The sequence below is a fragment of the Micromonospora lupini str. Lupac 08 genome (genome assembly GCF_000297395.2).
Classification (GTDB): domain Bacteria; phylum Actinomycetota; class Actinomycetes; order Mycobacteriales; family Micromonosporaceae; genus Micromonospora; species Micromonospora lupini.
On record NZ_HF570108.1, the window covers coordinates 5,222,180 to 5,327,195 of the forward strand.

Genomic DNA, 105,016 nt, shown 5'->3' on the forward strand with positions numbered 1-105,016 from the left:
TGCAGGCAGCGGAACAGGTGTCCAACAACGCGCGGCGCGCGTCGGACCGGCGGGCGGAACCGCACCGGGAACGTTGTGGCGACGGGCAACGGCGACCGCGCGCCGGGAATCGTACGCCTGTCGTGGCGGGCGGTGTCGGGGCGCTCCCGGCCCACGCTCACTCCGGGTGCCCCGACGGGGGCAGCGTGGGCACTGCGGTGAGCAGGTCACGGGGGTCGTAGTGCCGCTTGGCCCGACGCAGCCGCGCCCAGTTCGCGCCGTACGCCAGCCGGACCCGTTCGGTCTCGGTCGGGGCGAGCAGGTTCGGGTAGCCCCCGGGCAGGGCGAACGGGGCGAGCGCCGCCGAGGTGCGATCGGCCCACGCGCGATGCGGCGCCGCCTCCCCGCCGGGCGGCCACACCGCGATGATCTCGGTCAGCAGGTGCTCGGCGCGCAGGCCGAACGCCGTGTCGCCGAGCCGGACCCGGGTGGCCGCGCCGTGGAAGTGGTGCAGGGCCAGCGCGGAGAACGGCGAGGTGACCTGCCGGGCGGCGTCCACGAGCGCGTCCACCGCGCCGTCGGCGAGCCGGGGCAGCCAGCGGGTCCGCAGCAGGTAGTGGTTTCCGTCGACCATCCCGCCGTCGAACATCCGCAACGCGTCCGCGTACGGCAGCGGGTCGACCTGGTCGACGAGCGGGGTGCCCAGCGCCCGCAGCCGGTCCAGCCACGGCTGGCCGGCGTCCAGGTCCGGGCCGCTGTAGAAGGGGCAGACGAAGACCACCGGTTCGCCGGCCGGGCCGGGCAGGAACCCGGCCATCACTGTCAACTCGTCCGGGGCGTCGGCGAGCAGCGCCGCGTAGCCGCGCAGCACGGCCGGCGCCTCGGCCAGCGCGAACATGATCATGCCGGCGAGTACTGCGGGCAGCCGGTGCGCCCGGTACCGCAGCTCGGTGACCACGCCGACGTTCCCGCCGCCGCCGCGCAGCGCCCAGTACAACTCGGCGTCGTGGCGCGGGTCGGCGGTGACCCGACGACCGTCGGCGAGGACGACCTCCGCGCCGAGCAGGTTGTCCAGCGCCAGGCCGAACCGCCCGCAGAGCGGGCCGTACCCACCGGCCAGGGTCAGCCCGGCCATGCCCACGTCCCGGACCACACCCGTGGGCACCACCAGGTCGTACGGGGCGGCGGCGGCGAGCAGGTCGGCGGCGCTGGCACCGCCGGCCACCGTCACCGTGCCCCGGTCCGCGTCGACCCGGACCGTGCGCAGACCGGTCAGGTCGAGCACCAGGCCACCGTCGCGCAGTGCCCGGCCGGCCCAGTCGTGCCCGCCGGAGCGGACCGACACCGGCAGGTGGCACCGCGCGGCGACGCGGATCGCCGCGGCCACCTCTTCGGCGTCCAGGCAGTGGGCGACCAGGGCGGGCGCACGGTCGACTGCGGCGTTCCACAGGCGGGTGGCGGTGTCGAACCCGGGTTCGCCCGGCTCGTGGAGGCGGTCACCGAGCAGGGCACGCAGCCGCGCGGCGGCGGACGCGACATCGGGGGTGGTGGCGGAGCTCATGGCGTCTCCTCGACCGGGTCCGGCCGATGACGCCGGGTGCGCCCCGACTGCGGTCCTCGGTGCGCGCGACCGTAACACCGGCGGACGCCCGACCGCCGTCACCATCACGACACCCGTCGCTTGACCGACCGTCAGCTCTCCGCTTTGACCAGCGGAAACTCCAGCGAGCCGGCCGGGCAGAGGAAGGTCAGCACGTCCACCCGGTAGAGGCCGGCCTGCACCGCCGGATCGGCCTCCAGCACGCTGCGCACGTCCTCGACGCTGCCCGTGCGGGCCAGCCCGAAGCCGATCGGCGGCTCCGGTTCACGGGCCGGGCCGTCCACCGAGCCGGCCACCAGGATGATGCCGCTGCGCTGCAACGCCTGCATGTGCTCGGTGTGCTCGGCCTGCAACCGCTGCACGGTCTCCGGGGGCAGGGCCCGTCCGGCCGCGCCGGGATAGATCACGATGCACTCGTACGTGTCGAGCGCGAAGTCGACCTGCGGCGTCCCCGCCATGGTGCTCCCTCCGCCGTCGCGCCGGCACGCACCGGGCCGGCCGCCCGAGCCGGCGTCACCGGCACGCGCCCAGCGTCGCACGCCGACGACTGCGGTACCTGTCGCTCCGCGCAACTGGCCCCGGTCGGTCGACAACTCCGCCGGCAGGTCGGTCGGTCCCGGTGCCGGCACCGACTACGGTGGACGGTCCGGGCATCGGTGGTGGGGAGGTCGGAATGCGCGACGACGATCCGGTGTCGAGCCCGCTGCCGTACGCCGAGGTGACCGACGAGGCGTACGCCACGCAGGCCGCGGCGGGCTTCCAGCCGCAGGAGTTCGAGTTCGCGGTGGTGCTCAGTGGGCGGTGCCCCCGGTGTGCCCACCCGAGCACCACGACGCTCGTCGACGAGGTGTACCGCAAGGACGTCGCGGCCCCCGATCCCGGCTACCGGACGCTGCTGTGCGAGTGCGAGGCCGAGCACCCGGGGCGCCCCGCCGGGCTGCGTGGCTGTGGGGCGTACTGGACGCTGTGGTTGGAGGTCGAGGCGTGATCCGGCTTCGTCCGGGCCCGCCCGCGACAGTCGCCGACCTGCACCGCGCGCAGCAGCTGGCCGGCCTGCTGCGCGGCGAGTTGGAGCGCGTCCGGGCGGCGGCGGTGGCCTGGCGCAACGGGCTGGGCGGCCTGTTGGTGGCGCTCGTCGGGTTCAGCCTGATCCGGGGTCGCACCGATGTGACCACGCTCGCGGCGGGCTGGGGCGCGTTGGTCGGGGTCCTGCTGCTCGCCGCCCTGGCCGCGGGCGTGGCCGGGGCGCTCGCGCTGCTCCGCGCGGCGCACGGGCGGTTGACGGTGACCCCGGTGGCGGCGCTCCCGCCGGTCCCGCTCGGGGACCATCTGGAGGCGGTGGCGGCGGTCCGGTCCCTGCGCATGGGGGTGGGGCTGGTGCTGCTCTGCACCGCGCTGCTGGTCGCTGCCGTCGGCGTGACCTGGTACGCCCCCGCCCGCCCCGCCACCGCAGCCGTCAGCTCCCCCGCCGTCGGCTCCCTGCCGTCAGCTCGGTAACCCGCGCGGTGGGCGAAGCGAGCTGATCCTGACGGGCCGGCACGCCACACGGATGGCCGGCGTCAGGGGCCGAGGTGGGCGTAGCCGGCCCAGGTGTCCGGGTTATCGGGCAGGGCCTCGCGGAGATGGCGGACCGCCGCGTGCAGGGCCACGGCCGCCCGGTCCGGCGCGATCCCTCCGGGCACCGACAACCCGTCGTACAGCCCTTTGCAGAGCCGCACGGTCAGCGTGTCCGAAATGGACCACAGCGCGCCGATGACATGCCGGAAGCCGACCAGTTGGAAGGCCGTGCCGAGGGTGAGCGCCTCGTCGGGCAGCGCCGCGCCACCGCGTACCGTCTCGCAGGCGGAGAGCACCGCCAGCGCCGCCGGGTTGCCGGCGGGCCGCCACAGGTCCCGAACGTGCAACGCGCCGCCGGCCAGCTCCAGACGACCCCAGGCCGGGGCGCGCAGGTCCTGGGTGCCGTGACAGCACAGATGGGCGACCTGCTGGTCGGGCAGGGCGGCGAGCACGGCCGCCGGGGTGGCCGCCGGGCCGAGCAGTGAGCGGACCCGCGGCACGTACTGACGGACAATCTCCTCCTCCCGGGCGACGCCGGGCAGGTCGGCGAGGCCGGGCGTCTGGGACATGCCGACGAACAGCGCCGAGTCGACCGGTTCGGGTCGAGCCGGGACGCCCAGGCGCGCACGCGTCAGCGCCCGCAGCGACGCCGTGTACGACGGGACCACCCGGTCCAGCACCCCGTCGCCACCCTCGATCGGACCTGCCGCGTGCAGCGGCAGCAGGGTGAGCACCCCGGTGGGACACCACCACAGCCGAGGCCACTCCCCCACCGATCCGGCCCCGCCCGACGGCCGGGCGGACGGTCCGGCGTCCGCCGACGGCGGGGTGGATGCGGGCCTGTCGAGGACGGGTGCGGCGATGACCCGCCACAGCCAGTCCAGTGTCTCGGCGACCTCGGCGCGAGCCGCCGATCGACGGCGCTGCACCTGCGGCTGCGGGGCGTCCGGCGCCGGCGGCCCGGTGAGCACCGCGATCGCGGTCAGAAAGCTCGCCGTCCGGGTGAGCAGCTCGGCCAGGGTGAGTTCCGGCAGCGGCACGACGCTTACCTGCTTGTCCGCGACGACAAGCGCGTCGCAGCGCCGGGCGGCCACGTTGACCAGCACCACCGGACCGTCGGCGGCGGCCCGGGCCAGCTCGTCGAAGGGCGGCGGACGGAGGAAGTCGGCGAAGCCGGGCCGGTCGCGGATCTCGGTCAGCAGTTGGCGACGGCGGGTGGCGAGGTCGTACCGCTGCTCCGGGGTCGGTCCGGCACCGGCGGCCGACGACCCGCCGCTGTCCGCACCGACCGGCGATGCGCGGAAGTCGTCGAGGGCGGCCTGGAGTTCGGCGAGGCGGGCGGCCAGCCGGGGGGCCCGCGCGCGCAGCAGGGCCAGGTCGGCGCCCGCGTCGTGGGCGCGGGTGAGCAGAACTCCCCGGCCGTATTCGAGCAGCTCGACGGCGCGTTCCGGGTTGTCGAGGGCGATGGCGACCGCGGCGGCGTCGCTGGCCAGCCCGGGGAACTGCCCGAGCAGGCGGGCTTGGTCGTCGGGGTCCATGCCGTGCCAGGCCACCAGGTCGATCAGCTCGATCGCTGTGGTGTACCCGTCGAGCGCGGTCCGGAGGTCGCCTGCCGCCTCGGCGTGCGCCGCGTACCGGGTGGCCGCCCCGGCCCGCAGCAGCGACGGCGCGGACTCGACGTCGGCGGCGGCACGCAACGCCGCCGTCGCCTCGGCCAGGGCAGCGGACCTGGCGTCGATGGTCGCGGCGGGGGTAGCGGTGGCGGTGGCGACTGCCTCGAGGGCCGTGGCGAGGTTGCTCAGGCACATGGTGCGCGCGGGATGCCCGTCGGCCAGCACGTCGACGGCCCCCCGGTACGCGGCCAGCATGGCGTCCGCGTCGGCCGCGGCGTGTCCCGCCTGGAAGCGCAGCAGCAGCGCGCTGCCGAGGTTCGTGCGGATCCGGTGCCGGTCGATGTCTGCCGACGGCCGGTCGTTCAACAGTTCCAACAGACCGATCGCCTCGTCCAGTGCCGCCGGGTCGTCGCGCAGTTGATGCCGCAGCAGGTGGGCCAGGGCGAGGGTGGCGACCGCCTGGGCGTACTCGGCCGGGTCGGCCTCCCGTTCGGCCAGCTCGGCGGCCTCGCGCAGCGCGACCACCGCGGCCTCGGAGTCGGCGGCGACGCCGGCCGCGACCTCCTCGGCGGGCTGACCGCCGACGGGCAACGCATCGGCCAGGAAGAGCTCGACCCGGCGGTTCAGGGCCGAGCCGTAGTTGATCAGCGCCGGCATCCGGTCCGGGTGCCCGGGTGGCGTGGTGTCGCTTACCTGCGCCAGCACCTGCACCGCCTCGGTCAGGATCGCCAGGTCCTGGGTCGGGGTGAACAGCGCCTGCAGCACCAGGCCGAGGTTCGAGCGGTACCGGGGCAGGAGCGTGGAGTCCGGCGCGGCGGCGGCCACCGCGGCCCGCAGCGCGACCGCTGCCGGCTCCAACAGCGCCGGTTCCCCGGCCTGGTCGGAGAGTTCCCGCAGGATGTTGCCGAGATTGTTGAGCACCTGGTGGCGCAGCGGATCGGCACGGGGCAACAGCCGTTCGGCCTCGGTCAGCGCCTCCCGACCGGCGCGCAACGCGCGCACACCGCCCAGGTCGGCGTGGCCGACGCCGAACGCGTGGCCGAGCTCGGCGAGCCGGTGCGCCCGCCGCTCGGTGTCCCGGGCGGCGGCCACGCCGTCGCGCAGCAGGCGTACCGCCTCGGTGGCGTCGTCGGGGCGTCGCCGCCGCTCGTAGCGGGTCACCAGCAGACCGGCCAGAACCTGCCGCAGCTCGTCGAGGTCCGTCCCGCCGGGCGTCGGTCCGGCGCCGAGCGTCGCCCGGTAGGCGTCGATCGCCGCGTCGAGGTCGACCGGGTCGGCGTCGGACTGGTGCCGTTCGGCGAGCAGGGTGGCGAGCCCGGCCTGGGCGCTGCCGGCCAGTTCCGGGTCGAGGCCGCCGAACCCGGCCAGCGCCGACCGGTACGCCTCGATCGCGGCATCCCGGTCGGCCGGCGTCCGATCGCGCAGGAACCGCTCGGCGAGCGCGGTGCCGTGCAGGGCGGCGACGCGGGGGTCGCCGCTGCCCTGGGCTGCGGTGAAGACGTCGACCGCCTCGTCGAGGTCGCCCGGCCGGCCGTGCAGCCGCCACCTGTCGCGCAGCCGCTGACCGAGGTTCATCCGCGCCATCGTGCGCACCGGCGTGCCGGTGGCGGCAGCCCGGGCGGCGTCGCGCAGCGCCGTGATCGACTCGTCAAGCGCGGCCGGGTCGCGGTCGACCTCGTACGTGTCGCCCAGGACGTTGCCGAGGTTGAACAGCCGCACCGGACGTTCCGGGTCGCCGACCGCTGTGGACTCCATGCTCTCCCGGTGCGCCGCGACGGCCGCCGGGAGTGCCCGTTGCCGGCCGAGGTGCTGGAACTGGTCACGGTGGACCCTGCCGAGGGCGGACAGGTAGTGCGGCCGTTCCGGCGCCTCCGGCGGCGTACCGTCGAGGGCCTGGCGCAGCAGCGATTCGGCCCGGTCGGCCGCCCGGAAGTCGCGGCTGGTCTCCGCCGCGGCCATCAGCAGGACCGCCTCGACGTAGTAGGCGCCTGCGGCATCGGCGCCCGGGCCGGCCGAGCGCGGGCCGGACCGGTTCGGCGGCGCGTCGGCGTGTGGGGCGCCGCCGCTGGGCCGTCGGTGCGCGTGCAGCAGCGCCCGCATCGCCGGCGGAACCCGCTCCGGGGCGAAGCTCAGCAGGAACTCGGTGAGCCCGAGCGCCTGGCCGAGGTCGTCGGCGTCCTCGCCCGAGGGCAGCAGGCGGTAGCGGTACCAGTGCAGGCTGGCCAGGAGGAACACGCCCTCGGCGACCCGCTCGGGCAGCGGCCCGTCCGTGGGCGTGGCGGTCACCAGGTCGATGACCGCCTCGGCGTCGCGGATCGCGCCGGAGTCGAGGACCGCCCGGGGATCGCCTGTGGCGTCGAAGCGGTCCAGCCGTTCCCGCAGCCGACCGACCGGATCGGGTCGGAACCGTCGCCACATCGCGCCTCCCCCGGCCGGCCGCGCCGACTCGGATCAGGCGTAGCAGACCGGACAGGACGGGCGCTAGTGGGAAGACGACAGGTGATCCGGCACAACCGTGTCGGCGCACACAATCGACCGGGCGGCGGCATGACGGGCGGTTTCCGGGGGATGATCACGAGGTGGTGGGTCGATTCTCTTCCCCGCCGCGACGAAGACGATTGGGGATGCGCGTATGGCCACCGACATCAGCAAGCAGCCCGCGAAGGCGTCCGGCACGTACCGGATCGGGGGCGACGTCACTGTCAACCGGCTCGGTTACGGGGCGATGCAGATCACCGGGCCGGGCGTCTGGGGTGACCCGAAGGACCCGGCCGAGGCGCTGCGGGTGCTGCGCCGGTCGGTCGAGCTGGGCGTGACGTTCATCGACACCGCCGACTCGTACGGCCCGTTCGTGTCCGAGCTGCTGATCCGCGAGGCTCTGCACCCGTACGCCGACGACCTGGTCATCGCGACCAAGGCCGGGCTGACCCGCTCCGGCCCGGGCGACTGGCGCCCGGTGGGCCGCCCGGAGTACCTGCGTCAGCAGTGTGAGCTGAGCCTGCGTCACCTGGGTCTGGAGAGCATCCCGCTCTACCAGCTGCACCGGATCGACCCGCAGGTGCCGCTGGCGGACCAGTTGGGTGAGCTGGCCCTGTTGCAGCAGGAAGGCAAGATCCGCCACATCGGGCTGTCCGAGGTGAGCGTCGAGCAGATCGAGCAGGCCCGCGCGATCACCACGATCGCCTCGGTGCAGAACCTGTACAACCTCGCCAACCGCAGCGCCGAGGACGTCCTGGAGTACTGCGAGCGCAACGACCTCGCGTTCATCCCGTGGTTCCCGATCGCCACCGGCGAGCTGGCCCGCCCGGGCGGCCCGCTGGACGCGATCTCCACCGAGCACGGCGCGACGCCCGCGCAGCTCGCGCTGGCCTGGCTGCTGCGCCGCTCGCCGGTGATGCTGCCGATCCCCGGCACGTCCTCGGTGGCGCACCTGGAGGAGAACGTGGCCGCGGCCGACGTCCGGCTCACCGACGACGAGTTCGAGTCGCTGGCCAAGGCGAGCTGAGCGAGGCCGTGCGGGTGGTCCCGGCCGGGACCACCCGCACGGCCCTCAGACCGCGAGGCAGTTGGGTCGCACCGGGCCGTCGACCAGGGCGCCGCGCACGATTGTGTACGCGGTGCCGTCGAGCACCAGGCCGAGGTGGCCGACCACCCGCAGCGGGCAGTACGCCTGGATGAGGACGTTCGTCGCCCCGTCGTTGACTGCCGCGTTGCCGGTCGGCCGGACCAGCTCGTCCTGCAGCGTGCGAACGGTCGTGTAGCGCACCGACCCGGGGGTGTCGTCGCCGGCGTTGAGGTCGGCGAGGAAGGCGGAGCCGATGGTCATCTGTTGGCAGGCCACGATGCCGGCGCAGCTGCCGAGGCCGAGGAACGCCACGATGTTGGCGACGTAGGTGCCGTACTGGGGTGTGCCCAGGCTGACGTACCGGCCGACGCTTGCGGTGCCGCCGAGGCGCTTGAGGTAGTAGCGGCTGACCAGGCCGCCCTCGGAGTGGGCGACGAGGTCGACTGTCGCCGCGCCGGTGCTGGCGCGTACCTGGGCGACGTAGTTGGCGAACGCGCGGGCCGAGGCGGGGATGTCACCGAGGCCCAGGCCCGGGAGCTGGTAGATGAAGGTCCGGTAGCCGTCGGCGCGCAGCCGGGCGGCGATGGGCTCGTACGCCACGGCGACGCCGCTGAGGCCGCCGACCACGATGACCGGGTTGGCCGTGGCGGCGGCTGCCGTGGTGAGCGGGGATGCGGCGTCCGGGGCTCCGGCGGCCGGGGCTGCGGAAGCAGGGGTCGCTGGGGCCGCAGTCGCGCCGCCGGCGGAGACGAGCAGGGCGGCGGTGGCGAGGGATACGACGAGGACGGTCTTTCGGAGCAGCATGGCTGCACCTCCGGGGGGAGGCACCCGGCGAACCGGGCAGGTGGGTGGGGGTGTCCGGTCGACCGTGCGACGATCATGCCCGCAACAATTTAGAAACGTCAATCACTTGTTACGCACCGGTAACCCGTTGTCCCACCGACGGCGCAAACCGGCAATTCGGCCGTGCTCCACGACGGACACCGCCGACGGCTCGGCGCCGCTGCCGGCACACGGCCGCAGGGGTCGCCGAGGGCGCGCAGCCGCACCAGGAGAGCCCCGCCGCCGCGCGTCCTCACCCGGCAGTCGCGCGCCGAGGCGCGCCCATCAGGCGGTCGCGCCCCGAGGTGTCCTCACCCGGCGGTCGCGCCCCGAGGCGTCCTCACCCGGCGGTCGCGCGTTTGCGCGTACTCAGCGGGCGGTTGCGCGCAGCCCGTCCAGGGCCACGCCGAGCACCCGGTCACGTTGCTCCGGCCCGGGGAACTGGGCCATCGTGAGCCCGCTGATCAGGCGCACCACGTCGTCGAAGCCGATGTCGTCACGGACCACCCCGGCGGCCTGGGCGCGGCGCATCAGCGGCTCGCCTGCGGCGTAGATCTCCGTCCGGCAGCTGGCGAAGATCTCCGAGTCGTGCAGCAACTGCTCGGCGAGCGCCCGCTTCGTGGCGACGTACGCGACGAAGCGGTGCAGCCACGCGACAAGCGCGTCCCACGGGGGCAGCTCGGCCAGGTCGGCGGCGGAATTGCTCAGCGCGCGGACCTCCTCGACGTAGACGGCCTCGAACAGGTGCCGGCGGGTCGGGAAGTTGCGGTAGAGGGTGCCGATGCCCACCCCGGCCCGGCGGGCCACGTCCTCCAGGGAGGCGGCCGCCCCGTTCTCGGCGAACGCGTCGCGCGCCGCGACGACCAGGGCGTCGTAGTTGCGCCGCGCGTCGGCCCGCTTGGGCCGCTGCGCGAAGACCTCGGGCATCTGCCCCGCACTGGTCATGACGTGCGTCACCTCACCTTGGTTGCATCCGGAGGCACCCCTCCGCTAGCTTAGTGGAGGCACCCCTCCGCAAATGCCGGAGGACAGCCTCCGGTTAGCTTACCTCGGGACCCGCCCGATCCGCCTGGCCACCCGATCGCCCGGACCCGACAGACCTGCCCGCCTCCGACGACGGGCGACAAATCTCCTTCCGTACCACATAGGGAGTTTTCTCTCGTGTCAGTGACCTCCCGACGCAGCTCGCGTCGGCTCACCTTCACCGTGCTCGCGGCCGGCGCCGGGTTCTTCGCGATGCTCCAGTCGTTGATCACCCCGGTGCTGCCGACCATCCAGCAGGACCTGCACACCTCACAGAACACCGTGACCTGGGTCCTGACCGCCTACCTGCTCTCCGCGTCGATCTTCACGCCGATCCTCGGACGGGTCGGCGACATGGTCGGCAAGGAGCGGATGCTCGTCGTCTCGCTCGCCGCCCTCGCCCTCGGCTGCCTGGTGGCGGCCATCGCGCCGAACATCGGCGTGCTCATCGTCGCCCGGGTCGTGCAGGGCATCGGCGGCGCGGTCTTCCCGCTGTCGTTCGGCATCATCCGCGACGAGTTCCCCGCCGCGCGGGTCGGCGGCGCCGTCGCCGCCATCTCGGCGATCGTCGCCGCCGGCGGTGGCCTCGGTGTCGTGCTCGCCGGCCCGATCGTGGCCGCGCTGGACTACCGCTGGCTGTTCTGGATCCCGCTGGTCGTGGTCGGCCTGACCGCCGTCGCCGCGCACCTGTTCGTGCCCGAGTCCCCGGTGCGGACCCCCGGTCGGATCGACTGGCGGGCCACCCTGCTGCTCTCCGGCTGGCTTGTCGCGCTGCTCCTGCCGATCAGCCAGGGCGCGGCCTGGGGCTGGACCTCCACCCGGGTGCTCGGCCTGCTGGCGCTCGCCGTGGTGCTGCTGGTCGGCTGGCTCGTCGCCGAGGTGCGCTCGACCAACCCGCTCATCGACATGCGGATGATGCGCCTGCCCGGCGTCTGGACCACCAACCTGGTCGCCCTGCTCTATGGCGCGTCGATGTTCTCCGTGTACGCGTTCCTTCCCCAGTTCGTGCAGACCCCGACCGCCGCCGGCTACGGCTTCGGCGCCAGCATCAGCCAGGCCGGTCTGCTCATGCTGCCGATGCTCGTCGCGATGTTCGTCGCCGGCCTCGTCGCCGGCCGACTCCAGGCCGTGTTCAGCGCCAAGGCACAGCTCGCCACCGGCGCCGCGTTCAACGTGGCCGCCTCCGCGATGCTGGCCGCCGCGCACGACACGCGCTGGGAGGTCGGCATCGCCGGTGGGCTGGTCGGTCTCGGCATCGGCCTGGCCTTCGCGTCGATGGCCAACCTGATCGTCGGCAGCGTGCCCGCCAGCCAGACCGGCGTGGCCACCGGCATGAACGCCAACATCCGTACCATCGGCGGCGCGATCGGCGCGGCCGTGGTCAGCGGCGTGATCACCGCCCACCCGCAGGCCAGCGGCCTGCCCCGGGAGGCCGGCTTCACGATGGGGTTTCTCGTCCTCACGGCGATCGCCCTGGCGGCCGCGCTCGCGGCCCTCGCCGTCCCGTCCGCCCGGCGGGCGTCGGCCGGTCGCCGGCCGTCCACCGCGACGATCGTCGAGTCCGAGCTAGCCGGCGAGTTCGCCACCATGCCCGCGACCCGCTGAGGTCCGCCGGCGCGTCGGAGCCCGGGCGGTTCGCCGCCCGGGCTCCGGCCTCTTCGGGAGTACGCTGGGCCGCTCCCCCGTCCACCGCTCGTCGTCTTCAGGATGCGCCCATGTCCGAGTTGCTGACCGCCGACCGCATCGAAGAGATCGGCAACCTGGGATCCACAAGCCCGGACCCGGCCGCGCTCGTCGCGGAACTGGTGGGCGCCGTCGACGAGGGACGGGTCGCCGACCCCGACGACACCGGGTACGCCCTGCTGGTCGCCGCTGACATCCTGGCGCAGGCGGGCGACCTGGCCGACGCGCTCGCGCTGGCCACCCGGGCGATCGCGGAACAGCCCGACGAGGACGCGTACGCCCGAGCGGTGCGCGGCGGCCTGCTGCTGCGCCTCGGTCGCTCGGACGAGGGCATGGCCGAGCTGACCGCCCTGCGTCCGCTGCTGGAGACCAACCCCAACGCCACCTACCTGGTCGACGAGCTGGCCGAGGCCGGCCACACCGACCTGGCGCTGGAATGGCTGACCGGGGCGCTCGACGCGATCCTGGAACGGACCCGGACCCAGCAGCACGAGTCCGAGGACGCCCAGGACGAGGCCGCGGCCATGATCTACGGGCTGACCCAGCGGCGGCACACCCTGCGCGAGGAGATGGGCCTGCCGCACGACGAGTACGACAACCTCGCCGACCGGCTGCGCGCCGCCAGCAACCACGCCCTCGACGCGCTCGACGACGGCCCCGCGACGCTGCTGTACTGGCCGCAGGCCGAGTTCGACGCGTTGCTACTGCGCTGGCCCGCGCTTGTCGACAGCTACCCGAAGACGTGGGACGAGCACCGCACCCAGATCGAACGCGCCCTCGTCGAGGCGTCCGGGCTGGGCGGCGGCGACCTGGGCGTCGTCGCCGGCACCGCCGAGGGCCTGGCGGCCTTCGCCGGCGACAAGCCCGTCGACGAGGAAACCCTCGACGGGTACGCCGACAGCCTCGACGAGGTGGGCCTGACGGCCTGGCCGCCCGGGCGCAACGACGCCTGCTGGTGCGGCTCGGGCGCGAAGTACAAGAAGTGCTGCCTGCCGCGCTCGCGAAGCTGATCCCTCCGTCGCTGTACACCGCCTGCGACCATCGACCTATCTGTCGGTGTCGGCGTGGGTCGGAGTTCGCGCATGTGGGGGTTGGACGTTGTCGACGCGTGGTTCGCGGGCAGGCCCACGGAGAATCTGGAGCTTTTCGGCCTGACCATGGTCTTCTGGGGACGCCTCGGCAAGTCGCTGCTCTACCTCGCCGGCCTCACCGTCATCCTGGACCTGGCCGACCCCGACAAGCTGCGAGCGCGAGGCCGGCAGGCCATTGAGCGCACACAGAGGCTGTTGGGCCAGACGCGGCGCAAGCGCCAGGTCGCTCGGCTCGTAGGGATTCAGGAGATCGCCATCGGCGGCTTCGTGCAGGTGGTCCACCGACACGGGCTCTTCCTGGTCACCCGGCCTCCGGCGGCCGTCCCCACGAGGCTACGGCTCGACCTCGACCAGTACCGCGAGTTCCACAGCACCGTGATCGCGGCTCTGCCGTCGAAGCACGACTGCCAGCGCCCGCATGGCCGCCACGTCTGCGCGCAGCAGTTCGAGTACGCCGTGCGTCAGATCAACGACCTCATCGCCGAGCAACTGCCCGCCGACGAGAGAGACCTGATCCTGGACGTGGAAGCATCCCGGACGAGCATCTGGCCCCTGCTCATCCTTCCCGCCGTGACGTTCGGTGGCATCGGTGGCGCCCGTGCTCTGAGCACGAGCGGGTCGGTGGGGCCGTGGCTGTTCGTGGGGGTCCTGGTGGTGTTCCTCTTCACCTTCGCCGTCTTCGCCTTCCCCGAGACGCGGCCCCTGACCTCGGCGGCGGCCTACCGTGTCTGGGGCGCTCTGCTGTCCGGCTACGGAGGGATGCTCGACCAGACCCGACCGCTGAACCTTCTCCGACGGGTGGCGGCCGGGCTCTTCGTCATCGGTGGCCTACTCGACCTGCTTGCCTCATGAGTCACGATCGCACCGCGGCGCAGTCGGGCGGGGCGGCGCGGGGCACGGAGCGCCGACCGCCTGGACGAGGTGGGAGTGACGGCCTGGCCGTCCCGCCGCAACGACGCCTGCTGGTGCAGGTCGGGCGCGCGACTGACCTGTCCTGGGTGTGCGGCATCGGCCCGCAGCGGATGGCACGGCGCAGGCGGACGCTCCGGAGGGCAATGTCCCCCGAGCGTCTATACCTGTGAGTCATAACTATGACTCCCAGGTATACCGTCCACTCACGATCGACGTCCGCGATCGGCCGGTTCGGTGACGGAGGCGATGGCGTGACCGCACAGGAACAGCACGACACGATCGAGAACAGCCCGGTCGGCTGGGTGGGCAAGCACGTCCGGCGATACGTGGAGACCGACGGCGCCGACGGCGGCACCTACCACGGCTATCCCGCCCTGCTGCTCACCACGCGGGGACGCCGCTCGGGCACACTCCGCCGTACCGCGTTGATCTATGGCCGGGACGGTGACGACCACCTGGTGGTGGCCTCCAACGGCGGCGCGGCCAACCACCCCGCCTGGTACCTGAACCTGAGCGCCGACCCGACCGTGGAGATCCAGGTCGGCGCGGAGCGGTTCACCTGTCGCGCCCGCACGGCGAGTGCTGAGGAACGGGCCCGGCTGTGGCCGGTGATGACGAAGGTCTTCCCGACGTACGCCCGCTACCAGAAGGACACCGACCGCGAGATTCCGGTCGTCGTCATCGAACGCGTGTCCCGGGAAGATGCCACGATCGATTGATCTGCGTGAGTGCCGCGGAGGGCTATGGTGACCGCAGGTAAGCACTCACTCCGACAAGGAGAACCGCCGTGCGCCGCAGCACCGCCACCATCGCACTGCTCGGGCTGTCCCTGTTCGTGCTGCTGACGCCGTCGCCGGCGAGCGCCGCGAGCACCGTCGAGGTCACGTCCGCGACCCTTGTCGCGAGGGGTGTCGCCGTGGACGTCACCCTCACCGTGACCTGCGACCCCGGGCTGTCCGGCGCCACCGAGCTGATCATCAGGCAGCGGTCGGGCAACAGAGTCGCGTACGCCTCCGGTTGGGCGCCCCTCAACCTGTGCACCGGCGAGCCGCAGGTCGTAACCGGGCGAGCGTGGGTAGAGGGCGGCGGGCTCGTTCTCAAGCCCGGTGTGGCTCTGATCAGCGGCGGCTTCGAACTGTGCGGCCAGGACATGTGCGACTACCCGCACTTCGAGGACGAGGTCCGCATCACTCGCTGAGTCCTGTCGAGCCGCGTTCGCTCCATCAGAACCCACGAGCAGGCGGTCACGCCTCCAAGGCCGCTTCCGCTCGGTCGAGGTGGTCCCACCACTCCTCGCTGTCCCGACGGCAGGAGGACAGAAGGTTGGCCGCCGCAACGAACGCCAGAATGATGTGTTCCTCGGCGATCGCCTGGGCGAGCGGCTCGCCGTTGACCAAGCGCAGAAGGAAGTTGGAGACCTGCTCTTCACTCACCTGAGCCCATGCCTCGGCTTGGGCGATCTCGGCTGCTACCGCGCGAGTCTGCTGCTCACTTGGCTTGCCGTCGTGGATGTTCGTCATAACGAGCTGGGTCACAGCGAGGGCAAGCGCTACGGACTCGTAGGCGGCCTGGTCGTTCGGGATCGCCCGGAGTGCAGCGCGAAGCTTAGCGAGGTCCTGCTGAACTGCCGCATGGATCGCATTGCGCGCCAACGGCTCGACCTGACTATTGATCTTCATCCTTGCCCATCTCCTCGTCCACCTTGTTCGCCAAGGCCCGCAGCGAGGCCATGGCCGCCCCGATCGCCAGAAACGACCCGACGAGCGCCTTCGCAGTGATCGGCATGACTTCCGAGACGGTAGCCCATGCGGCAGAGCCCGCTGCGGCTCCGAAGCCGAGCGCCTCCGGGCTCTTCGCGATCTGTCGTCGTGACCTGGCCCCACCCTTGCCCTTGTCGGCGTTTCGTCGCGCCCTGGATGCTGCCGAGGCATTCGGTGCAAGGGGTTTCGGTGCGGGTGGTTGGTGGGTTGTGCTGCCACCACCCGTGGTCAGTTTCCCAGTGCGCGGACCTTCGCGATCGTCTCCTGGACGTGCTGTTTGGCCGGCTCGCCGCCCTGGGACGCCTGCGCCAGTGCCTGGCGGTACGCGTCGATCATGCCGACCAGTGGGCCGGCGGCGACGCCCTCCAGCGCACCGGCAACCAGTGATCGTGCCTCGGCCGCGTCCTGTGCTGCGGCTGCGGTCTTGGCCTTCGCCTCGTCGAGCTTCTGCGACGCCGCCGCCAACCTCGCGATGATCTGTGCTGCGCTCACGCGCACCCTCCCCCTGATCGACCATCACCTCCACCACCGCACCGGCGGAGACCACAAGGGAGCGTACGAGATCCGTGCACCCAGCGCGACCACTCGATCGCCCAGTCGTGAACCCAACGAGTAGATCTTGGTACGAAAACGCCCCTCCAAGGGCGCTTTTGCACCAAGATCTCTGGCGGCATCTCGGATCGCGCGTGCTCAGCGCTCGGCGACGAACACTCCTACCCCACCGACGCCCTCCACCAAGCCCTCGATCTTGAGCGCGTTGATGGCCTGGCGGACCACGATGGCCGAGACGTCGTGCTGACGGCACAACTCGGAGGTTGAGGGCAGCTTGTCGCCCGGCGCGAGTTCGCCGGACTGGATCTGAGCGCGGATGCCGTCGGCGATCAGCGCCCACTTGGCTTTGGCGGGCATTGGTGTCTCCCAGGTCTGCCCCGCCATTCGATCACGAGCAACTTTGTATAGCAAGCAATGTGCGGACAGTGCTTGCGCGTGCATGACCTGTTATATACGCTTCCCCATGACCGGCTCCCAGGTCTGCAAACCCCGGAGTTGGTTCTTTCCCACCCGCAGGAAGCGCCCGGTCGTTCGGTCCCCCCGTCCGGCCGGGCGTGCCGGGGCGTGCCCGCACGCCGCCCACCGCACCACCGCTGAACGGCGCGTGCCGCCGAACGGCGCACATGCTGCTGGCAGATGTCGCCCCAGCAACGCCCTGACCAGCAAGGAGACCAACCGGACGGGAGTACCCGATGCCCGATCGACCCGACGACCAGCCCAGCGAACCAGCCGCCCGACGCCCAGGAGCCCAGCGTCTCGTGTCCGAGCAGGACGTCGAGGACGCCGACGACACTCTCTTCGCCCATCCACCGCGCGTGGTCCGCAGGTGGGTGTGCGGCTGCGGCATGGACTACCCGTGCACTGACGTGCTCTTCGCACGCCTGGTCAAGGCCACCGCTGAGGCCGACAAGTGAACCGCCGAGGCCGCCGGTGAACGCGGACGATCTGTACACGCACACCAACCAACAGGTCACCGAGGCGAGGATGAGGATCACCGAGCATGTGACGGAGGCGTACACCGGGATCTGCCGGAGCTGCGGACGGCCCGGCCCGTGCGACGAGCAGCGGGCCGCGCGGGCCCGGATGGCGCACTACGGCGACCCGGTGGATGATCTACGCGACGCCTGGCTGGCCACGATCGCCGCCGCCGACCGGGCCGGCGCGCACCTGCACGGATCGGGGTCACCCGGACGGCGGCTGCCCTGGCAGGACGCGGTCACCGAGTGTTGGCGGGCGCTGAGTCTGGTCTACGCCGGCCTGGCCGCCGATCGGGCCTCGGCGGCGACCGCGACAGCAGGTGAACTGCTCGTCGGGCTCGGCGCAGCTCGGGTCGACGCTGACCGTGCCGCCGCGCTGGCCGCCCGTACCCGATGGCGGTTGGGGGCGGCCGAGGACCGGCTTCGGCGTACCCACAGTGTGGCGGACGTGGTCGCGGCCCGGCGCTTCGCGGCGGCGATCACCCGGTTGGACCTTGTCGTTGCGCGACTCGCGGTCGGCGCGTGCCGCATCGACCGCTCGGTGGCGGGGTTGACCGGCGAAGCGGTGTCGCCCATGCCCGATGCGACCAGGAGCACGGCCACCGCCGGGGAGATCGCCCGCGGTTGCCAGGCGGCGAACGTCCTGGTGTCCCGGCGACGCCGACACAAGCTCAGGGAGTCACGGTGGTGAGCGATCCGCACGCTGCGCTGCGCGGCCTTCTGGCGGGACGGTTGCGCGGCCACGAACGGCGGCTGCGGCGGTTCACCGAGGCGGACTGGCGACGGTACGCGGACCTGCTCGCCGGAGCGCTGCTGGTGGCGGTGCGGCGGCGGTTCGTCGCCGGACAGGACCGGGCGCCGGTGATCCGGTTCGTGGCGTCCGCACGGGAACGCTACGACGCGACCGGGTGCGACGTGGAGCCGGCACTGGCCGAGGCGTTGGTGTGGGCGGCGCTCGGTGAACGTCCGCCGGTGCCCGACGACGCGCGGGCGATCGTCGCCCGGACCGTGCTGCTGCTCGGGCTCCTGGAGGACGAGGGCTGCACCGACCGGGAACGGGACGACATCCTCGCGGCGGCAGCGCAGGCCGCCGACAACGCGGCGCAGCAACAGGTGGACCAGGGAGATACGCACTAATCGCAGTATTAGGCGTCAGCTGGTTCGGACATGGCTCGCAGCCAGCGAGACCGGTGGAAGATCTGGTCCTCGGCGAGGACCATGCATTCCCAGCTACCGTCCCGTCGTCCGGAGCGGCGGTCCGGTCCGTTGAACTGGCTGAGCCCGGTGGGTCCCCCGTACCGGTGAATGTCCTCGTTGGTGGCGACCTCGTTGCCGCACCACGTCAGCTCGTCACCGGCCTCGTGCAAAGCGGTGGGGGTGCCTGACATCACCAGCGTGCTGGCATGTTCGGCGACGAACAATGCCTGCAGCGCCGGGTTGTATGTCTCGACGGCCGGCGGGCGCGGAGCCGGTGCCGACATTGTCGCGGGGACTCCGGGGCCACGGCGTAGCGTCGCACGGATCCTCGGCCAGGCCGACGGTCGTAGCGGCACATCCCGGCGCACGATGAGAAGGTCGGCCAATCCCTGGCCGTCACGCCAGGACGCGGCGGTATCGCTGGGTTCGTTGATCCGCAACGGCAGGAACACCGCGCTGTGTGGGCTGACCGCCGCCAGCCGGAACAGCGCCCCGAGACGCAGTAGATCCGCGCGGGAGCTGATGAGCGCGCCGGTGTGTTGCCACAACACGTTGGTGATGTGGGTGTTGCGAAGCGGAGCCGCCATCATGATCACCCGCTGCAGCTGTGCGCTGCGGGACACGTGGTGAACACGTAGGCGGAGGCGCATCCGCGCCGCGTCCGGAGGGTTAGCCACCGAGGCACGGTAAACCCGCGCCTGTGCACGCCAATCGTGAATTCCCACACCATGGCCAGGGGAAAACACGCGTCGGCATGCCGCGGACCACAATTTCCCGACCGCTCTGGCACGCTGACGATCGTCACCGTAGCGACGACCGCTCGTGACGGATCGACGTCCCGGCACCGGCAGGGGCGGGGAGAAGGGACGACGGGTGGAAGCACTCAGCCGCACCCAACGGTCGCTGGATCATGATCAGGTGCAAGGCTTCGTCGACGCGTCCTTCGGCGCGGATCGCCGAGTGGTGGACTGCGGCCCGATCCTGGGGGGCGGCTTCGCGACGGTGTGGCGGGTGACGCTCGACGACGGGCGCGAGGTCGTGCTGAAGGTGCCGCCGCCGCCCGACGCGCCGCTGCTGCGCTACGAGCGGGGGCTCGGCGGAGCGGAGGCCCGATACTTCCGCCTCGTGGCCGCGCGCGCGCCGCAGGTGCCGGTGCCGCCGCTGCTGCACTACGGCAATGACCGGCAGCACGGCGAGTGGCTGTTCAGCGGCCTACTGCCCGGGCGGTCGCTGGAGGAGTGGTCGGGCTCCGGGCAGCCCCTCGACGACGGCCCGGCCCGACACGACTTCGGCGCGGCGATCGCCGCGCTGCACACGGTGACCGGCGACCACTACGGGTACGACGGTGGCCGGGCGAGCGGCACGACGTGGCGCGCGGCCTTCTCCGCCATGCTCGGCGACCTGCTCGCCGACGCGGCGGACTGGGGGGTGCGGCTGCCCACCTCGCCGGCGCGGATCCAGGAGCTGCCCGACCGGTACGCCTGGGTTCTGGACCAGGTGCGCAGGCCGTCGCTGCTGCACTTCGACGGCTGGGACGGCAACGTGCTCGCCGAACCCGACCCCGAACCCGTTGGTGCCCTACGCCTGCGCGGGATCGTCGACGGTGAGCGGTACCTGTTCGGCGATCCGCTGATGGACCTCGTGTCGCCCCTGATCTACCGGCGGGTGGAGGACGACGCGGACCATCCCTTCCTGCGCGGCTACCGCGCGGCGGCGGCCGAGCCGGTGGTCTTCGACGAGGCCACCCTGCGTCGGCTCAGTCTCTACCGTCTGCACCTGTACCTGTTGATGACTGTCGAGATGCCCAGCCGCGGAATCACCCGGGAGACCCGTCCGGACCGGTTCGAGCGGCTGGCCGACCTGCTGGATCATGAGCTGACCGAGCTGCGGCGTGCGAGTCCGTCGGCCATTGCAGGCGGTACCGGCTGACGTCCTCGGAGGCGGCCACGCCGGCCTTCATGAACATCGTCAGCACGGCGTCGCGCGCCCGCCGTTCGCGGGGGCCGGTCGGGAACTTCAGGCTGCCGGTGCGGCGGGCCAGCCCGGCGACCGTGTCCACCCGCGACTCACGGAGCTGTTGGAAACGCGCGAAGGCGTCGGCGAGGTCGTCGGCGCTGGCGAGGCACCGGGCCAGGACCACTGCGTCTTCCAGGGCCATGGAGCTGCTCTGCCCGTCGTGCGGCGGCATCGCGTGGGCCGCGTCGCCGACCAGGCACATCCGACCTCGGCTCCACCGGGCCGGAGGGTCGAGGTCGTAGACCGGCCAGCGGATGACCGGGCCGGTGCTGGCGTCGATGACGGCGGGGATCGGTGGGTGGTCGGCGCCGTGCAGCTCGGTGAGCCGCTGCCGCCATCGGTCCATCGGATCGGCTCGCGGGCCCGCTACGACGTCCCCGTCCCCGTCCCCGCTGAGCATGCTCTGGAACCAGACCACCTCGCCGTCCGGTAGTGCCTGATAGCCGAAGAAGGCGTTGGCGCCGAACGTCAGGCGCAGCACCGGCTCCGGTGCGATCCCGTCGACCCGCGGGGCCGAGCCGCCGCCGTCGATGACTCCGGTGAACCGCGCCGACGGATGGTCGGGGAACATGGTCCGACGGGTGTGCGAGTGCACCCCGTCCGCACCGATCAACACGTCACCGCTGTGACTCGATCCGTCGGCGAGGGTGGCGACGACCCGGTCGTGCCCGTCGTCGCGCAGCCCGACGACCCGCTCGCCCTCGACGATGCGGACGCCGGCGCGACGGGCCGCCTCGCGCAGCACCTCGCCGAGGCGGTCGCGGCGGATCAGCGTGCTCACCTGATTGTTGCTGCCGATCTCTCGTCCCCGGTGGTCGTGGAAGGAGATGCGGTCGGTGGGCGTGCCGGCGGCGCCGACAGCGGCGAGGAGACCCAGGTCGCGCAGCACGGTACGGCCGTTGTCGGCCAGGCTCAGGTGCGACCCGAGTGGTCGCTCGCGCGCCGGCCGGGCCTCCAGAACCGTCACGCGCCACCCGATCCGGCGCAGGAAGAGACCGACGGCCGTGCCGGCGATTCCCGCGCCGACGACCACGGCGTGCGCGGGACCGATCATGTCGGGCCACCAGTCGTCGGCAGCCCGAAAGGACCTGTCGTACCCATTTGCTCCCCCGTGTGGCGGGCGCTGTGGACACGTCCGCCGCCCCGACCGTAATCACGGCGGGGACAGTGGTCAAGGCAGCAAGATCCATCAATGTGAGGGTTGACACAGGCATAGACGGCCGGAATGCTGTGGGAGTCCTGCTAACCGAGGCGGGGCCACGTATCGGGGGGGATCGGTTCTTCTACTGCATTCGCCTGAGCGCGGCTCCATGGCCAGCACTGGAAGTTTCTCCGACACCGAATGCTCCGAATAGGACGGCCATCGTCCGTGTTCACCGCGGTATGCCGCAGAATGCATCCGAGGTAGGCACAGACAATTGCCGTACCAGCTCGGTCGATCGCTGGTCGGGTTGCTGCTCAGTGACTCCAACCGTCATCCGACGGTGGCACGTCATGCACCCCTATGCACGGCGTAGGGCCACGGCCTCACTTCCGACAACCGCATTTCTTCGGGAGGTGTCGTGATGAAGAACAACTCGGCCGGCTGACACACACCAATTATCTTTCGTCCCGATGAGCGTGTGTCGCGTCGCGGCACACGCTCATCGGCAGCGCAGTCGTTCCCGCTCGGGAAGGAACAGGTGTGGCCCCGGAGACGACCTACCCGATGACCCTCGGCCAACTATCGGTCTGGCGGGACATCGAAAGAATGCATCCGGAGAAGTGGTGGGAGGGCAACCTCTGCTTTTCCTGGTCGTTGCCGGAAAATGTGACAGCCGCGGACGTCTGGAGTGCCGTCGGAGCGCTCGGCATGCGGCACACGTCGCTGCGCACGACGTTCGACGTGGAGGATCCGGCCGATCCGCGGCAGCGCGTCGCGGTGGATTCTCCCGCCGACGTGGTCGCGGCGGTACGACAGCCCGACGGCGAGACGGGGATGTCCCGGATCGAGACCGAGGAGATCCAGCGCCCGTTCACGCTCACCACCGACCTGCCGTGGCGGGTGTGGCTGACCGGGAGCGACGGCGGACCCCGCGACCTCCTGGTCGTCATCCACCACATGGCGGCCGACGGCGCGGGCATCAACACCATGGAGCGGGACTTCTACGCTCTGCTGGCCGGAGAGGCCCTGCCACCGGCACCGCAGCCGGCCGAACTCGCGACGCGGCAACGCTCCGGCGACCTGGACGCCCGACTGCTCGCCGCCGAGTCGTACTGGCGCAAGGTGCTGTCGGCGGCGCCCCGGCGGACCCCTCCCGCACCGGGGCCGGTGCTCCGGGCGACGATGCACACCGGCATCCCCGAGCCCATCCTCCGCCAGGCGGCGCGCGGCATCGGCGTCACCGTCGCGGGGGTGCTGCTCACCGCGTACTGCCGAGCCCTCATCCGGACCGGCACCACAAGCACACCGGTTCTGCTCTACCCGATGTCGTCCAACCGCTTCGACCCGGCGGTCACGTCCCTCGTCACGTCCATGAACCAGTGGGTGCCGCTGCTCGCCGCACCGGACCCGGACGAGTCCTTCGCGCACACCGCGCGCGCCCTGTACGTCCGGAACATGCGGGCCCTCAAACACGGGGTGTACGACCCCGACTCGGTGGCGCGGATCCGCGAGGACGCCGAACGGGAGGGCGGCCCGCTCGACCCGGGATTCCACTACACGTTCCTCCTCCCCCCGATGGTGGTGCAGCCTCCGGAGACGATCCAGGAATCGCGGATCGAGTGGCACGTGCCGATCCGCTCGACCGGGCCCGGCTTCTACCTGATGGCCAACGCCGACACGACGGTCCGGTTGACCGTCCGGGTGATCCGCGAGGGCTACCGCCGCGAGGAACTCGACGCTCTGCTCGTCGCCATGCGCGACGACCTGCTGGACCTCGTCCGCGCGAACGCGGAGGCCACCGAATGACCACTACCGCGCCGCCCACCACCGCCCCGGCCACGCCGAGCCTGTGGCGTCACCGGGACTTCATGACCCTGTGGACCGGGCAGACCCTCAGCGAGACCGGTTCCGCGGTGTCCACCCTCGCGGTCCCGCTCATCGCGGTGTCCGTGCTGAACGCGTCGACGTTCTCGGTGAGCCTGCTGCAAGCCGCCGGGATGGCGGCGTACCTGCTCGTGGCGCTGCCGGCCGGGGTCATCGTCGACCGGATGCGCAAGCGGCGGCTCATGGTGTTCTGCAACCTGGTGCGGGCCCTCGCGATGGGCACCATTCCGCTGGCGTTCTTCGCCGGTGAGCTCACCATGGCGCAGTTGTGGCTGGTGGCGGCCCTGTGCAGCGTCTGTTCCGTCTTCTTCGAGGTCGCCTACCAGTGCTACCTGCCGGCGGTGGTGCGCTCCGACCAGCTCCTGGACGCGAACGGCAAACTCAGCACCACGTACTCGGTGGCCCAGGTCGCGGGCATCGGGCTCGGCGGCGGACTGGTCGCGGTCTTCGGCGCGGCGCGGACGGTAGTCATCGACGCCGCCTCGTTCGCGGTCAGCGCCGTCTCGCTGCTGCTGATCCGGCGCCCGGAGCCGGAGGTCGCCGTACCGGACGGCCCCCGGCCACGGCTGCGGGAGGAGATCTCGGCCGGCTTGGCCTTCGCCTTCCGGCATCCGGTGCTGCGGAAGATCGTCGCGGCCAGCGGCACCCTCAACGTGTTCAGTCAGGTGATCTACGCCCTCTCGGTCATCTACCTGGTCCGGGTCCTCGAGCTGACGCCGGCCGAGGTCGCCGTGCAACTGGCGCTGGGCACGGCCGGCGGCATCGCCGGCGGGCTCGCCTCGGGCCGGCTGGCTCGACGGATCGGCACCGCCCGCATCATCTGGGTCTCCCTGCTCGGGCTCGGCTGGACGATGCTGCTGGTGCCGCTGGCCGAGCCCGGCTGGCGGGTCGCGTTCTACACCGTCGGGATGACCGGCTTCGCCGCGCTCTGCGCGATCTACAACGCGGCCCAGATCAGCTACCGGCAGCAGATGTGCCCGCCGGAACTGCTCGGCCGCCTCACCGCCGGGGTCCGCTGGATCGTCTGGGGCGCCCTGCCGATCGGCGCGGTCCTCGGCGGCGTGCTGGGCACCTGGCTCGGCGTCCGCGAGACCCTGGTGATCGCCGCCCTCGGCGTCTGGGCCTCCGGGCTGTGGGTCTACTTCTCCCCGCTGCGCAGGATGCGGGACTTCACGCCCGAGCCGGCCGGTCAGTCCTGACCCACGAGGCGCGGACGTCAGCTGTTCGTCAGCGCCGCCCACGTCCGCGCCACCCCGGTCCGCAGGTCGGTGACGGGACACCAGCCCAGCAACGCCTTCGCACGCTGGACGTCGAGCCAGATGTCCCGTCGGTCGAAGGCCCGCCGGTCCGCGTACCGGATGGTCAACGGCCGTTCGACGGTCGCCGTCACCACCTCCAACAGTTCGGCGAGGGAGGTGGGACGGCCCGCGCCGACGTTGAGCACGACGCCGTCGAGCGTCTCCCGGGTGTCACGGTCCAGGTGCCGGTCCCACACCGCCAGCAGGGCCGCCACGACGTCGTCGATGTAGACGTAGTCGCGGCGGGTGTCCGGGTCCCCGAACACCTGCAACGGCCGGTGCGCGGCCGCCGCCCCCAGCCAGTGGGACACCACACCGAGTCCACCCTCGGCGCGCTGGCCGGGCCCGTACACATTGGATGGCCGCAGCACGACCGGCCGGAGGTGGTCGGTGGCCTCGCGCAGGGCCTGCTCCTGGGCCAGCTTCGCCCGGCCGTAGACGCTGTCCGGGCCGAGTGGGCCGGTCTCGTCCACCGGCGGCGGCACATCCGGCCGGTACGCCGTCCCACCGGATCCCAGCAGGACGACTGTGGGGCGACGGGCACCCAGCTTGCACGCCTCAAGCGCGGCGGCGAGGGCACGCTGGTCCAGCTCGACGAGCTCGGGCCGGCTCGCGGCCCTCTTCGGAGTGACCGTGCCGGCGGCCCAGAAGACCAGGTCCGCCCGCCTGATCGTGTCGACGTAGCGGTGCTCCTCGGCGGCGTTGCGCGGTCGGGTCAGCCGTCGCGGAGGCCGGCGGTGGCGTTCGAGCGCTCGACACAGATTCGCGCCGATGAACCCGTCCGACCCGACGACCACGGTCACCGGGGCGGTGACCGCGGTCACCCCGGCACCTCGGTCCGCGCGGCGTCGGCCGCCAGCTCGGCGGCGTAGTCGGCGGTCCCCTCCCGGGCGGCCAGCAGGTTGCGGTGCAGGCTCTTCAGCAGGTCGAGGGAGTGTCCACTGTCGCGCCACTCCTGCTCGGTGACGCCGTAGCCCAGTCGGCGCCACAGGTCGGCGTTTACCTGCTCGTGCGCGCCGAAGGGCGCCAGCAGCACGATCGGCGTGGCCGACCAGAGCGAGTCGATCAGGGTGCCGCCGCCGGTCTTGCAGAGCATGGCGACGCGGTGCCGGGCGAGATCGAACGAGTCGTGGTGCGCCAGGCCCCTTCGGTAGCGCACCGTGCCGTCGGGAAGGATCTCCCCGAACGGTGGGAAGCCGTCGTCCTGCCACGCCTCCCACTCCGGGTCGATCATGAAAGCCCGGCAGCCGATGGGCAGGCCGGACACGTCGGCCGGGTCGTGGGTCACCACGTCGACAAGCAGCCCCGCACGGGCGAGATCCGCCGCACGGTCCCGGTAGGTGCCCAACCCCCAGCCACCGCCGTGCGCCAACAGGCGGGGCTCCCGCTCCTCCCACGGCACCGGGTCCTCGTCGCCGACGCGAATGCTCGTCGGGGCGGTGCCCCGCTCGGCGTCGAACATCCACACGTGCCGGAAGCGCTCCGTACGCGCCCGGAAGAGGTTGAAGGAGGCGGTCGGCGCGGCGTCGAGGTGGCAGATGTCGACCCGGGGCGTCCGGGACGTGAGCGCCTCGTACCGTTCGACGACGGGCACCCAGAAGCCGGAGAAGATCACCACCTGGTCGACGTCCGCGGCCCGCCACGCGTGCAGCAGGTCACCGACAGCGGCGTCGTCGAGCGCCGGCATCTGGTCACGCACCATGCGCTGGGCGGCCACCGCGAGCTTGAAGTTCCCGCGGAAGGCCAGCTTGGCAGCCCTCAGCCTGTCGAGTTCGTCCGGTCGCAGCAGCCGCTCGAACACCTCCACGCGCACCTCGATCCCGAGGGCCCGCAACCGACCCGCCAGGATGAGGGCCGGTACGTGGGTGCCGAGCGTCGCGCCCGACGTCAGCAGCACAGTCGACATCGTTTGCTCCGATCGTCGGGAGTCAGGTGACGAGACTCGGGGCGCCGGCCGTCGCGACGAGCGCATCGCCCACCTGCGCTTCGAGGGCGACCCGGGTCGCGTCGTCCGGGGCGAACACGGCGAAGAAGAGCCGGCCACGCGGCGGGGTGAGCGTCCCCGAGGCCAGCGGCAGCACCCCGGGGCCGTCGCCTCGTAACAGCAGCTTCGCGTCGTCGAGCGCCGACACCAGCCGGCCCACCGTGTCGCCGGGTCGCACCGGCGTCGTGCGGCAGCGCAGCCAGGAGCGCAGGCCGACCGCCCGGGCCCGACCGTCGAGGTGCAGGTTCAGCAGGCCCATGGATCGCCGGGCGTTCACCTCCAGCACCGGCACGAGCGTGCCGTCGCGCAGCCGCAACCCGTCGACGCATGCGGGACCGGTGTAGCCCTCCGCCGCGAGCGCCGTCCCGACCCGCGCGATCACCTCCCGGTGCGCGGAGGTGTCGAGGCTCGCGTGCTGATCCGCGGGGAGCGGACCCGAACCGCGGTACGCGAACTCGGCGTTGTCGACGTGCTGCACGCCCCACCACCGCATCGCGCCGCTCGGGTCGACCTCGATGTGGGTGGAGAAGCTGGACGCCTCCTCGAAGAGGGGCTGCACCAGCAGTTCCACCCGAGCACCCCTCGCGACCTGCCGCTCCAGGTGCCGGACGACGGTGTCCAGCATCCGAGGGGTGGTGACCCGCAGGGAACCTCGGCCGGCCACCCCGTACGGATCCTTGAGCACGACGTCGCCAGGCGTGTCCTGCGCCAGCCGCCGCACCTCGCCCGGCGTGGTGGCCAGGACGGCGGCGCCGGGCAGGCCGGCGTCCCGGACCAGGTCGTTCGACCAGACCTTGGAGTTGACGCGGGCGACGACCTCGACGGCGGGGACCGCGGCACGGAGGCCGAGTCGGTGCACCGCCACGGAGGTGTCCGGCCGGACGGCGTAGAACGCCGCAGCCCATCCAGACATCCCGGGCAGGGACGTGCCGCCGGCCGAGGCGAGGCGCTCCTCCACGGTGTCGTCCCCCGGGCCCGGCACGGCCGCGACCCGTGGCGCGATCCCGGCGACCGACAGCGCTTCGACCAGGGCCTCCTCCATCGGCTCGGCGGTGAGCAGCAGATCGCCGGGAGCGCACCCGACCGCCAGCAGCTCGTCCATGCCGCGACGTCCCCGGCTGCCACCCGCCGTCGGGCCGGCGGGCAGCCCGGCGAGGTCCTCCGGCCGCCACGCCGCCTCCGCGTCGAACGAGCCGAAGTGGACGGTCCCGCTCACCTCACCGGCCATCGCCGTCGAGGGCGAAGTGGCAGAACGCCTTGACCGACTCCAGGTGGATGCTGTCCAGCGACTCGAAGTCGATCTCGACGTCGAACTCCTCCTCGACGGCGAGCAGGAACGTGATCATGTGCAGCGAGTCGATGCCGAGGTCGAGCAGCAGATTCGTGTCCGCCGTCACCTCCTGGGCCAGCGCCGGATCCTCCAGGACCCGCGCGAGCAGGGCCGCCATGCGGGTGACCACCTCTGCCATGCGTTCACTCCCCGCTCAGGTAGAGAAGGATGCACTTCGAGCACACCGGCATGAGCCCGCTGTCACGCAGGATGCCGCGGACCCGGGTGAAGCGCTCGCTCTGCCAGATGTCCTGCATGGACTGCTCACCGAGGTCGCCGATGACGAACTCGGGGAAGAACTTGCACGAGCTGACCCGGCCGTCGGCGTGGATCTCGATCCGGTTGGACACGGCCAGGCAGCGGCTGCGCCGCTGGGCGGGACGGGAGGTACCGCGGATGAAGTCGTCGATCTCGTCCTCTTCGACCTGCGGCTGGTAGCGCACCCGCAGATCCCACACCCGGCTCGCCAGCCGCGCCATCGACTCCTTCAGCACCGGCAGGTACTGCTCGGGCAGCGCATAGGTGTACGAGTGCCACGTCGGCTTGTCGCCCGGCTCCGGCGGGTTGAGCCACGAGAACGACTCCTCGTAGAGCCGGTCCATCGCCGACGCCGTGTCCGGGCTGATGTACCAGGGCAGCAGCCAGTAGACCGAGTTGAAGCCGGTCTGCTCGGCCCACTCGGTGAACTCGTACATGCGGCCGACCATGTCCTCGCTGACCATGCACGCGACGGACAACTCGCCCTGGTACTCGCCGCGCCGTTGCAGGTCGAGCATCGCCTCGACGTTGCGCATGGTGCGCCGGAACGAGCCCTTGCCCCGCAACGCCTCGTGCTCCGGCTCGAAGCCGTCGAGGCTGACCAGCAGGTTGAGTCGCGGCCCGATGGTCAGCAGGTGTTCCGCGTTGCGTTCCATCAACAGGCCGTTCGTGCACATGTTGACCACGCGCGGCACGGCGCCGAGCAGCTTCGCGATCTCCCCGAACCGGGTGTGCATCAGGGGCTCGCCACCCCACAGGAAGACCTTCGACTGCTCGGGCGCGGTCGTCTCCAGCACGTCCCGGACGATGTCGAGGTCGAGTTCGGAGCGCCTGCGCTGGCTGTCGTAGTTGTGGAAGAAGCCCTGCTCGTTCCACTGGAAGCAGTGGTGGCACCGCAGATTGCACCGATAGGTCAGCTGCATGCTGACCTCCTGCGGCAACGCGGTGGCGTAGAGGGGGTCCGCCGCCAGATTGCGACGCGTCGCCGACCTGATCGCCACCGTCCGGCGCAGGTCGTGCAGTTCCCCGGACGTGAAGACCTTGTTGGTACGTGGGTAGGACATGCAGGCTCCCCGCTCGTCTGCCACGAAACGGTCGCTCCTGCCCGGGGCAGGGGACATCGCTTCGCCAGATTCGTGATTGGATCGGGGGCCGTTCGCATCCCTACATGCGCACGAACCCCCGGTATCACAAGGGAACCGGCGGCGGTCGTCCGACGTGGATGTGAGTGTCCTGCTCACCCCGCCACGGGTCGTTCACCACACTGACACATGAGGGTCTCGCCGTAAACCCCTCAGCGCAGGGCGCGGAACAGCAGCAGGTAGGCGCAGTAGCCCAGGGGCACCAGCAGGAAGCAGATCAGGAATCCGAGCGGCAGGTAGCGGGGTGGGGTGCCGGCGACCATGGCGGGTCTCCCCCACCGGCCCAGCACCAGATAGCCCCCGAAGAACGCCAGCGCCGGCAGCCCCGCGCAGATCCACGCGCCGAGGGTGAAGCCGTCGACGATGCCGACCCCGGAGGCGACCACCAGGATCAGCATGAGCACCCCCGCCGCCGCCCCGCACGCGGCGTAGACGGCGACCGCTCGCGCCAGCGGCGACCACGTCGGCAGCAGCGCCGGCCGTTGGGCCAGCAGCTCGGCCTGCTGCCCGTGCCGGTCGGCCTCGTCGGCCATCCGCCGGGCCATCTCCAGCTCCACCACCGGGTCGACCGCCGCTGCCCGCTGCGCCGGCACCCCGGCGCCCGCCGGGCTCACCGCCGTCGGCAGCGCCAGCGACGCCTGCACCGCCGGCAGCTCGGGATACGCCCCGACACCCGCCCGCCCCGGCACGCCGGCTGCGCCGGCGGACCGCCCGTCCCGAGGTCCGGGCGCGGCGGTGGGGCCGGGTGCGGCGGGCGAACCGGGTGCGACAGGCGGACCGGGTGCGACAGGCGACCCGGGCGCGACAGGCGAACCGGGCGCGGCATGCGAACCGGGTGCGACAGGCGAACCGGCCGGCTGGCGGGCTGGGCCAGGCAGCGGGGTCACCGGCCGGGGCGGGCGGTGGGGCGGGCGGTGGGCCGGTCGGCGGCTGGTCGACGCCGATGGCGCGGCCGAGCTGGTCGAGGCGGTGGCCCTGGGCGGTCAGCCGCTGGTGCAGGTAGTCGGCGGCAGCGTGCAGGTCACGGCGGCGCTCGGACTCGGCCGCGGCGTCCCGCTCGCCGGCGCGGCGGTGCTCGGCGAGCTGTCGGGCCAGCGCCGCGTACTCCTCGAAGGACACCGTCAACGCTCCCCGTCCGACTCGTGCCCGTCACGGGCGAACGGCACGATCAGCCTGGTGCGCTGGTCGTGCCGGTCGACAAGCAGCGCCCGGTCGCCGCGCGGCGTGTAGGCCAGGTCATGCACCCCGAGGTGCAGGGCCAGCTCGGCGCCGGGCACGTTGAGCGCGACGAGGCAGGCGACGTCGTCGCGGTTCTGGGTGCCGCCGAGGTCGTCGGAGAGCCGCCGCAGGCCGCGCCACCAGCCGAGCAGGTGCACGCCCTGGGCGGGGCCGTGGCGCAGCAGCGTACGCAGGTCGTCCAGGCCGGAGCGGAAGGTGACCGGGTCGGCCGCCCCGAGGACCGGAGCCGCGGTGTCCATCCCGAACACCACCAGGTATTCGCGGCCGGTTGGCTCGGCGGCCAACGTGACGATCCGGTCGCGCAGCCCGGCCGCGTCGAGGCGATGCACCGGGTGACCGGCGGCCCGCAACGCGGCCTCGGTCTCGGCCGCGATCGGGTCGGCGGCGGTGACCAGGGAGGCCACCTGGAACCGGGCGTCGCCGGGTGTGTGCTGGCGGGCCAGGCTCAGCGCGGCGGCGCGCAGCACGTCCGCGCCGGCCGGTGCGGTGCCCACCACGGCGAGGTGCCGGCCGGGGGTGGAGTCCATCAGGAACAGCGCGGTGGTGCCGTGCACGTCGACCGTCCGGCCGACAAGCGCCATGGGGCGCCGGCCACCGGGGCGCAGTCCGGCGAAGGTGGGATCGTCCTCGACGCGCGCCGCCTCGTACCCCTTGAAGACCGCCGGGGCCCGCGAGCCCGGCGGGCGGGCCTGCCACAGCTCGTGGCGCAGCGCGGCGAGGTCGGCCGCGGCGGCGTGCGCGTCGGGGAAGCGCAGCACGGTGTCGGCGCCGACCGCGCCGGCGGCCGTGTTGACCACGGCGGAGCCGATCGGCAGGGCCGCGGCGGCGTCGTTGAGCTGGTCGAGGACACCGCCGCCGCCGGGCAGCGCCACCCGCAGGGCGAACTGCCCGAAGATCGCCTCGGCGCGGCCGTAGAGGGCCTCGATGCCTGTCATGCTCTGACTGGCCAGCACCAGGTGGATGCCGTAGGAGCGGCCCTTGCGGGCCAACTCCTCCAGCAGGTCGACGGATTCGCGGGCCAGCGCGTCGTTGCCGGCGAGCAGCACGTGGAACTCGTCGATGACGGCCACGATGCGCGGCAGCGGACTGTCGCGCGGCAGGTCGGCGAGCTTGGTGACGCCGTGCCGCTTCAGCGCGGTGGCCCGGCGCTGCGCCTCCCGGCGCAGCTCGCGCAGCACGGCGAGGCCGTACTCGCGGTCGGATTCGATGCCGACGGCACGGGCGTGCGGCAGCCACGACGGGTCACGCCCGGTGGGCACGAACTCGGTGAAGCTGACGCCCTCCTTGAAGTCCAGCAGGTAGAGCTGCAACTCGGCCGGCGAGTAGCGCGCGGCCAGGCCGTAGAGGACGTCGAGGAGGAAGACGGTCTTGCCGGCGCCGGTGCGCCCGCCGACCAGCCAGTGCGGGGTTACGTCGTCGAAGGCGACGGTCAGCGGCGCGGGGCCGGTCCGGCCGACGACGGTGCGCAGGCCGTTGGCCGCGGACTCGGCCCAGCGCCGCTCGGGCAGCAGCTCGGCGAAGGACAGCGCGTCGGCGCGGCGGGCGGCGGCGCCGAGGTGCTCGGCGAGCGCGCGGACCGAGGCCGGCGGCGGGTCGCCGTCGAGCAGCACCGGAGCGGCGAGGCCGCTGCCGTCGGCGCTGAACGGGGCGCCGGGCGGGTCGCCGACGTGCGCGTACCCCTCGCTGAGCCGGAGGGCCGTGGTGCTGCCCAGCGGCGGCGACGTCTCGCCGGGCAGCCGGGACGGGTGGCCGGCGAGGAGCACGCAGACGGCGGCGGCCGGGCCGGCGTGGGTGAGCGCGGCGAGCCGGGCCAGCTCGCGCGGCGGTGGGGCGGCGGTGGCGACCACCAGCAGCAACTGACGGGTGGCGGGGTCGGCGTGCTGGGCCGCGCGGGCGTGGCTTTCGGCGGCGGTCAGCAGGGCCGCCACCTCGGCCTCGCCGGTGGCCGGCGGGTCGAGCACGCCGGCGTCGAGCAACGGGCGCAGCGGGCCGAAGGTGGCGCCCAGCGCGGCGGTGTCGATACCGGTGACCCGGACCCGACCGGGTGGCGCGGTGGCGACCAGCCGCAGCACCAGCGCCCGCAGCAGCGCGGCGACGCGTCCGTCCCGGGCGTCGGTGTCCAGTGCCAGGTGGTGGCCGCCGCCGAGCGGCAGCAGGACGGGGAAGCCACCGTCCGGGGTGGACGCCTCACCGATGCGTACCGCGGCCGGCGCGTCGGTGAGCGCGGTGGCGCCGGGGGTGGGGTGGCCAGCGCGCCGCCGAGGCGCGCGAGTCGGGCGACGACGTCGCCCCCGCCCACCCGCGGCGTCGGTGCCGGCGCGGCGCCGAGCACGCCCCGGGCGGCGTCCAGGTGTGCGCGGGCCGCCCGATGGGCGGTCACCGCCTGCCCGTACGCCGACGCGAGCCTGCCCACGCTCTGCCTCCCACGCCACGGCCGTCCGGTCCGCCGAAACCCTAACGGACAGCGGTGACACCGGGACAGTAGCGACAGGCGCTTTCGTGACGGCCGACGCGGGGACACGCCCGCCGCGCGCCGGGCCAGCGACGTTCACAGTTGTCGATTAGGTTGGCGGTGCGTACACCCGATGGAGGGAGTCCACCTCGTGCGACGAGTCCTCACGGCGGCCACCGCCGCCCTGACCCTCACCACCGCCGGCACCATGCTCACCGGCGCGCCCGCCCCGGCCGCCCCGACGGGCTGGGGCCGGCCCGTCGTCTCGGCCGCGCCGCAACCCGGCGCTGCGGGCCTTGGCGACACCTACTTCCCCGACTACGGCAACGGCGGCTACGACGTCTCGCACTACGACGTCCGGCTGCGCTACGACCCGGCCACCGACCGGCTCAGCGGCACCACCACGATCCTCGCCACCGCGACGCAGGACCTCTCGGCGTTCAACCTGGACTTCCTGCTCGACGTCGAGTCGGTGCGGGTCAACGGTTGGGAGGCCGGCACCGGCACGGCGGGCGCGCACGAGCTGGTGGTCACCCCGGCCCGCACGATCACCCGGGGCCAGCAGCTCACCATCGTGGTGCGCTACGCCGGCATCCCGTCGGAGACCCTGGTCGGCGGTTACACCGGCTGGACGCGCACCGACGACGGGGCGCTCGCGGTCAACGAGCCCGAGTCGGCGTGGTGGTGGTTCCCGAGCAACGACCACCCACTGGACAAGGCCACCTTCGACATCTCCGTCTCGGTGCCCACCGGCGTCGAGGTGATCAGCAACGGCGTGCAGCCCCGGCCCCCGGCGGCCGAGGCCGGCAACCGCACCCGGTGGATCTGGCGGACCACCTCCCCCACCGCCACCTACCTGGCCTTCATGGCGATCGGTCAGTACGACATCGTCACCGACACCACGCCGGGCGGCCAGCCGGTGATCAACGCGTACAGCACCTCGCTGGGCGCGCTCGGGCCGGCCGCGCGGGCCAGCATCGAGCGGACAGGTGAGATCACCGACTGGGAGAGCGGGATCTTCGGCCCGTACCCGTTCGAGGCGCGGGGTGGCGTGGCCGGGCCGGTGGACGGCATCGGCTTCGCCCTGGAGACGCAGACCCGCCCGGTGTACGGCCCGGGTTTCTGGCGTCGCGGCGCCAACACGTACGTGGTGGCGCACGAGAACGCCCACCAGTGGTTCGGTGACTCGGTCTCGGTCGCCGAGTGGCGCAACATCTGGCTCAACGAGGGCTTCGCCTCGTACGCCGAATGGCTCTGGTCGGAGGAGCAGGACGAGGGCACCGCGCAGGAGGTCTTCGACTTCACCTACGCCAGCTACCCCGCCGACGACGAGTTCTGGCAGGTGCTGCCCGGTGACCCGGGCGCGGACCGGGTCTTCGACAACGCGGTCTACGACCGGGGCGCGATGACCCTGCACCAGCTCCGACTGGCCGTCGGCGACGACGCGTTCTTCGCGATCCTGCCCGCCTGGACGGCCGAGCACCGGTACGGCAACGGCACCATCGAGGAGTTCCAGGCCCTGGCCGAGCGGATCTCCGGTCTGGACCTGGACGAGCTGTTCACCACCTGGCTGTTCACTCCGGGTCGGCCCGACGTCGCCAGCGCCGCCCGCAAGGCCGCCCCGCCGGCCCAGCCCAAGTCGTGGGCCAAGATCCGCGAGTCGCACGAGGCGCACCGCCTGCTGTCGCACTAGCGGCAGTCGCACTGGCTGCGGTCGCCTCAGTGGCCGTCGCACTGGCTGCTGTCGCACCAGCGGCAGTCGTCACCCGGAAGGCCCGTCGCCCAGGCGGCGGGCCTTTTCGGCGTCCCCGCTGGTCCCGCCGGAGCGAACTCACCCGCCGCCGCGGCGTCCCCCGTCGACCCTCCCCGCGCATCCTTTGCTCTGCTTCAACGGACGCACCACCGGTTGTCCGACTATCGGACGCGCGGTGGTGCGTGGGGTGAAGCAGAGCAAAGGACGCGCAGAGGTGGCTGGCCTACGGGCCGGAGTCGCCTCCAACGGTCGGATTCAGGGTCGACCAGGTCGCGGAGGCTGCGGGCGAGCCGGTCGATCGGCGGCGCAGGACGCCGGCGCCACCTAACGGTCCACTGTCGCCGGGGACCCTGCCGCCACGGCCGCGCTCGCCTCGACCGCGCTCGCCTCGACCGCGCGGATGTGCCGGTACGCGAACCAGAGCGGCGGGAACGCCCCCACCGCGAAGGACAGGTCGATGAGCGTCCAGAACCACGGGATGTCCCGGATCGGGCCGCAGATCAGCGCCAGCGGAACGATTCCTGCGCAGGCGATCATGCCGACCTGCACCACCCAGACGTTGCGCACCGGGTCACGCAGCGGCCCCCAGAACGCCACCGCCAGCACCAGGTGGGCAAAGGCCAGCCAGTCGGTGCCGTAGAGCAGGAACGGGTAGTCCTGTCCCGCCGTCACGAGGCCGGTGTGGACCCGTTCGATCCAGTCGACCAGGGCCGGCACCTGGCCGGCGAGCGGGTCCAGCGCGCGCAGCAGCCAGCGCACCTCGATCTCCAGCGGGAACGCGGTGGCACCGCTCAGGAAGAGGCCGATCAGCACGATCCACAGCCACCGACGCGTACGCCGCAACCGCTCCTCGATGTCCATGACCGCAGCGTAACGATGATCTTCATGTCGTCCTGTCCCGGAAGCGGGCCGCCGGGGGTGACCGCTGTCTCAGCGGTTTGTCACAGACCCGGCGGTGGCCAACTCTCGGGGCCGGACCCCGCCCGACCGCACCGCACCCGCTTCGGCGGGCGCGATGACGCAGACCGCACCGGTGGGCCGGACGATGCGGGCGGCCCGGAACGCCGCTCGTCGTACCGGGTGGCGGGGTCGCGGAACGACAAGCGCGAGGGTCGCCGCTCGGCCACGCTGGCGGTCCAGGGCGACGCCCGCCGCCGTCGTGGCGATCGCCGCCGCGGCTCCGGCGAGGACGAGCGTCTGCCGGGGCCCGGCGTGTTCGGCGAGCCAGCCGAGCAGCGGGGCGCCGACCGCGGCGGAGACGGAGCCGGTGACCGCCAGGGCGGCGAGCACCCGGCCCCGCATCGCGCTGTCGGTGTCGAGCTGGGCGCGGGTGCCGACGGTGGTGTCGATGACCACCGCGGCGGCGGCGATCGGCAGGATCACCGCGGCGAAACTCCAGGTGCTCGGTGCGAGGCCGGCGACGATCTGCAATCCGCTGGCGAACAGGCCCGCGACGACGAGCGTCCGGTAGCCCAGGGAACGCCGCCGCGCCGCGACGAGCGCGCCCACCACCGTTCCGACCGCGAACACTGTCGACAACAGGCCGTACCCGGACGCGCCGGCGTCCAGCGGCCCGTCGCTCATCGCGGCCATGGTCACTTGGTAGTTGCGGCCCAGGCTGCCGAGCACGAACGACAGGGCGAGCGCGAGGAGCAGCACCGGCTGCCCGCGCAGGTAGGCGAACCCGGCGCGGACACCGTCCCGGGCCCGGCCGGCGTTCGGGTCCGGGAGGCCGGGCACGGCTCCCGGGCGTACGGCGAACAGCGCCACCACCACGGCGGCGAAGCTGGCCGCGTTGATGCCGAACAGCAGAGCGGGTCCGACGGCGGCCACCACCACGGCGCCGAGGCTCATGCCGAGGATGCGGCCGGCGGAGTTGGTGAGCGAGCCGAGCGCCAGCGCGTTGCCCAGCGTCTCCCGGTCGACGAGACTGGCGGCCCAGCGCCCCATCACCGGGCCTTCGATCGCCGAGACGGCACCGGTGGCCAGCGAGATCGCGAAGATCAGCGGCAGGCCGCCGACCCCGGTCAGGGCGACCGCCGCCAGTCCGGCGGCGAGCACCGCGTGGGCGCCCTGGGCGGCGATCAGCAACGGACGGGCGGGTAGCCGGTCGGCCAGCACGCCACCCCAGACGCTGAGCAGCAGCGTGGGCGCCGCCTGGAGCAGCACGGCGAAGCCCATGGACGTCGCCGAGCCGGTTTCCTTCAGGACGTACCAGTTGACCCCGAGGACCTGCATCCAGGTGCCGATGACGGAGATGAAGCCGGCGAGGGCCCAGATCCGGTAGTTGCGCTGGCGCAACGCGGCGAAGGTGGCACCTCTGGCCACGACGAACCTCCAGCGATCGGCAGCATGATCATTCACACCGATCGCGGCGCGGTTCGGCAGCCGGCAAGTCTTGCCGGCTTAAACCTTTTTGCCCACATTTGTGAGCGGCTTCACCAGCGGGAATGTCCGGGCGGTGCGGCGGATGTGCCGCACCGCCCGGACGCCCGCGCCTCAGCGAGCGGCGAGAGGCTGCGCGGCCGGGCCGACCGGCGCCGGCAGTGCGGTGGCGCCGCCCAGGTAACCGTGGATCGCGGCGGCCGCCGCGCGACCCTCGGCGATGGCCCACACGATCAGCGAAGCGCCCCGGTGCATGTCACCGGCGACGAACACGCCGTCGGCGGCGGTCTGCCAGTCGTCGCGGGCATCGATCGCCCCCCGCGGATTGCGGGTCACGCCGAACTGCTCCAGCAGCGGCTGCTGCTCGGTGCCCTCGAAACCGATCGCCAACAGCACCAGGTCCGCCGGCAGCTCCCGCTCGGAGCCCGGGACGACGGTGACCACCCGCCGGCCGTCGCGCTTCTCGACTGTCACCTCGGCGATCCGCACCGCGCGCACCTGACCGGTGCCGTCGTCCACGAACTCCTGCACCGCCACGGCGAAGACCCGCTCGCCGCCCTCCTCGTGCGCCGGGTAGCTGCGCAGGACCCACGGCCACGTCGGCCACGGGTCCCGGGCCTCGTCGCGCTCCTGCGGCGGCTGCGGGTACAGGTCGAGCTGGTGCACGCCGGCGGCGCCCTGCCGGTGGGCGACGCCCAGGCAGTCGGCCGCCGTGTCCCCGCCACCGATGATCACCACGTGCTTGCCCGCCGCGTCGATCGGGGTGCCGTCCGGCAGCACCGCGCGGGCCGCCCGGCCCTCGCCGGTGACCGCCACGCCGGGCCCGCCGTCGGTCGCCGTGGCGACCGCGCGATTCGCCGCGACCAGGTGCGCCATCGCCTGGTGTACGCCCCGCAGCGCCCGGCCCGGGGTCTCCGGGGTGTCCCGGCCCTGCAACGCCCCGGCGGCCAGCAGCACCGCGTCGTGCTCGGCGCGCAACTGCTCGGCGGTGACGTCGACGCCGACGTTCACGCCGGTGCGGAAGCGCACCCCCTCGGCGGTGAGCTGCGCCAACCGGGCGTCGATGTGCCGCTTCTCCAACTTGAAGTCGGGGATGCCGTACCGGAGCAGGCCGCCGATCGCGTCGTCGCGCTCGTACACCGTCACCGCGTGACCGGCGCGGGCCAGTTGCTGGGCGGCGGCCAGGCCCGCGGGCCCGGAGCCGACCACGGCGACCGACCGGCCCGACGGCGCCGGCACGGGACGCGGGGTGAGCCCACGCGCCGCGGCCGCGTCGGCGATCTCCACCTCGACCTGCTTGATGGTGACCGGCTGGCCGCCGGCGATACCCAGCACGCAGGCCGCCTCGCAGGGCGCCGGGCAGAGCCGGCCGGTGAACTCCGGGAAGTTGTTCGTGGCGTGCAGCGACTCCACCGCGGCGTCCCAGTTGCCGGTGCGGACCAGGTCGTTCCAGTCCGGGATGCGGTTGCCCAGCGGGCAGCCGTCGTGGCAGAACGGGATGCCGCAGTCCATGCAGCGCGTGGCCTGCTCACGGACCAGTTCCTCGCCGGCCGGCGGGTACACCTCCCGCCAGTCGCTGATCCGCACCGGCACCGGGCGGCGGGCCGGCAGCCGCCGGTCGTAGCGCAGGAAACCGTTCGGGTCAGGCACGTGCCACCTCCTGGGCAGCCACCCGCGGGGCGGGCGGCACCGGCGCGGCGGGCGCGCTGAGCGCGCCCATCACCGCGTCGTCGACGTCGCGGCCGGCTGCTTCGGCGGCCCGCATGATCTCCAGCACCCGGCGGTAGTCGCGGGGTACCACCGCGGTGAACTCGGCCACCGCCTCCGGCCACCGCTTGAGCAGCTCCTCGGCGACCCCCGACCCGGTCTCGGCCACGTGCCGCTGCACCAGCTCGTGCAGCAGCGCCTGCTCCTGCTCGCCCAGCGGCGCCAGGTCGACAAGCTCCGTGTTGACCCGGGCCCGGTCCAACCGGTGCACGAACGCGGTCCCGCCGGACATGCCGGCGGCGAAGTTGCGGCCGGTCGTGCCGAGCACCACCACCGTGCCGCCGGTCATGTACTCGCAGCCGTGGTCGCCGACGCCCTCGACGACGGCGACCGCGCCGGAGTTGCGGACCGCGAACCGCTCCCCCACCCGACCGCGGAGGAAGACCTCGCCCGCGGTGGCCCCGTACAGGATGGTGTTGCCGGCGATGATCTGATCCTCGGCCCGCTGGCCCGGCTCGGCGTCGGGGTCGAGGAACGGCGCGGCGGCGTCCGGACGGACGACGAGCCGGCCCCCGGAGAGGCCCTTGCCCACGTAGTCGTTGGCGTCGCCGTGCAGGCGCAGGGTCACCCCGCGCGGCAGGAACGCGCCGAACGACTGCCCGGCGGTGCCGTGCAGCACGAACTCGACTGTGTCGTCGGGGAGGCCGCCCCCACCGAAGCGGCGGGTCACCTCGCCGCCGAGCATCGCGCCGACGCTGCGGTGCTCGTTGCGCACCGCCACCTCGACGCGGACCGGCGCGCCCTCGGACAGCGCCGGCTGGGCGAGCGCGATCAGTTCGTTGTCCAGGGCGTGCTCCAGGCCGTGGTCCTGGGCGCGCACCCCGCGCCGGGCAGCGCCGGCGGGCAGCTCCGGCAGGTGCAGGACGGGTGCCAGGTCGAGCCCGGAGGCCTTCCAGTGCGACACCGCCGGAGCCACGTCGAGCAGTTCGGTCTGCCCGATGGCCTCCTCGATGGACCGGAAGCCCAGCTCGGCCAGATAGCCCCGGACCTCCTCGGCGAGGAACAGGAAGAAGTTCTCCACGAACTCCGGCGTGCCCGTGTACCGCTCGCGCAGCACCGGGTTCTGGGTGGCGATGCCGACCGGGCAGGTGTCCAGGTGGCAGACGCGCATCATCACGCAGCCCGAGACGATCAGCGGAGCGGTCGCGAAGCCGAACTCCTCCGCGCCGAGCAGCGCCGCGACCAGGACGTCGCGGCCCGTCTTGAGCTGGCCGTCGACCTGTACGGTGACCCGGTCGCGCAGCTTGTTGAGCAGCAGCGTCTGCTGCGCCTCGGCCAGTCCCAGCTCCCACGGGGTGCCGGCGTGCTTGAGCGAGTTCATCGGGGACGCGCCGGTGCCGCCGTCGTGGCCGGAGATCAGGATGACGTCGGCCTTGAGCTTGGCCACCCCGGCGGCGACCGTGCCCACACCCACCTCGCTGACCAGCTTGACGTGCACCCGGGCGGCCGGGTTGACGCACTTCAGGTCGTGGACGAGCTGGGCCAGGTCCTCGATGGAGTAGATGTCGTGGTGCGGCGGCGGCGAGATCAGACCGACGCCGGGAGTGGCGTGCCGGGTGCGGGCGATCCACGGCCAGACCTTGTTGCCCGGCAGTTGCCCGCCCTCGCCGGGCTTCGCGCCCTGGGCCATCTTGATCTGCAGGTCGTCGGCGTTGACCAGGTATTCGCTCGTCACACCGAACCGGCCGCTGGCGATCTGCTTGACCGACGAGCGCCGCAGCGGGTCGTGCAGCCGCTCGACGTCCTCGCCGCCCTCGCCGGTGTTGGACTTGCCGCCGAGGCGGTTCATCGCGATGGCGAGCGTCTCGTGCGCCTCGGCCGAGATGGAGCCGTACGACATGGCGCCGGTGGCGAAGCGCTTGACGATCTCGGTGGCCGGCTCGACCTCCTCGATCGGCACCGCCGGGCGGACCCCGGTGCGCAGGGTGAACAGCCCGCGCAGCGAGCCGGCCTGCGCGGCGAGCGCGTCGACCTTGGCCGTGTACTGGCGGAAGACGTCGTACTGCCGGCTGCGGGTGGCGTGCTGGAGCAGGAAGACCGTCTCCGGGTTGAACAGGTGCAGCTCACCCTCGCGGCGCCACTGGTACTCGCCGCCGACCTCCAGTCGGTCGGAGGTGGCGGCGCCGGCCGGCGGCCAGGCCAGCGCGTGCCGGGCGGCCACCTCGGCGTGCACACCGGCCAGCCCGACGCCGCCGATCCGGCTCGGGGTGCCCCGGAAGTAACGGTCGATCAGCCGGGTGTCCAGGCCGACCGCCTCGAAGACCTGCGCACCGCAGTACGACGAGACAGTCGAGATGCCCATCTTGGACATGATCTTCAGGACGCCCTTGCCGAGCGCCTTGGCGTAGTTGCGCACCGCGGCGGCGGGCTGCACACCGGCCAGCGCGCCCGTGGTGATCATGTCCTCCACCGACTCGAACGCCAGGTACGGGTTGACCGCCGCCGCGCCGTACCCGATCAGGACCGCCGCGTGGTGCACCTCGCGGCAGTCGCCGGACTCCACGATCAGCGCCGCCTGGGTACGGGTCTGCTCCCGCACCAGGTGCTGGTGCACGGCGGCGGTGAGCAGCAGCGACGGGATCGGCGCGAGATCGGCGTTGGAGTCCCGGTCGGAGAGCACCAGGATGCGGACGCCGTCCTCGATGGCCTCGGAGACGTGCCGGCAGATCTCGATCAGCCGCGCCTTGATCCCGGCGGCGCCCTCGCGGATCCGGTACAGCCCGGAGACCCGCACCGCCTTGAAGCCGGGCAGGTCGCCGTCCTCGTCGATGGAGAGGATCTTCGCCAGCTCGTCGTTGTCGAGGATCGGGTGCGGCAGCACGATCTGCCGACAGCTCGCGGCACTCGGGTCGAGCAGGTTGCCCTCCGGCCCGATCGTCGACGCCAGGCTGGTCACCAGCTCCTCCCGGATGGCGTCCAGCGGCGGGTTGGTGACCTGGGCGAAGAGCTGGTGGAAGTAGTCGTAGAGCAGCCGCGGTCGGGTGGACAGCGGCGAGATCGGGGTGTCCGTGCCCATCGAGCCCAGCGGCTCGGCCCCGGTACGCGCCATCGGCGCGAGCAGGACCTTCAGCTCCTCCTCGGTGTAGCCGAAGGCCTGCTGGCGACGGCGCACCGAGTCGTGGGTGTAGACGGTGTGCTCACGGGGCGGCAGGTCGTCCAGCTCGATCAGCCCGGCGTGCAGCCACTCGCCGTACGGCTGCGCGGCGGCCAACTCGGACTTGATCTCGTCGTCGTGCACGATCCGCCCGGCCACGGTGTCGACCAGGAACATCCGGCCCGGCTGGAGCCGCCCCTTCGCGACCACGTGGGCGGGGTCGAGGTCCAGCACGCCCGCCTCGGAGCCGAGCACCACGAGGCCGTCGTCGGTCTGCCACCAGCGCCCCGGGCGCAGCCCGTTGCGGTCCAGCACCGCGCCGACGATCTCGCCGTCGGTGAAGGCCACCGACGCCGGACCGTCCCACGGCTCCATGAGGCTGGCGTGGAAGCGGTAGAAGGCACGCTTCGCCGGATCCATCCCGGGGTCGTTCTCCCAGGCCTCGGGGATCATCATGAGCACCGCGTGCGGCAGGCTCCGCCCGGCCAGGTGCAGCAGCTCCAGGACCTCGTCGAAGTTCGCCGAGTCGGAGGCGGCAGGCGTGCAGACCGGGAAGACCCGCCGGATGTTGCCCGGCACGTTCGGCGAGCGCAGCAGCGCCTCGCGGGCCTGCATCCAGTTGCGGTTGCCCCGGATCGTGTTGATCTCGCCGTTGTGGGCGATGAACCGGTACGGGTGCGCCAGCGGCCAGGACGGGAAGGTGTTGGTGGAGAAGCGGGAGTGCACAAGCGCGATCGCGCTGTCCACCCGTTCGTCACGCAGGTCGGGGTAGAACGCCGGCAACTGGTCGGGCGTGAGCATGCCCTTGTAGACCATGGTGCGGCTGGACAGCGACGGGAAGTACGCCGGCACGCCCCGCTCGGCGGTCTCCCGCTCGGCCTGCTTGCGCAGGCAGAAGGCCACCCGGTCCAGCTCGATGCCGCTCAACGCGGAACCCGCCGGCCCGGCGGGCGAGTCGGTGAGGCGGTGGGCGGCCACGAAGACCTGCCGCACCCGGGGCATGGCCGCCAGGGCGGTGTCGCCGAGCCCCTGCGGTTCGATCGGCACGTCCCGCCAGCCGAGCACATCCGCGCCCTCGACCAGCGCGTACTTCTCGACCACCCGACGGGCACGCGCCTCGGCGGCGTCGTCGTCGGGCAGGAACACCAGGCCCGTGGCGTACTCGCCGGCCGGCGGCAGCGTCACGTCGGCGACCGCCCGCAGGAACACGTCCGGGACCTGGATCATGATGCCCGCGCCGTCACCGGTGTTGGGCTCCGCGCCCCGGGCGCCACGGTGGTCCAGGCGGCAGAGCGCACCGAGCCCGTTGGCGACGACCGCGTGGGACCGTCGGCCGTGCATGTCCGCCACGAAGGCCACACCGCAGGCGTCGTGCTCCTGCGCCGGGTCGTAGAGACCCTGGGCGGGCGGATGGGGGCCGGGCGTAGGGGACGCCTGCGGGCTGTGCGGGTGCGGCTGTGTCACGTCCGCGTACGGCTGAGCCACCGGGCCTCCTGTCGTCACTCAGGTTGGATCATGGTGGGGACGACGTCGGCCCGTGGGTCTATTGAGTCTACGTTAGGGCTGGGGGCGCAAGGCCACTCAAGATTGATCACACCGTCCAGAGTCTGGGACGTGTAGTCTCGCGCGGTGGATTCGGTGCACAAGGACGTCTTCGACCGGTTGGAACGTTTCTACGACGCGGTGCCTCGCGACGTCGCCGGTGTCGAGGAGCATGGCGGGCTGGTGTTGTTCGTCCGCGAGGGCGCCGGCTGGCCGTTCTACGCCCGGCCCCGCATCGACGCCACCGAGGCGCCGTCCCTGGCCGACGTGAGTTCGGTGCGGGAGCGCCAGCGGGAGCTGGGCCTGCCCGAGGCCTTCGAGTGGGTGCACGAGACGAGCCCGGAGCTGCTGGCCGTGGCCCGCTCCGCGGGGCTGAACGTGCTGGAGGCCCCGCTGATGGTCCTCGACCCGGCCGCGCTGCCCGACCCGGCGACGCTGTCCGACGTACCGGTGCGGGTGCTGGCGGCCGACGCGCCCGACTTCGCCGCCGACGTGGCCGCCCGGCGGGCGGTGGCGGCCGTGGCGTTCGGCGCCGCCGGCACCGCGCCCGGCCCGGCCGGACCGGCCGAGCGGGACGCGGCGGTCACCGAGTTGGAACTCGCCGCGCTGGACGAGGAGCGGACCCGGATCGCCGACGGCCGGCGGATCTCGGCGCTGGCCGGAACGCCGACCGAGGGCGCGCTGGCCAGCGGCATGGCGATGCGCGTGGACGACGTCGCGGAGATCGCCGGGGTGGCCACCCTGCCGGCCGCCCGCCGTCGCGGCATGGGCGCCGCGCTGACCGCCACCCTCGCCCGCGAACTGCTCGCCGCCGGCACCGGCCTCGTCTTCCTCTCCGCGGGCAGCGACGAGATCGCCCGGGTCTACCTGCGGGTCGGCTTCCGCCGCATCGGCACCGCCTGCATCGCCGAACCCACCGCCCTGCTCCCCTGAGCCGCTTCGACGACCTGAGCCGCCCCGATGGCCTGCGTGGCGCGGACGGCCTGAGCCGCCCCGACGGCCTGAACCGCGCGGACGACCTGAGTGGCACGGGCCGTCAGGCCGGTGGCCGCCACTGGGCCGCGGAGGCGGCGGCGCTGGACAGCAGCCGCGAGTTGATCGTCCCGAGCGCGGCGTCGCGGGCGCGCAGCGCCAACCGGCCCCGGGTCTGGAGCACCGCCGACATACGCCGGGTCTGGCGGACCACCGTCGCCGCGCGGGGACGGCGCACCCGGTCGTACGTCTGCACGGCGTCGGGCAGGCGCGCCTCGCGCAGCAGCGAGGCGAGCGTCGCGGCGTCCTCGAAGGCGAGGCAGGCGCCCTGGCCGAGGTGCGGCGGCATGGCGTGCGCCGCGTCGCCGAGCAGCACCACCCCGCCCGGTCCGACTCCGAAGCCGTAGGCGCGGGGCAACGGGCGCAGCTCGCGGACCTCCTGCTGTACGAGGTCGCTCGGGTCGGTGGCGTCGAGCAGCGCGGCGATCGGCGCCGGCCAGCCGGCGTACCAGCGGCGCAGGAGGGCGAGCTGGGTCTCCGGCGGCTCGGGGCGGGGCGCGCCGGCGGCGGTGGCCACCCAGTAGATGCCACCCCGGCTGGAACCACCCGAGGAGCCACGCTCGCCAAGCGAGGCGGCCACGAACCGGTAGCCCGCGCCGAGCACCTCGCCGGCGATCGGCTGGTCGGCGGGCAGCCGGGGCGCCCGGTACCAGGGGATTACAGCCCGCCAGGCCGCGCAGCCGGAGCTGACCACACCGGACTCGGGGGCCAGTTGGCGACGGATGACGCTGTCCGTACCGTCCGCCGCGACCACCAGGTCGGCCTCGATGGTGTGCCGCCCGTCGTTGACCCCGGGGCGTTCGCCCGGCTCGACGCGGACGTGGCGCACGGTCACCCCGGTACGCAGCTCGACCCGGTCACCGAGGCCGGCGATCAACGCGTCGTGCAGATCCTCCCGGTGCACCACCACCGGCATCCGGTCGGCCGGCGTCGGCCGGGGTTGCACCAGCCAGTGCCCGTCCGGACGGCGGACCCCACCGTCGGGCAGCGGGGTGGCGATGGCGGCGAGACCGGCGCCGAGGCCGAGGGCCTGCAACGCGCGGACGCCGTTGGGCCAGAGCACCACGGCGGTCGGCTCGGGGCGGACCCGTTCGGCGCGGTCCAGCAGGGTGACCTGCCAACCCGAACGGGCCAGCGCGCCGGCGACCGCGAGGCCTCCGACCCCGGCGCCGACCACCACCGCGCTTCGCATCGGTGCCGCCCCCGCTCAGCTGTCCCGGTCGGCGGGGCGTACGCCGGCGGCGTCGGCCCGGTCGGCGTCGCGCGCCTCCCGCGTCTCGTCCGCCGGCCCGTCGGCGCGCGTGCTGACTGCCCCGTCGTCGGACGTCTCGTCGTCCGGCTCGTCGTCGAGCGGCTCGGCGCCCTCGGGGCGTACCCCGTCGGCCGGCTCCGGTGGTGCCACGCCGGTGTCCCGCCAGGTGTCGTACTGCTCCTCGCTGACCACCCGGTAACCCTCCGGGGCGGCGGCGCGCGCGCTGGTCTGGCCTTCGGAGATGTCGACCTGGGACAGGTCGGACGTGGTGGGCGGCGTGGGGGTGGCCGCCACGCCGATCGGGATCAGGTACTCCCGGGGGCCGCGGACCCGCACGAAGTAGATCAACGCGCCGAGGAAGACCAGGGCGGCGGTCCAGACATTGAGGCGTACGCCGAAGATCTGGTTCGCCTCGTCGGTGCGCATCAGCTCGATCCAGAACCGGCCGGCGGTGTAGCCCATCACGTACAGCGCGAACGCCCGGCCCCGCCCGAGCCGCAACCGCCGGTCCAGGACGAGGACCAGTGCGACGACGCCGAGGTTCCACAGCGCCTCGTAGAGGAACGTCGGGTGGTAGAGGCCGGGTTCGAGGATCGGCTGCCCGGCGTCGTCCCGCAGCGCGTGCCCCGGGTTGTCCGGATCCATCCGGTGGATCTCCAGACCCCACGGCAGCGTCGTACGGCCGCCGAACAGCTCGTTGTTGAACCAGTTGCCGAGCCGCCCGATCGCCTGGGCCAGCGGCAACCCCGGCGCGAGCGCGTCGGCCACCACGCCGAACGGAATGCCGAGCTGCCGGGCCGCGATGAACGCGCCGACCGCGCCACCGGCCACGGCGCCCCAGATGCCGAGGCCGCCCTCCCAGATGTAGAACGCCTTCAGCGGTTCGCCACCGGCGCCGAAGTACTTCTCCGGGGAGGTGATCACGTGGTAGATCCGGGCCCCGATGATGCCCGCGGGCACCGCCCAGACGGCGATGTCGAGCACCGCGCCCGGAGCGACGCCGCGCTGACGCAGGCGGCGCTCGGTCACCCAGCAGGCCACCACGATGCCGGCGATGATGCACAGCGCGTACGCCCGGAGCGGGAACGGCCCGAGCTGCCAGACGGCGGTGCTGGGACTGGGCAGGGCCGCCTGGGGGGACAGCGAGGCGATGGTCACGGGTGCACACGCTACCGCTGCGCACCCCCGCAGCGGCACCCCGGGCCGCCGCGCGCGGATCCCGATGACTTCTGGTTTGCGCCGCCGTACGCTCTTTGTCCATGAGCGCGCTCACCTGGGCGGTCGCCGCGGTCGTCACCGACGACACCGGCCGGGTGCTGCTCTGCCGCCAGGGCCGGGGCCAGCGCCGGTACGCGTTGCCCGGCGGCCGGCTGCGACCGGCGGAGAGCCCGGTGCGGGCGGCGCTGCGGGACATCCGCGCCGAGATCGGCTGGGAGATCGACCTGGTGGACCTGGTGGGCGTCTACCACCTCGGCGGCCCGACGACGCACGCGCGGGCCGGGCGGGCCGGGCCGCTGCCGGACATCCTGGTGCACGTGTTCCGCGCGCGTGCCGCCGAGGGGCGACCGAACGCCGAGCCGCCGCCGGGCTGCCGGCTGTCCTGGCACACCCCCGGCGCGCTACCCGAGGCCGTCACCCCGCTCACCCGGGCGGCCGTCACCGACGCGCTCGCCGGCCGCTCCGGCGTCCTGCGGAGCGTCCTCCGCTCACCAGACACCGCCGACGAAGGCCAGCCAACCGACGCAGGCCGCCCGACCGACGAAGGCCGCCCGGCTGAGGATCACGATGGGCGGCCGAGGGCTGGGCAACCGCCGGAGCAGCGCGGCGAAGCGCCCGCGGACCCCTCCCTCCTGCCCTGAGCTTTGTATTGCCCTCCGACGCCGCGTTGGTCCCCGGCGTCGCGTTGGTCCCCGGCGCCGATTGCCGCTGGTGCCGGCCACGCATGGGCCAGCACGAGTCGTGGTAGCGCGCCCCCCGGCAGACCGCACACATGCTGGAGAGCGGTATACCTGTGAGTCATATCTATGACTCACAGGTATACCGCTCTTGAGGAAACGGCACGCCCGGCGGCTCACGTCATGCGTTGAGCCGGTCGGTCCACCTCTGCCGGGCCGCGCCACGAACCGGGCGTGCCAGCGCAGAGGGCAGCTGCGGGGGCAGGCCCGGCAGCGAAAGTCCCAGCGAGATGGCTCAGCGGGCGGGGTTGCGGACGCCCTCGGCGAGTTCGGCGCTCAGCGTGCGCAGCGCGGCCAGCCCCTCGGCCTCGGAGGGGGCATCGAGCACGCAACGGACGAGTGCGCTGCCGACGATCACCCCGTCGGCGTAGCCGGCGACGGTGCTGGCCTGCGCGCCGGTGCCCACGCCCAGGCCGACACCGACGGGCAGGTCGGTGACCGCCCGCACCCGCGAGACCAGCGTGGGGGCGGCGTCGGAGGTACGCGCCCGGGCGCCGGTCACCCCCATCACGGCGGTGGCGTAGACGAAGCCCCGGCAGTTGTCCACCGTCATCGCCACCCGGGCGTCGGTGGACGACGGCGACACCAGGAAGGTGCGGTCCAGGCCGTGCGCGTCAGAGGCGGCCAGCCACTCGGCCGCCTCGTCGGGGATGAGGTCCGGCGTGATCAGGCCGGTGCCGCCGGCGGCGGCGAGGTCGCGGGCGAACACGTCCACGCCGTACCGCTCGATGGGGTTCCAGTAGGTCATCGTGACGACCGGCGTGCCGGTCGCCGCGACCGCTTCGATGATGCGCAGCGTGTCGGCCGTGCGGACGCCGCCGGCCAGCGCGATGTCGCTGGCCTTCTGGATGACCGGGCCGTCCATCACCGGATCGGAGTACGGGATCTCCACCTCGATGACGTCGACGCCGGCCTCGACCATCGCCGTCATGGCCGCGATGCTGCCCTTGACGGTCGGGAACCCGGCCGGCATGCAGCCCACCAGCACGGCCCGCCCGTCGGCCCGCGCCTTGTCGAAGGCCACCCCGATGCGGCTCATCTCAGTGCTCCTTGTCGAGGATGCCGAAGTAGTCCCCGGCGGTGTGCACGTCCTTGTCGCCCCGCCCGGACAGGTTGACCACGATGGTGGGCTCCCGGCCCAGCTCGGCGGCCAGCTTCGGCGCCAGCGTGACGGTGCCGGCGAGGGCGTGCGCGCTCTCGATCGCCGGGATGATGCCCTCGGTACGGCAGAGCAGTTCGAACGCGGCCATCGCCTCGGCGTCGGTGACGGGCAGGTAGCTGGCCCGGCCGGTGTCGTGCAGCCAGGCGTGCTCGGGCCCGACGCCGGGGTAGTCCAGGCCCGCGGAGATCGAGTGCGACTCCAGCGTCTGCCCGTCGGCGTCCTGCAGCACGTACGTGCGAGCGCCGTGCAGCACGCCCGCCGACCCGCCGGTGATGCTCGCGGCGTGCCGACTGGTGGTCACCCCTTCGCCGCCGGCCTCGAAGCCGTAGAGCCGCACGTCCTCGTCGGGAACGAAGGCGTGGAAGATGCCCAGCGCGTTGGAGCCGCCGCCGACGCAGGCGGTGACGGCGTCCGGCAGCGCGCCGGTCAGGTCGAGGCACTGCTGGCGGGCCTCGTCACCGATGCCCCGGACGAAGTCACGGACCATCGCCGGGAACGGGTGCGGTCCGGCGGCGGTGCCGATCAGGTAGTGGGTCTCGTCGACGTTCGCCACCCAGTCGCGCATCGCCTCGTTCATCGCGTCCTTGAGGGTCCGCGAGCCGGTGGTGACCGGGACGACAGTGGCGCCGAGCATCCGCATCCGGGCCACGTTGAGCGCCTGCCGCTCGGTGTCGACCTCGCCCATGTAGACCACGCACTCCAGGTCGAACAGGGCGGCGGCGGTAGCGGTGGCGACGCCGTGCTGGCCCGCACCGGTCTCGGCGATCACCCGCGTCTTGCCCATCCGCTTGGTGAGCAGTGCCTGGCCGAGCACGTTGCGCACCTTGTGGGCGCCTGTGTGGTTGAGGTCCTCACGCTTGAGCAGCACCCGCGCGCCGAGCTTCGCCGAGAACCGCCGGGCCTCGTAGAGCAGCGACGGCGTGCCCGCGTAGTCGCGCAGCAGCGCCCCGAACTCGGCCCGGAAGGACTCGTCCGCGATCGCCGTACGCCACGCCCCGTCGAGCTCGTCAAGCGCGGCCACCAGGGCCTCGGGCACGAACCGACCGCCGAAGCGGCCGAAGTGGCCGGCGGAGTCGGGCTGCGAGCCGGCCACCGGGGCCAGCGCATCGGCGCTCATCGGAACATCCTCTCGGTGGGGCGTCACACCGGCGCGGGTCAGCGCACCGGCCGGGGCGTCGCCGGGTGGTTGCCGGCGTTGACCAGTTCGGCCACCGCCTCGCGTGGGCTCTTCTGGGTGACCAGGCCCTCGCCGACGAGAACCGCGTCCGCGCCCGCGGAGGCGTACCGGATCAGGTCGTGCGGCCCGCGGACGCCGGACTCGGCGATCTTGACGACGCTGCTCGGCAGGCCCGGCGCGATCCGCTCGAACACCGACCGATCCACCTGAAGGGTACGCAGGTCACGGGCGTTGACCCCGATCACCTGCGCGCCGGCCTCCAGGGCCCGGTCGGCCTCCTCCTCGTCGTGGACCTCGACCAGCGCGGTCATGCCCAGCGACTCGATCCGCTCCAGCAGGCCCATCAGCACGTTCTGCTCAAGGGCCGCCACGATCAGCAGGACCAGGTCGGCGCCGTGCGCGCGCGCCTCGTGCACCTGGTAGCTGGAGACCACGAAGTCCTTGCGCAGCACCGGCACGGTGACCGCGGCCCGCACGGCGGCCAGGTCGTCCAGCGACCCGCCGAACCAGCGACCCTCGGTCAGCACGCTGATGGCCCGCGCCCCGCCCGCCGCGTAGTCGACGGCGAGATCGGCCGGATCGGCGATCTCGGCCAGCCGGCCCTTGGACGGCGAGGAGCGCTTGACCTCGGCGATGACCGCGACGCCGGGCTTACGCAACGCCGCGTACGCGTCCAGCGGCGGCGGCGCCGCCGCGGCCAGCTCGCGGATCCGTTCCAACGGAACCTGTTCCTGGCGTCGGGCGACGTCCTCGCGCACGCCAGCCAGGATCTCGTCGAGCACGCTTACGGACGCCGCCTGACCGGCTTCGTCCCCCTCCGCGTGCGCATGCTCAGCAGTCACCAACGGACTCCCCTCTCCGGGTGTCATGGGCCGATGCTAGGGGCAGCCGACCGACGCCGGGAGCCGGGGGTATGGCGCTGCTCACGAAAAGGGCTGCGGCATAATGGCCGACTTGCCGTGAACGGGATGTCACGCAGCGCCACCTCCGGTATCGACCGCCGTCACACGACGGGAGCCCGGCGGCCCCGGTCGAACCGGGCCGACCCATCGATCATGCCACTGGTTCCGCCTCGCCGCCCGACGACAACGACACCGATCGATGCTGTGAGCAAGCTCAAGGCCGAACGGCCGGTCCCAGGTCGCGGGCATGGCGGGACAGTTGACCGGGCGGTCACCCCGGCGAAACGTCAGTCGGTCAGCATCGTCCTCGGGCAGACTCGATGACGCGCCTGCCCGACCGTCCGCCAACTCCTCGTGCGGGGTGACCCATGAGCACTGCCGAGTCGAACCCGAGCATCGGACTGACCACCATCTCGCGGACCGTGGCGTCGCTCGCCGTCGGCGTGGTGCACACCCTGGAGCGGGCCGTCGTCGGCGAGGGCCGGATGCGCACGGCACGCGGCAACGCCTGGGAGGCGGTCTGCGCCGACCGGGCCCGCGCCGACCGACGCGCCGAACTGGACCGCGTGGTGGCCGAGCTGACCGCCGCCCGGGCCGCCTCCGCCCGCCGGCAGCGCGAGCGTCAGCCGGTCGGCTGATCAGCCGGCTGTCGGGTCCTCGCCCCGGTCCAACGCGTCCCACGCCTCGGTGGTCCGCCGCCCGGCCATCCGGCCCGGTGGAGCGACAGTGGTGGGCGCACTCTCCGTGACGGTCCGTGTGGGCCGCTCGTACCGGGCGCCCATCGCCGGCCACCCGCCGCCCCGCAGCGCCGTCCACCCGCCGCCCACCGCGGCGAGCAGACCGCCGAGCAGGCAGAGCGCCGGCCACTGCCGGCTCACCACGCCGTCGAGATCGGCGACCAGCCCGTAAGCGCCACCGGCCGCCACCACCAGGCCCAGCGCGCCCAGCAGCACGCCCAGCAGCCGCCGCACCCGACCCCGGGTGGCAAGCACCGCGCCACCGCCGGCCAGCGTGACCAGCGCCAGCGCCGGCAGCCACGGCAGCAGAGCCGCCCCGCTGCGGGCGTCGCGCACCGGCGGCAACGGCGCCGGGCGCGCGGTCACCTCGACCGACCAGCCCCGGGTCGCCGCCCACAGCGCCAGGCCCGCCCCGGCCAGGCAGAGCAGCATGGCGTACGTCAACTGACGCCGACCCTCGACGCCCCGAGCCCCGGTCTCCGCCCGGCCGCCCCCGCTCATCGGGCCTGCCTTTCGTTCGCGACTGCGGGGCTCCGCTGCGCTGCACTCCTCGCGCTCACCGGGCCGGCCTCAGCGTTTCGGCGGCGGCTATCGCGGCCAGCACGGCGGCGGCCTTGTCGCGGGTCTCCTGCTCCTCGGCGGCCGGATCCGAGTCGGCGACCACACCCGCGCCGGCCTGCACGTAGGCGCGCCCGTCGCGGATCAGCGCGGTCCGGATGGCGATCGCCATGTCCAGATCGCCGCCGAACCCGAAGTAGCCGACCGTGCCGCCGTAGAGGCCACGCCGAACCGGCTCCAACTCCTCGATGATCTCCATGGCCCGTACCTTGGGCGCGCCGGAGAGCGTCCCCGCCGGGAAGGTCGCGGCGAGCGCGTCGAACGCCGATTGGTCGTCACGCAGCGTGCCGGTCACCGTGGAGACGATGTGCATCACGTGGCTGTACCGCTCGATTGTCGCGAACTCCGGCACCTGGACGCTGCCCGGCTCGCAGACCCGGCCCAGGTCGTTGCGGCCCAGGTCGACGAGCATCACGTGCTCGGCGCGCTCCTTGGGGTCGGCGAGCAGCTCGGCGGCGAGCGTGGCGTCGGCGGTCGCGGTGGCGCCGCGGGGCCGGGTGCCCGCGATCGGGTGCAGCAGCGCCCGGCGCCGCCCGTCGACGTCGGCGGTGACCTTCAGGTGCGCCTCCGGCGACGAGCCGACGATGTCGAACCCGTCGAAGCGCAGCAGGTACATGTACGGGCTGGGGTTGCTGGTGCGCAGCACCCGGTAGACGTCCAGCGGGTCGGCGCGCGTCGCCCGCTCGAAGCGCTGGGACAGCACGATCTGGAAGCACTCGCCCGCCCGGATCGCCTCCTTGGCGGCCTCCACCGCCTTCAGGTAGCCACCCTCGGGCGTACGACAGAGGACCTCACCGGCCGGTGGACGCTCGACCGTGGAGATCATCGGTGGGATGGGCCGGGACAGCGCCGTGGTCATCGCGTCGAGGCGGCCCACCGCGTGGTGGTACGCGGCGGTGACCTGCGCGTCGCGGCCCGGGGCGTCCAACGGCGGCAGCACCGCGTTGGCGACCAGGATCGCCGAGCCGTCGTAGTGGTCGAGCACCACCAGGTCGGTCGCGAGCATCATGCCCAGCTCCGGCACGCCGAGGTCGTTCTCGGTCAGCTCGGGCAGCCGCTCGAAGCGGCGGACGAGGTCGTAGCCGAGGTAGCCGACCATGCCCCCGGTCAGCGGGGGCAGACCGTCGGACGGGTCACCGAGCGGGCCGGCGAGCGCCGCGACGGTGTCCCGCAGCACCCGCACCGGGTCGCCGTCGGTGGGCAGCCCGGCCGGCGGCTGACCGAGCCAGGTCGCCACCCCGTCCCGCTCGACGAGGGTGGCGCTGCTGCGGACGCCGATGAACGAGTACCGCGACCAGGCCGTGCCCGCCGAGCCGACGCCCTGTTCGGCGGATTCGAGCAGGAACGTGCCGGGCCCGCCGGCGAGCTTGCGGTAGACACCCACCGGGGTCTCGGCGTCGGCCAGCAGACGTCGGGTGACAGGCACGACGCGCCAGCGGGCGGCCACGTCGGTGAACGTGGTCAGGTCGGGGCTCACCGCGCCGTCGGTCATGTGCCGGCCCCCGTCACGGGCAGCTCGGTGAAGAAGCAGGTCCGGTGCCCGGTGTGGCAGGCCGCGCCGACCTGGTCGACGCTCACCAGCAGCGCGTCGCCGTCGCAGTCCAGCGCGACCGAGCGCACGTACTGGTGGTGGCCGGAGGTCGCCCCCTTGACCCAGTACTCCCGACGGCTGCGCGACCAGTACGTGGCCCGGCCGGTGGTGAGGGTGCGGTGCAGCGCCTCGTCGTCCATCCAGGCCACCATCAGCACCTCGCCGGACTCGTGGGCGCGCACCACGGCGGCGACCAGGCCGTCGGCGGTGCGGCGCAGCCGGGCCGCGATGGCCGGGTCGAGCCGGGACGGGCGGGCCGGGGTCGACGCCGCCGGGCCGCTCGGATCGCTGGGGACGCCGGTCACCGGCGCGTCAGGTACGGGCACAGTTGCCCATTGTCCTGCACGCGGCGCGGGCACCGGCGACGACTCCCGTGGCGGGTTCGGCGGGTGGCCCACGGGCCGGGCGAGCTGGGCCACGTAGCGGTCCAGCCGGCCGTCGACGAGGGCGTCGGCCAGGTCGGCGCCGGCCACGTCGGCGATCTCGCCGGCGTACGGGCGGATCAACGGCAGGATCCCGGTGACGAGCCGCACGGCGGCGGCCCAGAGCTGCCCGGTGCCGCCCGGACGCAGCCCGAGGCAGAGCAGCATGTCGTCCCGGTAGCCGACGGGGGCGACCGGCAGCTCCAGGGCGGCCGCGAACGCCGCCCGGCGGGAGGACACCCGTACCGACGGGTTCGCCGGACGTAACACCGACGGGCAGAGTCGGGCGAGGTCCGCCACGGCGAGCCGGACTCCGAGGCGGTCGGCGGCGGCGCGGGCGGCGGCGGCCTTGCCGAGCATGGCGATCAGCTCCTCCAGCCGGGGTGGCTCGGCGGGCTGGCAGAGCACCGGCAGGTCGATCCGGGGCCGCCAGTGCGGGTCGGCCCAGAGCAGCCGGGCCGGCGCGGTGACCGGCAGCCCGAACGCCCAGTCGGCCGGTTCACCGAGCCGGTCCACCCAGGAGCGGACGTCGCGCGCGGCCACCGAGACGTGGGTGACCCGGCCGGCGGTCTCGGCCAGGTACGCGCGGCGGGCAGCGTACGGGGAGCCGCCGACCAGCACGTCGAGGTCGACGTCGCTGTGCGCGGTGGCGGCCCGTCGGGCGTGACTGCCGCGCAGCAGGATGCCGACCACCGGCCGTTCGGCGGCGTCCCGCAACCGCGCGGCCCAGTCCTCGAGAAACCCGCTGTGCGGTAACGGAGCGTGACCCACGGCGCCATCGTGCCGTACGCCCGATCGGTACGCAATGCCCGTTGCCGGACCTGCTGTCCGGTCCAGAGCCTACTGCCCGTTCTGCCGCTGGGCGCGACAGTGGGCGTCGACGCGGAGGTGGGCCGTTGCGCGGGCGGCGTTATCTCATCTAGCGTTGAGTTCAACAGACGATGAGTTTCTCGGAGGTGCGGAATGGACGACGCGATAACCGTCCGCGACCTGGTGGTCGACCGGGGCGGGCGGCGGGTGCTGGACGGCATCAGCTGTGCCGTTCCGCGCGGCGCCGTCACCGGGCTGCTGGGCCCCAGCGGCAGCGGCAAGACCACGTTCATGCGCGCGGTGGTCGGGGTGCAGGTGGTCAGCGCGGGGTCGGTGAGCGTGCTGGGCCAGCCGGCGGGCACTCCGGCGCTGCGGCACCGGGTGGGTTACCTCACCCAGGCGCCGAGCGTCTACGCCGACCTGACCGTCCGGGAGAACGCCCGCTACTTCGCGGCCCTGTACGGGCGTGGTCGCGCCGAGGCCGACCAGGCGGTCCGTGACGTCGGGCTGGCCGAGGCGGCCGGTCAACTGGTCGTCACCCTCTCCGGTGGCCAGCGCAGCCGGGCCTCGCTGGCCTGCGCCCTGGTCGGCGACCCGGAGCTGGTCATCCTGGACGAGCCGACCGTCGGTCAGGACCCGGTGCTGCGGGCCGACCTGTGGGCCCGGTTCCACGCCATGGCCGCCGCCGGCACCACCCTGCTGGTGTCCAGTCACGTGATGGACGAGGCGGCCCGCTGCGACCGGCTGCTGCTGATCCGGCAGGGGCGGCTGATCGCCGACGACAGCCCGGCCGCGATCCGCGCCGCCGCCGGCGTGGACGACCTCGACGAGGCGTTCCTGCGTCTGATCCGGGCCGGCGCAGGGGAGGAGTCATGAACCCGCGGATCCTGGCGGCCACCACCGGCCGCATCCTGCGCCAGCTCCGGCACGACCGGCGCACCATCGCGCTACTCGTGGTGGTGCCGGCCGTCCTGCTCACCCTTGTCTACTTCATGTACGTCGACCACCCGACCCCGCCGGGGCAGCCGTCGATGTTCGACCGGATCGCGCTGGTGATGCTGGGCATCTTCCCCTTCGTGATCATGTTCCTCGTCACCAGCATCGCGATGCTGCGGGAGCGCACCTCCGGCACCCTGGAACGGCTGCTCACCACCCCGTTGGGCAAGCTCGACCTGCTCTTCGGGTACGGCATCGCGTTCGGGCTGGCCGCCGCCGTGCAGGCCGCGGTCGCCGCCGCGGTGGCGTACTGGATATTCGACCTCAGCACCGTCGGGAGCAGTGGCCTGGTGATCGGGATCGCGGTGCTCGACGCGGTGCTCGGCGTCGCCCTCGGGCTGCTGTGCAGCGCCTTCGCCCGCACCGAGTTCCAGGCAGTACAGTTTCTGCCGGTCGTGGTGGTCCCTCAGCTGCTGCTCTGTGGGCTGTTCGTGGCCCGCGACCAGATGGCCGGCTGGCTCCAGGCGCTCAGTGACGCCTTCCCCCTGTCGTACGCCATCGAGGCGTTGCAGGAGGTCGGCGCCAACGCCGAGCCGACCGGCGTCCTGTGGCGGGACGTGGGTGTGGTGCTCGGCGCGGTGGTGCTGGCGCTGGTGCTCGCGGCGGCGACCCTGCGCCGGCGCACCGGCTGACCGACCGGCGGCGGTCCGCGCCCGCGGGCTGCCGCCAGCCGTCGGGCGACCGGCGGCGTGAGCGGACGAACGAAGGGCGGCGATGACGCGGCGGACCGGCCGGCGACCCGGCAACCCGGACACCCGGGAGTCGATTCTCGACGCGGCGCGGGCGGCGTTCGCCGAGCGCGGCTTCGACGCCGCCCCGATCCGCGGCATCGCCGCCGCCGCCGGGGTGGACCCGGCGCTCGTGCACCACTACTTCGGCAGCAAGGACCAGCTCTTCCTGGCCGCGATGAACTTCCCCGTCGACCCGGGCGAGATGCTGCCGAGGGTGCTCGCCGGTGACCGGGACGGCGTCGGTGAGCGGTTGGTGCGCACGTTCCTGAGCATCTGGGACTCCCCGGCCGGCAGCGCCGGGGTGGCGCTGCTGCGCTCGGCGGTGAGCAACGAGTGGACCGCGCGCCTGCTGCGGGAGTTCATCACCACGCAGGTGCTGCGCCGGGTGCTCGACCAGCTCGACGTCGCCCCGGCCGAACTGCCGCTGCGCGGCTCGCTTGTCGCCACCCAGCTGATCGGGCTGGCGATGATCCGGCACGTGGTGCGCATGGAGCCGGTGGCGTCCGCCGACCCGGAGACCCTGGTCGCCGCCATCGGCCCCACCATCCAGCGGTACGTCACCGGAGAGTTGCCGGCCTAGAGGTCAGCGGGGCGGGTGGGCGTCGGCGGGCCGACGCAGCGGCGGCAGCAGCCGCCCCAGCTCGTCCGGGTCGGCGACCGGACCCGGGAACGCCAGCCGGACGCGCCGCCGTGCGCCGGGTCGCCCGAGGGCGACAACCAGGCCGTACCTGTCGATGCGCACCACCCGCGGTGGCCCGTCCGGGGTCTGCTCGGTCAACCCGAGCTGCCGGCGCAGGTAGTGGGTCACCTGGTCGGCGTCGCGCTCGGCGAGGCCGGCCAGCAGCAGCGCCTCGAACGGGTGCACCGGGTCCGGCTCGGCCTCGGCGTACTCCCCCGGGTCGATCCGGTGCACGACGCCGGCCCGCTCCCAGCGGACCTCGGCCACCTCGAAGCGGAACAGCCGGAACCGGACGCCCACGTCGAGCAGGTCGCCGGTCGGCTCGACCGCGGCGAAGTCGACAGCGGCGCGGCGCGCCTCCTCGCCGTGCAGCTCGGCCGCCCAGCCGGAGACCCAGGCCCGCCCGAGCCCGGGAGAGCCGGCCGCGGGCGGCAGGTCGAGGACGTCCAGGACCACGGCGACGTCGGCGCCTCCGGCGACCGGTTGCAGCGCGGCGCCCAGGTGACTGGCCACCGGCACCAGCAGCAGCACCCGGCCGTCGGGATCGGTCACGTGCCGGGCGTGGTGCGGGCCCGGCCGGCGGGCCAGGTGGACGAGACCGGGCAGCCGACCGGCGACGAGGGTACGAACGATCTCGGCGGGGCTGGGCCGCATGGCGCGACCTCCTTAAGAGGTTAGGCTTACCTAACCCGGAGCGTAGAGCACCCGGACCACGCCGTCCACCAGCCCATGCACCTCGTTACCGGGTCTGCTCCAGCCAGGAGGCGTACAGCAGCCCGTAGACCGAGTCGGCGTCGTGCACCAACTCGTCGTGCGGGCCGCGCTGCACGATGCGCCCCCGGTCCACCACGATCACCTCGTCGGCCGCCTGGGCGGTGGAGAGCCGGTGCGCGATGGCGAGCGTCGTGCGACCCCGCGTGACGGCGTCCAGGGTGCGTTGCAGCCGCACCTCGGTCGCCGGGTCCACCGCGCTCGTCGCCTCGTCCAGCACCAGCAGGTCCGGGTCGGCCACGTACGCCCGGGCCAGCGCGACGAGCTGCCGCTCCCCGACGCTCAGCGCCTCGCCACGCTCCCCGACCGGCGTGTCCAGGCCGGCGGGCAGACCATCCAACCAGTCCGCCAGGCCCAGCTCCGTGAACGCGGCGCCGAGCTGCTCGTCGGTCAGCTCCGGCCGGGCGAACCGCACGTTGTCCCCCACCGTCGCGTCGAAGAGGAACCCGTCCTGCGGCACCATCACCACCCGGGAACGCAACGAGTCGAACCGGACGTCCGCCAGCGGCACCCCGGACAACAGCACCGCTCCCGCCGACGGGTCCATCAGGCGGGTGAGCAGCTTCGCGAAGGTCGTCTTGCCGCTGCCCGTCTCACCCACCACCGCCACCCGGCTCTTCGCCGGGATCTCCAGGTCGATGTCGTGCAGCACGGCAGGGCCACCCGGATAGGCGAACCGCACCCCGGCGAACCGGATGTCCAACGGACCGGCCGGCAGGTCCCGCCCCTGCTCGCCCGGGTCCGCCACGTCCGGGGCGACGTCGAGCACGTCCAGCACCCGCCGCCAGCCCGCGATCGCGTTCTGCGCCTCGTTGAGCACCTCGGTGGCGATCTGCACCGGCTGGATGAACAGCGTCACCAGGAACAGGAAGGCGGTCAGCTGACCGATCGACAGCGTGCCGTCCACCCCCAGCGTCACCCCGAGCACCACCACGCCGGCCAGCGCCAACCCGGCCGCCAGCTCGCCGACCGAGCTGCCCACGATGCTGATCCGGATCGCCCGCTGCTGCGCCAGGCGCTGGTTGTCGATGGCGTCGTCCAGCCGCCGCGCGGTGCGCCCCGCGATGCCGTACGCCCGGATCACCGGCGCGCCCACGACGCTCTCGCCGATCGCGCCCAGCAACGTGCCGGTGCGCTGACGCACCGTCGCGTACGCCGCGCCGAGACGACGCTGCAACTGGCGGATGACGAGCACCGCCGGCAGGAACGCCGCCAGCACCACAAGGGTCAACTGCCAGGAGTACGCCAGCATGACGGCCGTCGTCACCACGAGCTGGCCCAGATTGACCAGCAGGATCACCCCGCCCCACTGGAGGAACTGGGTGATCTGGTCGACGTCGCTCGTCACCCGCGACACCAGCGAACCACGCCGCTCCGACTGCTGGTGCAACATCGACAGGTCGTGCACGTGCCGGAACGCCCGCGTCCGCACATTCGCCAGCGCCGTCTCGCTGACCGTGAACAGCCGGCGCATCATCAGGTAGCCGCAGGCCGTGGTGACCACCAGGATCGCCGCGGTGACCGCCACCACCGACCAGACCACGTCGAGGTTCAGACCACCAACGAGTCCCCGGTCGATGCCCTGCTGCACCGCCACCGGCACGGCGACCCGGCCCACCATGTAGACCAGGGCCAGGCCCAGGGTGGCCGCCAGGCCGGTCCGCAGCTCCGGGGAGAGCGCCAACCCCCGCCGCAGGGTCTGCCAGGTGGTCTCCGCCCGCGCGTCCCGCTCGTCGTTCGTCACCGTCGTACTCAATGGTCCACCTCGATCTCCAGGCCCGACGGCAGCTGCGCCACCTCGTCGTCGTACGCGCGCTCCTGCGCACGGTCGACCTCCGCCTGCTCGTACGCGGTGACCAGGTCCACGTAGCCCGCGACGGTGGCCAGCAGCTCGCTGTGCGTGCCCCGGGCGACCACCCGGCCCTGCTCCACGTAGACGACCTCGTCGGCGAGGGCGATCGTCGCCCGGCGGTACGCCACCACGAGGATCGACGCGGCCGGCACTCCCGGCTCACCCGCCGACGCCCGCAGACCGGCGAGGATGGCCGCCTCCACGCGGGGGTCCACGGCGCTCGTCGCGTCGTCGAGCACCAGCAGGCGTGGCCGCCCGGCCAGCGCGCGGGCCAGCGTGAGCCGCTGCCGCTGGCCGCCGGAGAGCGAGGTGCCCCGCTCGCCGACCATCGTGTCCAGCCCGTCGGGCAGCGCGGCGACGAACCCGTCCGCCTCGGCCAGGCGCAGCGCGGCCCAGACGTCCTCGTCGTCGATGCCCGCCCGGTCCAGGGCGACGTTGGCCCGCACCGTGTCGTCGAAGACGAACGGCACCTGCGCCACCAGGGCGACCGTGCCGGCCAGCGACGCGGCGGTCAGGTCACGCACGTCCACGCCGTCCAGCTCGACGGTCCCGGAGTCCGGGTCGACCAGGCGGACGGCCAGCGAGGCGATGGTGGACTTCCCGGCGCCGGTCGGCCCGACCAGGGCGACCGTGCGCCCGGCCGGCACGGTGAAGCCGACCTCGCCGAGCACCTGCGCGCCGGGCTGGTGCGCCTCGGCCGGCGGGTAGGAGAAGTGCACGTCGGTGAACGTGAGCGTGGCCGGCCCCGAGAGCGCCGGGTCGAGCACACGCTGCCCGTACGGCATCTCGCCGGTGGCGTCGAGCACCCGGCGCACCCGGTCCCAGCCGGCGACGCTGCGCGGCAGCTCGGCCAGCACCCAGCCGATGGCCCGCACCGGAAAGGCCAGCACGGTGAAGAGGAAGGCGACGCTTACCAGCTCGGTGACGTTTATCGCGCCCTGACGCAGGCGGAACGCGCCGACCACCAGCACCGCCAGGGTGCCGAGGCTGGGCAGCGTCTCCAGCAGCGGGTCGAAGACGCCCCGCAGCCGGCCGACCGCGATCAACGCGTCGCGAAGCTCGCCGGCGCGACCGGCGAACCGGGCCGTCTCCTGCGCCTCGCGGCCCATCGTCTTGACCACCAACGCGCCGTCGAAGCTCTCGTGCGCGATGCCACTGACCTCGGCGCGCAACCGCTGCGCCCGGGCCTGCCGGGGTGCCATCCGGCGCGAGTAGACCACGTTGAGCGCGAACAGCGCGGGAAAGACAGCGAGGCCGACCAGGGCGAGGGCCCAGTCGGTGACGAACAGCGAGACGATCGCGCCGACAAGCATCACCAGGGTGCCCACCGCGAAGGGCAGCGGGGCGATCGGGTACCAGGCCGCCTCCACGTCCGAGTTGGCGTTGGACAGCAGTGTGCCGGTGGCGTTGCGGTGGTGCCACGACAGCGGCAGGTCCAGATAGCGGCGGGTGACCCGACGGCGGTAGGCGGCCTGGAGCCGGTACTGCATGTAACCGGCGCCGAGCCGCCGGCCGAAGATGCCCACCACCCGCAGCACGCTGATCCCGAACAGGGCGACAGCCGCCAGCGCCAGGGTGCCGACGCCCACCTCGCCCCGCGCGATGGCCGGCACCACCACGTCACCGACCACCGCGCCCACCACGTACGCGCTGACGATGACCATCGAGCCGAACAGCACACTGCCGACCACGGCAACCGCGAAGATCCGCGGCTGCTCCCGGATCGCCTGCCGCAGAACCCCCAGCCCTCTGCCGAGCACGTCCCGACTTGTCCTGCTCGCCACGCTCTCCCCCGCCGTAAGCCACAATTATCTCCCTCATCCTTACCGGTGCGGGCCGGTGCCGCCGACCCGGACGGGATATGTCGACCGTCACGTACCGGACGTCCTCGCTTCGGGGACGCGACCCGGCGTCCGCCGGCGCGCGGCGGCGGGTGCGCGGGCCTACGATCGGGCCATGTCGCGGTACGCCCGAGCCGAGCGCGAGGCGCTGGCCGATCTCCTCCTGGCCCTCGGGCCCGACGCGCCGACGATCAACGAGGGCTGGGCGACCCGTGACCTCGCCGCGCACCTGGTGTTGCGGGAGCGTCGACCGGACGCGGCCGGCGGGATCCTGCTGGCGCCGTTGCGGGGGCACGCCGAACGGGTCCGCCGCCGGCTGGCCGCCGGGCCCTACCCCGAGCTGGTGGCGCAGGTGCGGCGGCCGCCGGTGTGGAGCCCGATCAGCAATCCGCTTACCGACGAGCTGGTCAACACGGTGGAGTTCTTCATCCACCACGAGGACGTGCGGCGAGCCGTCCCGGGATGGCAGCCGCGCGAGCTGTCCCGCGGCCTGCAGGCCACCCTGTGGAAACGGGCCGCCCCGCTGGCCCGGCTGACCCTGCGCCGCTTCCCGGCGGACCTCTACGTGCAGGCGCCCGGGTACGGCGAGGTCTCCGTCGGCCGTGGCGGCGAGCGGCTGCGGGTGGTGGGCGCCCCCGCCGAGTTGACCCTGTTCCTCTCCGGTCGCCAGCGGGTGGCCCGGGTTCAACTGGACGGTTCGCCGACGTCCGCGCGGCAGCTCCGCAACGCCAGCCTGGGCATGTGACTTACTGCACCTAATCGGTCACACGAAGGCGGGCATTTGCCGCAGTCCCAGCGATGCGCGCCGATACCTCCTCCCGTACGCTTCAGCGCGCCGTTCCGCGCCGGGGCGGCACGATGTGGGGGCACACGATGCGGAGCTTCGCGATCTCGGCGCTACGGGAACCCTCCTTCACGGCGGGGCGCCACAAGTCCACGGATCGGGTGGCCAGCGAGAGCGTCGAGTGGGCGCGCGCGTTCGGCCTGGTCGATTCCGGTCATCAGGTACATCGACTACAACGGGCGGACGCCGCCGGTCTGGCCGGCCGAGCCTGCCCGGTAGGGCCGACGCAGGGACTGCGGCTCCTCACCGATCTGATCTCCTGGCTCTTCGTCATGGACGACACCTGCGACGAGGACGGCCTCGGTGCGGACCCGGGCCGGCTGGCGCCCGTCGTCGCCGCCCTGCTCGACGTGCTGGACCGGTGCGGGGACCCGCTCGCGGCACTGCCGCCGGGCGCCGGCCAGTTGGGTGCCGCGTTGCACGACCTGTGCCGCCGGACCCGGGCACAGGGCCGGGCGCCCCTGTTGCTGCGCTTCGTCAGTCAGGTGCGCCAGTACCTGCTGGCACTGCTCTGGGAGGCCGCCAACCGGGAGCGCCGGCGGGTGCCGGGGGTGACGGAGTACGTCCAACTGCGTCGGCACATCGGTGGCGTACACCCCTGCCTCACCCTGACCGACCTGGCGTCGGAGCAGCCACCCGGGCCGACCCGGCGTGCCGATCCGGCGCTCACCGCCCTGGACCTGCTGGCCGTGGACCTGATCTGCTGGTGCAACGACCTCTTCTCGTACGGCAAGGAGAGCCGGACCGACCCGGACGCGCACAATCTGGTGACGGTCATCGCCCAGGAGGACGGCCTGGCCGAGGCGGACGCGCTGCGGGCGGCGGCCGACCGTTTCAACAGGGGGTTGGCGGCGTACCTGGCGGCGGAGGAGAGGTTGCTGGCCAGCGGTGTCGAGGCGTTGCGCCCGCCGCTGGCCGCGCGACGCAACTGGGTCCGGGCCACCTACGACTGGTCAGTCGTGGCTGCCCGCTACGCCTGATCGGGGGCGCCGGCCGGCGGGACGGGGGCGCCGGTCGATCACCCGCACTAGCCGATGCCCGGTGCCAGGCAATACTCTTCGGTAACCACTATGACGTGACGACCGTCACGCCACCACCCCCGAAGGCGGCTACAGCGATGGCTCTCGATGTACCGTACCGTTCCATCCCGGACATGTTCCTCAAGCGCGTGGCGGCCACCCCCGACCAGCACGCGTTCGCGTCCCCGACCCCCGACGACTCGGGCCCCGACTGGCTGACCTGGGAGCAGGTCGGCCAGCGCGCCAAGGCCGTCGCCGCCGGCCTGCACGCGCTCGGCGTCGGCCAGGAGAATCCCGTCGCCATCCTCGCCAACACCCGGCTGGACTGGGTGGTCGCCGACCTCGGCATCATGTGCGCCGGCGGGGCGACCACCACCGTCTACCCGACCACCGAGCCGGCGGACGCGACATACATCATCGCTGACTCCGCCTCGCGGGTGCTCTTCGCGGAGAACCCGGCGCAGGCCGCCAAGATCGCCGGAGCGGACCTGCCGGCGCTCACCCACGTGGTGCTCTTCGACGGCACCCCGGACCCGACCGCCGCGGTGCCCCAGCTCAGCCTGGCCGACCTGGAGGAGCGGGGCGCCCAGGCGCTGGCGGCCGAGCCCGATCTGATCGACATGCTGGTGGCCGGCATCGGCCCGGACCACCTGGCCACGCTGATCTACACCTCCGGCACCACGGGCCAGCCCAAGGGTGTCGAGCTGCTGCACGGCGGCTGGTGCTGGGAGGCCGTGGCGCAGGCCGAGGTCGGGCTGCTGCGCGACGACGACCTGCAGTACCTGTGGCTGCCGCTGGCCCACTCGTTCGGCAAGACGCTGCTCTGCGGTGCGATCCACGTCGGCCTGCCCACCTACGTCGACGGGCGGGTGGAGAAGCTTGTCGACCTGCTCGCGGTGATCCGGCCGACCCTGATGTGCGGCGCTCCCCGGGTCTTCGAGAAGGTCTACAACCGGGCGGTGACCACCGCGCAGGGCGCCGGCGGCGCGAAGGCGAAGATCTTCGCCTGGGGTGTCCAGGTCGGCAAGGAGAAGGTCGCCCTGGAGCAGGCCGGCAAGCCGGTGCCGGCCGGGTTGAAGCTGCGCTACGGGCTGGCCGAGAAGCTGGTGTTCAGCAAGCTCCAGGCCCGCCTCGGCGGCCGGATGCGGGTGCTGGTGTCCGGTGCGGCTCCGCTCAGCCCGGAGATCGCCACCTTCTTCGCCGCCGCCAACCTGCCGATCTCCGAGGGCTACGGCCTCACCGAGACCAGCGCCGGCAACTTCGTCAACCCGCCCTCCGGACTGCGGATCGGCACGGTCGGGCAGGCGATGGGCGATCTGGAGTGCAGGATCGACAGCGACGGCGAGATCCTGGTCCGTGGCCGGCCGGTCATGCGCGGCTACCACAACCTGCCGGAGGAGACCGCCGCCGCGTTCACCGAGGACGGCTTCTTCCGCACCGGTGACATCGGCAGCCTGGACGAGCAGGGCTACCTGCGCATCACCGACCGCAAGAAGGACCTGGTCAAGACCTCGGGCGGCAAGTACATCGCACCCTCGCACATCGAGGGGATGTTCAAGGCCATCTGCCCGTACACCTCGCAGGCGGTCGTGGTCGGTCAGGCCCGCAACTTCTGCACGATGCTCGTCACGCTGGACCCGGACGCCATCCGGGGCTGGGTGGCCGGCGGCCCGCTGGAGGGCCGCGACTACACCGAGATCGTCGCCTCGCCGGAGGCGCAGGCGATGGTCGAGGAGTACGTCGCCCAGCTCAACGCCAAGCTCAACCGCTGGGAGACGATCAAGAAGGTGGCGATCCTGCCGCGCGACCTGACCATCGAGGACGGCGAGATCACCCCATCGTTGAAGATCAAGCGGCGTGGTGTGGAGAGCAACTTCGCCGCCGAGATCGACAAGTTGTACGCCGGCACCCTCGCCGAGCTGTAGAAACCTGCCGCCGGTGGCCCCGCACCCGTCCGGGTGTGGGGCCACCGGCGTGTGTGTCGGGGGCTCAGGCGATGACGGACGGCTCCCGCCAGCGCTGCCGGCCGGTCCGATCCAGGTCGTAGCGGACCGTGGCGATCCGCTCCACGGCCTCCACCAGGTCGGCGGCCGGCAGGGTGAACGGCAGCCGCAGGAAGCGTTCCAGCGTGCCGTCCAGACCGAACCGGGGGCCGGGCGCGAGCCGGACGCCCACCTCCTCGGCGGCCCGGGCGAGCGCGCTGGAGACCGGGCCGTCCAGCTCGGCCCAGAGGGTCACGCCGCCGCGCGGCACTGTCACCCGCCAGTCCGGAAGTCGGTGCGCCAGCGCCTCCAGCAACGCGTCGCGCTGGGCGGTGAGCTGGGCCCGACGGTCCGCGACGATTGCCGCCGCGTCGCCGAGCAGGTGCACCGCGACCAACTGGTCGAGCACCGGGCTGGACATGTCCATGCCGACCCGGACTGCGGCCAGCCGCTGCACCTGCGGCGCGGAGGCGCGTACCCAGCCGATCCGCAGGCCACCCCAGTACGGCTTGCTCATCCCGCCGATGCTGACCACCCGGGAGTGCCTGTCGAACGTGGCCGTGGGCGGGGGCAGCTCGGTGCCGTCCAGCGGCAGGTCCACGAAGGACTCGTCGACGATCAGGTCGGTGCCGACGGCGTGGGCGGCCGCGACCACCCGCTCGCGCAACGCGGACGGCATCAGGTGCCCGGTCGGGTTCTGGAACTCCGGAATCAGGTACGCCAGCTTGGGCCGGGTCTGCCGCAGGCTGCCCAGCAGCAGGTCGGGCTCCCAGCCACCGGCGTCGGCGGACAGCCCGTGAGTTGTGATCCGGGCCCGTCTGCTGCCCAGCGCGGCGAGCGCGTTGGGGTAGGTCGGGGACTCCACCAGAACGCTCCCGCCGGGTGCCAGGGCGAGGCGCAGCACCAGGTCCAGGGCGTGCTGGGTGCCGCTGGTGACCATGATCTGGTCAGCCGAGGTGGGCAGCCCGCGGGCGGTGTAGCCGGCGGCCACCGCCTCGCGCAGCTCGCCGATCCCGGTCGGGTGGTAGCCGGCCCCGCCCAGGTAGCGGGGCAGATCCTCGGCGGCGGCCCGCGCGGCGCCGAGTAGCTGCGGTGGGGCGGCCAGCGCGGCGACACCAAGGTCGATCATCTCCCGGTCGTCCAGCGGGGTCCACAGACCCGTGCTGGCGACCCGGTGGTTGCCGGGCAGCATCGTCCAGCTGCCGGCGCCCCGGCGACTGGCCAGGTGCCCGGTCTCGCGCAGCTCCCGGTAGGCGGCGGTGACCGTGGTGCGGCTGATCCGCAGCGCCTCGGCCAGCTCGCGTTCCGCCGGGAGGCGGACACCCAGGGGAAGCCGGGCGTCGGCGAGCAGGCCACGCACCGCGCCGGCCAGGGCGGCGTAGTCGGGACTGCGACGACGGCCCGGCAGCGCGTGCCACTGCCCCAGCAACCGGGCCAATTGGACGCCTCGCACCTGACCTGTCATGGCCACTCCTCGGATATTGGCTTCTTCCTCCGGGAGGATTGGCACCTAGGGTGGCATGCATGGCACTGATTGGCAATCTGCGGCAGCGGCCGGTGCGACGGCTCACCCAGCTCTACGCCGGGCTCCTCCTCTACGGCGTCAGCATGGCCCTGATGATCCGCTCCGACCTGGGCCTCGACCCGTGGGACGTCTTCCACCAGGGGTTGTCCGAGCGGACCGGGCTCTCCTTCGGCACTGTCACCATCGGCGTCGGCGCCCTGGTGCTGCTGCTGTGGATCCCGCTGCGCCAGCGGCCCGGCCTCGGCACCGTCAGCAACGTGGTGGTGATCGGCCTGGTGGTGGACGCCACCCTGGCCCTGCTGCCCACCGGTGGCCCCCTCGGCGTCCGCATCGTTCTGCTGATCACCGGGATCGTCGCCAACGGCGCCGCCACCGCCCTCTATCTCGGCGCCCAGTTGGGTCCCGGCCCACGCGACGGGCTGATGACCGGCTTCGTCGCCCGTCGACCCGGGCTGTCCATCCGCCTGGTGCGCACGGTCATCGAGGTCACCGTTCTCGCGCTGGGCTGGCTGCTCGGCGGCAAGGTCGGCGTGGGCACCGTCGCGTACGCGCTGGCCATCGGCCCGCTGGCCCAGTTCTTCATCCCGCTCGTCGCGGTGCCCGCCCCGGCTGCCACCGCGGGCGACCCGCCGGGCGCCGCTCCCGCCCCGGCCGGCTGAGCGCTCACCTACCGTTCGCGCCTCGGCACCGCGCGGTGGTGGAACGGGCTCGTTGGAGGGTGGGTGTTCCCTTCCGCGACGCTCGCCGTCATCATCTCTGCATGGGGGAGAACGGTTGGCGCTGGAGCGACGCCTGGATCTTCGTGTCGTTGGTGATCGCGAGCGGGGCCGGGCGGCACCGACGGTCCGCGACCAGTCGTCGGCCGGAGGGCGTACGCCTGACCGACGTGCTGTCCACCGCCGACCACCTCAACCGGGCGATTCCGCAGCGGCACGAGGTGGAGGTCGCGGTCCAGCGACTGGTCGGCGCGGGTCTGGTCACCGTCGCGGACGGCTGGTTCCGCATCACCGCGGAGGGTGAGCAGCTCTGGCGGACCCGGCCGCGCGCCGGGGTGGCGACGATGGTGGACACCGTGCAGGGCGTGTTGAGCCGCCGGCACGCGCCGGGTCGGGCCGAGTGGATCCTGGACGAGGCCGAGCACGCGGCGGCCGTGCAGGAGTACGCGGTACGGTCGATCCCCACTCCCCGCCGGTCCTCCGAGGGCCACTCCGGCGGGCACTGAGCGCCCGGAGATCGCAGGCTTCTGGAGACGTTCGGCGTCGCGGACGCGGGCCGGCAGTCAGCAACGCTGGACCGGCGCTGCCGATAGCGGCAGGAGAAGCAGGTGCATGGGTGTTCCGTCGGGCATCGCTGACCCACCGACCTGCTGCCAACCCGCGCGCTGGTAGATGGCGCGGGCGGGTGCTGCCGGGTTGGACGCGAGGGTCGCCCACGGTTCGGACCGCCCGTCGAGGAGCCGGCGCATGAGTTCCGCGCCGATGCCCTCACCCCGCCGATCGGGGTGCACGACCCACTCCATCACCGCGAACTTGTCGGCGTTCCGGACGTGGGCGGGCGGCTCGGTGTCGGCGCGCGTCCACCACCGGCCGGCGGGCATCGTCCACCCATAGGCCGCACCAACCAGTCCGCCCGCGTCGTCGGCGGCGACGAGTGTGAACCCGGGGCGCTGCGTTTCGGCGGGCAAGCCGTTGGCGAACCCGACCACCTGCTCCGGTCCCTCGTTGTACGGCGGCTCCGCGTAGACGACCGCGTACAGGCCGACCAGCGCCGGAAACACAGCGATAGCCGATCCGGGGTTGTGCGCGGTGTACGTCACGGGCATCGCGGGAGACCTTAGGCGTAAACCCGGTCGGCGAGTTCAACGAACGCGGTCCGAGACCGCTCCGTTGTGGGTACGGCGGTCGTGACCTGCGTGGCCACCGACCGCAGCAGGTGGTTGTGCAGGTGGGCTGGGAGCGCATCAAGGGTGTCGGCGGCGTGCCGCAATCCGTCGGGAATGTGCCCGCCACGGATCAGCCGGGCAGCCTGGTGCAGTTGCACCTGCGCACGTAGCCGGGTCTGCGAGGCGGGATACAGGCCGAGGGCCAGATCCTGCGCGACCTCGGCTTCGGCCAGCCGGCCGGCGTGGGTGTACACCCAGGATTCGGTGTGGCGGACCCGATGCTCCGGCCACCCCCACAGCGACTCCACGTCGCTCACGATCAAGGACGGCAACCGCGGAGCGAGGTCGACGAGTTGCCGCACCGTCGCCACCGCCTCCGCATGCCGCCCGGCCAACGAGAGGGCCTGGGCCCGGCCAGCGAGTAGTCCACACGCGGCTGACGTGGCCTGCCGACCCAGCAGGGGCAGCACCTCGTCCGACAGGGCGACGACCGCCGATGGTGGTCGTCCGTCGTAGCAGCCGTTCACCACATCCCAAGCCCGCACCAACACCCGGGTCTCGGTGTCCTCGGACTGGTCGGCGATCCGATGGGCGGTCTGCCACCAGCGCCGACCCATCACGACCTGGCCTGACGCGACAAGGCTCAACGCGACGATGACGGACAGGCGCGCAGCAGCCCGCAGGAGACCAGGTCGACGCGCGCCAGGGTCGGCGGCAATCTGGTGTTGCAGCACCGTCAGGTCGGCACTCAGATGGGCCATCAACGCGGGACGGGGTTGCCGGTAGTAGCCGTGGCCGTAGTCGGCCGCAATCTGGTCCCACTCGTCATGGCCGGGGGTCGCCGCGTCGCTGAGGCCGTGGCGAAGGGCCTCCAATCCAGCCAGGGGCGCGACGGCAGGGGCGGCGGCCAACGCCGTCATGGCACGCAGCATGGTGCGCCGGTGCAGGTCGGTGACACCGGCCCGCTCGCTCCGGTACGCCTCGACGAGCGCGCCGTCGGCGTCCAGTGCCCGGTCGCAGGCCGTGACCAGCGCCTCGGTGGGGCGGCGGTCACCGCGTTCCACCTGAGAGATGTGGCTGTACTGGAAATGGATGATCGCACCGAGCTGTCGCAGGGACAGTTCAGCGTTCTCCCGATGCTGCCTGAGCAGCTTCCCGAAAGCGTCCATCGTCGGCTCCCAGCGTGTGCAGGAACGTGTGCACACCGCGCACGCCTGCCGTATGGGCAGCATATCGGCCACTCTCGGCGTATCAGCCCACCTGGCACAGCAGCTTCCAGCGGGAGTAACGGGAATGGTCGCTCGGTCGGCTGGTGCCCATATCCCCCTGCCTCGGAGCCGAGCATGACCGACAGACTTCATGTGCCTGCGGGCACCCTGCTGCACTTGCTGGCATGGGAGATCACCCCCAATCCCACCAACCGCGACGAACTGGTGTGGACGGTGGTCGTAGACCAGCAGCCGGTCGGCGGCATGGTTCGGATGCGAGGGCACACGTGTGCTGGCCCCGTACCGGGCTGTGCCGGCGGGTGGTGCTTCGAAGCGCAGGTCTCGGTCGCGGCGGTCCGCGCGAACATGGGTGGAGCCCGGTGACTGCACCCGCCGCCGAACTACTGGCCCGCTGGTGGCGGATTCTGGCTGAGCATGAGCAGCGACACGGGCGATGCCCGATCTGCGGCACCCGCGCACGGTGCTGGGAACGGGCGGAAGCGTTCGCGAATCTGATCGCGCACGACGCGTACCAAATGGGCCCACCGTCACCGCGTGCCGAAGCCGGCGGTTCACCGCCAGCCGCGTCCCCAACCTCCATGGCAGAACACCTAGCACGACGGCAGCTTGAGGCCGATCAAGGACCTCGGTGTTTGAGTCGCACGGATCAGGGCCGCAGGCCCGCGTCCTTGAGCCCGCCGATGAATGCCATCCATTGTGGGGCGGTCACGACCAGCGAGGGGCCGCGCGGGTCTTTGGAGTCACGGATACCGACTGCGTGCAAAGCCAAAGCGACCTCGACGCACTGTGCGTTCTCGTTCAGGCTACGGCTGCTCTTGCGCCAGATAGCGGTGGTCAGGAAATCACGGTTCATGTGGTCTCCCTACCACGGGTTGGTGGGTGGCGTTGGTACCAGTCAAGCGTAGGTCACTTGGGACTTGCGTTGAAGCAGGAGACATCGACGACATGGGGGGTACCACGTGCGCGGGGGCGAGGGTGGACCGAGCTGGGGCGTTGGACCGAGCGATAGGGACGTCGACCAGAAGTCGGCTAGCGCACCGGGTGACCGCTGCGGCGCAGCGCGTCCTTGACCTCGCCCACCGTCAGCTCGCCGAAGTGGAAGACGCTCGCGGCGAGCACCGCGTCGGCGCCGGCCCCGATCGCGGGCGGGAAGTGCGCCACCTCGCCGGCCCCACCGCTGGCCACGACCGGCACGTCCACCACGGCCCGCACCGCGCCGATCAGCTCCAGGTCGAAGCCCGCCTTGGTGCCGTCGGCGTCCATCGAGTTGAGCAGGATCTCCCCCGCGCCCAGCTCGGCCACCTGCCGCGCCCAGCGCACCGCGTCGAGGCCGGTGCCGCGCCGACCGCCGTGGGTGGTGACCTCGAACCCGCTGGGCGTGCCGCCGGCCGGGGCACGGCGTACGTCGAGGGAGAGCACGAGCACCTGCCGACCGAACCGGTCGGCGATCTCGGCGATCAGCTCCGGCCGTGCGATGGCGGCGGTGTTCACGCCCACCTTGTCGGCGCCCGCGCGCAGCAGCGTGTCGACGTCGCCGACCTGCCGGACCCCACCGCCGACGGTAAGCGGGATGAAGACCGACTCGGCGGTGCGGCGCACCACGTCGAGCATGGTGCCCCGGTCGCTGGAGGAGGCGGTGACGTCGAGGAAGGTCAGCTCGTCGGCGCCGGCCCGGTCGTACGCGGCGGCCAGCTCCACGGGGTCGCCGGCGTCCCGCAGGTCGAGGAAGTTGACCCCCTTGACCACCCGCCCGGCGTCCACGTCGAGACAGGGGATCACGCGCACCGCCACCGTCATGCCGTCACCCTATCCTCCACGTGAGGCGCGGCGGCCGACCCGACCGGGCCGACCGCCGCGCACCACGCACCGATCACAGACGAACGAGCATCTTGCCCAGGTTCTCGCCGCGCAGCAGGCCGAGGAACGCCGCCGGGGCGTTCTCGATGCCGTCGACGACCGTCTCGTCGTAGGAGAGCGTGCCCTCGCGCAGCCAGCCCGCGACGTCGCGGACGAACGCGTCCCGCAGGTGGTTGTGGTCACGGACCAGGAAGCCGCGCAGGGTGAGCCGCTTGCCGATGACCAGGGACAGGTTGCGGGGCGCGGCGGGCGGCTCGGTGTCGTTGTACTGGGCGATCATGCCGCAGATGGCGGCCCGGCCGTGCAGGTTCATGGCCGAGATCGCCGCCTCCAGGTGGTCGCCGCCGACGTTGTCGAAGTAGACGTCGACGCCGTCCGGGGCGGCGGCCCGCAGCGAGTCGCGGACCGGCCCGTCGTGGTAGTCGAACGCGGCGTCGAAGCCCAGCGCCCGCAGCCGCTCGACCTTGGCGGCCGAGCCGGCGCTGCCGATCACCCGACCCGCGCCCTTCAGCTTGGCGATCTGGCCCACCAGGCTGCCGACCGAGCCGGCCGCGGCGGAGACGAAGACCGTCTCGCCGGGCTTCATCGCGGCGACCTCCAGCAGACCGGCGTACGCGGTCAGCCCGGGCATGCCGAGCACGCTGAGGTACGCGCTGGCCGGGGCGAGGGCCGGGTCGACCTGCCGGGCGGCACCGGCGTCGAGCAGCGCGTACTCCCGCCAGCCCAGCCCGTGCAGGACGGTGTCGCCGACCGCGACGTCGGCCGACTCGCTGGCCACCACCTCGCCGATCGCGGCCCCGTCGAGCGGGGCGTCGAGGGCGAACGGCGGCACGTACGACTTGACGTCGTTCATCCGTCCCCGCATGTACGGGTCGACGGACATGAACTGGTTGCGGACCACGATCTGGCCCGGTCCGGGCGTCGGGACGTCGGTCTCGACGAGTCGGAAGGTGTCCTCGGTGGGCCAGCCCTCGGGGCGGCTCGCCAGGTGGATCTCGCGGTTGCTGGTCATCGGGTGGTCGTCCTCTCGTCCGCGGTCGGGGTCCAGGTCCGCGGGCGTCAGGCGGCCAGGGTCTCGCGGACGGTCAGCGCGACGTCGATGTTGCCGCGGGTGGCGTTGGAGTACGGGCAGACCTGGTGGGCCTGCTCGACGAGCTGCTCGGCGGCGTCGCGGGCGACGGCGGGCAGGTCGACGACGAGCCGCACGGTGAGACCGAAGCCGCCGCTGCCGTTCGGGCCGATGCCGACCTCGGCGGCGACGACGGAGTCGCTCACGTCGGCCTTGGCGCGGCGGGCCACCAGGCGCAGGGCGCTGTGGAAGCAGGCCGCGTAGCCGGCGGCGAAGAGCTGCTCGGGGTTGGCGGCGCCACCCGCGCCACCCATCTCCTTCGGCACCGCCAGGTCGAGCGCGAGGGTGCCGTCGGAGGTCTCGACGTGGCCGTCGCGGCCGTCGCCGGTGGCGGTCGCGGACGCGGTGTAGAGAGCCTGCATGAGAGTCACTGCTCCTTCTGTCGGTGGATGGTGTCGGTGACCCGGGTGAGGGTGTCGCGCAGCGCGACGAGCTCACCGATGCCCAGACCGGTGGCCTGCGCGATCCGCAGCGGGACGTCGCACACCTGCTCCCGCAGCGCCCGGCCCCGCTCGGTGAGGCCCACCTCGACCCGCCGCTCGTCGCGCGCCGACCGCCGCCGCACCACCAGGCCCGCCCCCTCCAGCCGCTTGAGCAGCGGGGAGAGCGTGCCGGAGTCCAACCGCAGCTCGGTGCCCAGCTCGGACACCGTGGGCGCGTCGTCGGGGCGTTCCCAGAGCACCAGCAGCACCAGGTACTGCGGGTAGGTCAGCCCCAACTCGTCGAGGATCGGCCGGTACACGTCGGTCAGGGCGCGCGACGCGGCGTAGAGCGCGAAGCACACCTGTCGGCGCAGCACCAGGTCATCGGTCACCCGTGAACCGTAGCCCGCAATTAAGTTGTGCACAACTTATCGGGCCGCAACGCGACAGTGACGAGGCCCACCGCCGGCTCAGCGGTCGCCGACGTACGCCTCCAACTCCACCTCGACCAGATGCTCCGGATCCAGCAGGCCCGCCACCACCACGAGCGTCGCCACCGGCCGGACCGCACCGAAGACCACGTTGTGCGCCCGACCCACCTCGTCGGCGTGCAGCCGGTCGGTCACGTACATCCGGGTCCGGACGACGTCACCCGGCTCCACGCCCACCTCGGCGAGCGCCGCCAGCCCGATCCGCAACGCCTGGGCGGTCTGCGCGGCGGCGTCCCCGACGTGCACCACCCGGCCGTCCACAGTGGCCGTGCAGCCAGCCGTCAGGGCCAGGTCACCGGCCCGGACCACCCGGGAGTAGCCGTACTGCTGCTCCCACGCACCCCCCGAGCCCAGCCGGGTGACCGTCACGCCTCGGCCAACGTGCGCAACGCCTCGGCCACCGTGAACGCGCCCGCGTACAGCGCCTTGCCGGCGATCACGCCCTCCACGCCCAGCGGCTCCAACGTGGCCAACGCCCGCAGGTCGTCCAGGGTGGACACCCCACCCGAGGCGATCACCGGCCGGTCGGTACGCGCGCACACCTCGCGCAGCAGCTCCAGGTTCGGCCCGCGCATCGTGCCGTCCTTGGTGATGTCGGTGACCACGTACCGCGTGGCGCCCGCCTTGTCCAGGCGCTCCAGCACCTCGTACAGGTCACCGCCGTCACGGGTCCAGCCCCGCGCGGACAGCGTCTGACCGCGTACGTCCAACCCGATGGCGACCCGGTCGCCGTACTCCCCCACCACCCGGTCGCACCACTCCGGGTTCTCCAGAGCGGCGGTGCCGATGTTCACCCGGCTCGCCCCGGTGCCCAGTGCCGCGCGCAGCGACTCGTCGTCACGGATGCCACCGGACAACTCCACCTGTACGTCCAACTGGCGCACCACCTCGGCGAGCAGGTGCGCGTTGGTGCCCCGGCCGAACGCCGCGTCCAGGTCGACCAGGTGGATCCACTCGGCGCCGTCGCGCTGCCACGCCAGCGCCGCGTCCAGAGGCTCGCCGTAGATGCTCTCGCTTCCGACGGCGCCCTGCACGAGCCGGACGGCCCGGCCGTCGGCGACATCCACGGCGGGTAACAGGGTGAGACTCAACGTCTTCTCCTCGATCAGGTACGACGGTCCAGAGCGATCACCACGATCGCCGGCAGTACGAGCAGCAACAGCACGATAAGCGCGACACGCAGCGCCAGATCGTCGACGAACGTCCAGATCAGGATCAGCGCCGCCCCGGTGAGCAGCACGATAGCCGCCCGCTCACCCCGCGTGTGCCGAGCCAGCCGGCCCGTGCGGCCCCGCCGCAACTGTGGCGTCAACCGGCGGACCACCGCGCGGCGGCGCTGCCGACGCGCCACCCGGCGCTGGCGGGCCGCCCGCTCCCGCGCCAGGACCGCCTCACGTTCCGCCCGCCGACGGGCCCGCTCCCGGCTCACCGCGACGCCCGCCCGCCGGACACCGGGCGGTGCCGGCGCTCAGTCACCGGCGGGCAGGGTGGCGAGCCAGTTGCGCAGCAACGCGGCACCGGTGTCGGCGGACTTCTCGGGATGGAACTGCGCCGCCGACAGCGGCCCGCGCTCCACCGCCGCCACGAAGTCGGTGTCGTGGTGGGCAGTCGTCACCACGGCCCCCGCAGCCGCCAACGCCGCCGGCTCACCCATCGCGTACGAGTGCACGAAGTAGAACCGGCTCTGCTCCGGCAACCCGGCGAACAGCACCGACCCCCGGGGCGCGCGGACCGTGTTCCAGCCCATGTGCGGCAGGCGGTGCGCGGCCAACCGGGTCACCCCGCCGGGCAGCAGGCCGAGGCCCTTCGTCACCACCCCGTGCTCCTCGCCGTGCTCGAAGAGCACCTGCATGCCCACGCAGATGCCGAGCACCGGGCGACCCGCGGCCACCCGCTCCGCGATCACCGGGCCGGCGCCGAGCGCCTCGATGCCCGCCATGCACGCCGCGTACGCGCCCACGCCCGGCACCACCAGACCGTCCGCGGCGGCCGCCGCGGCGAGGTCGTCGGTCACCCGGACCGTCGCGCCCGCCGCCGCCAGCGCCCGCTCCGCCGAGCGCAGGTTGCCCGAGCCGTAGTCGAGCACCACCACGTCGGCGGTCACGACCCCGACTCCGGAATCAGCCGGAGCACCCCGGCGGCCGTGGCGAGCAGCGCGAGCAGCGCCGTGATCAGCACGGCGCCCCTCGGCGCGCCCTGCCGGTGCAGCGACCACGCGCCACCCACCAGCACCCCGGCCAGGATCAGCAGCAACGTCGGCAACGCGGCACCCATTAGAGCGCCCCCTTCGTGCTCGGGATCGCGCCCGCCGCCCGGGGGTCGATCGCGGTCGCCTCGCGCAGCGCCCGGGACACCGCCTTGAACTGGGCCTCCACCACGTGGTGCGCGTCCGGGTGTCCACCCGGGCGGGCCGCCCGCAGCACGTCGACGTGCAGGGTGATCCGGGCCGCCTGGCCGAACGACTCCCAGATGTGCCGGGTCATGCTCGTCGGATAGACCGGCCCGATGTACGGCGCCAGCACCGGCTCGTCGTGCACCACGTACGGCCGGCCGGACAGGTCCACCGCGGCCCGGACCAGCACCTCGTCCATCGGGACGGTCGCCGAACCGTACCGTCGGATGCCGGCCTTGTCGCCCAGCGCCTCGTCGAACGCGGCGCCCAGCGCGAGCGCCGTGTCCTCCATCGTGTGGTGCGCGTCGATCTCCAGGTCACCCACGGTGCGCACGGTCAGGTCGTAGCCGCCGTGGCGGGCGATCTGGTTGAGCATGTGGTCGTAGAAGCCCACACCGGTGCTGATCTCGGCGGCGCCGGTGCCGTCGAGGTCGATCTCGACGAGGACCTTGGTCTCCTTGGTGATCCGCTCCACCCGGGCGGTCCGGCTCATGACAGTGTCTCCATCGCAGAAAGGAAGGCGTCGGTCTCGGCGGGCGTGCCGGCGGTCACCCGCAGCCAGCCGGGCAGGCCGACGTCGCGGACCAGCACCCCCTGCGCCAGCAGGGCCCGCCAGGCGGTGGCCTGGTCGCCGCCGGTCTCGAACAGCACGAAGTTGGCGTCGCTGTCGGCCACCCGCAGGCCGCGACCGCGCAGCGTCGCGACGATCCGGTCCCGCTGGGCCATGATCGCGCTCACCGTACCCAGCAGGGCGTCGCGGTGGGCGAGCGCCGCGCGGGCGGCGGCCTGGGTCAGCGCGGACAGGTGGTACGGCAGACGGACCAGCTGCACCGCCCGCACCACCGCCGGGTCGGCGGCCAGGTAGCCCAGCCGGCCACCGGCGAAGCCGAACGCCTTGCTCATCGTGCGGGTGACCACGAGCCGCGGGTGGCCGGGGAGCACCGCGAGGGCGCTCACCGTGCCCGGTCGGGCGAACTCGGCGTACGCCTCGTCGACGACCACCATGCCGGGCGCGACGTCGAGCACCGCGGCGACCACCGCCGGGTCCAGTGCCGTGCCGGTGGGGTTGTTCGGCGAGCAGAGGAAGACCACGTCGGGCCGGTGCTCGCGGACCTGCGCCACCGCCTCGTCGGCGGTCAACCCGAAGTCGACGCCGCGCTGGGCGGGCACCCACCGGGTGCCGGTGCCCAGGGCCAGCAGCGGGTGCATCGAGTACGCCGGCACGAAACCCAACGCGGTGCGCCCCGGCCCACCGAACGCCTGCAGCAGCTGCTGCTGGATCTCGTTGGAGCCGTTGGCCGCCCACACGTGCTCGACGGTCAGGCCGTGCCCGAGATATTCGGCCAGGTCGGCGCGCAGCGCCACCGCGTCCCGGTCCGGATAGCGGTTCAGGTCGCGCAGCTCGGCCGCGAGCGCCTTGCCGATCGCGTCGACGACCGGCTCCGGCACCGGGTAGGAGTTCTCGTTGGTGTTGAGCCGCACCGCCACGTCGAGCTGCGGCGCCCCGTACGGCGACAGCCCGCGCAGGTCGTCGCGGATCGGCAGATCGTCGAGCGAGGTCACGCCAGCCCTCCCGGGAAGCGGGCCTGCACGGCCTGGCCGTGCGCCGGCAGGTCCTCCACGTTCGCAAGGGTGACCACGTGTGGGGCCACCTCGCGCAGCGCCGCCTCGGTGTACTCGATCAGGTGCACGCCGCGCAGGAACGACTGCACCGACAGCCCGGACGAGTGTCGGGCGCAGCCGCCGGTGGGCAGCACGTGGTTGGAGCCCGCGCAGTAGTCGCCGAGCGACACCGGCGACCACGCGCCCACGAAGATCGCTCCGGCGTTGCGCACCCGCAGCGCCCACTCCCGGGCGTCGACCGTCTGGATCTCCAGGTGCTCGGCCGCGTACGCGTCGACCACCCGCAGCCCCGCCTCGAGGTCGTCGACCAGGACCACGCCGCTCTGCTCGCCGGTCAGCGCCGTGGTCACCCGCTCGGCGTGCTTGGTGGCCGGCACCTGCCGGGCCAACTCCCGCTCGACCGCCTCGACGAGGGCCGTCGACGGGGTGACAAGCACGCTCGCCGCGAGCGGGTCGTGCTCGGCCTGACTGATCAGGTCGGCGGCGACGTGCGCCGGGTCGGCGCTGTCGTCGGCCAGGATCGCGATCTCGGTCGGGCCGGCCTCGGCGTCGATGCCGACGACACCGCGCAGCAGCCGCTTGGCGGCGGTCACCCAGATGTTGCCCGGGCCGGTGACCAGGTCGACGGGCTCGCACCGCAGCGCGCCCGACGGGTCCACCGCCGCCCCGTACGCCAGCATCGCCACCGCCTGGGCGCCGCCCACGGCGTACACCTCGTCGACGCCGAGCAGGGCGCACGCGGCGAGCACGCGGGGATCGGGCAGGCCGCCGTTGTCCTTCTGCGGCGGGCTGACCACCACCAGCGAGCGCACCCCGGCCGCCTGGGCCGGCACCACGTTCATCACCACAGTCGACGGGTACATGGCCAGGCCGCCGGGGACGTAGAGGCCGACCCGGTCGACGGGCAGCCACCGCTCGGTGACGGTGCCGCCGGGCACCACCCGGGTCGTGTGGTCGGTGCGCCGCTGGTCGTCGTGCACCCGGCGGGCGCGGGCGATCGACTCCAGCAGCGCGGCGCGCACGGCCGGGTCGAGCACACCCTCGGCCTCGGCGATCGCCTCCACCGGCACCCGCAGCACCTCCGGTGAGATGCCGTCGAACCGTTCACTGGCCTCCCGGATCGCCGGGTACCCATGCTCCCGGACCGCCTCGACGAGCGGCTTGATCCGCTCGACGGCCACCGACACGTCGAGCTGGGCACGGGGCAGCAGGCGGCGCGGGTCACCGAGACCGTCGCGCAGGTCGATCCGATTCAGCACCCTTGCGAGTCTAGGCGGCCCGCCCGGAGCCCACCCCAGCCGCCCGCTCGGCGGGACGGTGAGCCGGGCCACGCCGTCGCGGGCGCGATTGGTTAGGCTCGACCATGTGACCGCACGGCTGCCGGTGTTCCCGCTCGCAACGGTGCTCTTTCCCGGGTTGGTGCTGCCGCTGCACATCTTCGAGGAGCGCTACCGGGCCCTGGTCCGGCACCTGGTCGACCTGCCCGAGGGCGCGTCCCGCGAGTTCGGGGTGGTGGCCATCCAGGCCGGCTGGGAGGTCGCGCCCGCCGGGCCCGGCGGGCGCGCGAGCACCGGCGTCGGTGACGTCACCCTGCACGAGGTGGGCTGCACCGCCGAGCTGCGCCAGGTCACCGAGCTGGCCGACGGCGGCTTCGACATCGTCACTGTCGGCCGGCGCCGGTTCCGGATCGCCGACGTCGACGAGAGCACCGAGCCCTACCTGACCGCCGAGGTCGAGTGGCTGCCCGAGGCTGCCGGGTCGGACGAGGTTGCCGACCTGCTGGCCGCTCGCGTGATCGCGGTGTTCCGGCAGTACCTCGGGTTGATCCGCTCCGACCCGGAGGAGATCTCCGAGCAGCTTCCGGAGGACCCGACGGTGCTGTCCCACCTGGTCGCGGCCACCGCCGCGCTGACGGTGGACGACCGGCAGCGGCTGCTGGCGATCGACGACACCGCCGCCCGGCTCCGCGCCGAGCTGCGGCTGCTCAACCGCGAGGCGGCTCTGCTGCGCCAGGTGCGGGCGGTTCCGGTGCCGCTGTCGGAGCTGGCGTCCCCGCCGACACCCAACTGAACGCCGCCGGGTCCGGCTCCGGCTCCGGCCGCAGGCCCGGCCACCGGGACCAGCCGGCCAGCAGGGTGTACGTGACCGCGGCGCCGAACGCCGGCAGCAGCAGGTTGCCGTGCGGCACCGGCAGCACGCCGAGCAGCCAGTCGACGCCACCGGCGCGCAGGTCGGCGGGTTTGGTGAACGCCTGACCGGCCGGGGCGCTGTCCAGCAGCCGGTCGAAGGTCGCCAGCCCGACCCGACGCCCCACCTGCCAGGCCACCGGCGCGGCGGCCAGCGTGCCGAGCACCGCGGCGAGCAGCCCGACCGGGCCGCGTCGGCGGCGCAGCAGGAACCACAGGGCCAGCGCCGCGAGCACGCCGAAGGCCAGCCCGAGCAGGCTGAACCAGCCGTCCGCGGCGATCGGCTGCTCCGGCTGGGGCTCGGCGTAGATGGCCCCCTCGGCGGTCTTGAGCACCGGGGTGTCCGGCGCGAGCACGGCCCAGAGCAGCCCGAGCGGCGCGCCCAGCACGGCCAGGGCGAGCACGGCCCCGAGCACCGTCGCCACCGTCCGCAGCGGCCGGCGCGGCTCGTCGGGGGCCAGCTCCGCCTCGCCGGGGTACGCCGTCGCGGCAGAATATTCGCCGGGGTACGCCGTCGCGGCAGGACCCTCGCCCGGGTACCCCGTCGCGGCGGGATACTCGCCGGGGCCGAACCCGGTCGGCGGCGCGGCTGGTGGCGGCACGGCCGACGCGCTCTCCGCCGGTGCCGCACCCGAGGATGGGGGTGGGGCGGGCCGGTCGGCGTCGTCGACGTGCCGCTCAGGGTCGGGGTTGTCCGGGCTCACCCGATGATCCTCTCAGGCCCCGCGACGGGCCGGGGTGCCGGTGGCGGCGAACCAGCTCACCGGGCGAACGGCTCCGCCATGGCCGCGGCGGCCCGCAGCCACGCCTGCCGGGTCTCCGGCTGGAGCTGGTGGTACTCGATCGACGAGCCGGTCTCCAACGCCGGGTCGTACGGCACCACGGCCACCGCGCGGGTACGCGTGGCGAAGTGCCGCTCCAGGTCGTCCTGCAGTGGTGAGCGGCCGGGGGTGGGGCAGGAGATGAGGGTGACCGCGTTGTCGGCCAGTTCGCCCATGCCCTCCTCGTGCAGCAGGTCGAGCATCCAGTCGGCGCTGAACGCCGCGTCCTCACGGGGCACGGTGGTCACGACAAGCTGGTCGGCGGCCTGCATCACGGTGCGCCAGTTGGCGCTCTCCACGTTGTTGCCGGTGTCCACACAGACCACGTCGTGCGTACGCCGCAACAGCTCGAGCACCCGCTTGACGGTGAACTGGTCGAGTCGCTGGGCGAAGCGCGGGCTCTCCTCGCCGGCGAGGACGTCGTACGAGCCGTCGGAGGCGTGCCGCAGGTAGTCGTCCAGCCGCTCCAGCAGGGTGGCGTCCTCCAGGATCTCGATCTGGGCCAGGTCGCTGATCAGGTGCCGGATGGTGCGCGCGTGCCGGGCGCTGCCGGCGCGCAGCCCCAGGGTGCCGCGCAGCTCGTTGTCGTCCCAGGCGAGCACGCCCCGCCCCCGGACGCTGCCGACGGTGGCGGCGGCCAGCACCGTGGCGGTGGTCTTGTGCACCCCGCCCTTGGGGTTGGCGAAGGCGAACACGCGTGGCGTGCCCAGGTCGCGGCGGAGCACGCCGGTGGCGCGTTCCAGCTCCTGGTCGACGCCCTGCGGCCGCCACTCGATCCGGGCGGGGTAGCCGCGCTCGGCGATGGCCGAGCCCGGTGGCGGCGTGACGGGCGGGGCGGGCGGCGGGGTGACCGGTGGCGGCGCGACAGGTGGCGGCGCGACAGGTGGCGGCGCGACAGCCGGGACCGGCGGGGTCACCGGCGGCGCCTGTGTCGGGTAGCCGGTCTCCGGCTGGTAACCGGTCTCCAGCAGCGCGTACCGGGACTCCCCCGCCGGGTTGCCCTGCCGGTAGCCGTTGTCCAGGAGGGCGTAGCGCGACTCCGGCTCGGCCCGGCGCGACGACGGCTCGGGCTCGCCCTGGTAACCCGGGTCGGCGCGGTAGGTCGGCTCGGCCTGGTAACCGGGGTCGGCGCGGTACGTCGGCTCGGCCCGGTAGCCCGGGTCGGCGCGGTAGGTCGGCTCGGCGCGATAGTCCGGCTCGGCCCGGTACGCGGGCTCCGCGCGGTAGTCCGGCTCCGCGCGGTAGTCCGGCTCGGACCGGTACGCCGGCTCGGCGCGGTAGTCCGGCTCCGCCCGGTACGCCGGCTCGGCGCGATAGTCCGGCTCGGCCCGGTACGCCGGCTCCGCCCGGTAGTCCGGCTCGGCCCGGTACGCCGGCTCCGCCCGGTAGTCCGGCTCCGCCCGGTACCCCGGCTCGGCACGGTAGGCGGGGTCGACCCGGTAGGTCGCCTCGGCCCGGTAAGCGGGCTCCTGGCCGTACGACAGATCGGCCGGATGCCCGATGGCCGACGCCCGCCCCGCGTAGCCGTTGGGGGCCGCGCGCCGCGGCAGTGGATCCGGCGGCGCCTCGTCGGCCCGGCGCTCGGGCTCGGGCTGCTCAGCGGCCCGGCCGCCCAGCCGGGCACGGTCCAGCAATGCCCGCCACCTCGGCGCTGGTTCGGCCGGCCGGCCCCAGCCGGTCTCACTGCCCTCCACGGCCCGCCCTCCCAGCACCATCGATCTCTGTCTGACAGGCTACGAACCAAACCCTATTCGGACCACACCTGAGCACGCACACCACCCGGCGCAGATCACGACGGGGACGGCGGCAGCAACCCGACGCCTGTCGCGTCCGGGGAGGTGGTGACACTCGGCGGGGCCGCCTCGGTGGGCTCGACCGAGGGCGACTCGGGTGACGGAATTGTTACGAGCGGTGCGGGTTCCGACGATTCGCCCATCGGCACCGGCGGCCTGGGCGTGCTCGGCGTGCTCGGCGCGCTCGGCGTCGACCATCCGCTCGCCACCGGCGTCGGCTCGGGACCGGGCCCGGTGTCGGCCGGCGGGCGGACCACGTCGTGCTGCTCGGGCAGCGGCGGGTTGAAGACCGTGCGGTCGAGTCGGTACACCTCGGGCGCCGGGTCGACGGCCCGCACGTCCGGGCGGGAGGCGACGCCCCGCAGCACCTCCGGCGCCGCGCGCACCACCGCCGCGTAGACGCAGGCGCAGCCGGTGCGGTACGCCGCCGCCTCGGCGCTCGCCACGTCGGCGTCGGTGGCGTACCGCTCCCGCAGCTCGCGGTCGGCGGCGCCGTCGCCGCGCACCCCGGCGGCCCTGGCCCGGTAGTCGGCGGCCTCGCCGTCCTTGCGGGTGGCCACCTGCGCCATGCCGGCGACCACGTCGTCCGGCACGCGCAGCGCGGGGATCCGGACGATCTCGGTCTGCCGGCCGGGCAGCGGCACCCGCCCGAAGACCGTCGAGACCGACACGTCGCCGAGCACCGCGGTCAGTCGCTGCGGCGGCAGGTACGCGTCGAGCACGACCAGGGCGTACGTCCCGTCCCCGGTGGCCGGGGCGGTCGGGCTCAGCGCGGCCAGGTCGGCAGCTGCCGAGCGCAGGTAGCCGGGGACGGAGTCGCCGTCGGCCACCCCGACGCGGGTCACCTCGCCCACCGTCCGGTCGCCCACCGGCGCGTCGTCCGCGGCCCACACGGCGGTGCCCAGCACCGCCGCCGCGGAGAGCACGGCGGCCCAGGTGAGCACCCCGGACCGCCCCGACCGGTCACCGAGACGGGCCACCGCCCGGGTCAGCGGCGGCAGCAGCCGTTGGTCCAGCTGCCGCAGCAGGTCGCCGGCGCGCACGGGCGGGATCCCCTCGTCGGATCGTCGTCGGGTGGTCGCCGCTCAGTCACGCAGGATCTCAAGCGCACGTTCCAGATCGTCAGGGTAGTCGCTGACGAACCGGACCTCGTCCCCCGAACGGGGGTGCACAAAGCTCAGTTCGCGGGCGTGCAGCCACTGTCGGGCCAGGCCGAGACGGGCCGAGAGGGTGGGGTCGGCGCCGTACGTGAGGTCACCCACACAGGGGTGCCGCAGCGTGGAGAAGTGCACCCGGATCTGGTGCGTCCGGCCGGTCTCCAGCCGGACGTCGACCAGGCTTGCCGCCGGGAACGCCTCAAGCGTGTCGTAGTGGGTGATGCTCGGCTTGCCGCCGGACACCACCGCCCAGCGGTAGTCGTGGGTGGGGTGCCTGTCGATCGGCGCGTCCACGGTGCCCCGCAGCGGGTCCAGGTGCCCCTGCACCACCGCGTGGTAGCCCTTGTCCACCTCGCGGTACTTGAAGGCCCGCTTCAGCGCCGTGTACGCCTGCTCGCTCTTGGCCACCACCATGATCCCCGTGGTGCCCACGTCGAGGCGGTGCACCACGCCCTGCCGCTCGGCGGCGCCGCTCGTGGAGATGCGGTGCCCGATCGCGGCGAGGGCGCCGATCACGCTCGGGCCGGTCCACCCCGGGCTGGGATGCGCGGCCACGCCCACCGGCTTGTCCACCACCACGATGTCGTCGTCGGCGTACACGACGCGCAGGCCGGGAACCGCCTGCGGCACCACGGTCGGCGGGGCGACCGGGGCGGGCAGCGTGACGTCCAGCCAGGAGCCGGCCTTGACCTTGTGGGAGTTGGGTCGGGCAGCGCCGTCGACGAGGGCGTCGCCCGCGTCGACAAGTGCGGCGGCGGCGGTACGGGAGAGGCCGAACAGCCGGGACACCGCCTGGTCCAGGCGCATGCCGTCGAGACCGTCGGGCACGGGCAGCGAACGGTGGTCGCCACCGGAGGCGAATGTGGAGGTCATGCCCGCTCCCTCTGCTCGGCGTCGGCGGTGGCGCCCGCGTCGGCGGAGGCGCCGTCACGGCCGGCCCGGCGGCCGTCCCGCTGACGACCGGTCAGCTCGAGCAGCACGGCCAGCAGCACACCGCAGACCAGCGAGCTGTCGGCCAGGTTGAACACCGGGAAGTACTCGCCGTACGGCCCGAAGACGCTGATCATGTCGACCACGTGGCCGTGGAACGGGGAGGGCGCCCGGAAGATCCGGTCCATCAGGTTGCCCAGCGCGCCACCGAGCACCAGGCCGAGGGAGATCGCCCACGGCAGGGACCGCAGCCGCAGCGCCATCCAGACGATCCAGCCGACCACACCGATGGTGATCAGCGGAAACACCCAGGTGTAGTCCGCTCCGATGCTCCACGCGGCGCCGCTGTTGCGGGTCAGGCTGAAGTAGACCAGCCCACCCAGGACCCGGACCGGCTCCCGGTCGGTGAGGGCGGCAAGCGCGAGGTGCTTGGTCACCAGGTCGGCCACCAGGGCCACCAGTGCCACCCCGGCGAGGATCGCGACAGCCCGGGGCCGGGGCTTACCGCCGCCCGGGTCGGTACGGCCGGGGTCGGCGGGCGGTGCTGCGGTCATGCGCTCCCCATCGAGGTGTCTCGGCGGTGATCGCTCACCGTCTCATCGCAGACGGGGACCGGGCCTCAGCGCCGCTCCTCCAACTGCTTGCACGTCACACACAGGGTGGCCGACGGGAAGGCGGCGAGGCGCTCGACCGGGATCGGGTTGCCGCACCGCTCGCACCAGCCGTAACCACCCTCGTCGAGGCGCTCCAGGGCGCGCTCGACCTGCGTGATCCGTTCCAGAATGCTGTTGGCGAGAGAGATCTCCTGCTCCCGCTCGAACGTCTTGGTGCCGGTGTCGGCCTGGTCGTCCCCGGCCGAGTCCGTCAACCGATCGCGCTGCAGCTCGGTGATCTCGCTCAGCGTCTGATCGTACTCGGCGCGCAGCTCGTCCCGTCGCGCCGCCAGCGCCGCCCGGATCTTCTCGGTCTCCGCCGCGCTGCGGGTGGCCTTGGCCACCGGCTTGCGGCCGGCGGTCCTGGTGTCGGCTGGCTTCGCCATGGGTCGCTCCCTCGGCCGCGGAGCCGCGCGGTCGCGGCACCTGGTCAGGGGCGCCGACGAAGGCGGCCCCCACAGTACGAAAACGGGCGCACGGCGACGATGGCCGCGCACTCCGGAGGTTGGCAAGAATACGGAACGTACAGGCGTCCGACAACGTGGCGCACCGTCGTACCGCTCAACAGCCCCGAGCCCTGCCTAACTGGGGCAAAGGGAACGCTAGCAGATCAACCGACCGCCTCATCCCCGTACTCGCCAAACCATCGGGCCAGCCGACCCCGTCGGCTGACCGCCCGCAACCGCCGTTCGGCGGCGTCGCGTACCCCACCGGTGGCGACGATCAGCAGGCTGTCGCCCGTTTTCAGCCGGGTGTCCGGGCCGGGCACGAAACCCACCCCGTCGCGCAGCACCAGGGTCACCGAGGCGCCCACCGGCAGCCGCAGCTCGTCGACGTGCACGCCGGCCAGCCGCGAGCCCGGAGGCACCTCAAGTTGGAGCAGATCGGCCCGCATCCGCTCCAGCGGCGCGGTCTCCACGTGGAGCTCGGTGGCCTCGGCCGGCGCGGTGGTCCCCAGCCGGCGGGCGAACGGACCGAGAGTGCTGGTCTGCACCAGCGTGAAGATCACCACCAGTACGAAGACCGCGTCGAAGAGGCGCTCCGCGCCCGGCACCCGCTCGGAGAGCGGAATGGTGGCCAGCACGATCGGCACCGCCCCGCGCAGCCCGGCCCAGGACAGGAACGCCTGCTCGCGCAGGCCGACCCGGAACGGCAGCGCCGACACGGCCACCGACAGCGGCCGGGCCAGCAGCACCAGCGCCAGACCGGCGACCACCGCCGGCAGCACCGCCGCGTCCAACCGGCCCGGCGAGACCAGCAACCCGAGCAGCACGAACAGCCCGATCTGGGCGAGCCACGCCAGCCCGTCGGCGAAGCCGAGGATCGCCCGCCGGTGCGACAGCCGGGCGTTGCCCAGCAGCACCCCGGCAACGTAGACGGCGAGGAAGCCCGAGGCGTGCAGCACGGCGCCGGCGGCGTACGCCAGGACGGTGATACCCACCGCCGCGATCGGGTACAGCCCGGCGGACGGCAGCGCCGCCCGGCGCAGCGCCCACGTGCCGGCGACGCCCGCACCCACGCCCACCGCCGCGCCGACGCCCAGCTCGTAACAGACCAGACCGACCTCGTACCACCACGGATGCGACCAGCCCGCGTGCGACAGCAGCACCACCAGCAGCACCACCGGGGCGTCGTTCATGCCCGACTCGGCCTCCAGCGTGGCCGTCAGCCGCGGCGGCAGCCGCAGCCGTCGCAGGGTGGCGAACACGGCCGCCGCGTCGGTGGAGGACAGCACCGCGCCGTAGAGCAACGCCAACCGCCAGTCCAGACCCAACAACAGGTGTACGGCGATGCCGACCACCACGATGCTGACGACCACGCCGACCGTGGAGAGCGCGGACGCCAGCCCGAGAACCGGGCGCAGCGCGCTCCACCGGGCGGTCAGGCCACCCTCGGCGATGATCACGATCAGCGCGCAGAAGCCGAGGGTGCGGGTCAGCTCGACGTCGTCGAAGCGGATACCCAGCCCGGCCTCGCCGATGGCCACACCCAACGCCAGGTAGACCAGCAGGCTGGGCACCCCGAGGCGACTGGAGAGCCGGACGGCGCCGACCGCCACCAGCAGCACCGCCGCACCGACCAGCAGCGCGATATCCAGCCCGGGCGTCACGGTTGCCGAGCCCGGGCGGTCCTCACCCTGCGGATCCGTCGCGCAGTCGGTGCAGCACGTCGGTCAGCCCGGGGCCCGGCCGGTCGACGAGGAACAGCTTGTCCCGGCTTGTCGCGCCGGTGCGCAGCGACACCGTGGCCGCCCGGACACCCAACGCGTCGGCGAGGGCACGGCGGGCGGCCTCGGTCGCCCGGCCGTCCACCGCCGGAGCGTGGACCGCGATCACCAGGGCGGGACCGTGCGGGCCGTCGAAGCGGCCACCGACGGTGTTCCGGGGGGCGCCGGGCTTCACCCGCACCGCCACGGTGAACGCGTCCTGCGGGGGCACCGGCACCGCGCTCAGATCGGCCGGGCATCGGTGAGCAGGGCGGTGGCCGGCGCACACGCCGCGCACGGCGTGAAGCCCAGCTCGACGGCCTCGGCGACCGGAAGGGGCTCGGGCACCCGGCCGGCCAGGTGCGGGCACCCGGCCAGGTGGTAGCGGGGCCGCCCGTCCACCACCACGACGGGGTCGGGCAGTCGGGAGACCCGGGCCGCCTCGGCAGGGGTGATCGGTTGCTCGGCCGGCTCGTCGGCCAGCGCGTCGACAGCCGCCGCGTCGGAGGAGTATGCCTCGTCGCCCCGCGCCACGAAGGGCGATGCCGGGCTGACGGGCGAGAAGCGTGAGCCGTCGGCCGGGGGCACGAACGGTGCCTCGGGCTCGAACGGCGAGGCCGCGTCGTGCGGTGGCCACGCGTCCGACGGCGGCGCCTCGTCGGGGTCGGACGGCGGCTCGGGTGGTTGCCGCCACCCGGTGCCGCCGTTACCGACCGTCGAAGGTACGTGCTGGACCGGCACGTCCGGCTCGGCCAGCGGTGGACCGTACGCGAACCCCGGCTCGGCCTGGCTGGCCCTGCGGAATGTCGCGCGGTCCCGTGGACCGGGCCGACCGGGATCCGCCGTCGCGCGGTTGGCGGCTGCCTGGCGGGCGCCCGCCACCAACGCCACGGCGGCCAGCAGACTGGCCGCGATGGAGATGGTCAACAGAATGCTGGAGCCACCGGCCAGACCGAACACCAGCAGCACCACGGCGACGAGGATGAGCAGAAGACTCGCAACTATCACGGCTCACCCCCGCCGCGTCGTACCGTCCAGGCAGGGCCGGCGACCGTCACCATCTGCGGACAGCGATCGCCGGCCGGTGCTCAGCGTCCGGCTTCGAGGGCGCCGGAGCGCCCGCCGCCGTACGAACCGGCGAGCCCTGCGGCTGCCAGCCCGTTGCCGCCGGCGACCCGACCTGCCTCGGAGCGGGTCATCTCGGCTTCGAGGCCCTGGCCGCGACCGTCGAGGTCCCGCAACTGGCTCTCCAGGTACGCCTTGAGCCGGGTGCGGTACTCGCGCTCGAACTGCTTGAGCTCCTCGATGTGCTTCTGCAGGGCCGTGCGCTTGGCGTCCAGGCCGCCCATGGCCTCCTGGTGCCGCTGGCGGGCGTCCCGCTCCAGGGCGTCGGCCTTCGCGCGAGCCTCGCGGGTCACCTCCTCGGCCTTGCTGCGGGCCTCGGACAGGAGCTGGTCGGCCTCGCGACGCGCGTCGGACACGTGGTCGTCGGCGGTGCGCTGGGCCATCATCAGCACGCGCAGGGCCTGCTGCTCACCGTCACCGGTGACGCCGCCGGCCGGGCCGCCGGTCGCCCGGACCTGCTCCAGCTCGGCCTGCATGGCACGGGCGGCCTGCTCGGCAGCGGACTTGTCGCGCTGCACCCGGTCCAGTTGGGCCTTGACGTCGTTGAGCTCCGCCGCCAGTCGGGCGTCGCCGCCGGGGCCGGCGGGGGCACCGCCACGGCCGCCGCGCTCCACCTGGGCGCGCAGCTCGTTGTTCTCCTCGATGAGACGGGCGAGCTCGCGCTCGACCTCGTCCAGGAAGGCGTCGACCTCCTCCTCGTCATACCCCCGCTTGCCGATCGGCGGCTTTTTGAAGGCGACGTTGTGGACGTCGGCCGGGGTCAGCGGCATCGAAACTCCTCGGGTCAGTTGCGGCCGCGAAAGCGCGTCGGTCATCAGGCGGTTGCCGTGATCGACGGCCCTAACACGAACTCCATCAGCACGAACAGGATAACCAGGAGCACAAGGGAGGCCAGGTCGATGCTCACGGTACCAATTCGCAGCGGAGGGATCACACGCCTCAACGCGTTGAGAGGGGGATCAGTGACGCTCCACACGGATTCCAATCCTGCCGCCGCGCCCCGCCCCGGCTGCCACCGGCGGCCGTACTGCAGAACCGCGCTCAACACGAACCGGGACAGAAGAAGAAGCAGGAAGACATAAAGGACCAGGTACAACACTTGCAGTAAGATCGACAACACGGTAAGCGACGTCCCTCGGGTCGGGCGGGGTCAACTCAGGCTGAAAAATCCACCCTCAGCGATCTTGGCCTTGTCCTCAGCGGTGACCTGGACATTGGCCGGTGAGAGCAGGAACACCCGATTGGTCACGCGCTCGATCGTACCGCGCAGCCCGAACGCCAGACCGGCCGCGAAGTCAACCAGACGGCGGGCGTCGGCCTCATCCATCTCGGTGAGATTGATGATCACTGGCACCCCGTCGCGGAAGTGCTCACCGATGGTGCGCGCCTCGCGGTAGGTGGTCGGGTGCAGCGTGGTGATCTGGTAGCGCTGCTCCTCCTCAGGCACGGCCACCCGCTCCCGCGTCGCGGCCTGCGGCGCGAGGGCCAGATTGTCGCGCGTGTGGTACGTCAGCGCGCCCGACGTGTCGCCGGCCGAGGACCGCGTGATCGACCGCACGCTGGCCCGCTCGGCACGCTCCGCCCGCTCGGGACGCTCACCGTCACCGCGGTCGGAGTCGCCGCCGCGCCCGGTGGACCGCTCGGAGAGCCGGCCCCGCTCGCTGGCGCGCGGCCGGGGAGCCGGTGGCTCCTCGGCGTCGTCGTCGTCCTCGTCGGAGAACTCCTCGGCGTACCGACTCTGCCGGTACCGCGACTCGCGGTAGCCACCCTTGTCGTAGCCACCGTCGTCGTAGGCCCGCTCGTCGTCTTCCTCGACGAGACCGAGCCAGACCCCCGCCTTGCGCAGTGCACCCATCCCGCGCCCTTCCGTCCGCCGTGCGGCACTCGCCCCCGTGCCATGTCGCCCGTCGCGAGTGGACAACCATGCCCATCGGACCGGAACGGCAATCCCCCTGGCGCGCGATTCGCGTCGCGCGTCACGACCCCCACAAGGATCCGCCGCCCTGAAACAACACTGATGTAATTTGCCTGTCTCGCGGTCAGGCTACCGCAGCGTGGGACGCATTCCGAGCAACGCGCTACCGACGCGGACATGTGTCGCGCCGTATCGGATCGCGATTTCCAGGTCGCCGCTCATTCCCGCCGACAACGATGTCGCTCCGGGATGGAGAGTCCGAAACGCCTCGGCCACCTCGGCCAGTCGGGCGAAGGCCCGCTCGGGCTGCCACCCCAGCGGCGCCACCGCCATCAGACCGGCCAACCGCAGCGCGGGCGCGTCCGCCACCGCCGCGGCGACCGCCTCCAGCCCCGTGGCCTCGTCGGCCGAGTCGGGCAACGCGCCACCGCGCGCCGGGTCGCCGTCGATGCTCACCTGGACCAGGGCGTCCAGCGGCCGTTCCCGCTCGGCCGCCGCGTTACCCAGCGCACGGGCCAGCCGCACGCTGTCCACCGAGTGCACGACGTCGGCATAGCGGACGACCGAGCGCGCCTTGTTGCGCTGCAACTGCCCGATGAAGTGCCACCGTGGACGCACCCCGGCCGCTGCCACCTCGGCGGCCTTGCCGGCGGCCTCCTGGTCGCGGTTCTCCCCCAGGTCGGTCACCCCGAGACCGGCCAACGCCAGCGCGTCGCCGGCCGGGTACGTCTTGGTCACGGCGATCATCGTGACGTCGGCGGGGTCCCGGCCCGCGTCCGCGCAGGCGTCGGCGATCCGGGCCCGCACCCGGGCCAGGCCGGCCGCGAGTTCGGCGCGCCGGTCCGGTCGTACCGTGGCTGAGCTGTCGGTCATCGGCGGCGCTCAGGAGCCGTTCTTGAGGAAGTCGGGCACGTCCACGTCGTCGAAGAGCACCCGGCGCGGCGACTGGGTCTGCGCCGGCAGGGTGGCCGGCGGAGGCACCGGGGTGCTCTGCGGCGCCGGCTGGTTGGTGTTGGTCTTGCGGGTCGGCTCGGCCGCCTTGTACGCAGGGGTGCCACCGTCGAAGCCCGCCGCGATGACAGTCACCCGCACCTCGTCGCCGAGCGCGTCGTCGATGACCGCGCCGAAGATGATGTTGGCGTCCGGGTGGGCCGCGTCGGTGACCAGCTGGGCCGCGTCGTTGATCTCGAACAGGCCCAGGTCGGAGCCACCGGCGATGGAGAGCAGCACGCCGCGCGCGCCGTCCATGCTCTGCTCCAGCAGCGGGCTGGAGATGGCCGCCTCGGCCGCCTCGACCGCGCGGTTCTCCCCGCGGGCGCTGCCGATGCCCATCAACGCGCTGCCGGCGCCGCTCATCACGCTCTTGACGTCGGCAAAGTCCAGGTTGATCAGACCCGGGGTGGTGATCAGGTCGGTGATGCCCTGCACGCCGGAGAGCAGCACCTGGTCGGCCGTGCGGAAGGCGTCCATCATGCTGATGTTGCGGTCACCCAGCGCCAGCAGCCGGTCGTTCGGGATGACGATGAGCGTGTCGCACTGGTTACGCAGCTCGTCTATCCCCGTCTCGGCCTGCACCTGGCGGCGCTTGCCCTCGAAGGAGAACGGGCGGGTCACCACGCCGATGGTCAGCGCGCCGAGCTTGCGGGCGATGTTGGCCACCACCGGCGCGCCGCCGGTGCCGGTGCCGCCGCCCTCACCGCAGGTCACGAAGACCATGTCGGCGCCCTTGAGCACTTCCTCGATCTCGTCGCGGTGGTCCTCGGCGGCGTTCTTGCCGACGTCCGGGTTGGCCCCGGCCCCCAGGCCGCGGGTCAGCTCCCGGCCGACGTCGAGCTTGACGTCGGCGTCGCTCATCAGCAGCGCCTGGGCATCGGTGTTGATCGCGATGAACTCGACGCCCTTGAGCCCAACCTCGATCATCCGGTTGACGGCGTTGACGCCGCCGCCCCCGATGCCGACGACCTTGATGACCGCCAGGTAGTTGTGCGGAGGTGTCATCTCCGGTCCTTTCCTTCGAGATTGGCTTCGGCCGACCGGGTACGGCGTGGCCAGACCAGCGGCCGACGACAGCTGTCACCAGCGAGAGTCAGGGGTGAACCCTCACCCTCTACTAGAGGCTTACAGTTATGTCAACCACTGAACCTCTTCGGGGCAACGTAAGCGCCACCACGCCAGGAGCCAAGGACCCGACCGGCGTGTCGCCGCCGGAGCGCGACTCGTCACGTCCCCGCACGCTCACCCGTCAGCGGAAGGTCACCACGTCCGGCGCGCTCACGTCGATCCGGTCACTGTCCTCACCGAGCAGCGCGGTCGCCACCCGGGCCTTGTCCGTACCCCGCGTGGCGTCGCCCCAGACCACCGTGCGGTCCCCGCGCAGCCGCAGGCTGATCCGGGCCAGGCCCTCCACCCTCAGCTCGACCAGCTCGGCACGCAGTTGCGGGGTCAGCGCCCCGAGCACCTCCAGCGCGGCCCGGGTCTCCGGGTCGGCGGCGGCGGGCCGGGCCACCCGCACCAGCGGCAGACCGGCGGGGCGGCGGGCCACCGTCTGGAACGCCACGCCGGTGCGGTCGACGAGCGCGAACGCGTCCGCCTGCGGCACCACCGCCACCGCCGTCCGCTCGGTCACCCGGACCACAAGCGTGCCCGGCCAGTCCCGCGACACCGTGGCCCGCTCCACAGGCGCCAACCTGCCGACCCGACGCGCGGCGGCCGCCAGGTCCACCCGGGCCAACGGCACGCCGTCCGCCACCCCCACCGCGTCGCGTACCTGCACGTCCGTGACAAGCGTGGCGCCCTCCACGGTCACCGCGCGGACCCCGAGCAGGCCGGTCCCGAGGACCGTCCAGGCGACAAGCCCGAGCAGGGCCAGCACCCCGGCGGCCACCGCCCACGGCAACGCCGCCCGCATCCTGCGCTGCCGGGCCCGGGCCATGAAGCGGCGGGTCGACGGCGGCACCGCGTCGCTGCCGGCCCGGACCAACTGCCAACGCCGGGCCGGACCGCGCCGCGGGGCGCCGCCGTCGGCGCCGCTGGTGCGCCCTCGGGCGGGGCCGGGGCTCATCCGGCCGTGGGGGCCGCGCCGTCCGGTGCGGCAGCGCCACCGAGCGCCGCCCCGTCGCCACCGGCAGTGGACCCGCCGGGCACCGGCTGGCCGATCGCCGGGGTCGTGGCCACCGGGTCGACGGTCGCGGTCGGCGCGGAGTCGGCGGTACGCGCGCCCAGGGCGGCCAGCAACTCGTCACCCATCAGCGAGATGGGCGGGGCGCCCATGGTCACCACCACGTCACCCGAGCGGGCCCGACGGACCACCTCGACCGGCGCGTCCTCCCAGGAGTCGACGAACACCTTCCGCTCGGCCGGCAGCGCCACCGCCTCGATCAGCGCCGCCGAACCCTCACCGGGCTGGCGCAGCTCGCCCGGCCCGAAGACCTCCAGCAGCACCACCTCGTCGGCGAGGGCCAGCGCCTCGGCGATCTCCGCCTGGTTGTCGCGGGTGCGGTACAGCCGGTACGGCTGGAAGACGACGATCAGCCGCCCGTCGCCGGCCACCTCACGCAGCGTCTGCACGGCAAGCGTCATCGACGTGGGGTGGTAGGCGTACTCGTCGTAGACCAGCACGCCGTCCGCGACGCCCTTGCGCTCGAAGCGCCGCCGGACGCCCGGGAAGACCGCAAGCGCCGCCTCCGCCGCCGGAAGCGGCAGTTCCAACAGGTACGCGGCCAGCACCGCAGAGGCGCTGTTGAGCCCCATGTGCCGGCCCGGCACGGGCAGCCGGAACTCGCCGAGCGACCGCCCGTCGATCGCGGCCAGGTAACGCACCCCCCGCGCGGAGGAGACGATCTCGGTCAGCCGCAGGTCGGCGTCCTCGGCCGCGCCGTACGTGTGCACCCGCCGCCCCTCGGCGCGCAGGGTCGCCGCCAGCCGCCGACCGCCCGGGTCGTCGGCGCAGGTGATGATGAACCCGTCCGGGTCGGTGAGCCGGGCGAACTCGACGAACGCCGCCTCCAGCGTCGCGTAGTCGCCGTAGGTGTTCAGGTGGTCCGGCTCGACGTTCGTGATGATCGAGACGTACGGGCGGTAGATGAGGAACGAGCGGTCGCTCTCGTCGGCCTCCACCACGAAGTACTCGCCGGTGCCGTGGTGCGCGCCCGAGCCGACCTCGGAGATCTCCCCGCCGATCACGAAGGACGGGTCCACACCGGCCTGCTGGAGCACCATGGTCACCATCGAGGTGGTGCTGGTCTTGCCATGCGTGCCGGCGACCGCGATCGCCCGGCGGCCGGTCATCGCCGCGGCCAGGGCCTCCGAGCGGTGCAGCACCCGCAGGCCGCGTCGACGGGCCTCGACCAGTTCCAGGTGGTCCTTCGGGATGGCCGAGGAGTAGACGACGGTGTCCACCCCGTCGAGGTTGGTCGCCTCGTGGCTGAGGTAGATGGTGCCGCCGAGCGCCCGCAGACCCGCCAGCGAGGGCCACTCGCGCAGGTCGCTGCCGGAAACCCGGATGCCCCGGGTGAGCAGCAGTCGGGCCACGCCGAGCATCCCCACGCCGCCCACACCGATCAGGTGGACGGCGCCCAGGTCCTCGGCGGTGAGCGTGCCGGCCGGGGTGAACTGCGCGGTCATCGGACCACCGCCTCGAGGACGAACGAGCGCAGGGCCTCGTCGCCGTCGCGCCGCCCGTACGCCGACGCGGCGGCGCCCATCGCGTAGAGCCGTTGCGGGTCGCGGATCAGCGGGATCACCGCGCGCTCCAGCCAGTCCGGGGTCAGCTCCGCGTCGTCGACGAGCAGCCCGCCGCCGGCCTCCACCACGGGCAGCGCGTTGCGCTTCTGCTCCTGGTTGCTGTGCGGGTACGGCACGAAGATCGTCGGCAGGCCGATCGCGGCCACCTCGGCGACGGTCATCGCGCCGCCCCGGGCCAGCATGAGGTCGGCCGCGGCGTAGCCCAGCTCCATCTCGGACAGGTACGGCAGCGTCACGTACGGCACCGGCAGGTCGGTGGGGATCGGCACCGGCTCGTTGCGGGCGCCCATCACGTGCAGCACCTGCACACCGTTGCGGGCCAGCTCCTTGGCCGCCCCGGAGACCGCCAGGTTGATCGAGCGGGCGCCGGAAGAGCCGCCCGCGACGAAGAGCACCGGCAGGTCCGGGCGGAGCCCGAAGCGGGCGCGGGCGGCGTTGCGCAGCGCGTACCGGTCCAGCGAGGCGATGCTGCGGCGCAGCGGCACCCCCACCACTGTCGCGTCACGCAGCGACTCGGCCTGACTCGGCTGGTGCGGGAAGCCGACCGCGATGTTCTTGGTGAACTTCATGCCGAGGCGGTTGGCCACGCCCGGCGGCACGTTCACCTCGTGGATCACCATGGGCAGCTCGCGGCGCCACGCGGCCAGGTAGGCAGGCACCGAGACGTACCCGCCGAAGCCGACGACCGCGTCGGCGCGCACCTCGTCGATGACCTTGCCCGCGGCGCGGGCCGCGGTCCACATCCGGCCCGGGGTACGCACCAGGTTCATGTTCACCGAGCGGGGCAGCTGGTACGCCGGGATCTGCCGCAGGTCGTAGCCCTGTGGCGGGATCAGCTCGTTCTCCATGCCCTTGGGTGTGCCGAGGCAGGTGATCCGGACGCCCGGGTCGTGTCGGCGCAGGCAGTCGGCGAAGGCGAGCAGCGGGTAGATGTGCCCCCCGGTGCCACCTCCCGCGAGCACCACCGAACGCAGCGGACCCATCAGCGTCTCCTCTCGCTCGCCGTACCCTGGCGGCTCCGGCCCTGCCGGACGCCGCGCGGTGCGGCCTGGTCGTCCTGGCGCCGCTCGCGGGACCGGGGCACGGACCCTCGGCCAGCCGGCGGCGTCGCCGGCCGGCGACGCCGGCCGGGAAGCGGCGGCAACGGGGCCCAGAGTAGTCGGACCCACCGGGCCGGCGGACGGGCATGCAGCGCTCTGGCCGCATCGGGTTCGGCGCGGGCGAAGGACGCCAGCATCCCGATCGCCGCCAACGTCACGACCAGGGCACTTCCGCCGTCGGAGATGAACGGCAGCGGCAGACCGGTGATCGGCAGCAACCCCACCACCCCACCGACATTGATCACCGCCTGGCTCACCAGCCAGGTCGTGACCGCGGCGGCCGCGAGCCGCCGGAACGGGTCGTCGACCCGACGAGCGATGCGCAGACCGGTGTACGCGAGCACCGCGAACAGGCTGAGCACCACCGCGCAGCCGATCACCCCCAGCTCCTCCGAGATGATCGCGAAGATGAAGTCGTTGTGCGCCTCGGGTAGCCAGTCCCACTTGAGGCTGCCCTTGCCCAGCCCGACGCCGAACCAGCCGCCGTGCTCGATGGCCAGCCGGCCCTGGTAGAACTGGAGGCAGCCGTCGAGCTTGCACTTCTCCGGGTCCGGTGGATTGAAGAACATGGCGAGGCGGGCGAAGCGGTAGTTCTCCGCGCCCTGCTCGCCGGAGCCGGCGCCCAGCGAGGCCACCGCGACGAGCAGTCCGACGCCGACCAGCCCCGCCGCCGCGAGGGCGCCGAAGACCCGCATCCGCACCCCGGCGGCCCACAACAGGCCGACCACCAGGGCCAGCAGGCAGAGCATCGTGCCCGTGTCGTTGTAGCCGACAAGCACGAACAGCAGACCCATGACCGGAAAGAGCGGGGTGGCCAGTTCCCGCCACCAGCCCAGAGCGGCGCCCTTGCGGGCGATGACGTGCGAGCCCCACAGCACCAGCGCGAACTTGGCCAACTCGGAGGGCTGCACCTGGATCCCGCCGACGAACAGCCAGTTCAGCCGCGCCTCGACCGGCCCGAAGACGACCGACTTCTGACGGGTGAGCCGGCCGTAGGCCACCAGCAGGTTGAGCACCAGCAGCAGCGCCACCGACGTGAACAGCAGCGGTCGGCCCAGCGAGCGGTAGGTGCTGGCGGGCAGGCGCTGACACGCCCAGAACGCCACGATGCCGATCACCGCGAAGATGGCCTGCTTGGTCACCGAGGCGGACGCGTTGCCGTCCTCGGCGTAGTCCTTCACGCTTGTCGCCGAGAAGACCATTGTCAGCCCGATGAGCAGCAGCAGACCGGCGCTGGACAGCAGCAGGTAGTAGGACGCCAGCGGCCGGTCCAGCAGGCCGCGCAGGGCGGCCAGTCCGCCGGCCGGATCCAACCCGCGCAGCGGGACGGCGGCACCCCCGTCGGGCTCACGCCCCGTCGAGCCAGCCGCACGCCCCGGGGCGGTGCCCGGCTCACGCGCTGCCCGGCCCGGCTCACGCGCTGCCCGGCCCGGCTCACGCGCCCCGCCGTCCGCCGGTCGCGCAACGGCGTCGGGCTCGCGGGCCGCGCGCTCAGGCTCACGGGCCGGGCGGTCGGGCTCACGGCCCGCGCGCTCAGGCTCACGGGCCGCGCGCTCAGGCTCGCGGGCCGCACCGACCGCCTTCGCCGTACGCGCCGTGCCCGGTGACCGTCGCGGCCGACCGGCTGTCCTGTCCTCGGTGCCTGGTTCCTCCCCCACCCGGACATCATCACCGCTCGGCACGCCCGACAGGCCCACAACGATGCACCGGGCGTGTCGGGCTCTCCCCGGGGGAGGGTCCCGCGGCCCCTTTGCTCTGCTTCAACCGACGCAACACTTCTGCCGTGCGAGTGGTGCGTCCGTTGAAGCAGAGCAAAGGACGGTTCGAGCACCCTGCCACCCGACCGGCCGCACACAGACCGCAACGCCCGCCCGGCCGACCAGGGTGGCCGTGCAGGGTGGCCGACCAGGGTGGCCGAACCGGGGTGGATCAGGTCATGTTGGCGAGGAACTCGCTGTAGAACAGGCCCAGGGCGATGGCCACACCGATGCCGGCGATGATCCAGAACCGGACCACGATGTTGACCTCGCTCCAGCCGGCCAACTCGAAGTGGTGCTGCAACGGCGACATCCGGAACACGCGTTTGCCTGTGGTCCGGAAGGAGATGATCTGGATCACCACGGACATCGTGATGATCACGAAGAGCCCGCCGATGATCGGCAGCAGCAGGATCGTCCGGGTGGACATCGCCATGCCGGCGATCAGGCCGCCCAGCCCCAGCGCACCGGTGTCGCCCATGAAGATCCGCGCCGGAGACGTGTTCCACCACAGGAAGCCCACACAGGCCCCGGCCGCGGCCCCGGCTATCAGCGCGATCTCCAGCGGGTCCCGGACGGAGTAGCAGTAGGACTGGGTGTAGCTCGGGTCGGCGCACCAGTGCCGGTACTGCCAGAACGCGATGAGCGCGTACGCCGCGAGCACCATCACCGAGGCGCCGGTGGCCAGGCCGTCCAGACCGTCGGTGAGGTTCACCCCGTTCGTCGCGGCCATCACCACGAAGATGAAGATGATCACCGCACCGATCTTGCTGACCTCCAGGGCGTCGATGTCCCGGATGAAGCTCAGCGTGGTGCTGCCCACCGTCTCGGTGTTTGTCTTCGCGCCCGTCGCGTCGGTCATCGTGCTCGGGAAGTACAGCGCCACCACGCCGAATACCGCGCCGACCAGGATCTGGCCGAGCAGCTTGCCGCGCTTGTTCAGGCCGGCGCTGTTGCGCTTGCGCACCTTGAGGAAGTCGTCGAGGAAGCCCACCGCGCCGGAGAAGACCATCAGCCCCAGCAGCACCAGCGCGGTGATGGTCGGCTCCACCTGGGCGATCTGCAGATCCGGAAGCGTGGTCAGCGCCAGGTGCCCGGCCACGTACGCGATCACCGTGGCCAGGATGAAGACCACGCCGCCCATCGTGGGCGTGCCCTTCTTGCCCTGGTGCATGGCGGGACCGTCGGACCGGATCGGCTGGCCGGCCTTGAGCCGGGTGAACACCTTGATCGCGATCGGCGTGCAGAACAGCGAGACGAGGAATGCCACCCCGATCGCGACGATGACCGCCCTCATCGGGTGGCCTCCTCGGCGGCGTCGGCGCGCAGGGCGTCGGCCACCTCCCAGGTCCGGTACCGGGAGCCCTTGACCAGGACGACATCGCCCGGCCGTAGCTCGCCCCGCAGCACCTCGACGGCCGCCGCCTGATCGGTGAGCAGCACCGACTCTCCTCCCCAGTTCCCTACCGCTGTCGCGCCTTCGTGGATCGGCGCGGCCGGCTCGCCCACCACGAGCAGCCGGTCGACACCCAGCTCGGCCGCGAGTCGGCCGACCTCGGCGTGGCCGTCGGGCTCGAACGGGCCCAGCTCGGCCATGTAACCGAGCACCGCGACGGTACGCCGTTCCCGACCGAGGCTGGCAAGCGCCCGGAGCGCGACAGCCATCGAGGCCGGGTTGGCGTTGTACGAGTCGTCGATGACCGTCACCCCGTCGGGCCGGTCGAAGACGTCCATCCGCCTGGTGGACTTCAGCCCCAGCGCGCCGAGCGCCGGGGCCAGGTCGGCCAGCGGCATGCCCAGCTCCCGGGCGACCGCGGCGGCGGCGAGGGTGTTGCCGACCTGGTGACGGCCGGTCAACGCGAGCCGCACCGGCACCCGCCCCTCCGGGGTGACAAGGGTGTACGACGGGTGCCCCCGCTCGTCGAGCGTGACGTCCTCGGCGCGCAGGTCGGCGTCCGGCGCCTCGCCGTAGCGGACCACCCGGGCCCGGGTGCGAGCCGCCATGGCATCCACCCGGGGGTCGTCGGCGTTCAGCACGGCCAGCCCGTCGGCAGGCAACGCCTCGACCAGTTCGCCCTTGGCCTGGGCGATGTTGTCCTGCGACCCGAACTCGCCGATGTGCGACGTGCCGACGTTGAGCACCACCGAGATGCGGGGCGGCACCAGCTCACACAGGTAGCGCACGTGCCCGATGCCGCGGGCGCCCTTCTCCATCACCAGGTAGCGGGTGTCCGGTCCGGCCAGCAGAGCCGTGTACGGGTGGCCCAGCTCGTTGTTGAACGACCCGGGCGGGGCCACCGTGGCGCCGAGGCGGGCGGTGAGCTGGCCGATCAGGTCCTTCGTGGTGGTCTTGCCCGAGGAGCCGGTCACACCGATCACGGTCAGCTCGGGCAGCCGGGCCACCGCCGCGCGGGCCAGCCGGCCCATCGCGGTCAGGGCGTCGTCGACGAGCACCATCGGCACCTCGGGCAGCTCGCGGGTGCCGAGCACCGCCACCGCGCCGGCCGCCAGCGCCGTCGCGGCGTAGTCGTGCCCGTCGACCTTCTCCCCCGGGAAGGCCACGAAGAGCGAACCGGGCCCGACCTTGCGCGAGTCGAACTCGACCGAGCCGGTGACGGTGGCGGCCGGGTCCGCGTGCACGAGCCGCCCGTCGACCGCAGCGGCCACCTCGGCCAGGGTCAGCGCGATCACCGCTGACCCGCCCGGTCGGAGAAGCGGGCCCGCAGCGCGTCGGCCAGCTCGGTGCTGTCGTCGAACGGGAACATCTCGCCCGCCACCTCCTGGCCCCGCTCATGGCCCTTGCCGAGCAGCGCGATCACGTCGCCCGGCTCGGCCAGTCGGACCGCCTCGTCGATCGCGTCCCGGCGACCGGCCACCTCGATGATCCGGGCGGCCGTGCCCGCCCGGTACGCCCCGGCGAGCACCTCGGCGCGGATCTGGGCGGGGTCCTCGGTACGCGGGTTGTCGTCGGTCACCAGCACCAGGTCGGCCCCCTCGGCCGCGGCGGCGCCCATCACGGGGCGCTTGCCCCGGTCCCGGTCCCCGCCGGCGCCGATCACGCAGATCAACCGGCCGGCGCTCAGCTCCCGCAGCGCGGCCAGCGCGGCCACGATCGCGTCGGCCTTGTGCGCGTAGTCGACCACCCCGCGCACCGGCCCGACGACGTCGACCAGTTGCAGGCGGCCGGGCACGCCGCCGCAGGCGGCCACGCCGGCCGCCGCGGTCACCGGATCCACGCCGGCGCCCACCAGGGCGGCGATCGCCAGCAGCGCGTTGGCCACGTTGTGCCGCCCGGGCAGCGCCACCCCGCCGGTCACCACCACGCCGTCCGGGCCGTGCGCGGTGAACCGCTGCGCGTACCCCTCGCCGTCGACGCCGTCGGCCCACCATGTCGCGGTCGGGTCGCCGAGCGCCGAGTAGCTGACCGTCGCGGGCTTGTAGAGCGGCTTCAGCGCCGGGTCGTCGTGGTTGAGCACCTCGACCGCGCAGCGGCCGTCGAAGAGCTGCGCCTTGGCGGCGAAGTAGTCGGCGCTGTCGGCGTGGAAGTCCAGGTGGTCGGAGCCGAAGTTCGTGTACCCGCCGACGGCGAAGCGCACCCCGCCGACCCGACCCATGGCCAGGGCGTGGCTGGAGACCTCCATGACCACGGCGGTGACGCCGCGCTCCCGGGCGGTGGCCAGCATCGCGTGCAGGTCGGTCGCCTCGGGGGTGGTGCGCACGCTGTCGATCACCAGGTCGCCGAGTCGGGTCTCCACGGTGCCGATCAGCCCGGTGGTGTGCCCGGCGGCGCGCAACCCCGACTCGACCAGGTACGCGGTGGAGGTCTTGCCGGCGGTCCCGGTCACGCCGATCACGGTGAGCGCCGCCGTCGGGTCGCCGTACACCGCCGAGGCCAGCTCACCGAGCACCGCGCGCGGGTCGGGCACCACCAGGGCGGGCAGGCCGCTCGCCGCCGCCAGCTCGGCGCCGGCCCGGTCGGTCAACAGGGCCACCGCGCCGGCCTCGGCGGCGCCGACGGCGAACTCCGCGCCGTGGCGGCGGGCGCCGGGCAGGGCCGCGTACAGGTCGCCGGGGTGGACCTCCTGGCTGGCGTGGGTCGCGCCGGTGACGACCACGTCGGCGGCGTCCGCCGGGAGGTCGACGGCGAGCCGGACGGCGAGGTCACCGAGCCGGACGCCGGTCACGGTACGTGGACGTGGATTGCCGGGCACGGCGTCAGACCCTACCCGGTCGTCCGGTTCCGGCCGCACAGCCGCCCCGGTGGTTCGTCGGCACTCACCGATGATGTCGCGCCTTCGCTGGTCAGCGCGGATAGACCACGAACTTGGGTGCGGAACCACTCGGGGACGGCGGCACGCGGTAGTGACGCAGCGTGAACTGCATCATGTCGCGGAACGCCGGGTTGGCTATCGCGGCACCCCCACCACCGGGCGCGTACACGAAGACCGCGATCACGTACCGGGGCTTCTCGGCGGGTGCCATGCCGATGAAGGAGGACACCTCACCGGGCTGCTTCTTGCCGTCCACGAGGCGCCAGCCGGTGCCGGTCTTGCCGGCGACCCGGTAGCCCGGGACCGCCGCCAGGGTGCCGGTGGCGCCCTCGACGGTGGTGACCGCCTCCAGCATGGTGCGCAGCGCCGCCGCGTTCTGCGGGCTGAGCACCGAGCGGGTGACCGGCGCCGGCGCGGGGGTGCGCTTGCCGTCCGGGCCGATCGTCTCCTTCACGAGGTGCGGCTGCACGTACGTGCCGTCGTTGGCGATGGCGGCGTACGCGGCGGCCATCTGCAACGGCGTGGCGTCGACGCTGTGCCCGATCGGCACCGACCCGCGCGACGACTCGCTCCACTCGTCGATGGGCAGCAGCCGGCCGCTGGCCTCGCCGGGCAGACCCTCGCCGGTGGGCTTGCCCAGCCCGAACCGCTTCTGGTAGTCGATCAGCCGGTCCGGGCCGAGCCGGTCGGCGACGGTGATCGCGCCGACGTTCGACGAGAAGGCAAGCATCCCCGGCACGCTCATCTTCCGGCCGTTGGCCGGGTGGGTGTCGGAGAACCAGGTGTCACCCTTCTTGATGCTGTTGGCGATGGGAAGCGTCGTGTCCGGGGTGATCACCCCCTCCTGCAGCGCCGCGCCGTAGGTGATCGCCTTGTGCACCGAGCCGGGGTCGACGACGAAGCTGGTCGCGGCGTCCTCCCGGGCGACCGGGTCGCTCGGGACCGGCTTGGCGGCGTTGTAGGTGGGATCGCTGGCCTGGGCCCGCACCTCGCCGGTGGCGACGTCGATGATCACGGCGGCGGCTGTCGCGCCCCGCTGCCCCGCCATCCCCGCGCTGAGGATCTGCTGGGTGCGGAACTGCAGGTCACGGTCGATGGTGAGGGTCAGCGAGCTGCCCGGCTTGGCCGGGGTCGTCTTGCTGTAGCCGCCCGGGATCGGCGCGGCGAGGTCACCGAGGCCGGCCTCGTACACCCGCCGGCCGTCCTGCCCGGAGAGCAGGTCGTCGTAGCGTGCCTCCAACCCCTCCAGGCCGTCCATGTCCTGGCTGGTGAAGCCGATCAGGTTGGCCGCCAGGTCGTCGCCGGGCACCTCCCGGCGCTCGTCGCGGTGCACCCCGATGCCGGGCAGGTCCAGCGCCTGCACCTGCTTGGCCGTCGGGATCTCCACCCCCCGGGCCAGGTACTCGAAACGGGACGGATTGCCGTTCTCCAGCTTGCGGGGCTTCATCAGCTCGGTGAGCTTCGACGCCGGAATGCCGAGCAGCGGGGAGAGCGCCTTGGCGGTGGCGTCGGCGCCGATCCACCCGGGGTTGGTCCGGTCCTCGATCAGGGTCGGGTCGGCGAACACGTACCGCGCCTCGACGCTGTGGGCCAGCGGCTCGCCCCGGAAGTCGTAGATCGCGCCGCGCGGTGCGGGCAGCTCCACAGTGCGGGTCCGGTCGGCGACGCCACCACCTGCGTACGCCGGGGTGTCCACCGCCTGCAGGAAGATCAACCGCACCCCGATGGCGACGAAGAGCGCCAGGGTGAGCACGGTGCCCAGGCGCAGCCGCAGCCGCGGGTCGGCGAGCTTCGGCGGGCGCGGCGGCTTGCGCGAC

General features: G+C 73.1%; 98 protein-coding genes and 1 pseudogene. 28 read left to right on the forward strand and 71 right to left on the reverse strand.

Features of this window, described 5'->3' with window-relative positions:
- Positions 1-157 precede the first annotated feature (157 nt).
- Positions 158-1,540 (reverse strand): FAD-binding oxidoreductase, encoded by a 1,383-nt coding sequence (locus tag MILUP08_RS24815; RefSeq protein WP_007462844.1) that lies wholly within the window; start codon positions 1,538-1,540, stop codon positions 158-160.
- Between the two features lie 131 nt (positions 1,541-1,671).
- A complete protein-coding gene (locus MILUP08_RS24820; protein ID WP_007462845.1) occupies positions 1,672-2,037 on the reverse strand; it encodes a YciI family protein in 366 nt (121 codons plus the stop codon).
- Between the two features lie 215 nt (positions 2,038-2,252).
- On the opposite strand from MILUP08_RS24820, the gene MILUP08_RS24825 reads away from it, so the two are divergent.
- Together MILUP08_RS24825 and MILUP08_RS24830 are read left to right on the forward strand one after the other, a co-directional pair.
- Positions 2,253-2,567 (forward strand): hypothetical protein, encoded by a 315-nt coding sequence (locus MILUP08_RS24825; protein WP_007462846.1) that lies wholly within the window; start codon positions 2,253-2,255, stop codon positions 2,565-2,567.
- Entirely contained in the window at positions 2,564-3,076 is a 513-nt protein-coding gene (locus MILUP08_RS24830; RefSeq protein ID WP_007462847.1) for a hypothetical protein, read from the forward strand. The genes MILUP08_RS24825 and MILUP08_RS24830 overlap by 4 nt, the downstream gene beginning before the upstream one ends.
- Before the next feature lie 62 nt (positions 3,077-3,138).
- On the opposite strand, the gene MILUP08_RS24835 is transcribed toward MILUP08_RS24830, so the two are convergent.
- The gene (locus tag MILUP08_RS24835; RefSeq protein WP_007462848.1) at positions 3,139-7,167 is read right to left on the reverse strand and encodes a CHAT domain-containing protein; all 4,029 of its coding nucleotides are present in this window, start codon (positions 7,165-7,167) and stop codon (positions 3,139-3,141) included.
- A gap of 214 nt (positions 7,168-7,381) precedes the next feature.
- Between MILUP08_RS24835 and MILUP08_RS24840 the strand changes: the two genes are divergently transcribed.
- Positions 7,382-8,254: an aldo/keto reductase gene (locus MILUP08_RS24840; protein WP_007462849.1), complete on the forward strand. Its 873-nt coding sequence runs from the start codon at positions 7,382-7,384 to the stop codon at positions 8,252-8,254.
- A 45-nt stretch (positions 8,255-8,299) separates the two neighbouring features.
- Here the strand turns inward: MILUP08_RS24840 and MILUP08_RS24845 are convergent, their stop codons facing one another.
- Both MILUP08_RS24845 and MILUP08_RS24850 read right to left on the reverse strand, forming a co-directional pair.
- Positions 8,300-9,118: an esterase/lipase family protein gene (locus MILUP08_RS24845; protein WP_007462850.1), complete on the reverse strand. Its 819-nt coding sequence runs from the start codon at positions 9,116-9,118 to the stop codon at positions 8,300-8,302.
- A 387-nt stretch (positions 9,119-9,505) separates the two neighbouring features.
- Positions 9,506-10,081: a TetR/AcrR family transcriptional regulator gene (locus tag MILUP08_RS24850; protein ID WP_007462851.1), complete on the reverse strand. Its 576-nt coding sequence runs from the start codon at positions 10,079-10,081 to the stop codon at positions 9,506-9,508.
- Positions 10,082-10,297: 216 nt separating this feature from the next.
- Between MILUP08_RS24850 and MILUP08_RS24855 the strand changes: the two genes are divergently transcribed.
- The 5 genes from MILUP08_RS24855 to MILUP08_RS24875 all read left to right on the forward strand — a co-directional run bounded on the left by MILUP08_RS24855 (position 10,298) and on the right by MILUP08_RS24875 (position 15,043).
- Entirely contained in the window at positions 10,298-11,764 is a 1,467-nt protein-coding gene (locus tag MILUP08_RS24855) for an MFS transporter (protein WP_007462852.1), read from the forward strand.
- Positions 11,765-11,874: 110 nt separating this feature from the next.
- Entirely contained in the window at positions 11,875-12,852 is a 978-nt protein-coding gene (locus MILUP08_RS24860; protein ID WP_007462853.1) for an SEC-C domain-containing protein, read from the forward strand.
- Between the two features lie 72 nt (positions 12,853-12,924).
- A complete protein-coding gene (locus MILUP08_RS24865; protein WP_007462854.1) occupies positions 12,925-13,785 on the forward strand; it encodes a hypothetical protein in 861 nt (286 codons plus the stop codon).
- Between the two features lie 311 nt (positions 13,786-14,096).
- On the forward strand, positions 14,097-14,564 hold the full coding sequence (locus MILUP08_RS24870; RefSeq protein WP_007462855.1) for a nitroreductase family deazaflavin-dependent oxidoreductase: 468 nt from the start codon (positions 14,097-14,099) through the stop codon (positions 14,562-14,564).
- Between the two features lie 68 nt (positions 14,565-14,632).
- Positions 14,633-15,043: a hypothetical protein gene (locus MILUP08_RS24875; RefSeq protein ID WP_007462857.1), complete on the forward strand. Its 411-nt coding sequence runs from the start codon at positions 14,633-14,635 to the stop codon at positions 15,041-15,043.
- 46 nt (positions 15,044-15,089) lie between these two features.
- Here MILUP08_RS24875 and MILUP08_RS24880 read toward each other — a convergent pair whose 3' ends face one another.
- The 3 genes from MILUP08_RS24880 to MILUP08_RS24890 form a co-directional block, all read right to left on the reverse strand.
- The gene (locus MILUP08_RS24880) at positions 15,090-15,524 is read right to left on the reverse strand and encodes a hypothetical protein (protein WP_007462858.1); all 435 of its coding nucleotides are present in this window, start codon (positions 15,522-15,524) and stop codon (positions 15,090-15,092) included.
- A 309-nt stretch (positions 15,525-15,833) separates the two neighbouring features.
- Positions 15,834-16,097 carry a DUF6244 family protein gene (locus MILUP08_RS24885; protein WP_007462863.1) on the reverse strand — a complete coding sequence of 88 codons (264 nt, stop codon included), beginning with the start codon at positions 16,095-16,097 and terminating at the stop codon, positions 15,834-15,836.
- Between the two features lie 198 nt (positions 16,098-16,295).
- Entirely contained in the window at positions 16,296-16,541 is a 246-nt protein-coding gene (locus MILUP08_RS24890; RefSeq protein WP_039906608.1) for a winged helix-turn-helix domain-containing protein, read from the reverse strand.
- A gap of 308 nt (positions 16,542-16,849) precedes the next feature.
- Here MILUP08_RS24890 and MILUP08_RS35525 point away from each other — a divergent pair, with 308 nt between their 5' ends.
- The 3 genes from MILUP08_RS35525 to MILUP08_RS24900 are packed head-to-tail and all read left to right on the forward strand — an operon-like array spanning position 16,850 to position 18,271.
- Positions 16,850-17,071 (forward strand): hypothetical protein, encoded by a 222-nt coding sequence (locus MILUP08_RS35525; protein WP_007462867.1) that lies wholly within the window; start codon positions 16,850-16,852, stop codon positions 17,069-17,071.
- A 16-nt stretch (positions 17,072-17,087) separates the two neighbouring features.
- Positions 17,088-17,825, forward strand: a complete 738-nt coding sequence (locus tag MILUP08_RS24895; protein ID WP_007462869.1) for a hypothetical protein — start codon at positions 17,088-17,090, stop codon at positions 17,823-17,825.
- Positions 17,822-18,271: a hypothetical protein gene (locus MILUP08_RS24900; protein WP_144057009.1), complete on the forward strand. Its 450-nt coding sequence runs from the start codon at positions 17,822-17,824 to the stop codon at positions 18,269-18,271. Before MILUP08_RS24895 ends, MILUP08_RS24900 begins: the two co-directional genes overlap by 4 nt.
- A gap of 8 nt (positions 18,272-18,279) precedes the next feature.
- Here MILUP08_RS24900 and MILUP08_RS24905 read toward each other — a convergent pair whose 3' ends face one another.
- The gene (locus MILUP08_RS24905; RefSeq protein WP_167626066.1) at positions 18,280-19,077 is read right to left on the reverse strand and encodes a hypothetical protein; all 798 of its coding nucleotides are present in this window, start codon (positions 19,075-19,077) and stop codon (positions 18,280-18,282) included.
- A gap of 127 nt (positions 19,078-19,204) precedes the next feature.
- On the opposite strand from MILUP08_RS24905, the gene MILUP08_RS24910 reads away from it, so the two are divergent.
- A complete protein-coding gene (locus MILUP08_RS24910; protein ID WP_007462874.1) occupies positions 19,205-20,260 on the forward strand; it encodes a phosphotransferase family protein in 1,056 nt (351 codons plus the stop codon).
- Here MILUP08_RS24910 and MILUP08_RS24915 read toward each other — a convergent pair.
- A complete protein-coding gene (locus tag MILUP08_RS24915; RefSeq protein ID WP_007462877.1) occupies positions 20,148-21,401 on the reverse strand; it encodes an FAD-dependent monooxygenase in 1,254 nt (417 codons plus the stop codon). The genes MILUP08_RS24910 and MILUP08_RS24915 overlap by 113 nt on opposite strands.
- 630 nt (positions 21,402-22,031) lie before the next feature.
- Between MILUP08_RS24915 and MILUP08_RS24920 the strand changes: the two genes are divergently transcribed.
- Positions 22,032-23,297 (forward strand): condensation domain-containing protein, encoded by a 1,266-nt coding sequence (locus MILUP08_RS24920; RefSeq protein ID WP_007462878.1) that lies wholly within the window; start codon positions 22,032-22,034, stop codon positions 23,295-23,297.
- On the forward strand, positions 23,294-24,574 hold the full coding sequence (locus MILUP08_RS24925; protein ID WP_007462880.1) for an MFS transporter: 1,281 nt from the start codon (positions 23,294-23,296) through the stop codon (positions 24,572-24,574). The genes MILUP08_RS24920 and MILUP08_RS24925 overlap by 4 nt, the downstream gene beginning before the upstream one ends.
- Before the next feature lie 17 nt (positions 24,575-24,591).
- Here the strand turns inward: MILUP08_RS24925 and MILUP08_RS36090 are convergent, their stop codons facing one another.
- The 7 genes from MILUP08_RS36090 to MILUP08_RS24965 form a co-directional block, all read right to left on the reverse strand.
- Complete coding sequence (locus MILUP08_RS36090) at positions 24,592-25,497, reverse strand: NAD-dependent epimerase/dehydratase family protein (protein WP_007462882.1); 906 nt, start codon at positions 25,495-25,497, stop codon at positions 24,592-24,594.
- The gene (locus MILUP08_RS36095) at positions 25,494-26,579 is read right to left on the reverse strand and encodes a hypothetical protein (RefSeq protein WP_007462883.1); all 1,086 of its coding nucleotides are present in this window, start codon (positions 26,577-26,579) and stop codon (positions 25,494-25,496) included. Before MILUP08_RS36095 ends, MILUP08_RS36090 begins: the two co-directional genes overlap by 4 nt.
- A 22-nt stretch (positions 26,580-26,601) precedes the next feature.
- A complete protein-coding gene (locus MILUP08_RS24940; protein WP_063827276.1) occupies positions 26,602-27,873 on the reverse strand; it encodes an ATP-grasp domain-containing protein in 1,272 nt (423 codons plus the stop codon).
- Position 27,874: 1 nt separating this feature from the next.
- Positions 27,875-28,126, reverse strand: coding sequence for an acyl carrier protein (locus MILUP08_RS24945; protein ID WP_007462887.1), 252 nt, complete (start codon positions 28,124-28,126; stop codon positions 27,875-27,877).
- A gap of 4 nt (positions 28,127-28,130) precedes the next feature.
- Positions 28,131-29,309, reverse strand: coding sequence for a radical SAM protein (locus MILUP08_RS24950; protein ID WP_007462889.1), 1,179 nt, complete (start codon positions 29,307-29,309; stop codon positions 28,131-28,133).
- A gap of 230 nt (positions 29,310-29,539) precedes the next feature.
- Positions 29,540-30,076, reverse strand: coding sequence for a hypothetical protein (locus MILUP08_RS24955; RefSeq protein ID WP_007462892.1), 537 nt, complete (start codon positions 30,074-30,076; stop codon positions 29,540-29,542).
- Between the two features lie 432 nt (positions 30,077-30,508).
- Positions 30,509-33,058 (reverse strand): FtsK/SpoIIIE domain-containing protein, encoded by a 2,550-nt coding sequence (locus tag MILUP08_RS24965; protein ID WP_007462894.1) that lies wholly within the window; start codon positions 33,056-33,058, stop codon positions 30,509-30,511.
- A 171-nt stretch (positions 33,059-33,229) separates the two neighbouring features.
- On the opposite strand from MILUP08_RS24965, the gene MILUP08_RS24970 reads away from it, so the two are divergent.
- Complete coding sequence (locus MILUP08_RS24970; RefSeq protein ID WP_039908762.1) at positions 33,230-34,771, forward strand: M1 family metallopeptidase; 1,542 nt, start codon at positions 33,230-33,232, stop codon at positions 34,769-34,771.
- 384 nt (positions 34,772-35,155) lie between these two features.
- Here MILUP08_RS24970 and MILUP08_RS24975 read toward each other — a convergent pair whose 3' ends face one another.
- From MILUP08_RS24975 to gltB, 4 genes are all read right to left on the reverse strand, one after another.
- Complete coding sequence (locus tag MILUP08_RS24975; protein ID WP_007462900.1) at positions 35,156-35,692, reverse strand: hypothetical protein; 537 nt, start codon at positions 35,690-35,692, stop codon at positions 35,156-35,158.
- Positions 35,693-35,761: 69 nt separating this feature from the next.
- Positions 35,762-37,159: an MFS transporter gene (locus tag MILUP08_RS24980; RefSeq protein WP_007462902.1), complete on the reverse strand. Its 1,398-nt coding sequence runs from the start codon at positions 37,157-37,159 to the stop codon at positions 35,762-35,764.
- Positions 37,160-37,330: 171 nt separating this feature from the next.
- Positions 37,331-38,866 carry a glutamate synthase subunit beta gene (locus tag MILUP08_RS24985; RefSeq protein ID WP_007462906.1) on the reverse strand — a complete coding sequence of 512 codons (1,536 nt, stop codon included), beginning with the start codon at positions 38,864-38,866 and terminating at the stop codon, positions 37,331-37,333.
- Positions 38,859-43,541 carry a glutamate synthase large subunit gene (gene gltB, locus MILUP08_RS24990; RefSeq protein ID WP_039908763.1) on the reverse strand — a complete coding sequence of 1,561 codons (4,683 nt, stop codon included), beginning with the start codon at positions 43,539-43,541 and terminating at the stop codon, positions 38,859-38,861. Before gltB ends, MILUP08_RS24985 begins: the two co-directional genes overlap by 8 nt.
- Before the next feature lie 174 nt (positions 43,542-43,715).
- Here gltB and MILUP08_RS24995 point away from each other — a divergent pair, with 174 nt between their 5' ends.
- Positions 43,716-44,552, forward strand: a complete 837-nt coding sequence (locus MILUP08_RS24995; RefSeq protein ID WP_007462911.1) for a GNAT family N-acetyltransferase — start codon at positions 43,716-43,718, stop codon at positions 44,550-44,552.
- 103 nt (positions 44,553-44,655) lie between these two features.
- Here MILUP08_RS24995 and MILUP08_RS25000 read toward each other — a convergent pair whose 3' ends face one another.
- On the reverse strand, positions 44,656-45,843 hold the full coding sequence (locus MILUP08_RS25000; protein WP_007462913.1) for an FAD-dependent monooxygenase: 1,188 nt from the start codon (positions 45,841-45,843) through the stop codon (positions 44,656-44,658).
- A gap of 15 nt (positions 45,844-45,858) precedes the next feature.
- Complete coding sequence (lgt, locus tag MILUP08_RS25005) at positions 45,859-47,061, reverse strand: prolipoprotein diacylglyceryl transferase (protein ID WP_007462914.1); 1,203 nt, start codon at positions 47,059-47,061, stop codon at positions 45,859-45,861.
- Between the two features lie 101 nt (positions 47,062-47,162).
- On the opposite strand from lgt, the gene MILUP08_RS25010 reads away from it, so the two are divergent.
- Positions 47,163-47,762 carry an NUDIX hydrolase gene (locus MILUP08_RS25010; protein ID WP_007462917.1) on the forward strand — a complete coding sequence of 200 codons (600 nt, stop codon included), beginning with the start codon at positions 47,163-47,165 and terminating at the stop codon, positions 47,760-47,762.
- A 331-nt stretch (positions 47,763-48,093) separates the two neighbouring features.
- Here the strand turns inward: MILUP08_RS25010 and trpA are convergent, their stop codons facing one another.
- The 3 genes from trpA to trpC are packed head-to-tail and all read right to left on the reverse strand — an operon-like array spanning position 48,094 to position 50,979.
- Complete coding sequence (gene trpA, locus MILUP08_RS25015; RefSeq protein ID WP_007462919.1) at positions 48,094-48,897, reverse strand: tryptophan synthase subunit alpha; 804 nt, start codon at positions 48,895-48,897, stop codon at positions 48,094-48,096.
- A gap of 1 nt (position 48,898) precedes the next feature.
- The gene (trpB, locus tag MILUP08_RS25020; protein ID WP_007462921.1) at positions 48,899-50,137 is read right to left on the reverse strand and encodes a tryptophan synthase subunit beta; all 1,239 of its coding nucleotides are present in this window, start codon (positions 50,135-50,137) and stop codon (positions 48,899-48,901) included.
- Positions 50,138-50,175: 38 nt separating this feature from the next.
- Complete coding sequence (gene trpC, locus MILUP08_RS25025) at positions 50,176-50,979, reverse strand: indole-3-glycerol phosphate synthase TrpC (protein ID WP_039906616.1); 804 nt, start codon at positions 50,977-50,979, stop codon at positions 50,176-50,178.
- A 488-nt stretch (positions 50,980-51,467) separates the two neighbouring features.
- Between trpC and MILUP08_RS25030 the strand changes: the two genes are divergently transcribed.
- A complete protein-coding gene (locus MILUP08_RS25030) occupies positions 51,468-51,737 on the forward strand; it encodes a hypothetical protein (protein WP_007462925.1) in 270 nt (89 codons plus the stop codon).
- Here MILUP08_RS25030 and MILUP08_RS25035 read toward each other — a convergent pair whose 3' ends face one another.
- From MILUP08_RS25035 to MILUP08_RS37345, 4 genes and pseudogenes are all read right to left on the reverse strand, one after another.
- Complete coding sequence (locus tag MILUP08_RS25035) at positions 51,738-52,337, reverse strand: Trp biosynthesis-associated membrane protein (RefSeq protein ID WP_007462927.1); 600 nt, start codon at positions 52,335-52,337, stop codon at positions 51,738-51,740. It lies immediately after the preceding gene.
- A gap of 55 nt (positions 52,338-52,392) precedes the next feature.
- Positions 52,393-53,946: an anthranilate synthase component I gene (locus tag MILUP08_RS25040; RefSeq protein ID WP_007462928.1), complete on the reverse strand. Its 1,554-nt coding sequence runs from the start codon at positions 53,944-53,946 to the stop codon at positions 52,393-52,395.
- Positions 53,943-54,371, reverse strand: a complete 429-nt coding sequence (hisI, locus tag MILUP08_RS36925; protein ID WP_039908765.1) for a phosphoribosyl-AMP cyclohydrolase — start codon at positions 54,369-54,371, stop codon at positions 53,943-53,945. The genes MILUP08_RS25040 and hisI overlap by 4 nt, the downstream gene beginning before the upstream one ends.
- A 186-nt stretch (positions 54,372-54,557) precedes the next feature.
- Positions 54,558-55,238: pseudogene (locus MILUP08_RS37345) on the reverse strand (phosphoribosyl-AMP cyclohydrolase); the annotation flags it as partial.
- A gap of 192 nt (positions 55,239-55,430) precedes the next feature.
- Between MILUP08_RS37345 and MILUP08_RS25050 the strand changes: the two are divergent.
- From MILUP08_RS25050 to MILUP08_RS25060, 3 genes are all read left to right on the forward strand, one after another.
- The gene (locus MILUP08_RS25050; RefSeq protein ID WP_007462932.1) at positions 55,431-56,153 is read left to right on the forward strand and encodes an ABC transporter ATP-binding protein; all 723 of its coding nucleotides are present in this window, start codon (positions 55,431-55,433) and stop codon (positions 56,151-56,153) included.
- Entirely contained in the window at positions 56,150-56,905 is a 756-nt protein-coding gene (locus MILUP08_RS25055; protein WP_007462934.1) for an ABC transporter permease, read from the forward strand. Before MILUP08_RS25050 ends, MILUP08_RS25055 begins: the two co-directional genes overlap by 4 nt.
- An 82-nt stretch (positions 56,906-56,987) precedes the next feature.
- Positions 56,988-57,584 (forward strand): TetR/AcrR family transcriptional regulator, encoded by a 597-nt coding sequence (locus tag MILUP08_RS25060; RefSeq protein WP_007462936.1) that lies wholly within the window; start codon positions 56,988-56,990, stop codon positions 57,582-57,584.
- Between the two features lie 3 nt (positions 57,585-57,587).
- Here the strand turns inward: MILUP08_RS25060 and MILUP08_RS25065 are convergent, their stop codons facing one another.
- From MILUP08_RS25065 to MILUP08_RS25075, 3 genes are all read right to left on the reverse strand, one after another.
- Complete coding sequence (locus MILUP08_RS25065; RefSeq protein ID WP_007462938.1) at positions 57,588-58,337, reverse strand: DUF2470 domain-containing protein; 750 nt, start codon at positions 58,335-58,337, stop codon at positions 57,588-57,590.
- Positions 58,338-58,422: 85 nt separating this feature from the next.
- Complete coding sequence (locus tag MILUP08_RS25070) at positions 58,423-60,210, reverse strand: ABC transporter ATP-binding protein (protein ID WP_051065807.1); 1,788 nt, start codon at positions 60,208-60,210, stop codon at positions 58,423-58,425.
- Complete coding sequence (locus tag MILUP08_RS25075) at positions 60,207-62,090, reverse strand: ABC transporter ATP-binding protein (protein WP_051065808.1); 1,884 nt, start codon at positions 62,088-62,090, stop codon at positions 60,207-60,209. Before MILUP08_RS25075 ends, MILUP08_RS25070 begins: the two co-directional genes overlap by 4 nt.
- 172 nt (positions 62,091-62,262) lie before the next feature.
- Between MILUP08_RS25075 and MILUP08_RS25080 the strand changes: the two genes are divergently transcribed.
- The 3 genes from MILUP08_RS25080 to MILUP08_RS25090 all read left to right on the forward strand — a co-directional run bounded on the left by MILUP08_RS25080 (position 62,263) and on the right by MILUP08_RS25090 (position 65,935).
- Positions 62,263-62,892: a TIGR03085 family metal-binding protein gene (locus MILUP08_RS25080; RefSeq protein ID WP_007462945.1), complete on the forward strand. Its 630-nt coding sequence runs from the start codon at positions 62,263-62,265 to the stop codon at positions 62,890-62,892.
- Positions 62,893-63,020: 128 nt separating this feature from the next.
- Positions 63,021-63,971 (forward strand): terpene synthase family protein, encoded by a 951-nt coding sequence (locus MILUP08_RS25085; RefSeq protein WP_039906618.1) that lies wholly within the window; start codon positions 63,021-63,023, stop codon positions 63,969-63,971.
- Between the two features lie 137 nt (positions 63,972-64,108).
- Complete coding sequence (locus MILUP08_RS25090) at positions 64,109-65,935, forward strand: AMP-dependent synthetase/ligase (RefSeq protein WP_039906620.1); 1,827 nt, start codon at positions 64,109-64,111, stop codon at positions 65,933-65,935.
- Between the two features lie 64 nt (positions 65,936-65,999).
- On the opposite strand, the gene yczR is transcribed toward MILUP08_RS25090, so the two are convergent.
- A complete protein-coding gene (yczR, locus tag MILUP08_RS25095; RefSeq protein ID WP_007462951.1) occupies positions 66,000-67,457 on the reverse strand; it encodes a MocR-like transcription factor YczR in 1,458 nt (485 codons plus the stop codon).
- A 59-nt stretch (positions 67,458-67,516) separates the two neighbouring features.
- Between yczR and yczE the strand changes: the two genes are divergently transcribed.
- Positions 67,517-68,176: a membrane protein YczE gene (yczE, locus tag MILUP08_RS25100; protein WP_007462952.1), complete on the forward strand. Its 660-nt coding sequence runs from the start codon at positions 67,517-67,519 to the stop codon at positions 68,174-68,176.
- Positions 68,177-68,277: 101 nt separating this feature from the next.
- Entirely contained in the window at positions 68,278-68,739 is a 462-nt protein-coding gene (locus MILUP08_RS25105; RefSeq protein ID WP_007462954.1) for a hypothetical protein, read from the forward strand.
- A 57-nt stretch (positions 68,740-68,796) separates the two neighbouring features.
- Here the strand turns inward: MILUP08_RS25105 and MILUP08_RS25110 are convergent, their stop codons facing one another.
- Both MILUP08_RS25110 and MILUP08_RS25115 read right to left on the reverse strand, forming a co-directional pair.
- Positions 68,797-69,339, reverse strand: a complete 543-nt coding sequence (locus tag MILUP08_RS25110) for a GNAT family N-acetyltransferase (RefSeq protein WP_007462956.1) — start codon at positions 69,337-69,339, stop codon at positions 68,797-68,799.
- A gap of 11 nt (positions 69,340-69,350) precedes the next feature.
- Entirely contained in the window at positions 69,351-70,568 is a 1,218-nt protein-coding gene (locus tag MILUP08_RS25115) for a helix-turn-helix domain-containing protein (RefSeq protein WP_007462958.1), read from the reverse strand.
- A 174-nt stretch (positions 70,569-70,742) separates the two neighbouring features.
- Here MILUP08_RS25115 and MILUP08_RS35530 point away from each other — a divergent pair, with 174 nt between their 5' ends.
- Complete coding sequence (locus MILUP08_RS35530) at positions 70,743-70,991, forward strand: hypothetical protein (protein WP_007462960.1); 249 nt, start codon at positions 70,743-70,745, stop codon at positions 70,989-70,991.
- 283 nt (positions 70,992-71,274) lie between these two features.
- Here the strand turns inward: MILUP08_RS35530 and MILUP08_RS25120 are convergent, their stop codons facing one another.
- The 13 genes from MILUP08_RS25120 to hisD form a co-directional block, all read right to left on the reverse strand.
- Complete coding sequence (locus tag MILUP08_RS25120) at positions 71,275-71,481, reverse strand: DUF397 domain-containing protein (RefSeq protein ID WP_007462963.1); 207 nt, start codon at positions 71,479-71,481, stop codon at positions 71,275-71,277.
- Between the two features lie 176 nt (positions 71,482-71,657).
- The gene (gene hisF / locus MILUP08_RS25125; RefSeq protein ID WP_007462965.1) at positions 71,658-72,425 is read right to left on the reverse strand and encodes an imidazole glycerol phosphate synthase subunit HisF; all 768 of its coding nucleotides are present in this window, start codon (positions 72,423-72,425) and stop codon (positions 71,658-71,660) included.
- 73 nt (positions 72,426-72,498) lie between these two features.
- Entirely contained in the window at positions 72,499-73,497 is a 999-nt protein-coding gene (locus MILUP08_RS25130; protein WP_007462967.1) for an NADP-dependent oxidoreductase, read from the reverse strand.
- A gap of 47 nt (positions 73,498-73,544) precedes the next feature.
- Positions 73,545-73,976 (reverse strand): organic hydroperoxide resistance protein, encoded by a 432-nt coding sequence (locus tag MILUP08_RS25135; protein WP_039906621.1) that lies wholly within the window; start codon positions 73,974-73,976, stop codon positions 73,545-73,547.
- A gap of 5 nt (positions 73,977-73,981) precedes the next feature.
- Positions 73,982-74,428 (reverse strand): MarR family winged helix-turn-helix transcriptional regulator, encoded by a 447-nt coding sequence (locus MILUP08_RS25140; protein ID WP_039906623.1) that lies wholly within the window; start codon positions 74,426-74,428, stop codon positions 73,982-73,984.
- A 78-nt stretch (positions 74,429-74,506) separates the two neighbouring features.
- Entirely contained in the window at positions 74,507-74,896 is a 390-nt protein-coding gene (locus MILUP08_RS25145) for a RidA family protein (protein ID WP_007462975.1), read from the reverse strand.
- Positions 74,893-75,618, reverse strand: coding sequence for a bifunctional 1-(5-phosphoribosyl)-5-((5-phosphoribosylamino)methylideneamino)imidazole-4-carboxamide isomerase/phosphoribosylanthranilate isomerase PriA (gene priA, locus MILUP08_RS25150; RefSeq protein ID WP_007462977.1), 726 nt, complete (start codon positions 75,616-75,618; stop codon positions 74,893-74,895). The genes MILUP08_RS25145 and priA overlap by 4 nt, the downstream gene beginning before the upstream one ends.
- A gap of 14 nt (positions 75,619-75,632) precedes the next feature.
- Positions 75,633-75,956, reverse strand: a complete 324-nt coding sequence (locus MILUP08_RS25155) for a hypothetical protein (RefSeq protein ID WP_007462979.1) — start codon at positions 75,954-75,956, stop codon at positions 75,633-75,635.
- A 39-nt stretch (positions 75,957-75,995) separates the two neighbouring features.
- Positions 75,996-76,631: an imidazole glycerol phosphate synthase subunit HisH gene (gene hisH / locus MILUP08_RS25160; protein WP_007462981.1), complete on the reverse strand. Its 636-nt coding sequence runs from the start codon at positions 76,629-76,631 to the stop codon at positions 75,996-75,998.
- A complete protein-coding gene (locus MILUP08_RS36105) occupies positions 76,628-76,801 on the reverse strand; it encodes a hypothetical protein (protein ID WP_007462983.1) in 174 nt (57 codons plus the stop codon). Before MILUP08_RS36105 ends, hisH begins: the two co-directional genes overlap by 4 nt.
- Positions 76,801-77,412 carry an imidazoleglycerol-phosphate dehydratase HisB gene (hisB, locus tag MILUP08_RS25165; protein ID WP_007462985.1) on the reverse strand — a complete coding sequence of 204 codons (612 nt, stop codon included), beginning with the start codon at positions 77,410-77,412 and terminating at the stop codon, positions 76,801-76,803. The genes MILUP08_RS36105 and hisB overlap by 1 nt, the downstream gene beginning before the upstream one ends.
- On the reverse strand, positions 77,409-78,482 hold the full coding sequence (locus MILUP08_RS25170; RefSeq protein ID WP_007462988.1) for a histidinol-phosphate transaminase: 1,074 nt from the start codon (positions 78,480-78,482) through the stop codon (positions 77,409-77,411). Before MILUP08_RS25170 ends, hisB begins: the two co-directional genes overlap by 4 nt.
- The gene (hisD, locus tag MILUP08_RS25175) at positions 78,479-79,801 is read right to left on the reverse strand and encodes a histidinol dehydrogenase (RefSeq protein ID WP_007462990.1); all 1,323 of its coding nucleotides are present in this window, start codon (positions 79,799-79,801) and stop codon (positions 78,479-78,481) included. Before hisD ends, MILUP08_RS25170 begins: the two co-directional genes overlap by 4 nt.
- A gap of 106 nt (positions 79,802-79,907) precedes the next feature.
- Between hisD and MILUP08_RS25180 the strand changes: the two genes are divergently transcribed.
- Positions 79,908-80,612 (forward strand): LON peptidase substrate-binding domain-containing protein, encoded by a 705-nt coding sequence (locus MILUP08_RS25180; protein ID WP_007462992.1) that lies wholly within the window; start codon positions 79,908-79,910, stop codon positions 80,610-80,612.
- Here the strand turns inward: MILUP08_RS25180 and MILUP08_RS25185 are convergent.
- The 22 genes from MILUP08_RS25185 to MILUP08_RS25290 form a co-directional block, all read right to left on the reverse strand.
- Positions 80,527-81,432: a DUF2567 domain-containing protein gene (locus tag MILUP08_RS25185; protein ID WP_007462994.1), complete on the reverse strand. Its 906-nt coding sequence runs from the start codon at positions 81,430-81,432 to the stop codon at positions 80,527-80,529. The genes MILUP08_RS25180 and MILUP08_RS25185 overlap by 86 nt on opposite strands.
- 56 nt (positions 81,433-81,488) lie before the next feature.
- Positions 81,489-83,243, reverse strand: a complete 1,755-nt coding sequence (locus MILUP08_RS25190) for a MinD/ParA family ATP-binding protein (protein ID WP_007462996.1) — start codon at positions 83,241-83,243, stop codon at positions 81,489-81,491.
- 95 nt (positions 83,244-83,338) lie between these two features.
- Complete coding sequence (locus MILUP08_RS25195) at positions 83,339-84,385, reverse strand: hypothetical protein (RefSeq protein WP_007462998.1); 1,047 nt, start codon at positions 84,383-84,385, stop codon at positions 83,339-83,341.
- A 42-nt stretch (positions 84,386-84,427) separates the two neighbouring features.
- Complete coding sequence (locus tag MILUP08_RS25200) at positions 84,428-85,372, reverse strand: RluA family pseudouridine synthase (protein WP_007463000.1); 945 nt, start codon at positions 85,370-85,372, stop codon at positions 84,428-84,430.
- Positions 85,369-85,983 carry a signal peptidase II gene (lspA, locus tag MILUP08_RS25205; RefSeq protein WP_007463002.1) on the reverse strand — a complete coding sequence of 205 codons (615 nt, stop codon included), beginning with the start codon at positions 85,981-85,983 and terminating at the stop codon, positions 85,369-85,371. The genes MILUP08_RS25200 and lspA overlap by 4 nt, the downstream gene beginning before the upstream one ends.
- Positions 85,984-86,048: 65 nt before the next feature.
- Entirely contained in the window at positions 86,049-86,468 is a 420-nt protein-coding gene (locus tag MILUP08_RS25210; protein WP_007463005.1) for a TraR/DksA family transcriptional regulator, read from the reverse strand.
- A gap of 224 nt (positions 86,469-86,692) precedes the next feature.
- Positions 86,693-88,192: a potassium/proton antiporter gene (locus MILUP08_RS25215; protein WP_007463008.1), complete on the reverse strand. Its 1,500-nt coding sequence runs from the start codon at positions 88,190-88,192 to the stop codon at positions 86,693-86,695.
- Positions 88,193-88,214: 22 nt separating this feature from the next.
- Positions 88,215-88,526, reverse strand: a complete 312-nt coding sequence (locus MILUP08_RS25220) for a DUF167 domain-containing protein (RefSeq protein WP_007463011.1) — start codon at positions 88,524-88,526, stop codon at positions 88,215-88,217.
- Positions 88,527-88,531: 5 nt separating this feature from the next.
- Positions 88,532-89,296 carry a hypothetical protein gene (locus MILUP08_RS25225; protein ID WP_007463013.1) on the reverse strand — a complete coding sequence of 255 codons (765 nt, stop codon included), beginning with the start codon at positions 89,294-89,296 and terminating at the stop codon, positions 88,532-88,534.
- A gap of 80 nt (positions 89,297-89,376) precedes the next feature.
- Positions 89,377-90,183: a DivIVA domain-containing protein gene (locus MILUP08_RS25230; protein WP_007463015.1), complete on the reverse strand. Its 807-nt coding sequence runs from the start codon at positions 90,181-90,183 to the stop codon at positions 89,377-89,379.
- A gap of 44 nt (positions 90,184-90,227) precedes the next feature.
- Positions 90,228-90,533 carry a YggT family protein gene (locus MILUP08_RS25235; protein WP_007463017.1) on the reverse strand — a complete coding sequence of 102 codons (306 nt, stop codon included), beginning with the start codon at positions 90,531-90,533 and terminating at the stop codon, positions 90,228-90,230.
- 30 nt (positions 90,534-90,563) lie between these two features.
- The gene (locus MILUP08_RS25240; protein WP_007463019.1) at positions 90,564-91,268 is read right to left on the reverse strand and encodes a cell division protein SepF; all 705 of its coding nucleotides are present in this window, start codon (positions 91,266-91,268) and stop codon (positions 90,564-90,566) included.
- Positions 91,269-91,457: 189 nt separating this feature from the next.
- Positions 91,458-92,201, reverse strand: coding sequence for a YggS family pyridoxal phosphate-dependent enzyme (locus tag MILUP08_RS25245; protein WP_007463021.1), 744 nt, complete (start codon positions 92,199-92,201; stop codon positions 91,458-91,460).
- Positions 92,202-92,210: 9 nt separating this feature from the next.
- Complete coding sequence (ftsZ, locus tag MILUP08_RS25250; protein WP_007463022.1) at positions 92,211-93,326, reverse strand: cell division protein FtsZ; 1,116 nt, start codon at positions 93,324-93,326, stop codon at positions 92,211-92,213.
- A 244-nt stretch (positions 93,327-93,570) separates the two neighbouring features.
- A complete protein-coding gene (locus MILUP08_RS25255; RefSeq protein ID WP_007463023.1) occupies positions 93,571-94,389 on the reverse strand; it encodes a cell division protein FtsQ/DivIB in 819 nt (272 codons plus the stop codon).
- Complete coding sequence (murC, locus tag MILUP08_RS25260; protein WP_007463024.1) at positions 94,386-95,951, reverse strand: UDP-N-acetylmuramate--L-alanine ligase; 1,566 nt, start codon at positions 95,949-95,951, stop codon at positions 94,386-94,388. Before murC ends, MILUP08_RS25255 begins: the two co-directional genes overlap by 4 nt.
- Entirely contained in the window at positions 95,948-97,054 is a 1,107-nt protein-coding gene (gene murG / locus MILUP08_RS25265) for an undecaprenyldiphospho-muramoylpentapeptide beta-N-acetylglucosaminyltransferase (RefSeq protein ID WP_007463025.1), read from the reverse strand. The genes murC and murG overlap by 4 nt, the downstream gene beginning before the upstream one ends.
- Positions 97,054-98,466: an FtsW/RodA/SpoVE family cell cycle protein gene (locus MILUP08_RS25270; RefSeq protein ID WP_039908769.1), complete on the reverse strand. Its 1,413-nt coding sequence runs from the start codon at positions 98,464-98,466 to the stop codon at positions 97,054-97,056. Before MILUP08_RS25270 ends, murG begins: the two co-directional genes overlap by 1 nt.
- Positions 98,467-99,100: 634 nt before the next feature.
- Positions 99,101-100,225 (reverse strand): phospho-N-acetylmuramoyl-pentapeptide-transferase, encoded by a 1,125-nt coding sequence (mraY, locus tag MILUP08_RS25275; RefSeq protein ID WP_007463028.1) that lies wholly within the window; start codon positions 100,223-100,225, stop codon positions 99,101-99,103.
- Complete coding sequence (locus MILUP08_RS25280; protein ID WP_007463029.1) at positions 100,222-101,619, reverse strand: UDP-N-acetylmuramoyl-tripeptide--D-alanyl-D-alanine ligase; 1,398 nt, start codon at positions 101,617-101,619, stop codon at positions 100,222-100,224. The genes mraY and MILUP08_RS25280 overlap by 4 nt, the downstream gene beginning before the upstream one ends.
- Positions 101,616-103,178, reverse strand: a complete 1,563-nt coding sequence (locus MILUP08_RS25285; RefSeq protein ID WP_083915917.1) for a UDP-N-acetylmuramoyl-L-alanyl-D-glutamate--2,6-diaminopimelate ligase — start codon at positions 103,176-103,178, stop codon at positions 101,616-101,618. The genes MILUP08_RS25280 and MILUP08_RS25285 overlap by 4 nt, the downstream gene beginning before the upstream one ends.
- Before the next feature lie 52 nt (positions 103,179-103,230).
- A partial coding sequence (locus tag MILUP08_RS25290; RefSeq protein ID WP_237747188.1) for a peptidoglycan D,D-transpeptidase FtsI family protein occupies positions 103,231-105,016 on the reverse strand: 1,786 nt, incomplete at its 5' end.

What these genes read in the sequence shown, in the direction of transcription:
- MILUP08_RS24815 (WP_007462844.1), bottom strand. Translation starts at nt 1,540, where the DNA reads ATGAGCTCCGCCACCACCCCCGATGTCGCGTCCGCCGCCGCGCGGCTG.
- MILUP08_RS24820 (WP_007462845.1), bottom strand. Translation starts at nt 2,037, where the DNA reads ATGGCGGGGACGCCGCAGGTCGACTTCGCGCTCGACACGTACGAGTGC.
- MILUP08_RS24825 (WP_007462846.1), top strand. Translation starts at nt 2,253, where the DNA reads ATGCGCGACGACGATCCGGTGTCGAGCCCGCTGCCGTACGCCGAGGTG.
- MILUP08_RS24835 (WP_007462848.1), bottom strand. Translation starts at nt 7,167, where the DNA reads ATGTGGCGACGGTTCCGACCCGATCCGGTCGGTCGGCTGCGGGAACGG.
- MILUP08_RS24840 (WP_007462849.1), top strand. Translation starts at nt 7,382, where the DNA reads ATGGCCACCGACATCAGCAAGCAGCCCGCGAAGGCGTCCGGCACGTAC.
- MILUP08_RS24845 (WP_007462850.1), bottom strand. Translation starts at nt 9,118, where the DNA reads ATGCTGCTCCGAAAGACCGTCCTCGTCGTATCCCTCGCCACCGCCGCC.
- MILUP08_RS24850 (WP_007462851.1), bottom strand. Translation starts at nt 10,081, where the DNA reads ATGACCAGTGCGGGGCAGATGCCCGAGGTCTTCGCGCAGCGGCCCAAG.
- MILUP08_RS24860 (WP_007462853.1), top strand. Translation starts at nt 11,875, where the DNA reads ATGTCCGAGTTGCTGACCGCCGACCGCATCGAAGAGATCGGCAACCTG.
- MILUP08_RS24865 (WP_007462854.1), top strand. Translation starts at nt 12,925, where the DNA reads ATGTGGGGGTTGGACGTTGTCGACGCGTGGTTCGCGGGCAGGCCCACG.
- MILUP08_RS24880 (WP_007462858.1), bottom strand. Translation starts at nt 15,524, where the DNA reads ATGAAGATCAATAGTCAGGTCGAGCCGTTGGCGCGCAATGCGATCCAT.
- MILUP08_RS24890 (WP_039906608.1), bottom strand. Translation starts at nt 16,541, where the DNA reads ATGGCGGGGCAGACCTGGGAGACACCAATGCCCGCCAAAGCCAAGTGG.
- MILUP08_RS35525 (WP_007462867.1), top strand. Translation starts at nt 16,850, where the DNA reads ATGCCCGATCGACCCGACGACCAGCCCAGCGAACCAGCCGCCCGACGC.
- MILUP08_RS24915 (WP_007462877.1), bottom strand. Translation starts at nt 21,401, where the DNA reads ATGATCGGTCCCGCGCACGCCGTGGTCGTCGGCGCGGGAATCGCCGGC.
- MILUP08_RS24925 (WP_007462880.1), top strand. Translation starts at nt 23,294, where the DNA reads ATGACCACTACCGCGCCGCCCACCACCGCCCCGGCCACGCCGAGCCTG.
- MILUP08_RS36095 (WP_007462883.1), bottom strand. Translation starts at nt 26,579, where the DNA reads ATGTCGACTGTGCTGCTGACGTCGGGCGCGACGCTCGGCACCCACGTA.
- MILUP08_RS24945 (WP_007462887.1), bottom strand. Translation starts at nt 28,126, where the DNA reads ATGGCAGAGGTGGTCACCCGCATGGCGGCCCTGCTCGCGCGGGTCCTG.
- MILUP08_RS24950 (WP_007462889.1), bottom strand. Translation starts at nt 29,309, where the DNA reads ATGTCCTACCCACGTACCAACAAGGTCTTCACGTCCGGGGAACTGCAC.
- MILUP08_RS24975 (WP_007462900.1), bottom strand. Translation starts at nt 35,692, where the DNA reads ATGGACATCGAGGAGCGGTTGCGGCGTACGCGTCGGTGGCTGTGGATC.
- MILUP08_RS25000 (WP_007462913.1), bottom strand. Translation starts at nt 45,843, where the DNA reads ATGCGAAGCGCGGTGGTGGTCGGCGCCGGGGTCGGAGGCCTCGCGGTC.
- MILUP08_RS25010 (WP_007462917.1), top strand. Translation starts at nt 47,163, where the DNA reads ATGAGCGCGCTCACCTGGGCGGTCGCCGCGGTCGTCACCGACGACACC.
- trpA (WP_007462919.1), bottom strand. Translation starts at nt 48,897, where the DNA reads ATGAGCCGCATCGGGGTGGCCTTCGACAAGGCGCGGGCCGACGGGCGG.
- trpB (WP_007462921.1), bottom strand. Translation starts at nt 50,137, where the DNA reads ATGAGCGCCGATGCGCTGGCCCCGGTGGCCGGCTCGCAGCCCGACTCC.
- MILUP08_RS25030 (WP_007462925.1), top strand. Translation starts at nt 51,468, where the DNA reads ATGAGCACTGCCGAGTCGAACCCGAGCATCGGACTGACCACCATCTCG.
- MILUP08_RS25035 (WP_007462927.1), bottom strand. Translation starts at nt 52,337, where the DNA reads ATGAGCGGGGGCGGCCGGGCGGAGACCGGGGCTCGGGGCGTCGAGGGT.
- MILUP08_RS25040 (WP_007462928.1), bottom strand. Translation starts at nt 53,946, where the DNA reads ATGACCGACGGCGCGGTGAGCCCCGACCTGACCACGTTCACCGACGTG.
- MILUP08_RS25050 (WP_007462932.1), top strand. Translation starts at nt 55,431, where the DNA reads ATGGACGACGCGATAACCGTCCGCGACCTGGTGGTCGACCGGGGCGGG.
- MILUP08_RS25055 (WP_007462934.1), top strand. Translation starts at nt 56,150, where the DNA reads ATGAACCCGCGGATCCTGGCGGCCACCACCGGCCGCATCCTGCGCCAG.
- MILUP08_RS25060 (WP_007462936.1), top strand. Translation starts at nt 56,988, where the DNA reads ATGACGCGGCGGACCGGCCGGCGACCCGGCAACCCGGACACCCGGGAG.
- MILUP08_RS25065 (WP_007462938.1), bottom strand. Translation starts at nt 58,337, where the DNA reads ATGCGGCCCAGCCCCGCCGAGATCGTTCGTACCCTCGTCGCCGGTCGG.
- MILUP08_RS25080 (WP_007462945.1), top strand. Translation starts at nt 62,263, where the DNA reads ATGTCGCGGTACGCCCGAGCCGAGCGCGAGGCGCTGGCCGATCTCCTC.
- MILUP08_RS25085 (WP_039906618.1), top strand. Translation starts at nt 63,021, where the DNA reads ATGCGGAGCTTCGCGATCTCGGCGCTACGGGAACCCTCCTTCACGGCG.
- MILUP08_RS25090 (WP_039906620.1), top strand. Translation starts at nt 64,109, where the DNA reads ATGGCTCTCGATGTACCGTACCGTTCCATCCCGGACATGTTCCTCAAG.
- yczR (WP_007462951.1), bottom strand. Translation starts at nt 67,457, where the DNA reads ATGACAGGTCAGGTGCGAGGCGTCCAATTGGCCCGGTTGCTGGGGCAG.
- yczE (WP_007462952.1), top strand. Translation starts at nt 67,517, where the DNA reads ATGGCACTGATTGGCAATCTGCGGCAGCGGCCGGTGCGACGGCTCACC.
- MILUP08_RS25105 (WP_007462954.1), top strand. Translation starts at nt 68,278, where the DNA reads ATGGGGGAGAACGGTTGGCGCTGGAGCGACGCCTGGATCTTCGTGTCG.
- MILUP08_RS25110 (WP_007462956.1), bottom strand. Translation starts at nt 69,339, where the DNA reads ATGCCCGTGACGTACACCGCGCACAACCCCGGATCGGCTATCGCTGTG.
- MILUP08_RS25115 (WP_007462958.1), bottom strand. Translation starts at nt 70,568, where the DNA reads ATGGACGCTTTCGGGAAGCTGCTCAGGCAGCATCGGGAGAACGCTGAA.
- MILUP08_RS35530 (WP_007462960.1), top strand. Translation starts at nt 70,743, where the DNA reads ATGACCGACAGACTTCATGTGCCTGCGGGCACCCTGCTGCACTTGCTG.
- MILUP08_RS25120 (WP_007462963.1), bottom strand. Translation starts at nt 71,481, where the DNA reads ATGAACCGTGATTTCCTGACCACCGCTATCTGGCGCAAGAGCAGCCGT.
- hisF (WP_007462965.1), bottom strand. Translation starts at nt 72,425, where the DNA reads ATGACGGTGGCGGTGCGCGTGATCCCCTGTCTCGACGTGGACGCCGGG.
- MILUP08_RS25130 (WP_007462967.1), bottom strand. Translation starts at nt 73,497, where the DNA reads ATGACCAGCAACCGCGAGATCCACCTGGCGAGCCGCCCCGAGGGCTGG.
- MILUP08_RS25135 (WP_039906621.1), bottom strand. Translation starts at nt 73,976, where the DNA reads ATGCAGGCTCTCTACACCGCGTCCGCGACCGCCACCGGCGACGGCCGC.
- MILUP08_RS36105 (WP_007462983.1), bottom strand. Translation starts at nt 76,801, where the DNA reads ATGGGTGCCGCGTTGCCGACGTTGCTGCTGATCCTGGCCGGGGTGCTG.
- hisB (WP_007462985.1), bottom strand. Translation starts at nt 77,412, where the DNA reads ATGAGCCGGACCGCCCGGGTGGAGCGGATCACCAAGGAGACCAAGGTC.
- MILUP08_RS25200 (WP_007463000.1), bottom strand. Translation starts at nt 85,372, where the DNA reads ATGACCTCCACATTCGCCTCCGGTGGCGACCACCGTTCGCTGCCCGTG.
- lspA (WP_007463002.1), bottom strand. Translation starts at nt 85,983, where the DNA reads ATGACCGCAGCACCGCCCGCCGACCCCGGCCGTACCGACCCGGGCGGC.
- MILUP08_RS25210 (WP_007463005.1), bottom strand. Translation starts at nt 86,468, where the DNA reads ATGGCGAAGCCAGCCGACACCAGGACCGCCGGCCGCAAGCCGGTGGCC.
- MILUP08_RS25230 (WP_007463015.1), bottom strand. Translation starts at nt 90,183, where the DNA reads ATGCCGCTGACCCCGGCCGACGTCCACAACGTCGCCTTCAAAAAGCCG.
- MILUP08_RS25240 (WP_007463019.1), bottom strand. Translation starts at nt 91,268, where the DNA reads ATGGGTGCACTGCGCAAGGCGGGGGTCTGGCTCGGTCTCGTCGAGGAA.
- MILUP08_RS25245 (WP_007463021.1), bottom strand. Translation starts at nt 92,201, where the DNA reads ATGACCGACAGCTCAGCCACGGTACGACCGGACCGGCGCGCCGAACTC.
- ftsZ (WP_007463022.1), bottom strand. Translation starts at nt 93,326, where the DNA reads ATGACACCTCCGCACAACTACCTGGCGGTCATCAAGGTCGTCGGCATC.
- MILUP08_RS25255 (WP_007463023.1), bottom strand. Translation starts at nt 94,389, where the DNA reads ATGAGCCCCGGCCCCGCCCGAGGGCGCACCAGCGGCGCCGACGGCGGC.
- murC (WP_007463024.1), bottom strand. Translation starts at nt 95,951, where the DNA reads ATGACCGCGCAGTTCACCCCGGCCGGCACGCTCACCGCCGAGGACCTG.
- murG (WP_007463025.1), bottom strand. Translation starts at nt 97,054, where the DNA reads ATGGGTCCGCTGCGTTCGGTGGTGCTCGCGGGAGGTGGCACCGGGGGG.
- mraY (WP_007463028.1), bottom strand. Translation starts at nt 100,225, where the DNA reads ATGAGGGCGGTCATCGTCGCGATCGGGGTGGCATTCCTCGTCTCGCTG.